The sequence below is a fragment of the Stenotrophomonas sp. GW821-FHT01H02A genome (genome assembly GCF_059422145.1).
This window is the reverse complement of sequence record NZ_JBWKWI010000002.1, coordinates 340,510-455,852: the sequence shown is the minus strand read 5'-3', so window position 1 is coordinate 455,852 and position 115,343 is coordinate 340,510. Positions and strand designations below refer to the sequence as shown.

The 115,343-nt window shown below is 67.8% G+C and carries 93 protein-coding genes, 1 tRNA gene and 1 riboswitch (2 of these 95 only partly in view); of the genes, 60 read left to right on the top strand and 34 right to left on the bottom strand.

The window, feature by feature from the left end; translation table 11 throughout:
• Positions 1-466 carry the 3' portion of a hypothetical protein gene (locus AC07WC_RS05375; protein WP_495209074.1) on the top strand. 170 nt of this gene lie to the left of the window's left edge, so 466 of the gene's 636 nt are visible here — the last part of the coding sequence; its start codon lies off the left edge, out of view; the stop codon is at positions 464-466.
• 84 nt (positions 467-550) lie between these two features.
• Here the strand turns inward: AC07WC_RS05375 and AC07WC_RS05370 are convergent, their stop codons facing one another.
• Entirely contained in the window at positions 551-1,234 is a 684-nt protein-coding gene (locus AC07WC_RS05370; protein WP_495209120.1) for a DUF3011 domain-containing protein, read from the bottom strand.
• 435 nt (positions 1,235-1,669) lie between these two features.
• On the opposite strand from AC07WC_RS05370, the gene aspS reads away from it, so the two are divergent.
• The 19 genes from aspS to AC07WC_RS05275 all read left to right on the top strand — a co-directional run bounded on the left by aspS (position 1,670) and on the right by AC07WC_RS05275 (position 18,128).
• Positions 1,670-3,427: an aspartate--tRNA ligase gene (aspS, locus tag AC07WC_RS05365; protein ID WP_495209073.1), complete on the top strand. Its 1,758-nt coding sequence runs from the start codon at positions 1,670-1,672 to the stop codon at positions 3,425-3,427.
• A gap of 110 nt (positions 3,428-3,537) precedes the next feature.
• Positions 3,538-4,071 (top strand): GNAT family N-acetyltransferase, encoded by a 534-nt coding sequence (locus AC07WC_RS05360; RefSeq protein ID WP_495209072.1) that lies wholly within the window; start codon positions 3,538-3,540, stop codon positions 4,069-4,071.
• A 118-nt stretch (positions 4,072-4,189) separates the two neighbouring features.
• Entirely contained in the window at positions 4,190-4,822 is a 633-nt protein-coding gene (locus AC07WC_RS05355) for an esterase/lipase family protein (RefSeq protein WP_259259404.1), read from the top strand.
• A gap of 83 nt (positions 4,823-4,905) precedes the next feature.
• Positions 4,906-5,637, top strand: coding sequence for a YebC/PmpR family DNA-binding transcriptional regulator (locus AC07WC_RS05350; protein ID WP_495209071.1), 732 nt, complete (start codon positions 4,906-4,908; stop codon positions 5,635-5,637).
• 129 nt (positions 5,638-5,766) lie between these two features.
• Positions 5,767-6,288, top strand: a complete 522-nt coding sequence (gene ruvC / locus AC07WC_RS05345) for a crossover junction endodeoxyribonuclease RuvC (RefSeq protein WP_121039160.1) — start codon at positions 5,767-5,769, stop codon at positions 6,286-6,288.
• A 10-nt stretch (positions 6,289-6,298) separates the two neighbouring features.
• Positions 6,299-6,889, top strand: a complete 591-nt coding sequence (ruvA, locus tag AC07WC_RS05340) for a Holliday junction branch migration protein RuvA (RefSeq protein WP_088433901.1) — start codon at positions 6,299-6,301, stop codon at positions 6,887-6,889.
• 51 nt (positions 6,890-6,940) lie between these two features.
• Positions 6,941-8,860 carry a potassium transporter Kup gene (locus tag AC07WC_RS05335; protein WP_495209070.1) on the top strand — a complete coding sequence of 640 codons (1,920 nt, stop codon included), beginning with the start codon at positions 6,941-6,943 and terminating at the stop codon, positions 8,858-8,860.
• Positions 8,861-9,080: 220 nt separating this feature from the next.
• Positions 9,081-10,121, top strand: a complete 1,041-nt coding sequence (ruvB, locus tag AC07WC_RS05330; RefSeq protein ID WP_495209069.1) for a Holliday junction branch migration DNA helicase RuvB — start codon at positions 9,081-9,083, stop codon at positions 10,119-10,121.
• A complete protein-coding gene (gene ybgC / locus AC07WC_RS05325; protein WP_495209068.1) occupies positions 10,111-10,554 on the top strand; it encodes a tol-pal system-associated acyl-CoA thioesterase in 444 nt (147 codons plus the stop codon). The genes ruvB and ybgC overlap by 11 nt, the downstream gene beginning before the upstream one ends.
• A 10-nt stretch (positions 10,555-10,564) precedes the next feature.
• Positions 10,565-11,344, top strand: a complete 780-nt coding sequence (gene tolQ, locus AC07WC_RS05320; RefSeq protein WP_019185221.1) for a protein TolQ — start codon at positions 10,565-10,567, stop codon at positions 11,342-11,344.
• A gap of 23 nt (positions 11,345-11,367) precedes the next feature.
• Positions 11,368-11,796, top strand: a complete 429-nt coding sequence (gene tolR / locus AC07WC_RS05315; RefSeq protein ID WP_495209067.1) for a protein TolR — start codon at positions 11,368-11,370, stop codon at positions 11,794-11,796.
• Positions 11,786-12,847, top strand: a complete 1,062-nt coding sequence (gene tolA / locus AC07WC_RS05310; protein ID WP_495209066.1) for a cell envelope integrity protein TolA — start codon at positions 11,786-11,788, stop codon at positions 12,845-12,847. The genes tolR and tolA overlap by 11 nt, the downstream gene beginning before the upstream one ends.
• 153 nt (positions 12,848-13,000) lie before the next feature.
• Positions 13,001-14,320, top strand: coding sequence for a Tol-Pal system beta propeller repeat protein TolB (tolB, locus tag AC07WC_RS05305; protein ID WP_176988420.1), 1,320 nt, complete (start codon positions 13,001-13,003; stop codon positions 14,318-14,320).
• Between the two features lie 64 nt (positions 14,321-14,384).
• Positions 14,385-14,900, top strand: a complete 516-nt coding sequence (gene pal, locus AC07WC_RS05300) for a peptidoglycan-associated lipoprotein Pal (RefSeq protein WP_088433905.1) — start codon at positions 14,385-14,387, stop codon at positions 14,898-14,900.
• 3 nt (positions 14,901-14,903) lie between these two features.
• Positions 14,904-15,710 carry a tol-pal system protein YbgF gene (ybgF, locus tag AC07WC_RS05295; protein ID WP_495209065.1) on the top strand — a complete coding sequence of 269 codons (807 nt, stop codon included), beginning with the start codon at positions 14,904-14,906 and terminating at the stop codon, positions 15,708-15,710.
• Positions 15,711-15,842: 132 nt separating this feature from the next.
• Positions 15,843-16,541: a 7-carboxy-7-deazaguanine synthase QueE gene (queE, locus tag AC07WC_RS05290; RefSeq protein ID WP_495209064.1), complete on the top strand. Its 699-nt coding sequence runs from the start codon at positions 15,843-15,845 to the stop codon at positions 16,539-16,541.
• A 75-nt stretch (positions 16,542-16,616) separates the two neighbouring features.
• Entirely contained in the window at positions 16,617-17,282 is a 666-nt protein-coding gene (queC, locus tag AC07WC_RS05285) for a 7-cyano-7-deazaguanine synthase QueC (protein ID WP_495209063.1), read from the top strand.
• Positions 17,283-17,354: 72 nt separating this feature from the next.
• A tRNA-Lys gene (locus AC07WC_RS05280) sits at positions 17,355-17,430 on the top strand.
• Positions 17,431-17,525: 95 nt separating this feature from the next.
• Positions 17,526-18,128, top strand: coding sequence for a DUF922 domain-containing Zn-dependent protease (locus AC07WC_RS05275; protein ID WP_495209062.1), 603 nt, complete (start codon positions 17,526-17,528; stop codon positions 18,126-18,128).
• A 20-nt stretch (positions 18,129-18,148) separates the two neighbouring features.
• Here AC07WC_RS05275 and AC07WC_RS05270 read toward each other — a convergent pair whose 3' ends face one another.
• Entirely contained in the window at positions 18,149-19,615 is a 1,467-nt protein-coding gene (locus AC07WC_RS05270; protein ID WP_495209061.1) for a S41 family peptidase, read from the bottom strand.
• Between the two features lie 310 nt (positions 19,616-19,925).
• Between AC07WC_RS05270 and AC07WC_RS05265 the strand changes: the two genes are divergently transcribed.
• Both AC07WC_RS05265 and AC07WC_RS05260 read left to right on the top strand, forming a co-directional pair.
• Positions 19,926-20,897, top strand: a complete 972-nt coding sequence (locus AC07WC_RS05265) for a M43 family zinc metalloprotease (protein ID WP_495209060.1) — start codon at positions 19,926-19,928, stop codon at positions 20,895-20,897.
• A 177-nt stretch (positions 20,898-21,074) separates the two neighbouring features.
• The gene (locus AC07WC_RS05260) at positions 21,075-21,737 is read left to right on the top strand and encodes a lysozyme inhibitor LprI family protein (protein ID WP_495209059.1); all 663 of its coding nucleotides are present in this window, start codon (positions 21,075-21,077) and stop codon (positions 21,735-21,737) included.
• A 119-nt stretch (positions 21,738-21,856) separates the two neighbouring features.
• Here AC07WC_RS05260 and AC07WC_RS05255 read toward each other — a convergent pair whose 3' ends face one another.
• Both AC07WC_RS05255 and AC07WC_RS05250 read right to left on the bottom strand, forming a co-directional pair.
• Positions 21,857-22,255 (bottom strand): response regulator, encoded by a 399-nt coding sequence (locus tag AC07WC_RS05255; protein WP_019185159.1) that lies wholly within the window; start codon positions 22,253-22,255, stop codon positions 21,857-21,859.
• A 122-nt stretch (positions 22,256-22,377) separates the two neighbouring features.
• On the bottom strand, positions 22,378-23,142 hold the full coding sequence (locus tag AC07WC_RS05250) for a CPBP family intramembrane glutamic endopeptidase (RefSeq protein ID WP_495209058.1): 765 nt from the start codon (positions 23,140-23,142) through the stop codon (positions 22,378-22,380).
• 152 nt (positions 23,143-23,294) lie between these two features.
• Here AC07WC_RS05250 and AC07WC_RS05245 point away from each other — a divergent pair, with 152 nt between their 5' ends.
• Complete coding sequence (locus AC07WC_RS05245; RefSeq protein WP_088432901.1) at positions 23,295-23,591, top strand: TFIIB-type zinc ribbon-containing protein; 297 nt, start codon at positions 23,295-23,297, stop codon at positions 23,589-23,591.
• Between the two features lie 18 nt (positions 23,592-23,609).
• Here AC07WC_RS05245 and AC07WC_RS05240 read toward each other — a convergent pair whose 3' ends face one another.
• The 6 genes from AC07WC_RS05240 to AC07WC_RS05215 form a co-directional block, all read right to left on the bottom strand.
• Positions 23,610-24,122: a GNAT family N-acetyltransferase gene (locus tag AC07WC_RS05240; protein WP_495209057.1), complete on the bottom strand. Its 513-nt coding sequence runs from the start codon at positions 24,120-24,122 to the stop codon at positions 23,610-23,612.
• Positions 24,123-24,221: 99 nt separating this feature from the next.
• Positions 24,222-25,256, bottom strand: a complete 1,035-nt coding sequence (locus AC07WC_RS05235) for a copper resistance protein B (protein WP_495209119.1) — start codon at positions 25,254-25,256, stop codon at positions 24,222-24,224.
• A gap of 14 nt (positions 25,257-25,270) precedes the next feature.
• Complete coding sequence (locus tag AC07WC_RS05230) at positions 25,271-27,064, bottom strand: copper resistance system multicopper oxidase (RefSeq protein ID WP_495209056.1); 1,794 nt, start codon at positions 27,062-27,064, stop codon at positions 25,271-25,273.
• Positions 27,065-27,169: 105 nt separating this feature from the next.
• On the bottom strand, positions 27,170-27,565 hold the full coding sequence (locus AC07WC_RS05225; protein ID WP_495209055.1) for a CopL family metal-binding regulatory protein: 396 nt from the start codon (positions 27,563-27,565) through the stop codon (positions 27,170-27,172).
• A gap of 94 nt (positions 27,566-27,659) precedes the next feature.
• Positions 27,660-29,465: a DNA helicase RecQ gene (gene recQ, locus AC07WC_RS05220; protein ID WP_495209054.1), complete on the bottom strand. Its 1,806-nt coding sequence runs from the start codon at positions 29,463-29,465 to the stop codon at positions 27,660-27,662.
• Positions 29,466-30,173: 708 nt separating this feature from the next.
• A complete protein-coding gene (locus AC07WC_RS05215; RefSeq protein WP_019185151.1) occupies positions 30,174-30,725 on the bottom strand; it encodes a Dps family protein in 552 nt (183 codons plus the stop codon).
• 96 nt (positions 30,726-30,821) lie between these two features.
• On the opposite strand from AC07WC_RS05215, the gene hrpA reads away from it, so the two are divergent.
• Entirely contained in the window at positions 30,822-34,925 is a 4,104-nt protein-coding gene (gene hrpA / locus AC07WC_RS05210; RefSeq protein ID WP_495209053.1) for an ATP-dependent RNA helicase HrpA, read from the top strand.
• Positions 34,926-34,966: 41 nt separating this feature from the next.
• Here hrpA and AC07WC_RS05205 read toward each other — a convergent pair whose 3' ends face one another.
• Positions 34,967-35,491, bottom strand: a complete 525-nt coding sequence (locus tag AC07WC_RS05205; RefSeq protein WP_495209052.1) for a hypothetical protein — start codon at positions 35,489-35,491, stop codon at positions 34,967-34,969.
• Positions 35,492-35,623: 132 nt separating this feature from the next.
• On the opposite strand from AC07WC_RS05205, the gene AC07WC_RS05200 reads away from it, so the two are divergent.
• The gene (locus tag AC07WC_RS05200) at positions 35,624-37,777 is read left to right on the top strand and encodes a RelA/SpoT family protein (protein WP_495209051.1); all 2,154 of its coding nucleotides are present in this window, start codon (positions 35,624-35,626) and stop codon (positions 37,775-37,777) included.
• A 29-nt stretch (positions 37,778-37,806) separates the two neighbouring features.
• Positions 37,807-39,369 carry a hypothetical protein gene (locus AC07WC_RS05195; RefSeq protein WP_495209050.1) on the top strand — a complete coding sequence of 521 codons (1,563 nt, stop codon included), beginning with the start codon at positions 37,807-37,809 and terminating at the stop codon, positions 39,367-39,369.
• Here the strand turns inward: AC07WC_RS05195 and AC07WC_RS05190 are convergent.
• Positions 39,366-41,465: a glycosyltransferase gene (locus AC07WC_RS05190; protein ID WP_495209049.1), complete on the bottom strand. Its 2,100-nt coding sequence runs from the start codon at positions 41,463-41,465 to the stop codon at positions 39,366-39,368. The two genes, AC07WC_RS05195 and AC07WC_RS05190, sit on opposite strands and share 4 nt — an antisense overlap.
• Before the next feature lie 96 nt (positions 41,466-41,561).
• Here AC07WC_RS05190 and mrcB point away from each other — a divergent pair, with 96 nt between their 5' ends.
• The 4 genes from mrcB (at position 41,562) to tsaB (ending at position 47,360) form a co-directional block, all read left to right on the top strand.
• Positions 41,562-44,003, top strand: a complete 2,442-nt coding sequence (mrcB, locus tag AC07WC_RS05185) for a penicillin-binding protein 1B (RefSeq protein WP_495209048.1) — start codon at positions 41,562-41,564, stop codon at positions 44,001-44,003.
• 15 nt (positions 44,004-44,018) lie between these two features.
• Complete coding sequence (locus AC07WC_RS05180; RefSeq protein WP_495209047.1) at positions 44,019-44,546, top strand: hypothetical protein; 528 nt, start codon at positions 44,019-44,021, stop codon at positions 44,544-44,546.
• Between the two features lie 70 nt (positions 44,547-44,616).
• Complete coding sequence (gene yoaA / locus AC07WC_RS05175) at positions 44,617-46,665, top strand: DNA repair helicase YoaA (RefSeq protein WP_495209046.1); 2,049 nt, start codon at positions 44,617-44,619, stop codon at positions 46,663-46,665.
• Positions 46,666-46,670: 5 nt separating this feature from the next.
• Complete coding sequence (gene tsaB, locus AC07WC_RS05170) at positions 46,671-47,360, top strand: tRNA (adenosine(37)-N6)-threonylcarbamoyltransferase complex dimerization subunit type 1 TsaB (protein WP_495209045.1); 690 nt, start codon at positions 46,671-46,673, stop codon at positions 47,358-47,360.
• Between the two features lie 29 nt (positions 47,361-47,389).
• On the opposite strand, the gene AC07WC_RS05165 is transcribed toward tsaB, so the two are convergent.
• The gene (locus tag AC07WC_RS05165) at positions 47,390-48,277 is read right to left on the bottom strand and encodes an energy transducer TonB family protein (protein ID WP_495209044.1); all 888 of its coding nucleotides are present in this window, start codon (positions 48,275-48,277) and stop codon (positions 47,390-47,392) included.
• Positions 48,274-49,224: a glutathione synthase gene (gene gshB / locus AC07WC_RS05160; protein ID WP_123730425.1), complete on the bottom strand. Its 951-nt coding sequence runs from the start codon at positions 49,222-49,224 to the stop codon at positions 48,274-48,276. The genes AC07WC_RS05165 and gshB overlap by 4 nt, the downstream gene beginning before the upstream one ends.
• Positions 49,225-49,483: 259 nt before the next feature.
• On the opposite strand from gshB, the gene pilG reads away from it, so the two are divergent.
• From pilG to AC07WC_RS05125, 7 genes are all read left to right on the top strand, one after another.
• Positions 49,484-49,885 carry a twitching motility response regulator PilG gene (gene pilG / locus AC07WC_RS05155; protein WP_019185139.1) on the top strand — a complete coding sequence of 134 codons (402 nt, stop codon included), beginning with the start codon at positions 49,484-49,486 and terminating at the stop codon, positions 49,883-49,885.
• 18 nt (positions 49,886-49,903) lie between these two features.
• Positions 49,904-50,266 carry a response regulator gene (locus AC07WC_RS05150; RefSeq protein WP_123730426.1) on the top strand — a complete coding sequence of 121 codons (363 nt, stop codon included), beginning with the start codon at positions 49,904-49,906 and terminating at the stop codon, positions 50,264-50,266.
• Positions 50,266-50,796 (top strand): chemotaxis protein CheW, encoded by a 531-nt coding sequence (locus AC07WC_RS05145; protein ID WP_495209043.1) that lies wholly within the window; start codon positions 50,266-50,268, stop codon positions 50,794-50,796. The genes AC07WC_RS05150 and AC07WC_RS05145 overlap by 1 nt, the downstream gene beginning before the upstream one ends.
• Before the next feature lie 43 nt (positions 50,797-50,839).
• A complete protein-coding gene (locus AC07WC_RS05140; protein WP_495209042.1) occupies positions 50,840-52,876 on the top strand; it encodes a methyl-accepting chemotaxis protein in 2,037 nt (678 codons plus the stop codon).
• A gap of 94 nt (positions 52,877-52,970) precedes the next feature.
• Positions 52,971-59,687, top strand: coding sequence for an Hpt domain-containing protein (locus AC07WC_RS05135; RefSeq protein ID WP_495209041.1), 6,717 nt, complete (start codon positions 52,971-52,973; stop codon positions 59,685-59,687).
• A complete protein-coding gene (locus tag AC07WC_RS05130; protein WP_495209040.1) occupies positions 59,674-61,002 on the top strand; it encodes a chemotaxis protein CheB in 1,329 nt (442 codons plus the stop codon). Before AC07WC_RS05135 ends, AC07WC_RS05130 begins: the two co-directional genes overlap by 14 nt.
• A 30-nt stretch (positions 61,003-61,032) precedes the next feature.
• Positions 61,033-61,506 carry a chemotaxis protein CheW gene (locus AC07WC_RS05125; RefSeq protein ID WP_495209039.1) on the top strand — a complete coding sequence of 158 codons (474 nt, stop codon included), beginning with the start codon at positions 61,033-61,035 and terminating at the stop codon, positions 61,504-61,506.
• Positions 61,507-61,572: 66 nt separating this feature from the next.
• On the opposite strand, the gene AC07WC_RS05120 is transcribed toward AC07WC_RS05125, so the two are convergent.
• Both AC07WC_RS05120 and bioA read right to left on the bottom strand, forming a co-directional pair.
• Positions 61,573-62,307: a 16S rRNA (uracil(1498)-N(3))-methyltransferase gene (locus AC07WC_RS05120; RefSeq protein ID WP_495209038.1), complete on the bottom strand. Its 735-nt coding sequence runs from the start codon at positions 62,305-62,307 to the stop codon at positions 61,573-61,575.
• Positions 62,298-63,689: an adenosylmethionine--8-amino-7-oxononanoate transaminase gene (gene bioA / locus AC07WC_RS05115; RefSeq protein ID WP_495209037.1), complete on the bottom strand. Its 1,392-nt coding sequence runs from the start codon at positions 63,687-63,689 to the stop codon at positions 62,298-62,300. Before bioA ends, AC07WC_RS05120 begins: the two co-directional genes overlap by 10 nt.
• Before the next feature lie 50 nt (positions 63,690-63,739).
• Between bioA and nudE the strand changes: the two genes are divergently transcribed.
• The 8 genes from nudE (at position 63,740) to gcvH (ending at position 69,421) form a co-directional block, all read left to right on the top strand.
• Positions 63,740-64,288, top strand: coding sequence for an ADP compounds hydrolase NudE (gene nudE, locus AC07WC_RS05110; protein WP_495209036.1), 549 nt, complete (start codon positions 63,740-63,742; stop codon positions 64,286-64,288).
• On the top strand, positions 64,285-65,088 hold the full coding sequence (gene cysQ / locus AC07WC_RS05105) for a 3'(2'),5'-bisphosphate nucleotidase CysQ (RefSeq protein ID WP_495209035.1): 804 nt from the start codon (positions 64,285-64,287) through the stop codon (positions 65,086-65,088). Before nudE ends, cysQ begins: the two co-directional genes overlap by 4 nt.
• Positions 65,089-65,104: 16 nt before the next feature.
• Positions 65,105-65,917, top strand: coding sequence for a nucleoside triphosphate pyrophosphohydrolase (gene mazG, locus AC07WC_RS05100; protein ID WP_495209034.1), 813 nt, complete (start codon positions 65,105-65,107; stop codon positions 65,915-65,917).
• On the top strand, positions 65,914-66,237 hold the full coding sequence (locus AC07WC_RS05095; protein WP_495209033.1) for a YnfA family protein: 324 nt from the start codon (positions 65,914-65,916) through the stop codon (positions 66,235-66,237). Before mazG ends, AC07WC_RS05095 begins: the two co-directional genes overlap by 4 nt.
• A 96-nt stretch (positions 66,238-66,333) precedes the next feature.
• Positions 66,334-67,296, top strand: a complete 963-nt coding sequence (locus AC07WC_RS05090) for an SPFH domain-containing protein (protein ID WP_046272684.1) — start codon at positions 66,334-66,336, stop codon at positions 67,294-67,296.
• Between the two features lies 1 nt (position 67,297).
• Entirely contained in the window at positions 67,298-67,729 is a 432-nt protein-coding gene (locus AC07WC_RS05085) for an NfeD family protein (protein ID WP_495209032.1), read from the top strand.
• 86 nt (positions 67,730-67,815) lie between these two features.
• Positions 67,816-68,928, top strand: coding sequence for a glycine cleavage system aminomethyltransferase GcvT (gcvT, locus tag AC07WC_RS05080; RefSeq protein WP_495209031.1), 1,113 nt, complete (start codon positions 67,816-67,818; stop codon positions 68,926-68,928).
• Positions 68,929-69,025: 97 nt separating this feature from the next.
• Complete coding sequence (gcvH, locus tag AC07WC_RS05075) at positions 69,026-69,421, top strand: glycine cleavage system protein GcvH (protein ID WP_495209030.1); 396 nt, start codon at positions 69,026-69,028, stop codon at positions 69,419-69,421.
• A 645-nt stretch (positions 69,422-70,066) separates the two neighbouring features.
• Here gcvH and AC07WC_RS05070 read toward each other — a convergent pair.
• On the bottom strand, positions 70,067-70,258 hold the full coding sequence (locus AC07WC_RS05070) for a hypothetical protein (protein ID WP_495209029.1): 192 nt from the start codon (positions 70,256-70,258) through the stop codon (positions 70,067-70,069).
• A 90-nt stretch (positions 70,259-70,348) separates the two neighbouring features.
• Between AC07WC_RS05070 and AC07WC_RS05065 the strand changes: the two genes are divergently transcribed.
• Complete coding sequence (locus AC07WC_RS05065; RefSeq protein ID WP_495209028.1) at positions 70,349-70,927, top strand: hypothetical protein; 579 nt, start codon at positions 70,349-70,351, stop codon at positions 70,925-70,927.
• Between the two features lie 138 nt (positions 70,928-71,065).
• Here AC07WC_RS05065 and AC07WC_RS05060 read toward each other — a convergent pair whose 3' ends face one another.
• Together AC07WC_RS05060 and AC07WC_RS05055 are read right to left on the bottom strand one after the other, a co-directional pair.
• Positions 71,066-72,460: a serine hydrolase domain-containing protein gene (locus tag AC07WC_RS05060; RefSeq protein WP_495209027.1), complete on the bottom strand. Its 1,395-nt coding sequence runs from the start codon at positions 72,458-72,460 to the stop codon at positions 71,066-71,068.
• A gap of 165 nt (positions 72,461-72,625) precedes the next feature.
• Complete coding sequence (locus AC07WC_RS05055; protein ID WP_495209026.1) at positions 72,626-74,215, bottom strand: GMC family oxidoreductase; 1,590 nt, start codon at positions 74,213-74,215, stop codon at positions 72,626-72,628.
• Positions 74,216-74,415: 200 nt separating this feature from the next.
• On the opposite strand from AC07WC_RS05055, the gene AC07WC_RS05050 reads away from it, so the two are divergent.
• Both AC07WC_RS05050 and AC07WC_RS05045 read left to right on the top strand, forming a co-directional pair.
• On the top strand, positions 74,416-75,753 hold the full coding sequence (locus AC07WC_RS05050; protein WP_495209025.1) for an NTP/NDP exchange transporter: 1,338 nt from the start codon (positions 74,416-74,418) through the stop codon (positions 75,751-75,753).
• A gap of 31 nt (positions 75,754-75,784) precedes the next feature.
• On the top strand, positions 75,785-76,141 hold the full coding sequence (locus tag AC07WC_RS05045) for a DUF1304 domain-containing protein (protein ID WP_495209024.1): 357 nt from the start codon (positions 75,785-75,787) through the stop codon (positions 76,139-76,141).
• Between the two features lie 50 nt (positions 76,142-76,191).
• On the opposite strand, the gene AC07WC_RS05040 is transcribed toward AC07WC_RS05045, so the two are convergent.
• The 3 genes from AC07WC_RS05040 to AC07WC_RS05030 form a co-directional block, all read right to left on the bottom strand.
• Positions 76,192-76,662, bottom strand: a complete 471-nt coding sequence (locus tag AC07WC_RS05040) for a hotdog fold domain-containing protein (protein WP_495209023.1) — start codon at positions 76,660-76,662, stop codon at positions 76,192-76,194.
• A gap of 64 nt (positions 76,663-76,726) precedes the next feature.
• The gene (locus tag AC07WC_RS05035; RefSeq protein WP_495209022.1) at positions 76,727-79,204 is read right to left on the bottom strand and encodes an acyl-CoA dehydrogenase; all 2,478 of its coding nucleotides are present in this window, start codon (positions 79,202-79,204) and stop codon (positions 76,727-76,729) included.
• Positions 79,201-80,121, bottom strand: a complete 921-nt coding sequence (locus AC07WC_RS05030; protein ID WP_495209021.1) for an alpha/beta fold hydrolase — start codon at positions 80,119-80,121, stop codon at positions 79,201-79,203. The genes AC07WC_RS05035 and AC07WC_RS05030 overlap by 4 nt, the downstream gene beginning before the upstream one ends.
• 139 nt (positions 80,122-80,260) lie before the next feature.
• On the opposite strand from AC07WC_RS05030, the gene AC07WC_RS05025 reads away from it, so the two are divergent.
• The gene (locus AC07WC_RS05025; RefSeq protein ID WP_495209020.1) at positions 80,261-80,863 is read left to right on the top strand and encodes a TetR/AcrR family transcriptional regulator; all 603 of its coding nucleotides are present in this window, start codon (positions 80,261-80,263) and stop codon (positions 80,861-80,863) included.
• A 130-nt stretch (positions 80,864-80,993) separates the two neighbouring features.
• Here the strand turns inward: AC07WC_RS05025 and AC07WC_RS05020 are convergent, their stop codons facing one another.
• The 3 genes from AC07WC_RS05020 to hslO all read right to left on the bottom strand — a co-directional run bounded on the left by AC07WC_RS05020 (position 80,994) and on the right by hslO (position 86,141).
• Positions 80,994-83,879 carry a TonB-dependent receptor domain-containing protein gene (locus tag AC07WC_RS05020; RefSeq protein ID WP_495209019.1) on the bottom strand — a complete coding sequence of 962 codons (2,886 nt, stop codon included), beginning with the start codon at positions 83,877-83,879 and terminating at the stop codon, positions 80,994-80,996.
• A 388-nt stretch (positions 83,880-84,267) separates the two neighbouring features.
• The gene (locus AC07WC_RS05015) at positions 84,268-85,092 is read right to left on the bottom strand and encodes an XOO1806 family protein (protein ID WP_495209118.1); all 825 of its coding nucleotides are present in this window, start codon (positions 85,090-85,092) and stop codon (positions 84,268-84,270) included.
• Between the two features lie 152 nt (positions 85,093-85,244).
• Complete coding sequence (gene hslO, locus AC07WC_RS05010) at positions 85,245-86,141, bottom strand: Hsp33 family molecular chaperone HslO (protein ID WP_495209018.1); 897 nt, start codon at positions 86,139-86,141, stop codon at positions 85,245-85,247.
• A 79-nt stretch (positions 86,142-86,220) separates the two neighbouring features.
• On the opposite strand from hslO, the gene mtgA reads away from it, so the two are divergent.
• The 3 genes from mtgA to AC07WC_RS04995 are packed head-to-tail and all read left to right on the top strand — an operon-like array spanning position 86,221 to position 88,420.
• Complete coding sequence (gene mtgA / locus AC07WC_RS05005) at positions 86,221-86,970, top strand: monofunctional biosynthetic peptidoglycan transglycosylase (RefSeq protein WP_495209017.1); 750 nt, start codon at positions 86,221-86,223, stop codon at positions 86,968-86,970.
• Positions 86,971-87,009: 39 nt separating this feature from the next.
• Complete coding sequence (locus AC07WC_RS05000; protein ID WP_495209016.1) at positions 87,010-88,029, top strand: glycosyltransferase family 2 protein; 1,020 nt, start codon at positions 87,010-87,012, stop codon at positions 88,027-88,029.
• A complete protein-coding gene (locus AC07WC_RS04995; RefSeq protein WP_495209015.1) occupies positions 87,989-88,420 on the top strand; it encodes a CBS domain-containing protein in 432 nt (143 codons plus the stop codon). Before AC07WC_RS05000 ends, AC07WC_RS04995 begins: the two co-directional genes overlap by 41 nt.
• Before the next feature lie 77 nt (positions 88,421-88,497).
• On the opposite strand, the gene AC07WC_RS04990 is transcribed toward AC07WC_RS04995, so the two are convergent.
• The 4 genes from AC07WC_RS04990 to AC07WC_RS04975 all read right to left on the bottom strand — a co-directional run bounded on the left by AC07WC_RS04990 (position 88,498) and on the right by AC07WC_RS04975 (position 94,161).
• Positions 88,498-90,480, bottom strand: a complete 1,983-nt coding sequence (locus AC07WC_RS04990) for an AsmA family protein (RefSeq protein ID WP_495209014.1) — start codon at positions 90,478-90,480, stop codon at positions 88,498-88,500.
• A 380-nt stretch (positions 90,481-90,860) separates the two neighbouring features.
• A complete protein-coding gene (trhA, locus tag AC07WC_RS04985) occupies positions 90,861-91,493 on the bottom strand; it encodes a PAQR family membrane homeostasis protein TrhA (protein ID WP_495209013.1) in 633 nt (210 codons plus the stop codon).
• A 106-nt stretch (positions 91,494-91,599) separates the two neighbouring features.
• Positions 91,600-93,204 (bottom strand): peptide chain release factor 3, encoded by a 1,605-nt coding sequence (locus tag AC07WC_RS04980; RefSeq protein ID WP_495209012.1) that lies wholly within the window; start codon positions 93,202-93,204, stop codon positions 91,600-91,602.
• 75 nt (positions 93,205-93,279) lie between these two features.
• Positions 93,280-94,161 carry a M23 family metallopeptidase gene (locus AC07WC_RS04975; RefSeq protein ID WP_495209011.1) on the bottom strand — a complete coding sequence of 294 codons (882 nt, stop codon included), beginning with the start codon at positions 94,159-94,161 and terminating at the stop codon, positions 93,280-93,282.
• Positions 94,162-94,299: 138 nt separating this feature from the next.
• Positions 94,300-94,420: riboswitch (SAM riboswitch) on the top strand.
• Between the two features lie 78 nt (positions 94,421-94,498).
• On the opposite strand from AC07WC_RS04975, the gene metX reads away from it, so the two are divergent.
• The 3 genes from metX to AC07WC_RS04960 are packed head-to-tail and all read left to right on the top strand — an operon-like array spanning position 94,499 to position 97,835.
• Positions 94,499-95,530, top strand: a complete 1,032-nt coding sequence (gene metX, locus AC07WC_RS04970; RefSeq protein WP_495209010.1) for a homoserine O-succinyltransferase MetX — start codon at positions 94,499-94,501, stop codon at positions 95,528-95,530.
• Positions 95,527-96,771, top strand: a complete 1,245-nt coding sequence (locus tag AC07WC_RS04965) for an O-succinylhomoserine (thiol)-lyase (protein WP_495209009.1) — start codon at positions 95,527-95,529, stop codon at positions 96,769-96,771. The genes metX and AC07WC_RS04965 overlap by 4 nt, the downstream gene beginning before the upstream one ends.
• Positions 96,768-97,835 (top strand): homoserine dehydrogenase family protein, encoded by a 1,068-nt coding sequence (locus tag AC07WC_RS04960; protein WP_495209008.1) that lies wholly within the window; start codon positions 96,768-96,770, stop codon positions 97,833-97,835. The genes AC07WC_RS04965 and AC07WC_RS04960 overlap by 4 nt, the downstream gene beginning before the upstream one ends.
• Positions 97,836-97,946: 111 nt before the next feature.
• Here the strand turns inward: AC07WC_RS04960 and AC07WC_RS04955 are convergent, their stop codons facing one another.
• A complete protein-coding gene (locus AC07WC_RS04955; RefSeq protein WP_495209007.1) occupies positions 97,947-98,948 on the bottom strand; it encodes an alpha/beta fold hydrolase in 1,002 nt (333 codons plus the stop codon).
• 114 nt (positions 98,949-99,062) lie between these two features.
• On the bottom strand, positions 99,063-100,445 hold the full coding sequence (locus tag AC07WC_RS04950) for an L-serine ammonia-lyase (protein WP_495209006.1): 1,383 nt from the start codon (positions 100,443-100,445) through the stop codon (positions 99,063-99,065).
• Between the two features lie 97 nt (positions 100,446-100,542).
• Between AC07WC_RS04950 and AC07WC_RS04945 the strand changes: the two genes are divergently transcribed.
• Positions 100,543-100,761 (top strand): glutaredoxin family protein, encoded by a 219-nt coding sequence (locus AC07WC_RS04945; protein WP_495209117.1) that lies wholly within the window; start codon positions 100,543-100,545, stop codon positions 100,759-100,761.
• A 206-nt stretch (positions 100,762-100,967) separates the two neighbouring features.
• Here the strand turns inward: AC07WC_RS04945 and AC07WC_RS04940 are convergent, their stop codons facing one another.
• Genes AC07WC_RS04940 through AC07WC_RS04930 form a run of 3 tightly spaced genes read right to left on the bottom strand, consistent with a single transcriptional unit; the run spans position 100,968 to position 102,804 of the window.
• The gene (locus AC07WC_RS04940) at positions 100,968-101,534 is read right to left on the bottom strand and encodes a YceI family protein (protein WP_019186059.1); all 567 of its coding nucleotides are present in this window, start codon (positions 101,532-101,534) and stop codon (positions 100,968-100,970) included.
• A 2-nt stretch (positions 101,535-101,536) separates the two neighbouring features.
• The gene (locus AC07WC_RS04935; RefSeq protein ID WP_495209005.1) at positions 101,537-102,109 is read right to left on the bottom strand and encodes a cytochrome b; all 573 of its coding nucleotides are present in this window, start codon (positions 102,107-102,109) and stop codon (positions 101,537-101,539) included.
• Entirely contained in the window at positions 102,106-102,804 is a 699-nt protein-coding gene (locus tag AC07WC_RS04930; RefSeq protein ID WP_495209004.1) for a YceI family protein, read from the bottom strand. Before AC07WC_RS04930 ends, AC07WC_RS04935 begins: the two co-directional genes overlap by 4 nt.
• Before the next feature lie 195 nt (positions 102,805-102,999).
• On the opposite strand from AC07WC_RS04930, the gene AC07WC_RS04925 reads away from it, so the two are divergent.
• The 4 genes from AC07WC_RS04925 to AC07WC_RS04910 all read left to right on the top strand — a co-directional run.
• Complete coding sequence (locus AC07WC_RS04925) at positions 103,000-106,548, top strand: sensor histidine kinase (protein WP_495209003.1); 3,549 nt, start codon at positions 103,000-103,002, stop codon at positions 106,546-106,548.
• A 210-nt stretch (positions 106,549-106,758) separates the two neighbouring features.
• On the top strand, positions 106,759-110,238 hold the full coding sequence (locus AC07WC_RS04920) for a hybrid sensor histidine kinase/response regulator (protein ID WP_495209002.1): 3,480 nt from the start codon (positions 106,759-106,761) through the stop codon (positions 110,236-110,238).
• On the top strand, positions 110,235-113,735 hold the full coding sequence (locus AC07WC_RS04915) for a two-component regulator propeller domain-containing protein (RefSeq protein WP_495209001.1): 3,501 nt from the start codon (positions 110,235-110,237) through the stop codon (positions 113,733-113,735). Before AC07WC_RS04920 ends, AC07WC_RS04915 begins: the two co-directional genes overlap by 4 nt.
• A 53-nt stretch (positions 113,736-113,788) precedes the next feature.
• Positions 113,789-115,343, top strand: partial view of a hybrid sensor histidine kinase/response regulator gene (locus tag AC07WC_RS04910; RefSeq protein WP_495209000.1) — the beginning only. 1,976 nt of this gene lie beyond the right edge of the window; the window shows 1,555 of its 3,531 coding nt (coding positions 1-1,555); the start codon lies at positions 113,789-113,791; its stop codon lies beyond the right edge, outside the window.

Genomic DNA, 115,343 nt, shown 5'->3' with positions numbered 1-115,343 from the left:
ACCACGCACCGATGCGCCCGATCCTTTCGAGGGCAAGCGCCTGGTGATGCATGTACGTGGCTGCGAGGATCCGGCACACGAGCTGCGGATCCCGTTCCATGTCGGCGACGACCACTCGCGCACCTGGGTGCTGAGCCGTACCGAGAACGGCCTGCGCCTGAAGCATGATCACCGCCACGAGGATGGCAGCCCGGATGCGGTCACGATGTACGGTGGCGACAGCAAGCCGCCGGGGACCGCGCAGCGTCAGTCGTTCCCGGTGGATTCGGATTCGGTGGCGATGTTCCGCAAGGCCGACATGCTGGCCTCGGTGCAGAACACCTGGGCGATGGAAGTGGACCCCGACCAGCGCTTCGTCTACGAGTTGACCCGGCCGGGCGGCCGCCATTTCCAGGTGGTGTTCGATCTGACCAAGCCGGTGGCGTTGCCGCCGGCGCCCTGGGGCAGTGACACGCCGGCGCCGTGACGCAGTCTGCCAGGGCCGACCGCTGGTCGGTCGGTCCCTGACAGTGCCGACCCATGGTCGGCACCTGCCGCAAGGGGGGAGCGCTCAGCGCGCCCCGAACCGGGCGCGGCAGCCGCCGCTGACCCACAGGCTGCCATTGCTGTAGCCCCAGCTGCGACCTTCCACGCACGCCGTGCCGGACAGCTGCTGGACCAGCGCCGGACGACCCTGGCGGGCATCCCAGGCACAGGTCTGTTGGCGTTTGTCGTTGCTGCTGCAGGTCACGCTGTAGTTGCTGTTGCCACCGCCCCAGTTGCCGCCGCTGTTGCCGCGCGCCTCGGCGAACTCGCCACGGCAGCCACGATTCACCCATACCGCGCCGTTGCGCACGCCCCAGGTCTGGCCCTCGACGCAGGCCGAGCCGGAGATCTGGCGGACCAGGGTCGCGTTGCGCCAGCCGGTGTTGCAGGTGCGCTCCCGGTTGTCCTGGCTCTCGCAGCGGATGGTGGCGCCGGTGCCGCCACCGCCACCCCAGTTGCCGCCATTGCCGCGGCCCTCGACGAATTCGGCCCGGCAGCCGCCGCTGACCCAGACCGTGCCGTTGCGCGAGCCCCAGTTGCGGCCCTCGGTACAGGGGGTGCCGGAGATCTGGCGGGACAGCCGGGCACTGCGCCAGCCCGTATTGCAGACCCGCTCCCGGTTGTCCTGGCTTTCGCAGCGGACCGTGCCGCTGTTGCCGGGGCCGCTGCCGCCGCCATTCCAGCCGCCGCCGTTGCCGTTGCCGCGCAGGGAGGTGGCGATGTCCTGCTTGATCCGCGAGAAGCCCCAGCCCGAGTTGACCTGGGCCAGGTAGAAGCGCAGCTGGTCATCCGGGATCCGGCGGCCGTTGGACTGGTCGGCATATTCCTGGGTGATGACCCGGCTGCGGTCGGAGGAGGACAACTGCGACAGATTCTCCGGGGCATAGGCCCGGGTGCTGATCTGGGCGTGCAGGGCCGGGGCCATACAGGCCAGGGCAAGGGTGAGGCAGGCGGTGCTCAGACGGCGTTGCATGGCGACATCCCCGTGCGGTCGTTGGTGCGCGGACTATAGGAATGCCCCCGGTTCAGAGCGTGTGATGCCGGGCGGCGGCGCCCGGATTTGCCCCGCCGGGCTGGCGGCCGCAGAATAACGGGCTTTCCGGCGCAGCTTGGCGCCGGCACTCTCCTGCGGAGCTTTACCCCCATGCGTACCCACTTCTGTGGCCTGGTCGACGAGACCCTGATTGGCCAAACCGTTACCCTCGCCGGCTGGACCGACGTTGCCCGCAACCAGGGCGGCGTGTGCTTCATCGATCTGCGCGATCATGAAGGCATCGTGCAGGTGACGGTGGAAGTCGACAACGCGGCCGTGTTCGCCGTGGCCGCCAGCCTGGGCTACGAGGACGTGCTGCAGGTCGAAGGCGTGGTGCGCGCGCGGCATGCGGCCAATGACAAGCTCCGCACCGGCAGCGTGGAAGTGATCGCCACCGCCATCACCATCCTCAACAAGGCCGAGCCGCTGCCGTTCCACGCGCACGAGAACCCGGGCGAAGAAACCCGCCTGAAGTACCGTTACCTGGATCTGCGCCGCCCGGAAATGCAGCGCATGCAGCGCACCCGCATCAAGCTGGTGCAGGCGCTGCGCCGCCACCTGGACGCCACCGGTTTCCAGGACATCGAAACCCCGATCCTGACCAAGGCCACCCCGGAGGGCGCCCGCGACTTCCTGGTGCCGGCGCGCATGCATCCGGGCGAGTTCTACGCCCTGCCGCAGAGCCCGCAGCTGTTCAAGCAGATCCTGATGGTGGCCGGCTTCGACCGCTACTACCAGATCGCGCGCTGCTTCCGCGATGAAGCCCTGCGTGCCGACCGCCAGCTGGAATTCACCCAGCTGGACATGGAGTTCGCCTTCGTGCGCGAGCGCGACGTGCAGGACTTCGTGGAGACCATGATCCGCGCCATCTTCAAGGAAGTGGTGGACGTGGAGCTGGTCGCCAGCTTCCCGCGCATGACCTGGGCCGAGGCGATGCGTCGCTATGGTTCGGACAAGCCGGACCTGCGCATCGCGCTGGAGCTGGTGGACGTGGCCGACCTGGTCAAGACCAGTGAATTCCCGGTGTTCACCGCGGCCGCCAACGATGCCGACGGCCGCGTGGCCGCGCTGCGCATCCCGGGCGGTGCCAGCCTGTCGCGCAAGCAGATCGACGAATACGCCGCGCATGCCGCCAAGTACGGCGCCAAGGGCCTGGCCTACATCAAGATCAGCGAGAGCGGTGAAGTCAGCTCGCCGATCGCCAAGTTCTTCAGCGAAGAGGCCTTCGCCGCCCTGGTCGCGCACGTGGGTGCCGGCAACGGCGACATCGTGTTCTTCGGCGCCGGTGGCTACAACAAGGTCTCCGATTTCATGGGTGCCCTGCGCCTGAAGGCCGGCAAGGACTTCAACCTGGTCGCCGCCGGCTGGGCGCCGCTGTGGGTCACCGATTTCCCGATGTTCGAGTACGACGAGGAAGCCCAGCGCTACGTCGCCCTGCATCACCCCTTCACCGCCCCGGCGGTGGACGACATCGCCGACCTGCGCGCGAATGCGAAGACCGCCGTGTCGCGCGGCTACGACATGGTGCTCAACGGCAACGAGATCGGCGGTGGTTCGATCCGTATCCACCGCTCGGACATGCAGAGCGCGGTGTTCGAACTGCTGGGCATCGGTGCCGAAGAGGCCGAGGGCAAGTTCGGCTTCCTGCTCGATGCGCTGCGATTCGGCGCGCCGCCGCACGGTGGCATCGCCTTCGGCATCGACCGTATCGCGGCGCTGATGGCCGGCACCGAGTCGATCCGCGACGTCATTCCGTTCCCGAAGACCACCGGCGCGCAGTGCCTGATGACCGGCGCCCCGTCGCCGATCCCGGACGAGCAGCTGGCCGAAGTGCATGTCCAGGTCCGTCCGCGCGCGGTCAAGGAATAAGGTTTGGCCGGTACCGGCCGACCAACGGTCGGTACCGCCGCACCGGCCGTGATCAACGGCGGGCCGGCTTCAGGTAAATTGGCGACCACCCCGTCGCCAATGCCCTCGCCGTGACCCCAGGCCGCTACACCATCCGCCGCGCTACCCCGGACGACGCCCAGACCCTGTCGGTGCTGGCCACGCGCACGTTCGTGGAAACCTTCGGCCACCTGTATCCGCCGGAAGATCTGCAGGCCTTCCTCGACGAGGCGTACCCGGCGGAGCGCCAGCGCATCATTCTTGAACACCCCGATTACGCGGTCTGGCTGCTGGAGCTGGATGGCGTCGCCGTGGGCCACGCCGCCGCCGGTCCCTGTGGGTTGCCGCATGCCGAGGTGCAGCCCGGCGATGGCGAACTCAAGCGCCTGTACCTGATCAAGGCGCAGCAGAGCTGTGGCTGGGGCAGCCGCCTGTTCGAAACCGCGCTGGCCTGGCTGGAGCGCGAAGGCCCACGCACGCTGTGGCTGGGCGTGTGGTCGGAGAACTTCGGCGCCCAGCGCTTCTATGCCCGCTACGGCTTCAGCAAGGTCGGCACCTACGAGTTCCCGGTCGGCAGCGTGCGCGACCTCGAGTTCATCCTGCGCCGACCGCCCACGGCCGCCTGAGCACCGCATCTTCGCGGCCCACGGCCCACGACGGCTTCACCTGCCGTTGGCTGGTCCATTCGTCTAATGACGCTGTTTCCTTCTGCAGGCGCCCAGCCCAACGGGCTAGGCTGACATCATGAATCCCCCCGTTTTACTGCTGCATGGCATCTGGAATGCGCGCGCCTGGGTCGGCCCCCTGGCCTGGCGCCTGCGCGCGCGCGGCTTCGCCGTGGATACCTTCGGGTACTCCAGTGTGTTCGGTGGCCCGGAGGTTGCGGTGCCGCAGCTGCTGGAGCGGCTCAAGGACAGCGGCCCGGTCTCCCTGGTCGGGCACAGCCTGGGCGGACTGGTCGCGCTGGAGGCCCTGCGGCGCGCGCCGGAGCTGCCGGTGTCGCGGGTGGTCTGCCTGGGCTCGCCGCTGCGCGGCAGCGTGACCGCCCGTTCCCTGAGCGATCACGGCTGGTCGCTGGCGCTCGGGCGCAGCTCGGAACTGCTGCTTGATGGCCTGCCGGCCTGGGAGGGCAGGGCGCAGGTCGGCCTGATCGCCGGGTCGGTCCCGCATGGGTTGGGCAGCCTGCTGGGTGCCTGTGGCGATGCCTCCGATGGCACCGTGGCGCTGGATGAGACGCAGCTGCCGGGCCTGGCCGACCACTGCGTGATCCCGGCCAGCCACAGCGGGCTGGTGTTTTCGCCCGATGCCGCGCGGCAGACCGCCGCCTTCCTGCGCGACGGCCGGTTCCGGCGCGATGATGCGGCCCACGCCGCCTGAGCGGGCCCGGCACTGACACGGGCCGGCCGGCGGATCAGGTAGAATTCGCGCCCTGTTCCTGACAGAAGCACGAGAGTCACCCCATGGGTAGAGGCCCCTCCATCGAGAACCGCAAAAACGCGTCTGACGCGAAGCGCGGCAAGATTTTCACCAAGATCATCCGCGAGATCGGCGTTGCCACGCGCGGCGGTGGAGGCGACCCCAACAACAACCCGCGCCTGCGGGTGGCCATGGACAAGGGCCTGTCCTCGAACATGTCCAAGGACGTGATCGAGCGCGCCATCAAGAAGGCGACCGGTGAGCTGGAAGGCGTCGAGTACGAGGAGATCCGCTACGAGGGCTATGCGCCCGGTGGCGTGGCCGTGATCGTGGACTGCCTGACCGACAACCGCGTGCGCACCGTGGCCGATGTCCGCCATGCGTTCAGCAAGTGCGGCGGCAACATGGGCACCGAAGGCTCGGTGGCCTTCATGTTCAAGCGCCTGGGGGTGCTGCACTTCGCCGCCGGTGCGGACGAAGAGGCCGTCACCGAGGCGGCGATCGAGGCCGGCGCGGACGACATCGTGGTCTACCCGGAAGACGGCGCGATCGATGTGCTCACCGCCGCCGACGGCTACCACGCGGTCAAGGATGCGATGGAAGCGGCCGGTTTCAAGCCGGACCACGCTGAAATCACTTTCCGCGCCGACAACGACATCAAGGTCGAGGGCGATACCGCCCTGCAGGTCAAGAAGCTGCTGGACATGCTCGAAGACCTGGACGATGTACAGGACGTGTTCTCCAACGCCGATCTCGGCGCGGACGCCTACGCCTGAGCGGGCCTTTCACCGGTCGCTTTGCGCGACCGGTGAGCGGACAATGCGGACCATGATGACTCCAGCCGTTCCCTGTTATCCCCGCCGCATGTGTCCTTTCCGGGCCGCGGGCGGCCGTGTGCGTGCCGCATGACGCGCATCCTCGGCATCGACCCCGGTTCGCAGCGCACCGGGGTGGGCATCATTGATGTGGACGCCGCCGGCAAGGTGGTCCATGTCCACCACCTGCCGCTGGTGCTGCTGGGCGCGGATGACTTCCCGCAGCGCATGAAGCTGCTGGTCGTGGGCCTGACCGCCTTGGTCGAGGAATACCGCCCGGACGAAGTGGCCATCGAAAAAGTGTTCATGGCGCGCAACCCGGATTCGGCCCTGAAGCTGGGCCAGGCGCGCGGCGCGGCGATCTCGGCCGTGGTGATGCGCGACCTGCCGGTCAGCGAATACGCCGCCACCGAGATCAAGCTGGCCGTGGTCGGCCGCGGTGGCGCGGAAAAACAACAGGTCCAACACATGGTCGGGCTCATGCTCAACCTGAAAACCAAGCTGCAGGCCGACGCTGCCGATGCGTTGGCCGTGGCGATCACCCACGCCCATGTCCGGGCCACGGCGCTGCGCCTGGGCGTCAATGCACGCCAGGCCTGGAGCCGGAAATGAGGAAAACTGCATGATTGGTCGTCTGCGCGGGATCGTGGCCTACAAGGCGCCGCCGTGGCTCATGGTCGACGTCAATGGCGTCGGTTACGAACTGGAGGCGCCGATGAGCACCTTCTACGACCTGCCCGAGCTGGGCCGCGAGGTCACCCTGTTCACCCATTACGCGCAGAAGGAAGACAGCGTCTCGCTGTACGGTTTCCTGCGCGAGGGTGAGCGCCGCCTGTTCCGCGACGTGCAGAAGGTCAGCGGGATCGGCGCCAAGATCGCGCTGGCGGTGCTCTCCGGGGTCAGCGTGGACGAGTTCGCGCGGATGCTGCAGGCCGGTGACATCACCGCGCTGACCCGCATCCCGGGCATCGGCAAGAAGACCGCCGAGCGCATGGTGCTGGAGCTGCGCGACCGCGCGGCCAATTTCGGCGGCGGCGGGGCACCGATCGCCGGTGCGGCGCCGGCCACCGATCCGGTCTCCGAGGCGACCGTGGCCCTGCAGCAGCTGGGTTACAAGCCGACCGAGGCCGCGCGCATGGCGCGCGACGCCAACGCCGAGGGCGACGATGTCGCCACGGTCATCCGCAAAGCCCTGCAGGCTGCGCTGCGCTGATCGCGCGCGCCTGTTCCTGATCCGATACCGACCGCGTCCGCCCGGAGCCCCATGTCCACCACTTCCCCCCAGCACAGCGACGGCCAGGCCCCGCACGGCCACGCGCCGGCGGCCGGCGGCATGGCGCTGATGATCGGCGCCATCGGCGTGGTGTTCGGCGACATCGGCACCAGCCCGCTGTATACGCTGAAAGAAGCGTTCTCCCCGCACTACGGTCTCAACAGCGACCACGACACCGTGCTGGGCGTGCTCTCGCTGGCGTTCTGGGCACTGAACATCGTGGTGACGCTCAAGTACGTCACCATCATCATGCGTGCCGACAATGACGGCGAGGGCGGCATCATGGCGTTGATGGCGCTGACCCAGCGCACCCTGCGCAACGGATCGCGCTCGGCCTACGTGGTGGGCATCCTGGGCATCTTCGGCGCTTCGCTGTTTTTCGGCGACGGCGTGATCACCCCGGCCATTTCCGTGCTTGGTGCGGTCGAAGGCCTGGAGGTCGCCGCCCCGGGCCTGCACAACTTCATCGTGCCGATCACCGTGGTGGTGCTGCTGGCGGTATTCGCCGTGCAGCGCTTCGGCACGGCCAAGATCGGCAAGCTGTTCGGCCCGATCACCTCGATCTGGTTCCTGTCGCTGGCCGCGATCGGCATCTGGAACATCGTCGATGCGCCGGAAGTGCTCAAAGCTTTCAATCCAATGTGGGCGCTGCGCTTCTTCATGGAACATGGCTGGCACGGCATCTTCATCCTCGGCGCGGTGGTGCTGGCGGTGACCGGCGGCGAAGCGCTGTACGCGGACATGGGCCATTTCGGCGCCAAGCCGATCCGCCATGCCTGGTACTACTTCGTGCTGCCGTGCCTGGTGCTGAATTACCTCGGGCAGGGTGCCTTGGTGCTGAAGCACCCGGAAGCGGTCAAGAACCCGTTTTTCGAGGCGGTGCCGGAGTGGGGCCTGTATCCGATGATCGTGCTGGCCACGATGGCGGCGGTGATCGCCTCGCAGTCGGTGATCACCGGTGCGTTCTCGGTTTCGCGCCAGGCCATGCAGCTGGGCTACATCCCGCGCATGCGCATCACCCATACCTCGCACGACACCATCGGCCAGATCTACATCCCGGGCATCAACTGGGGCATCGCGGTGATGGTGATCGGCCTGGTGCTGGCCTTCCGCAGTTCGTCCAACCTGGCGGTGGCCTACGGCATCTCGGTGTCGGCCACCATGCTGATCGATACCCTGCTGCTGGCGCTGGTCGCCCGCGCGCTGTGGCCGAAGGCGCGCAACTGGATCATCCCGCTGTGCGTGGTGTTCTTCGTCATCGACCTGGGCTTCGTGATCGCCAATGGCGCCAAGCTGCTGCAGGGCGCGTGGTTCCCGGTGGTGCTGGGCATCGTGCTGTTCACCATGATGCGTACCTGGCGCCGTGGCCGCGAGCTGCTGCGCGATGAGATCCGCAAGGACGGCATCCGGATCGACACCTTCCTGCCGGGCCTGATGCTGGCCCCGCCGGTGCGGGTGCCGGGCACCGCGGTGTTCCTGACCGCCGACCCCTCGGTGGCCCCGCATGCGCTGATGCACAACCTCAAGCACAACAAGGTGCTGCACGAGCGCAACGTGTTCCTGCACGTGGTGACCCTGCCGGTGCCGTATGCGCCTTCGGGCCAGCGCCTGAAGATCGAGTCGGTGGGCGATGAGTTCTACCGGATCTACGTGCGCTTCGGCTTCATGGAGACCCCGGACGTGCCGCTGGCGCTGATGCGCTCGTGCGACCACGGCGGGATCTATTTCGACCCGATGGACACCACCTTCTTCGCCAGCCGCGAGACCATCGTGGCCACCGCCAACCGCGGCATGCCGATCTGGCGCGACAAGCTGTTCGCGCTGATGCACCGCAACGCGGCCCCGGCGACCGGGTTCTTCCGGATTCCGGGGAATCGGCTGGTGGAACTGGGCGCGCAGGTGGAGATCTGACGAAGTCAGATCTCCACCTGCGGCCCAAGGTTTGCTGCGCAAACCTTGGGTCCCGGGCGCATTCCACCTGATCCCCGCGCCTTCGGCGCGCCCCTCCGATGCGTTCCCGGTAGTGCCGGCCGCTGGCCGGCTCCCCATGACGCCTGCATCGTGCGGAGCCGGTCAGCGGCCGGCACTCCCCGGAGCGCGGATCGCGTTCCTTTTGCCGCATAATCCACACATGACTGACGACCGCATCATCGGTGCCGTGGCGACCCGCGAGGACGACAGCACCGACGCCAGCATCCGCCCCAAGCGCATGGCCGATTACCTCGGCCAGGCCCCGGTGCGCGAACAGCTGTCGATCTACATCGAAGCGGCCAAGACCCGCGGCGATGCGCTGGACCACGTGCTGATCTTCGGCCCGCCTGGCCTGGGCAAGACCACCTTGAGCCACGTGATCGCCAACGAGCTGGGGGTCGCGCTGCGCGTCACCTCCGGGCCGGTGATCGAGAAGGCCGGTGACCTGGCCGCCCTGCTGACCAACCTGCAGCCGCACGACGTGCTGTTCATCGATGAAATCCACCGCCTGTCGCCGGTCGTGGAAGAAGTGCTGTACCCGGCGATGGAAGATTTCCAGATCGACATCATGATCGGCGAGGGCCCTGCGGCCCGCTCGATCAAGATCGACCTGCCGCCGTTCACGCTGATCGGCGCGACCACCCGTGCGGGCCTGCTGACCGCGCCGCTGCGCGACCGCTTCGGGATTGTGCACCGGCTGGAGTTCTATACGCCGGAAGAGCTGACCAGGATCGTCCGGCGCTCGGCCAGCATCCTCAACATCGACTGCACCGCCGAAGGCGCGGCCGAGATCGCCCGGCGCTCGCGTGGCACCCCGCGTATCGCCAACCGGCTGCTGCGCCGTGTGCGCGACTTCGCCCAGGTGAAAGCGGCCGGCCACATCGACCAGGACGTCGCCCAGGCCGCGATGCAGATGCTCAAGGTCGACCCGGAGGGCTTCGACGAGCTCGATCGGCGCCTGCTGCGGACCATGGTCGATTACTTCGATGGTGGTCCGGTCGGCATCGAGTCGCTGGCCGCCGCCCTGTCCGAAGAGCGCGGCACGCTGGAAGACGTGGTCGAGCCGTACCTGATCCAGCAGGGCTTCCTGATCCGGACCGCGCGCGGCCGCATGTGCACGCACAAGGCCTACCGGCACATGGGCCTGAAGCCGAAGAATCCGCCGGCCGACCTGTTCGCGGAGGTCCCGGATGTCGGTTGATCCCCGGGTTGAGCCCCGATTCAGTTGGCCGACACGCATTTACTGGGAAGATACCGACGCTGGCGGGGTGGTGTACCACGCCCGCTACGTGGCCTTCATGGAACGGGCGCGGACTGAATGGATGCGCGCGCTGGGGTATGGTCAGGAGCGCATGCGCTGCGACCATGGCCTGGTGTTCGCAGTGCGCAGCATGACCATGGATTTCCTCAAGCCGGCGCGGCTGGACGATGCGCTGGCGGTCACCGCCACGCTGGTGCAGTGCAAGCGCGCCAGCATGGTGTTCGCCCAGGCCGTGTGCCGGGGCGAGGAAACACTGCTGACCGCGCAGGTGAAGATCGCCGCGCTCGATGCAGCCACCTTCAAACCGCGTGGCATGGACGATGCACTGCATGCCGCGCTGAAACACCTCGAATTTCCAGAATCCGCACACTGAGGAACAACGGATGATCGCAATGCTCCTGGCCCTGCAGGCCACGGTGACCGAAGCGCTGCCGCAGGAAGTCACCAGCGCCGCGGCGCAGACTGTCGCCCAAGCCGCGCACGGCGGTGGCATCAATTACCTGGACCTGATGGTCAAGGCCAGCATTCCGGTGAAGATCATCGTGCTGCTGCTGCTGGCCGGCTCGTTCATCAGCTGGGTGATCATCTTCCGCAAGGCGCGTGTGTTCAATGCCGCCAACCGCGCCGCCGATGAGTTCGAGAGCCGCTTCTGGTCCGGTGCGGACCTGGGCAAGCTGTACAGCTCGGCGACCGACCGCAACCGCCAGGTGGGCGGCCTTGAAGCGATCTTCGAATCGGGTTTCCGCGAGTTCACCCGCCTGCGCGACAAGCGCCGCCTGGATGGCCGTGCGCAGCTGGAAGGCGCCCAGCGCGCCATGCGCACCACCTACACCCGTGAAGTGGACCAGATGGAGCGCAGCCTGGAGCTGCTGGCCAACATCGGTTCGACCGCGCCGTACGTGGGCCTGGTCGGCACCGTGTTCGGCATCATGGTGACCATGCACGACATGATCAACAGCGGCGAGCAGGCCGGTATCGCCTCGGTCGCCCCGGGCATCTCCGAAGCCCTGTTCGCCACCGCCATCGGCCTGTTCGTGGCGATTCCGGCGGTGTGGGCCTACAACCGCTTCACCACCCGCGTGGAGCGCATGTCGGTGCGCTTTGAAACCTTCGCAGAAGAGTTCAGCTCGATCCTGCAGCGCCAGACCGCGGGCGACGAGTAAGCGCCCAGCACAGGAGTCCTGCCATGACCGCAGCCATTGGCCGCCGCAAGCGCCGAAAGCTCAAATCCGAAATCAACGTCGTGCCGTACATCGACGTCATGCTGGTGCTGCTCATCATCTTCATGGTGACCGCGCCGCTGCTCACGCTGAGCTTTGAAGTGGATCTGCCGACCTCCCAGGCCAAGGCGCTGGAGAGCAAGCAGGATCCGGTGATCGTGTCCGTCCGCCTGGATGGCCAGTTGAGCCTGAAGCTGCCCGAGGCCAAGGACCCCGAACCGATGGATGCGACCCGCCTGCAGGCCCAGCTGTCCGCGCTTTCCTCGCAGGACAAGAACCTGCGCGTGATCGTCGCTGCCGACAAGGCCGTGGCCTATGAAAAGGTGGTCGCGGCCATGGACGTGATCAAGCGCGCCAACGTGGAAAAGGTGGGCCTGGCGACCGATGCACGCTGAAGCCCTGCCACCGCAGCGTCAGCCTGAAGAGAAGTGGGGTCTGCCGATCGCGCTGGCGCTCGGCGTGCACCTGCTGTTGGCGCTGATCTTCATCGCCGCCTGGTTGTGGTCGCCGCAGCGCACCACCGAAGCGGCCGCCGGCGATCCGGCGATCGAGGCCAGCCTGCAGCTGTCCGCGTCCGAAGCCTCGGCCGCGCGGCAGGCCTTGCGGGCCTCCGAATCGCTGCCGGACCTGCCCGAACCGGTGGCCGAGCCCGAACCGATTCCGGAAGACACGGTACCGCCGCCGCAGCCCTTGCCCGAGCCGCGCCCGCAGGATGCGCCCACGCCGCAGCAGTCGCAGGCGCAGGAACGCATCGCCCAGCCCGACACGGTCGACCAGGAAGCGGTCAACGCGCTGGCGATCTCGGCTGAAAAGGCCAAGCAGGAGCAGGAAGCCAAGCGCCGCCAGGAACAGATCGATCTGACCGAGCGCAAGCGCCAGGAACAGGCCGAGCAGAAGCTGCGCCTGGCCAAGCAGCAGGAAGAAGCCGAGCTGAAGAAGAAGCTCGCCGAGCAGGAGCAGAAGGCCAACGACGCCAAGGCCGAGGCCGAGCGTGACAAGAAGCTGGCCGAGATCCGCCGCAAGCGCGCCCAGGCCGAGAACGAAGCCAAGCTGGCCGAGCAGAAGCTGCGCCAGGTCACGGCCGCGCGTGCGGCCAGTGCCTCGGCCTCCACCGCCGGTGCGACCGGTGCCGCCAAGCCGGCGGCCGGGGCAGGGGGGACCAGCGACGATCTCAGCGCCAAGTACGCCGCGGCGATCCAGCAGAAGGTCTCCGCGCAGTGGACCCGCCCCGATTCGGTACCGCTGGGCCAGCGCTGCCAGGTCTCGATCACCCAGATTCCGGGTGGCCAGGTCATCCAGGCCAAGGTCAGCGGCAGCTGCCCGTTCGACGAGGCCGGCCGCCGCTCGATCGAGGCCGCGGTGCTCAATGCCCAGCCGCTGCCGTACCGCGGCTTCGAATCGGTGTTCGCGCGCACGATCAACTTCACCTTCACCGCCCAGGATTGATCCCGGGCGGCCCGAAGCCGGCCGCCGCGTTAACGACGTGTGAGATTTGCGCCAGGGGTGACTCGGAATTCACACTGCCTTGGTTCATGATTGCGAAACTGTTCACCGCCGTCCTGTTATCCCTCGTTCTGGTTTCCCCCTATTGAGCGCTCCATGAAGAAGATGCCTCGCTGGTTTGCCGTTGTAGCGGCCCTGTTGTTGCCCTTTGCTGCCATGGCGCAGCAGAAGGGGCTGGATATCGACATCATCGGCGGCAACGCCTCCGCCACGCCGATCACGGTCGTGCCGATGCCGTATCAAGGCTCGGCAGGTGCCCCGCAGACCGACGTGGCCGCCGTGGTACGCGCCGACCTGGACCGTTCCGGCCAGTTCCGCAACCTGCCCGAGGCGCAGATCGTCGAAAAGCCGACCCGTGGCAGCGAGATCCAGTTCGCCACCTGGCGCGCGCTGAAGCAGAACTACATCGTGGTCGGCCGGGTCATGGACGCCGGTGCCGGTGCCTACCGCGTGGAGTACGAGCTGTACGACGTGCCCAAGGGCGAGCGCCTGCTCGGCCTGGCGATGACCGCCCGTGGCAACGCCATGCGTGACGTCGCCCACCAGATGGCCGACGCCATCTATGAAAAGATCACCGGGGTCCGCGGCGCCTTCTGGACCCGCATCGCCTATGTCACCGCCAGCGGCAAGGGCGATGCCATGCGCTATGCGCTGATGGTGGCCGATTCGGATGGCTTCAATCCGCAGACCATCGTGCGTTCGGCCGAGCCGCTGCTCTCGCCCAGCTGGAGCCCGGACGGCAACAAGCTGGCCTACGTGAGCTTCGAGCGCGGCAACTCGGCGATCTACATCCAGAACATCTCCAGTGGCGCGCGCGAGCTGGTCACCAGCTTCCGTGGCATCAACAGCGCCCCGTCGTTCTCGCCGGACGGCCGTCGCCTGGCGCTGTCGCTGTCGCGCAGCGGCAACCCGGAGATCTACGTGATGGACCTGGGCAGCAAGCAGCTGACCCAGCTGACCAACCACTTCGCCATCGATACCGAGCCGACCTGGAGCCCGGACGGCAGCAGCGTCTACTTCACCTCCGACCGTGGCGGCCGCCCGCAGATCTACCAGGTCGCCTCCAGCGGTGGCAGCGCCTCGCGCGTGACCTTCCAGGGCAACTACAACGCCACTCCGAGCCTGTCCTACGACGGCAAGAAGCTGGTGGTCGCCCAGGGCAGCGGCAACACCTACAAGATCGCGATGATGGACAGCAGCACGGGCTCGGCCCGCTGGAACACGCTGTCGCCAGGATCGCTGGATGAATCGCCGAGCTTTGCGCCCAACGCGAGCATGGTGTTGTACGCCGCCCGCGAGGGTGGTCGTGGAGTGTTGTACGCCGTTTCGGCCGATGCGCGCGTGCGCCAGCGGCTGGTTTTGGCGGACGGTGATGTTCGCGAGCCTTCTTGGTCGCCATACCGTACAAAGCGCTAACAGAGTGTTAAGATTTCGCCGTATTCATCCCTCATCCGGCTTTAGGAGCCTCAAAGGTATCGCCATGAACAAGACCACCCGCGTTCTGCTTGTCTCCCTGTTGTCCGTGGCCGCCCTGGCCGGTTGTTCCAAGAAGGTCAAGGAAACGCCTGTTGCCCCGGTGGATACCGGCAGCACCACCGCTCCGACCGGCCCGTCCACCTCCGGCCTGTACGGCCCGGGCGATCTGGATACCGACTCCTGCCTGCGCCAGCGCGTGGTGTACTTCGACCTGGACAAGGAAGACGTGAAGCCGGAATTCCAGGCCATCATGGCTTGCCACGCCAAGTACCTGCGTGACCGTCCGTCCTCGCGCATGACCCTGCAGGGCCACACCGACGAGCGCGGTTCGCGCGCGTACAACCAGGCCCTGGGCGAGCGTCGTGGCAACGGCGTGTCCTCGGCACTGCAGGCCAACGGTGGTTCGGCTTCGCAGCTGACCGTCGTGTCCTACGGTGAAGAGCGTCCGGTCTGCACCGAGTCGGGCGAGTCCTGCTGGTCGCAGAACCGTCGCGTCGAGATCGTCTACACGGCTCAGTAATAGATGCGCTTTCGATTTCTATCGATGATCGTTGCGGCAGCCCTCGTGGCTGCCGCACCGGCCAATGCGCAGCGCCAGAGCCTGGCCGACCGCGTCAGCGCGCTTGAGCAGCAGGCGAACAACAACCAGTCCAACATGGACATGCTCAATCAGCTCAACCAGCTGCGTACCCAGTTGCAGGCCCTGCAGTCGCAGGTCGAGCAGCTGCAGCACGACAACGAGCAGCTCAAGCAGACCGGCAAGGACCAGTATCTGGACCTGGACAGCCGCCTGAACCGCCTGGAAGGTGGAGCCCCCGTGCTTCCCGCCGCCCCGGCTGCAACCGCGCCTGCGCCAAACGCCTCCCCGAAACCGGCAACGGCCGCTTCCGAGCGGCCGCCTTCCGTGCACGGCGATGCCGGCAGCCTGGCTGCCAGTGGCGATGAGCGCACGGCCTACAATGTCGCCTTCGATTCGCTCAAGGCCGGCAAATACGAGGACTCGGCGCAGCTGTTCATGAGCTTCCTCGAGCTGTACCCCAACGGTGTCTATACCCCCAACGCGCTGTACTGGTTGGGTGAAAGCTATTACGCCACCCGCAATTTTCCGCTGGCTGAGGCGCAGTTCCGCGACCTCATCTCGCGCTACCCGACCCATGACAAGGCGTCCGGTGGCCTGCTCAAGATCGGCCTGTCGCAGTATGGCGAAGGCAAGGTCGACCAGGCCCAGGCGACCCTGGAACAGGTCGTGTCCACGTACCCCGGCTCCGACGCCGCGCGCACCGCGCAGGACCGTCTGCAGTCGATCCGGCTGGGTCAGCAGATCCGCTGAACCCGCCCCGGGCCGCTGAGGCGGCCGGGCCCGGTATAATGATTGATCGCCAACCGGGCGTTGCCCGGTCTTCCGTGCCGGGCCATGCCCGGCTGTTGTCGTTTCCGAAGCCGTCCGTCAAGAATCACCGCCATGACCACGACCCTGTCCGCTGCTGCCGCACTCCCCAGTGAGATCGTGCAGTCCCCGCTGCCGCGACTGAAGATCACCGAGATCTTCCTGTCCCTGCAGGGCGAAGCCGATACCGCCGGCTGGCCGACCGTGTTCGTGCGCCTGACCGGCTGCCCGCTGCGCTGCACGTACTGCGATACCGCCTACGCCTTCCATGGCGGCACCTGGTGGGACATCGATGCGATCGTGGAAGAGGTGCTGGCCCAGGGCGTGCACCACGTCTGCGTGACCGGTGGCGAGCCGCTGGCGCAGAAGCGCTGCCTGGTGCTGCTGGAGAAGCTCTGCGATGCCGGCCTGGACGTCTCGCTGGAAACCTCCGGTGCGCTGGATGTCAGCGCCGTCGATCCGCGCGTATCGCGGGTGGTCGATCTGAAAACCCCCGGCTCCGGCGAAATGGCCCGCAACCGCCTGGAGAACCTGCCGCTGCTGACCAGGCGCGACCAGATCAAGTTCGTCCTGTGCAGCCGCGAAGATTACGAATGGGCCCGCGGCATGGTCCGCGAGCATCGCCTCAACGAGCGCAGCATGGTGTTGTTCTCGCCGAGCAAGAGCGAGGTCAGCCCGCGCGAGCTGGCCGACTGGATCGTCGCCGACCGCCTGCCGGTGCGCTTCCAGATGCAGCTGCACAAGCTTCTGTGGAATGACGAGCCGGGCCGGTAAGCCGCCTCGGCATTCCCTGATGTACCCGGCGCGGGACAGCGTGCTGGTTCCCTGCAAACCACCGGAAACACCCCCATGAAGAAAGCAGTCGTCCTCCTGTCCGGCGGCATGGACTCCGCCGCCGTCGTCGCCATCGCCCGCGAGCAGGGTTTCGCCGTCCACGCCCTGAGCGTGCGCTACGGCCAGCGCCACACGTCCGAACTCGATGCCGCCGCGACGGTCGCCAGCGCGCTGGGCGCGGTCGCCCACAAAACCGTCAACGTCGACCTGCGCAGCATCGGTGGCTCGGCCCTGACCGACGACATCGACGTGCCCGAAGCGGGCGGCGAGGGCATCCCGGTCACTTACGTGCCGGCCCGCAACACCATCATGCTGTCCGTCGCGCTGGGCTGGGCCGAAGTGCTCGGCGCCAACGACATCTTCTGCGGCGTCAACGCCGTGGACTATTCCGGTTATCCGGATTGCCGCCCCGAATTCATCCAGGCCTTCCAGGCACTGGCCAACCTGGCCACCAAGGCGGGTGTGGAAGGGGCGGGCATCCAGGTCCACGCGCCGCTGCAGTTCCTGAGCAAGGCCGACATCGTGCGTGAAGGCGTCCGCCTCGGCGTGGACTTCGGCCTGACCGTGTCCTGCTACAACGCCGACGACGAGGGCCGCGCCTGCGGCCACTGCGACGCCTGCCGCCTGCGCGCGCAGGGCTTCACGGATGCCGGCGTACCGGATCCCACCCACTACGTGTGATGCCGGACGGGTACGCATGAGCGCCAAGATGCGTTAGAATGCGCACCCCCGGCGTCATGTCGGGGATGCAATGGGCCGTTAGCTCAGTTGGTAGAGCAGAAGACTTTTAATCTTTTGGTCGATGGTTCGAATCCATCACGGCCCACCATTGCATCCATGATCCAGGCGACCGCGAGGTCGCCTTTTTCATGGACGTGGCCCCGTCCACGCTGCATCTCTTTCATCTGCCGCATGGAGCGCGTCGTGATCGAATACGTTTTCTTTTCCCGGACCGCACTCGGCCGCCGCCTCATCGGCCGTGGCACTGCCCTGGCCATTGCGCTGCTCGCCCTGGATGCGAGTGCTGCGCCGGACCTGGCCGTCACCTACTACGATGTTCCGGGCAATAGCCTCCAGGAACTGCGCCAGTCATTGAATACGCTGGGCCCGGTCGGCAAGGACGGCAAACGTCATCACGGCCAGGTGGACTGGCGCGTGGGCTGGCGATTCAACTACCTGCCCCGGGGCACCGGCTGCAGGATCGACGCGCTGCGCATGGAGGTGAAGGCCACCATGCTGCTGCCGCGCTGGACCGGCGTGGATACGGCGCCAGCGGCGCTTCAGCAGGAATGGACGCGCTACAGCCAGGCGCTCCGCGTGCACGAGGATGGCCACGCCGCTCGTGCCACACAGGCATCGGAGGAGATCCAGCGGCGCTTCGCTGCGGTGGGTGGCGCGATGAACTGTACGCGGCTGAACGAGGAGCTCAACCGCATCGGCCAGGCGGTCATCGACGAGTATGCCGCCCGCGACAGGCAATACGACGAGGACACCGACCACGGTGCTACGCAGGGCGCGCGCCTCTAGGCTGCGCGCGCTGCACGGGTTCAGTGCCGTGCGATGTCGCCGATGAGCGTATCGATCAGCCGCTGCGCGCGCATCCGCGCGCTTTCGCCACTGCGTGGATTGACCGGCAGATCAGGCGTGATGCCGGCCACTTCATCGCTGCCGTCGGCACGCAGGCGCACACAGTTCGGCACCCGCACGCGCAGGTGGGAATGGGGCAGGACCGGCGGGGTTTCCGCACTCATGAAGCCACAGCCATAGCCTCCACTGTGCGTACCGACGATGCGGGCGATGTGGTTGTCCTGCATGCGCGCCGCAAACATCTCGGCTGACGACGCGGTCTTGCCGTTGGTCAGCACATAGACCCGGCCAGTCCACGCCGCCCAGTGTTCGCGCAGGTCCTGTGCCCAGTCCAGCCGATGGGCGATCAGGATGTCATCGAGGCTGTCCACCACCGGGCTTGGCAACGGTCCGCCGGACGTACCCGCTGCAACCAGACGCCGACATGATGCGGCGTTCCAGTCCTGATGTGCCCGCCAGACCCGGGACAGGTCGCAGGCCGGCACCGCCACCGCCTGCCGCGATGCCTGGAAGGCGGCACGCTCCGTGGCCAACAATGCATGTGCCGTGGCATTGGGATGGTGATTGCGGAGTGCGTCGTCGAGCCGTTCGTACTGTTCATCCAGGTACGGCTTGCCGGCGGCTGACTGGCTGACCTGCAGCACCGCCGACGCCACCGGCTGGCCGGTGAACAGCCGTGTCAGCAAGTCGCCGCTGTCGTCCCCGCCCGGGTTGTCGCCCACATCCACCAGCACGGCATCGACGCCATCCTGTTGGAAGCGCCGCAGGCTGGCGGCGATCGCCGCGACCCATGCGTCAGCCAGGGTGCCACGCATGTCGCCGGTGGAGTCGGCATGCCGAAGCTGTGGCCACAACGCGTGGCAGAGGCCGGGATAACGCAGCGCATCGAACTCGTGCAGGCGCAGCACCCCGATCGAGTGTCCATCCGGCAGGGACAGTACGCCGGCGCGCAGCGCCGGATCCGCGCCATCGTCCAACGGGCGATAGTCCGACAGCGTCTCCAGCGGGAGACTGAAATCGTGCCGGCCCTCGTCGGCCACGCCCAGCACCGCGCAACCCGCGTTTGCACCGAGCGTGCGCGGATCGACCGGCGCCGGCGCGCTGGATGGGGCTGCAGGCTCAAGCGGGTCGAGCAGACCGAGATGACCGTCGCGGAAGCCGGCGACGAAGGTGCGCAAGGCCTGGAGTGCCTGTGCATCGCTGCGCGCGTCGGCCAATGCGCGTTGTGCCGTGGCATCCAACGCGGGCAGGTCTACACCGCTTTGAGGCGAAGCGACCCACGCCAGGTGCGCGTAGTCCTGTTCCAGCGCCTGCTTGAGCGCGGCATGGTCGGCCTGCCAGGCGCCGCGATCGAATGCAGGTGCGGCACGGGCGGCCCCCGGCAAGGCAACGGCCGCCATCGCCAGCATGATTGCGAATCCTCTCATCCCTGCCATACAGCCTCCTTGGAACCGTCATCGCCGCCATCGGCGGGCCAATGCGATCGGGTCGTGTGCGATGTGACTCGCGTCGATCCTAGCCAACGCGCCACGCCGGCGGAAGTGCGAAGAGGGCACAGCGTACTCCCGCCTGCGCATGCCGGTGGCCGTCGGTGATGCACCTGCCGTTGTTACGCGCCGGTCGCACCGGCATGACGGTGGAGTCAGTGCCATTTAGAACTTTCTCCATTCAGAACGGCGCGTCATCCGCCGATGCTGCGAATGCCGGGACTGCCGGCGTCCGCATCGGTCCATTTCCATGCTCATCAACCGTCCCAGTGTGGCTGCCCTGTGTGTTGCTGTCTTGATGGGGAGCGCTGCTTCGACAGCGCATTCCGCCCAATCCGCCAGCACCGCCGAGCGCGCCGCCCTGCATGCCACGCCGCCGCCGGATATGGCCGAGGTGATGACACTCCTGGAGCAGATTCCGCCCGGGCTGCGTCGTACGCCGCACTCGGCAACGGAGATGCCGATCTTCGTGCATCAGATCCTGTCGTCGGATCAGCAGCGCGGTCATTTCACCGCCGCCCAGCTGCAGGCGCAGATGGACCGGATGAACGCGGCCTTTGCGCCGATGGATCTTCAGTTCCGCGTGGCCGGATGGGACGCCGTGGCATACGATCCCTGGTTCCTGGCATGCACCTCCAGCGACAGCGCTCATCCGGATGTGCTCGCCATGACGGACTTTTTCGTCGGTCACCCCGACGGGGCCAATGGCAACGCCGCGGGTTTCGTGCACCTCTATACCTGCGGCAATGACGCGACGCTGGGCTTTTCCAGCTACCCGTGGGATTTCCACCCCAGCTTCGGGGGATTGGGCGAGCAGGACCGTCGGCACCGCCTCACAGTGCATTACGCCACCTTGCCTGGTGGCAGTTACCCGCCGTACAACGAGGGCGGAACGTTGGTGCATGAAATGGGCCATTTCGTTGGTCTGATACACACGTTCGAGGGTGATGACTGCCAGAACGGCGATTATCCGATCGGCGACTGGAGTATCGACACGCCGGCCATGACCAGTGCGCCCTACAGCGGCTGCCCCATCACGCGCGATACCTGTCCGGCCGATCCGGGCGCCGATCCGGTCCGCAACTACATGTCGTATTCGCAGGACAGTTGCCTGAGCGAGCTCACGCCTGGCCAGCACGCGGTGATCAGGCGGTGGACCGCGTTCCGTCCCACGTTGTGGTTCTCGTCGGGACGGTCGGCGGATAGCCTGCCAGTGCCTTGATGCGTGACCGGCACGGGCCCGCTCATGGTGCGGTGGCGAAGGGGATGGATACGCCGTGTTCGGGGACATAGCCGTTACGGAGATGGAGGGGCCAGCCAAGGCAGGTACAGTGACGGATGGCCAGGTCAGCGCCGTATAAGATGGTGACTGTCTATCGATCGAAATTCTGGAGGTGCCATGAACCGTTTCGTCCTGCTGAGCATGGGGGCGCTCGCGCTCGCGGCGTGTTCCAGATCTGAACCGACCGCCCCGGTAGCCGACGCTCCGCATCCGGTGGAGCATCCGACGCCGGAAGCGGTCCCGCAGACCGCCACCCAGTCGCCGTCGTTCGATTGCACGAAGGCGACGTCCGAGGCCGAGAAGCTGGTGTGCGTCGACGCACGCTTGGCCGCGCTGGACCGTCAGCTGGCTGCGCTCTACAAGCGTGTGCAGACCAGCCCCGACGAGCTGGACATCGCGGCCGAACAGCGCGGCTGGATCAAAGGGCGCGACGCCTGTTCGCGCGCGGTGGACCCCAAGCGATGCCTGGAGGAGTCCTATCAGACCCGTCTGGTCGAGCTGACCATCAATGGCGGTGGCATCCAGATACCGGCCAAGGTCGAGTACCGCTGCGACGACAACAGCAAGCCGGTGACGGCCGTGTTCTACAACGACATCGACCCGACCGCGGCCGTGGTCAGCTGGGGCAACGACCAGGCGATCGTTTTCCCGGTGCCGGTCACCCAGGACGAGAGCAATGGCGGCCGCTGGGGGCGTGAAGGCGTCGATCTGCGCACGCACGATGACCAGACCACGCTCGACTTCTATGGCACCACGCTGCACTGCCAGATCGCCAGGTGATGGCGCCCGCCGCGGCGCCGCTCAGCGCCCGCGGCGAGCGAGCTCCTCGTGCTGCCGAGCGCCTCGGCGGCCACCAACGCCTGACTGTCGGGCGTTGGCTGGCACTCCGGTGGCTCCCCTCAGGCGCAGGCGGCCAGCGGCTGCTGGAAGCAGGCGCGGATTGCGTCAAGCAGTTCGCTCATGCTGTAAGGCTTGGGCAGGAAATGCATGCCCGGGCCGAGCTGCGGTACCACGACGGAAGGCTCCAGGCCCGAGGTCACCAGCACCGGCAGCCCAGGCCGTTCCTGCTTGACCCGATGCGCCGCTTCGATACCACTGACCGCGCCCAGGCAGACATCGGTGAACACCAGATCGAAGCGCTCGCCGGCCTGCAGCAGGCCCAGTGCGGCTTCGGCGGAACTCACGGCGACGACTTCGCAGGCCTGGCTTTCCAGCGCCATGCGGCTCAGCTCGCGGGTGTCTTCGGTATCTTCGATCAACAGCACGCGCGGTTCGGGATGGTGCTTGGACAACAACATGGAGCGTGGTTCCTGCTTACCCCCGGACAGGGGCGCGCAAGTATCGCGGGCTGCCGGTGAGGAGACCGTGGACGGCGCCGAAATGCCGGGTGAAGCGGCCGCACCGCCTGCGTTTGCGCGGGTTAGGCCAGGGTGAGTGAGCGCGTTCGACGGCGGTGCCAGGCCCAGACCAGCGCGACCGCCAGTCCTGCCGCCGATAGGCGCAGCACCGTCGCCGGCCAACCGACGGCCGTGGCTTCGGTGATCACGAACACGTTCCAGGCCAGGTTGAGCGAGACGTGAAGGGCCAGCCCGCTCCACAGAGTGTAATCGTCCAGGGTATTGAGCCAGGCGAACACCAGCCCACCGATGCCGGTGATGGCGAACACCTGCAGGGCCATGCCGCCGCCGCCGCCGAACGACCACCAGTGGATCGCACCGAAGATCACTGCCTGGACCAGCGCGGCGGCCAGCCACGGCCAACGCTGCTGGCGGTGCGCGAAGATGAATCCGAAACCGCGGAAGATGATCTCTTCGGCAAGCGGAAACAGCACGCCGAGCATCAGCAGGGCGAGCCCATTTTGGGTCGGATTGAAACCCCCCAGCCACCACAGACCCAGCCAGCACGGCAGCGTCGCCAGCAGCGCCAGTGCCGGACCCTGCCAGCCATTCCAGCGCAACCCGAGCAGCGCATGCAGGCGTTGCCCCGGGCGTACCAGCAGCGCGGCCACGAGCAGCACCAGCAGCACGCCCAGGCCGTTGTCGAGGAGGGCGCCGCCATAGGGAATCGGCAGTTTCGGGATCGGGGCGCCCAGCCACGCGGCAAGGTCGCGCAGGTTGATCGATACGGCCAGGGTCAGCACGACCACGCAGGCGGCCAGCCAGGTGGGCAGGCGGAGGGGTGGCATGGGACGCTCCATATCCAGAGATGCGGGGAGTGTCGGCGAGGACAGGCGCGACAGCATGGGGCATTGGTCGGGGGGCCATCGGTCATGGCCGCGTTGCAGCACGGTCAGGTGCGACCGGCTAGAGTGCGGCTTTACCCCTTGGACGACCGCCCATGCAATGCCCCGTATGCAAGACCCAAGCGCTGCAGATGTCCGAGCGCCAGGGCATCGAAATCGATTACTGCCCGCAGTGCCGTGGCGTGTGGCTGGACCGTGGTGAGCTGGACAAGATCATCGAGCGCTCGGCCGGGGCCGCCGCGCCCGCGCCGGTGCGCGCGGCTGCACCGCCGCCGCCGGCTGCCGTGCAGCACCGTGATACCCGCCACCTGGGCCAGCAGCAGTACGGCGACCAGCAGGGCTACCGCAAGAAGAAGAAAGAGAGCTTCCTGTCGGACCTGTTCGACTTCTGATGCGTGCCTGCGCCGCGCTCAGGCGCGGCGCAGAATGAATTCCCGGTCGACGCTGTCGCCGACCGGGAAATCGTATTCGCCCACCTTGCGGCAGCCATAGCGCGCATAGAAGCGCTGCGCACCAAGATTCTCCGACCATACGCCGACCCACAGCGTGCGCCGCTGCGGTTGATCGAGCCACGCCAGGAAGGCATCCATCAGCCGCGCGCCGTGACCGCCGCTCTGGTGGCTGGCGAGAAGGTAAAGACGTTTGAGTTCGATATCGCCCTCGACCGCGTCGACATGCGGCAGGCTGTTGGGGCCCGCCGCGAGATAGCCCACCACGTCGTCACCGTCCTGCAGCAGCCACGCCGCATTGCGCGGATCGGCGAGTTCGCGACGTTGCGGCTCGACCGAATAGTGGCCGTGCAGGAACTCGCGAAGATCCTGCGGCGGGTAGGAGTCGCCGAAGGTTTCGGTGTAGGTGGCGATGGCGATCGCCGACAGCGCGTCGGCATCGGCAACGGTGGCACGGCGGAGGGTCAACGTCATGGCGCAAGGCTGGCAGCTGGGGCCGGCAGCTTACGCCATCACCGGGGCCGACCGTGGTTCCGGGTACGTCCGTACCCGGAACCTGTCACGGCGGCGGGATCAGAACCAGACCCGCACGCCCGCCACCCAGCGGGTATCGCGGGAACGCTCGCCTGCGGCCTCGTGGTAGTCGGCGGTATCACCGAACATCCGCTCGTGGCTGATGCCGATGTAGGGCGCGAAGCGGCGGCTGAACTCGTAGCGCAGACGCAGCCCGGCCTCGACCTTGTTGAGACCGGCGCCATTGCCATACGCCGGCTCGTCCTTGGCCGAGAAACCGGCTTCCACCAGCGGCTGCAGGATCAAGCGGTTGGTCAGCAGCAGTTCGTACTCCACTTCCACCGTGGCAGCGAACTGGCCACCTTCGCCGACATAGGCCGTGGCCGATGTCTCGAATTTGTACGGCGCCAATCCCTGGATGCCGAACGCCGCCCAGGTGCGCGAATCGGCCGGACGGAAATCCTGCTTCACACCGACCAGCACATCCCACCACGGCGACACGCTGCGGCCGTACATCACCTCCAGATTGGCCGACTCGGTGCGGCCGTCACCACGCTCGCCTTCGCTGCGCAGCCACAACCGGTTGATGTTGCCACCGACCCAGCCGCTGGCTTCCCACGCCTGGCCGGTACCGTGCTGGCCGTCCCAGTGTTCGAGGCGGTTGACCAGCAGCATGCTGTGGATCTCCGGCGCATGCTCCATGGCGCCATGGTCGATCGGTGGAAACGCGGCGAGGCGATCAGCGGCCGTCACCACCGGAATCGGTTCGCGCGGTTCGGTGGGTGCGGGCGGTTTCGGCACGTCATGACCCATCGCGGCATGGTCCATCTTCGAATGGTCCATCTGGCCGTGATCGGTCTTGCCGTGGTCCATCGTCGAGTGGTCCATCGTCGAATGATCCATCTGGCTGTGATCAGTGCTGCCATGGTCCATCTTCGAATGATCCATCTGGCTGTGATCGACGTTGCCGCCATCTGCCGGTGGTGTGTCGGCCGTGGTTGCGGTCGGCGTCGTGGCATGGCCGGCATGCGATTGCGCCCAGGCCGGTGCCGACAATGCCAGCAGCAGGGCGGTGCTCAAGGCCGATGTGGCGATGAAAGGAGAGCGGCTCATTCTTCGATCCTCACTTCGCGCATCATGCCCGCTTCCATGTGGTACAGCAGGTGGCAGTGGTAGGCCCAGCGGCCGAGCGCATCGGCACGCACGCGATACGTGCGGCGGGTGCCCGGTGGCATGTCGATGGTGTGCTTGCGCAGGTGGAATTCGCCGTCCGCATTTTCCAGATCGCTCCACACGCCGTGCAGATGGATCGGGTGCTGCATCATGGTGTCGTTGACCAGTACGATGCGCATGCGCTCACCGTAGTTCAGGCGTAGCGGTTCGGCGCTGGCAAAGGGAATGCCATCGAAGGACCAGCTGAATTTCTCCATGTGGCCGGTCAGGTGCAGCTCGACCTCGCGGCCGGGATCGCGTCCATCCGGATCGTCGAACAGGCTGCGCATCGCGCCGTAGGTGAGCACGTCGCGGCCGTTGTCGCGCAGACCGATGCCGGGATCATCCAGCTTGGGGTCGGTGGCCATGCTCTGCATGTCCACCAGCGGGTTGCCCTTTTCGCTCGCCGGATGGCGCGGGGCCTTCGGATCAGTGCCGTGTGCGCCGTGGTCCATGCTGGCACCGCAGCCACCTTCCATGCCCTTCATGTCGTGGCCCGCCATGCCGTCTGCGGCATGGCCCATGTCGTGGCCCATGTCGCTCATGGTCAACAGCGGGCGTGGGTCGCGGTCGGGAATCGGTGCCTGCAGCCCATGGCGGACCGCCAGCGTGCCGGCGGCGTAACCGGTGCGGCCCATGTCCTGGCAGAAGATCGTGTAGGCGTCCTGTCCACTGGGTTCGACGATCACATCGAAGGTCTCGGCCGGCGCGATGCGGAATTCGTCGATGCTGACCGGATGGATGTACTGGCCATCGGCGGCGACCACGGTCATTTTCAGGCCGGGGATGCGCACGTCGAAATAGGTCATCGAGCCACCGTTGATGAAGCGCAGCAGCACCTTCTCGCCGCTGCGGAACAGCCCGGTCCAGTTGCCGGCCGGGGCGGTGCCGTTGAGCAGATAGGTGTAGGTGTGGGCGTTGATGTCGGAGATGTCGGTCGGCGTCATCCGCATCCGGCCCCACATGCCGCGGTCGGCGGTGGCCGCGGCCCAGCCGTCCTTGCGCACATCGCGCAGGAAGTCGGGCAGGGTGCGCTTGTAGTAGTTGTCGTACTCGGCGAGCTTTTTCATGCGGCGGAACAACGCGCCGGGGTCCAGGTCGGTCCAGTCCGAGAGCAGGATCACGTGCTCGCGGTCGAAGTGGTACGGCGCCGGCTCGAGCGGATCGATGATCAGCGCGCCGTACAGGCCGGCCTGCTCCTGGAACATGGAATGGCTGTGGTACCAGTACGTACCCGACTGCTTGAGGGTGAAGCGGTACTGATAGGCCTCGCCGGGGGCGATGCCGTTGAAACTCAGGCCCGGCACGCCGTCCATGTTGGACGGCAGCAGCAGACCGTGCCAGTGGATGGAGGTGGGGTGTCCCTGCAGCGTGTTGGCCACCCGGATGTTGACCGTCTGGCCTTCGCGCCAGCGCAGGATCGGGGCCGGCAGGCTGCCATTGACGGTGATCGCAGGGCGGGTGCGGCCGGTGAAGTTGGCCAGCGATTCGCCGATGCTCAGCTGCACGTCATGGCTGCTGAGCACCTGCGGGGCACCGGCCAGGCCGGGACCGGCGGCCGCGAAGGCCCGCGGGCTCAGGCCGGTGGCGGCCAGGCCGGCCACCACGCCGCCGGCAGCCACGCCCTGGACGAACAGGCGGCGTGACGGCATGGGCGGGGCGCCCGTGCCGGGTAGTTTGGGGAAAGACATTGCAACTCCGGATCCGATTCGAATGGCACACGCAGTGCCGGCAACGCACGCAGGCCGGGGCCATGCGGGCAGGGCATCAGGCTGGCGCTCGCAGAGCGCCGCGGATCAGGCGATCGGAGGGCGGGTGATGCGGTCCAGTGGCGGCGTGGGTTGCGACGGATGCGCGGCCAACAGCGGTGCCAGCGACAGCGGCGGAGGCGTGGCCAGCCAGGCGACCTGGGCGGTCAGGCTGGGTTGCTGGGCACAACTGCGCAGGCAGTCCTTGATCTTGCAGTGGTCGCCATCATGCGGCGCCTGGACGCCGGCGCCGGTGCCGGCCATCGCGTGGTGATCGTGCGCGGCGGCGGCCGCCGCATCGCCATGGCAGGGCGGTGCAGCACTGCTGGCAGTGGCCGGCCCGGCCAGGGCCAGCGCCATGGGGCCAGCCATGGCCACGTTCAGCCCGTTCAACAACAGGCTGAGCATCAGGACGACTCGCAGGAGCAGGCCACTGGCGGACATGGGGCTCACCTTACTGCCAAATCCGGGCCACCGCACCTGCGGCTGAACGCGTGGTTCAACTCTGGAGCCCGGTCTGCCTGAACACGGCGGCGCATCAGCCTTCCTCGCGCACGATCTCGACCAGGCGGTCGCCGTAGCGGGCCAGCTTGGTGCCACCGATGCCCCCGACCCGGCCCAGCGCATCGACGCTGGTGGGGCGCTGTTCGGCGATGTTGCGCAGGGTGCTGTCGTGGAAGATCACGAAGGCCGGCACGTTCTGCTCGCGCGCGAGTTCGGCACGCAGGCCGCGCAGCGCGTTGAACAACGCCAGGTCCTGCGGCAGCACCGACAGGCCGGTGCGCTGGCCGCTGCGGTCGCGTTCGCGGGCTGTCTTGGGGGTCTCGCGGCGCATCATGACCTTGCGCTGGCCCTTGAGCACCTCGCGGCTGCCATCGGTCAGGCGCAGCCCGCCGTAGGCGCTGCTGTCCACTTCGAGCAGACCGGAGGCGACCAGCTGACGGAACACGCTGCGCCATGCGCGCGCGTCCAGATCCTTGCCGATGCCGTAGGTGCTCAGTTCGGTGTGCCCGAACTGGCGGACCTTCTCGTTGTCACCACCGCGCAGGATGTCGATCAGATGACCGACGCCGAAGCGCTGCCCACTGCGATAGACGCAGCTCAGTGCCTTCTGCGCGGCGACGCTGGCATCCCAGGCATCGGGCGGCAGCAGGCAGTTGTCGCAGTTGCCGCAGGGCTGCGGGTAGGTCTCACCGAAGCCGGCCAGCAGGACCTGGCGGCGGCACTGCATGGATTCGCAGTAGCCGAGCAGGTGGTCGAGCTTGGCGCGCTCCAGGCTTTTGCGTTCTTCGCCGGCTTCAGACTGCTCGATCATCTGCTTGAGCAGCACGACGTCGCCCAGCCCGTAGCAGAGCCAGGCTTCGGCGGGCTCGCCATCGCGGCCGGCACGGCCGGTCTCCTGGTAATAGCCTTCCATCGATTTGGGCAGGTCGGTATGCGCGACGAAGCGCACGTCCGGCTTGTCGATGCCCATGCCGAAGGCGATGGTGGCGCACATCACGATGCCATCCTCGCGCAGGAAGCGGCGCTGGTTGGCGGCGCGGACCTCGGCGGGCAGGCCAGCGTGGTACGGCAGGGCGTTCATGCCCTCCTTGCACAGGAACTCGGCGGTTTCCTCGACCTTGCGCCGCGACATGCAGTAGACGATGCCGGCGGCCCCGCGGTGGACCTTGAGGAAGTCCAGCAGCTGGCGCTTGGCGTTGTCTTTCTGGACGACGGTATAGCGGATGTTGGGCCGGTCGAAGGAGCTGACGAAATGCTGGGCATTGGTCAGGTCCAGGCGTTCGGCGATTTCGCGCTGGGTGGGCGGATCGGCGGTGGCGGTCAGCGCGAGCCGCGGGACGTCGGGCCAGCGCTCGTGCAGGACGGTGAGCTGGCGGTATTCGGGGCGGAAGTCGTGGCCCCACTGCGAGACGCAGTGGGCTTCGTCGATGGCGAACAGGGCGATCCGGCTGCGCGAGAGCAGCGACAGGAAGCGGCCGGTGAGCAGGCGCTCGGGCGCGACGTAGAGCATGTCCAGTTCGCCGGCCAGCAGTTCGCGTTCGACGCGGGCGCTGGTTTCGCCGTCGAGGGTGGAGTTGAGGTATTCGGCGCGGACGCCGAGCTGGCGCAGGGCTTCGACCTGGTCCTGCATGAGGGCGATCAGCGGCGAGATGACGATGCCGGTGCCGTCGCGGAGCAGGGAGGGGACCTGGTAGCAGAGCGATTTGCCACCGCCGGTGGGCATGAGGACGAGCGCGTCATTGCCGGCGGCGACATGTTCGACGATCGCCTGCTGCGGACCGCGGAAGTCGTCGTAACCAAAGATGCGGCTGAGCAGGTCGTGCGCGGGGCGGGAAGGCATCGCGCTAGTTTACCTTGCCCGGGCCAGCGGCCGTGTCCTCTGATGCCGGATCGGGGTGTAGGGATGCCAAGAGCCGAGGCCTCAAAGCCTCAAAAGCAGAGGCTCAAAGCGCCGGGCGTTCCGTCTTACGGGTTTGGCGCGGTGTGGGTGGGCCTGCAGGACCCGCCGTGAACCCGTCCATGGGGGCTCGTAGTGCGCCATCCATGGCGCCCAACGGTCCTGCAAACCCACCCACACCGCGCCTCCGACACTTTGCTGGTGCTCAAAGGCGAGCCAGTCAAGTGCCAGTCAAGAACCGCTCAAGCGCCGGGCACGAACCACTCAAACGCAGACAGGCGCCCATCGGCGCCTGTGGTGGTGCGTATTTGTCGCAGTTGTCCCACGGCCTGCGGCAGTCGCTCTGGCTTGCCCAACCGTTCATCCACACCTTTCTGGCGAGTGGGGGCCAGGCCCTGACGGGACCGTCAGGGCGGCATGGGTTCGGCGCATGCGCCGGACGGGTTGGGCAGGACGCCCAACCCCGGTCTTGCCGTTTGTGCAGGATTGCACAAACGAGCAAGCCGCCCACGAGCCCCCAGGGATGGGTTTACGGCGCGTCCCGGCAGGGCCTGGCCCCCGCTCGCCAACACGGAGACCCCGTCAGCCAATGCCGTTGCCTTTGCCTTCGCTTTCGCCTTCAGTCAGCCAAGCCTGCCGCAACGCAAACCATCACTGCAGCAGCGAACGCAGCATCCAGGCGTACTTTTCGTGGGTCTGCAGGCGCTGGGTCATCAGATCCTCGGTCGGTGCGTCGTCTGCATCGTCGGCCACATCCAGCACTTTCCGGGCGGTGCGGCACACGGCCTCGTTGGCGGTGACCAACTGGCGTACCATTTCACGCCAGTCCGCGCTGTCGGTCAGGCCCGGCTCCTCGGCGATCGAGGTCAGGGCCGCGAACTCGCGGTAGGAGCCCGGAGCGTTGAAGCCCAGTGCACGGATGCGTTCAGCCACGTCGTCCAGGGCCGCCCACTGTTCGGTGTACTGGGTCTCGAACATGGTGTGCAGCGAGTTGAACATCGACCCGGTCACGTTCCAGTGGAAATTGTGGGTCTTCAGGTAGAGCGTGAACGCATCTGCCTGGAAGGCCGACAGTCCATCGGCGATCTTCTTGCGATCGCCCTCTTTGATCCCGATATCTATGTTCGGGGCCGACGGGGCCGCCGCGCCGAGTTTCTGCTTCGCCGTCTTGGGCTTTGCCGGGGTCTTGGTCGTCTTCGCCATGGGAGAACTCCTTATGGATGGGATGAATCGGATGGCCTTCACAATAGATCAGACTACCCTTTCAGTAGTAAACAAAAGTTCTAAACGAATCGATTGATGAACGCTATCGAAAAACCACATGCAGCACGTCTGGCCCAGCAGCAGGCCGCGATCAACGGGGCCATGAGCCGCGACCGCGGTCGTTTGCTGGGGATGCTCTCGCGTTGGCGAGCCAAACCGGCGGATGCGGGATTGGCGGCGGCGTTCGAGCAGGCCTTGCAGGCGTCCGTGCGGCGCCGGGAAACGCGCGCGCTGAATCAGCCGGCCATCACTCTGGACGAGCAGCTGCCGATTGCGCGTGAAGCCGAGGCGATCACCGCGCTGATCCGCGACCATCAGGTCGTGGTGATCGCCGGTGAAACCGGCTCGGGCAAGACCACCCAATTGCCCAAGCTGTGCCTGGCTGCCGGTCGTGGCACCGCCGGCATGATCGGCTGCACCCAGCCGCGACGGATTGCCGCACGCGCGGTGGCCACGCGTGTCGCGCAGGAGCTGCAGTCCGAACTGGGTACCACCGTGGGCTACCAGGTGCGCTTCACCGACCGCGTCGGTGACGATACCCGCATCAAGTTCATGACCGACGGCATCCTGCTGGCCGAGATCAGCAGTGACCGCTGGCTGTCCAACTACGACACGATCATCGTCGACGAGGCGCACGAACGCAGCCTCAACATCGATTTCCTGCTGGGCTATCTGAAGCAGCTGCTGAAGAAACGCCCGGACCTCAAGTTGATCGTCACTTCGGCCACCATCGATACCTCGCGCTTCGCCCAGCATTTCGATGATGCGCCGGTGATCAGCGTGGAAGGACGCACCTTCCCGGTGGAGGTGCGCTACCGCCCGCTGGAGGGCGAGGGCGGCGGCGACGCTGACGGCGGTCGCGATGGCGAGCGCACCGTGAACGATGCGGTGGTCGCGGCGGTGGATGAAATCACCCGGATCGATCCGCGCGGCGACATCCTGCTGTTCTTCCCGGGCGAGCGCGAGATCCGCGATGCGCACCAGGCACTGGAGCGGCGCAAGTACCGCGGCACCGACGTGCTGCCGTTGTATGCGCGGCTGTCGGTGAAGGACCAGGACCTGGTGTTCAACCCGGGCGCCAATCGGCGCATCGTGCTGGCCACCAACGTCGCGGAAACCTCGCTGACGGTGCCGCGCATCCGCTATGTGATCGATCCCGGTTTCGCCCGCGTCAAGCGTTACAGCCCGCGCCAGAAACTGGATCGGCTGCATATCGAGGCGGTGTCGCAGGCCAGCGCCAACCAGCGCAAGGGCCGCTGCGGCCGTGTCTCCGAAGGCATCTGTTACCGGTTGTATTCCGAAGCGGATTTCCAGTCGCGCCCGGCGTTCACCGACCCGGAAATCCGCCGCTCCAGCTTGTCCGGGGTGATCCTGCGGATGTTGCAGCTGGGCCTGGGCAAGATCGAGGATTTCCCGTTCCTGGAAGCGCCCGACGAACGTGCCATCGCCGATGGCTGGCAGCAGCTGGGTGAACTGGGTGCGGTCGATGCCGAGCGTCGGCTGACCCCGATCGGGCGCCAGATGGCCCGCCTGCCGGTGGACGTCAAGCTGGCGCGCATGCTGGTCGCCGCACAGGCACAGGGCTGCCTGCGGCCGATGCTGGTGATCGCCTCGTTCCTGGGCATCCAGGACCCGCGTGAGCGCCCGCCGGAAGCACGCGCGGCGGCGGACAACGCGCACGCGCTGTTTGCCGATGGCCGCTCCGAATTCGTCGGCGTGCTGCGCTTGTGGGACGGCTACCGCCAGGCCCACGAAGACCTCACCCAGTCCAAGCTGCGCGACTGGTGCGGGCGGCACTTCCTCGGTTTCCTGCGCATGCGCGAGTGGCGTGAGCTGCATCGTCAGCTGCGGGTGCTGTGCGAAGAACTGGGCTGGAGTGAAGAGCCGGCCGAGACCTCGTTGGCGCCACTGCTGGCCGGCTCCTCTGCACCGGCGCCGGCGCGCGATGACGAGGCCAGGATCAAGGCGACGCGTGGCCAGCAGCACCGTGCCGCGCGCCTGGCCCGCGAAGGGAAATCCGAGCCGGCGCCTGCCGAGAACAAGGCCGCGCCCGGCAACGGTGCCGATCCAGAGGCACGCAGCGCGTTCAGCGACAAGGTGCGCGCCGCGGCGTACCAGACCCTGCACCGCGCGCTGATCGCCGGCCTGCCCACGCAGATCGGCCATCGCAGCGACAAGGGCGATTTCCTGGCACCGCGCCAGCGCCGCTTCCTGCCGTTCCCGGGCTCGGCCCTGGCCAAGCGACCGCCGCCGTGGCTGCTCACGGCCACGCTGCTGGACACGCAGAAGATCTGGGGCCTGACCAACGCGGCGATCGAGCCGGACTGGGTCATCAACGAGCTGCCGCACCTGCTGCTGCGCAAGCACTTCGACCCGCACTGGTCGCGCGCGCAGGGCCAGGTGCTGGCCTCGGAGCAGATCAGCCTGTTCGGGCTGGTGCTGGCACCGAAGAAGCCGGTGCACTATGGCCGCATCGCGCCGGGCGAGGCACACGACATCTTCGTGCGCCAAGGCCTGGTGACCGGCGAGATCAACACCCGGGCCGGCTTCGTCGCCGACAATCTCAAGGTGCTGGAACAGGCGCGCGAAGAAGAAGCCAAGCTGCGCCGCGCCGGTATCGTCGCCGATGAGGGCTGGCAGGCGCGCTGGTACCTGGACCGGATTCCGGCCGAGATCCATTCGGCGATGGGCCTGGATACCTGGTGGAAGGCACTGGCGCCGGAGAAGCGCCGCGCACTGTCGTGGACGCTGGCCGATCTGCTGCCGGGCGAAGGCAGCGATGCCGAGCGCTATCCCAAGTACCTGCCGCTGGGTGATGCGCGGCTGGCGCTGCACTACACCTTCGAACCCGGCGCCGACGAAGACGGCGTGACGCTGGAGGTGCCGCTGCACCTGCTCAACGCGCTGGATCCGGCGCTGCTGTCGTGGCTGGCGCCGGGCTTCGTCGCCGACAAGGCCGCCGCATTGATCCGCAGCCTGCCCAAGGCGATGCGCCGCAACTATGTGCCGGCACCGGACTTTGGCCGCGCGTTTGCCGAGGCCTTCGCCGAGCCGACCGCGGACGATATCCGTGGTGAACTGGCGCGCTTCCTGTCGCGTGCGACCGGCGCCAAGCTGGCCGCGACCGACTTCGACGACGCATCGCTGGACGCGCACCTGCGCATGAACCTGCGCCTGCGCGATGCCGACGGCAAGGTGCTGGCCACCTCGCGCGATCTGGATGCGCTGCGCGCCCGCTTCGGCGACAAAGCCGGTGACGCCTTCGCTGCGCGTGCCGGGCGCGCGCTGGCGGCGAAAGGCCTGCGCGATTTCCCGAGCAGTCCGATCCCGTTGCAGGTGCCTGGCGAAGCCGGCGTGCCGGCGTACCCGGCGCTGGTCGAGCAGGGCGAGACCGCGGCGCTGAAAATATTCGCAGACCGCAACGAAGCACTGGAACAGCATCCGCTCGGCGTGCGTCGACTGCTGGAGATCGCGCTGGCCGACAAGGCCAAACAGGCGCGCAAGCAGTTGCCCGTGCCGCCCAAGACCGGTCTGCTGTATGCCGCGATCGAATCGCAGGAGCGCCTGCGTGGCGACCTGGTCGATGCGGCGATGAATGCCGTGCTGGCCGATGGGCTGGGCGATATCCGCGATCCGGCCACGTTCGCCAAGCGCAGTGCCGAGGCGGGCAAGGCCTTGTTCGGTGAGGCGATGGCCCGGCTGAAACTGGCCGAGAACATCCTCGCGCACGTGGCCGAGCTCAAGCCGCAGCTGGAGGCGCCCCTGATGGGCTGGGCGCGTGGCAACCTGGACGACATGGAGGAGCAGCTGGCGGCCCTGATCCATCCTGGTTTCCTGCGCGATACGCCGGCGGATGCGCTGGCGCAGTACCCGCGCTACCTGCGCGCGATGATCCTGCGCAGCGAACGTGCCAAGCGTGATCCGCCCCGCGACCAGGCCCGCATGCTGGAACTGCGTCCGTTCCTGGATGCGCTGGCAGAAGCCGACGCTCGAGGCCAGCGCAAGCGGCCACAGTGGCAGGACCTGCGCTGGGATCTGGAAGAACTGCGGGTGTCGCTGTTCGCCCAGGAGCTGGGGGCCAAGACCGGCATCTCGGCCAAGAAGCTGGCCCAGCGCGTGGCGGCACTGCAGCACCCCTGATCCGGCTGCACCCCGTGCCGTTGCGGCACGGGGTGCACGGTTTACTTGATGCGGCGGACCTTGGCGCGGGTGTTGACGCCTTCCACGCGCAGGTACCAGACGCCGGCGATGCCGGGGGTGATGGAGACCGCCGGGTCGCTCTTGCGCACCCCGGCCAGGGACACGTCGTCGGTCTGCTCCCATTCCTGCGCGTTGGCGAGCACGTACTTGCGGTTCTTGCCGAAACCGCGGAACTCGCCGACCAGCGTGCTGGAGATCGGCTCGTTGCTGCCGAAATCGAAGAAGCCGCGGTTCTTGACGATGACTTCCTGACGGCCCTCTTCGCGCGCCTGCTCACGGACCTGTTCGCGTGCATCGGCGGCCACGGCAGCGACCTTGCCCTGCAGCCAGTTGTTGAGCTGGGAGAGTTCCTGCGCGCTCAGTTTGTCCAGGCCGGCCGCCTTGAACTCGGCCGGTGACATCTGCTGCTGCAGATCGCCCTCGACCACGCGCTGGGCCAATGCCGGCAGCGACAGACTCATCAGGATGGCCGCACAGGACAACAACCGCAGACGGGAAAAGCGCATGGCAGGGTCTCTCCTAGGGATGGCCGCAGTGTAGTGCCAGCACCCGGGCATGTGCACATGCAGGCGACGGCGATTGTCGGGGGCGCGCGGCGGCGCTAGTGTAGGTGGCCTCTGTCTTGTCTGTACGATGCTGTGAACCGCGCTTCTGCCCCCGGCCTGGATGCCTTGTTGAACCGACCCTCGGTGGCTTCGCTGCCGGCTGAACTGCGCGAGGCGCTGACCCAGCGTTGGCAGCAGCCCGAGGCCGATCACACGATGCGCGCGGGCTGGCCGGTACTGGCCGACACGCTGGATGCGCTGTCGCTGCTGTCGGCCGACGAATCGGCCCTGCTGGCCGCCCTGCTGTTCGACCTGCCGTGGTTGCGGGCCGGGCTGGATGCCTTGCCGGTCGGCACCCACAAGCCGGTGATCGTTGGCCTGCTCGACGGCCTGGACGCGGCCGACCAGGTCTGGGCGCTGCATGCCGGGCGTGAGGCCGGGCGCAACAGCGAAGGCCTGCGCCGCCTGCTGCTGTCGATCATCCGCGATCTGCGCGTGGTACCGATCCTGCTGGCCCGCCAGCTGGCCCGCATGCGTGGTGCCGACCGCCTGCCCGAGGAAGAACGCCGCGCGCTGGCCCAGCTCACCCGCGACATCCACGCGCCGTTGGCCAACCGGCTCGGTATCTGGCAGTTGAAGTGGGAGCTGGAGGATCTGGCGTTCCGCCATCTCGAACCGGAAACCTATCGCCGCATCGCCCGCGAGGTCGACGAAACCCGGCTGGCGCGCGAACGCTATGTCGAGGCCGTCAAGAAGGCACTGTCGCGCGAGTTGTCGGCGCAGGGCATCCGTGCCGAGGTCAGCGGTCGCCCGAAGCACATCTACAGCATCTGGCGGAAGATGCAGAAAAAGCGGCTGGCGTTCGAGCAGCTCTACGACATCCGTGCGGTGCGCGTGATGGTCGACGACGTGGCTGCCTGCTACGCGGTGCTGGGCGTGGTGCATGCGCTGTGGGCACCGGTGCCGAGCGAGTTCGATGATTACATCGCGCGCCCGAAGGCCAACGATTACCGCTCGCTGCACACTGCCGTGGTCGGCCCGGAAGGGCGCACCATCGAAGTACAGATCCGGACCCACGACATGCACGCCCAGGCCGAGCTCGGGGTGGCCGCGCATTGGCGCTACAAGGAAGGCAGCAAGGGCGCGGAGAAGGCCTTCGACCGCAAGATCACCTGGATGCGCCAGCTGCTGGAGCAATCCCAGGAAGGGCATGGCGGCGAACTGGCCGGCGCGCTGGATGCCGAGCTGACCGAGGACCGGGTTTACGCGCTCAGTCCCAAGGACGAGGTGATGGACCTGCCGCAGGGTGCCACGCCGCTGGATTTCGCGTACCACGTGCACACCATGGTCGGCCACCGTTGCCGTGGCGCGAAGGTCAATGGCCGCATCGTGCCGCTGACCTATCGGCTGCGCAGTGGCGACCGGGTCGAGATCCTGACCGGCAAGGAGGCCGATCCCCGGCGTGACTGGCTGCTGGCCTCCAGCGGGTTCCTGGCCAGCAACCGATCGCGTGAAAAGGTGCGCGGCTGGTTCCACAAGCTGGACCGCGCGCGCAATGTGCAGGCCGGCCGCGAGCTGCTCGAGCGCGAACTCAAGCGCCTTGGCCTGCAGCACGCCGACCTGGGCATCGCGGCGAAGAAATTCCACGCCGACGGCGTGGACGATCTCTACATCCAGGTGGCGCTTGGCGACACCGGGCCGAACCAGATCAGCCGCGCGTTGCTGGAAGCCGAACGAGCGGCCAGCCAGCCGGCGGTACCGGCACTGCCGCGCCCGACCGCGCGGCGCGACAGCGTGCGCAGTGCCGACTTCACCGTGCAGGGCGTGGGCAATCTGCTGGTGCAGCTGGCCCGCTGCTGCCAGCCGGTGGCCGGTGAGCCGATCGTCGGGTACCTCACGCGTGCCCGTGGCGTGACCGTGCACCGCACCGACTGCGCCGCGCTGGCGCGACTGGCGGCGACCAGCCCGCAGCGCATCCTGCCGGTGGAGTGGGGACAGGCCGGCGGTGGCTATGAGGTGGACGTGGTGGTCGACGCGGTCGATCGACGCTGGCTGCTCAAGGACATCACCAACCTGATCGCGCAGGAGGATGCCTATGTGCTGGACATCCACAGCGACAATGTCCGCAACAGCGGCCGCGCGCATCTGCGGCTGCGCCTGAAGGTCAGTGACTATGGCCAACTCTCGACCCTGCTGGGCAAGCTGGACGCGCTGCCCGGCGTCAGCGAAGCCCGGCGTCTAGGCTGAGCTCACGTGCCCCACGCTAGGCTCGCGGCATGAGCCGGGACGATGACAGGCACGAGGCCGCGCATGAGGCGCTGCGGCGGGTGCGCCGCGAGGGCCGCTGGTGGTGGCTGCAGGCACGGCACGCCCGGCGCATCTGGCGCTGGGCGTTGCTGGTGGCGGTGCTGCTGTTCGTGGGCCTGGCACTGTTCCGCCGGCCGCTGGCGAACTGGTTCTGGAACGAGCCGCAGATCGAACAGTTGCTCGATCAGGGCGATCGCGCGCTGGCGGCAGGCCGCTTGAGCCTGCCCGATGGCAGTGGCGCACGCGAGTCCTATCAGGCTGCCCTGGCGCTGGACAATGACCGGCTGCAGGCACGCACCGGGCTGGCCCGCACCGGCCAGGCGGCCCTGCAGCAGGCACGCGATGCACTGGACCGCGGCGACCCCGCTGCGGCGACGGCTGCCCTTGCCCTGGCGCGCGAGCTGCAGGTGCCGCAGCGCGATGCCGACGCGGTGTCACAGCAACTGCACGCACACGACCAGGCACGCGCGGGGATCGGTGCCTTGCTGGGCCGCGCCGAAGCCGCCCTGCAGGCACAACGGCTGGATGGCAGCCCGGACAGTGCGCTGCCGCTGTTCCAGCAGGTGCTCGCGCTGTCGCCCAACCAGGTGCGTGCGCTGGAAGGACGCGAGGACGCGCTGTCCGATCTTCTCCAGCAGGCGCGCGTGGCGGCAGAACACGGCGATGTCGCGCGCGCGGCCGAACGCGTGCGCAGTGCCCGCGGGTTCGACGCCGGGCATGTCGACCTGCCGGCGACCCAGGAAGCACTGAACAATGCACTGGAGCGACGCCAGCGCGAAGGGGACACCGCGCTGCGCCGGCAGAAACTGGACGCCGCGGCAGAGGCCTTCGCTGCGGTGCTTGCTGCGCTGCCCGATGACCCTGCCGCGCGCCGTGGGCAGCTGCAGGTGGCCGATGCCCAGCTCACGCGTGCGACACGGCTGGCGGGCAATTTCCGTTTCGATGAAGCGGCCCAGGCGGTGCAGCAGGCCGAAAGGCTGGGCGCCTCCACGCGTTCGCTGGAGGCGGCTCGACATGGCATCGAGCAGGCCCGCCGTTCGCAGGCGGCGCTGAAGACGCCCGCGGTGCCGCGCGCGCAGCGCGAACGCACGCTGCGGCGCCTGCTCACGCGCCTGGAGGAAGCCGAGGGCCGCGGCAACTTCCTGGATCCGCCCGGGCGCAGTGCCTACGACGCGTTGCGTGAAGCCCAGGGCGTGGCGCCGCAGGACCCACGTGTGCGGGCCGCTGCGCAGCGTCTGTTGCCGGCAAGCCGGCAGTGCTTCGAGGATCGTCTGCGCGAAAACCGCGTGCTGGCGGCCGGGGCCTGCCTGGAAGCCTGGCAGGCGCTGTCGACCAGTGAGGCCGGCCAGGCAGCCGCACGGCGGCGGCTGGCACAGCGCTGGTTGGCGATCGGCAGCGAGCGCCTGGGCTCGGGCGATATCGCCTTCGCGCAGCAGGCGCTGGTGCAGGCGCGCCGCTGGCAGCCGGACCTGCCCGAGCTGCCGGCATTCGCCGAGCGCCTGCGCAGCGCGGGCGGTGGGGCAGGGGCCTAGGCCAGGAACACCCGCTGCACGGTGGCGCGGGCGGCATCCAGCGAAAAGTGGTCCACGATGTTCTGCAGGCCGGCGGTGGAGAGGCGACGCCACAGGGCCTGGTCCTGGTACAGCCGGACCACGGCCTGCGCGAACGCCTCGGCATCATCGGCCACCAGTACATCCTCACCATCGCGCAGGTGCATGCCTTCCACGCCGCAGGTGGTGGCGACCACCGGCTGGCCATGCGCCATGCTGAGATTCACCTTGCCCTTGACCCCTGCGCCGAAGCGCAGCGGCGCGACCGCGATGCGCACGCCGTCCATGTACGGCACCACGTCCGGCACGAAGCCGTGGATCTCCACCCCCGGCTGGGTGGCGGCCAGCTCGCGCAGGGTGTCGGGCACCGCGGCGCCGATGCAGTGGAAGCGGATGTCGGGCAGCTGCGCGCGGATGCGCGCGAAGACGTCGCCGATGAACCATTGCATGGCATCCAGGTTCGGCGGATGGCGGAAGCCGCCGACGAACACCAGGTCGCGGCGCTCGGCCCAGTCCGGCCCGGCACCGGCCACTTCATGCAGGTTGGAGATCAGTTCCACCGTCGCGCCCGGTGCATCGATGCGCAGCTGCTCGCGCTCGGCCGCGCTGACCAGCACGGTCACGTCGACCTGTTCCATCACCGCCAGTTCGCGCGCACGGGTGCGCTCGGCATTGCGCAGCAGGCCGGCATCGCCGGCGATCTCCGCCCCTCGGCGCTCGCGCAGGTAATGCAGGTCGACGGTGTCGAACACGGTGCGGGCCTGCGGCGCGAAGCTGCGCAGCAGCGGCAGGCATTCGTGGGCGACGTGATAGCGGACCATCATCACCACCTCGAAACGGGCGCCGTTGGTGCGCAGCCATGCAGCCACGCCATCCAGGTAAGGCGCGTACCAGACCTCCACGCCGAGCGCCTGCAGCGCTTCGGTGGCGGCGCCGGCATGCTCGCGCCGGGTCGGCACGAAGACCACGTGGACGCCTTCCTCGAGCAGCATCCGGATCAGGTTGTACTGGCGCAGCGACGCCGAGTCGCGGTCCGGCTGCGGCACTTCTTCATCGAGGATCAGGACCTGGCGCTGCCCGCGGTGCAGCAGGGTCGGCGAGGGTACGCTGCCCACGCTGGGCTGGGCCCGCAGGGCATCGGCCCATTTCGCCGCGAACACCCCGCGGTTGCGGACCTGGTAGGCCTTGATCCCGCTGCCGGTATCGGTGCCGTTGCTGGTGCCCTCGTCATGCACCACGCGGCTGGCGGGCTGCACCAGCACGCGGTGGCCACTGGCGCGCACTGCGAAGGCCAGGTCGGTATCTTCGTAGTAGGCAGGCTTGTAGCGTAGATCGAAACCGCCCAGCTGGTCCCACAAGGCGCGGGGGATCATCAACGCCGCGCCGGAGCAGTAGTCGGCATCGCGCAGCGCGCTGTAGCGGGGATCCTCGGGCGACTCGAAGCGGCCATAACTCCAGCCGCTGCCGTCCTGGAAGATCACTCCGCCCGATTCCTGCAGGCGGCCGTCCGGGTAGAGCAACTGCGCGCCGACCAGGCCGGCGCGCGGCACCCGCGCGAAGGTGGCGAGCAGGGCGTCCAGCCAGCCCGGCTGCGGCACGGTGTCGTTGTTGAGCAGCACCACGTACTGGCCACGCGAACGGGCCACGCCGTCGTTGCAGGCCTCGATGAAGCCACCGTTGCGGGCCCGCACTTCGTAGCGCAGACCGTCCACCTGCGGCATCCAGGTGGTGGTTTCGTCGCTGCTGCCGTCGTCCACCACCAGGATCTCGCAGTCGACCCGTGGCGGATGGGCGGCCAGTGCCCTCAGGCAGGCCAGCGTATGGCCGACATGGTTGTAGACCGGAATGACGATGCTGACCACCGGATGGTCGCTGGCCGGGACCGTGAACGGCGCGAACGGTGCGGCGCCGGGCAGGTACAGCGGGGCCCCGCGCGGGGCCGGCACGGCCTGGGTATGGACCCGGATGCGCTGCCAGGTGGCGCGCCAGCCCCGGGTGCGCAGACTGGCCAGGCTGCGACGGAACAGGCCGAGCATGCGGTTCAGGAAATAACGGGCATCGGCCAAGGACATCGACATGCCGTTGCAACTCCAGCTTAAGCGGGGGAACCCGGGAGAACGCGCCGCTCGCGGTGGCTGCGTTAGACTCGCCGGACTTCATATTCTCGCATCCCCGTGCCCCGACGCTACGATTCCGACGACATCGACGAGTTCGACGACGACACCGAAAGCCGCGGCCCGCTGTGGCGGCGCCGGCTGATCACCTGGGGCATGGCGGCTGTCGCGCTGGGACTGGGTTTCCTGATCCCCTATACGGTGTACCTGAACCAACAGGTCACCCAACGCTTCGGCGAGCTGCGCTGGCAGATTCCCACCCGTGTCTATGCGCGTCCGTTGGCCCTGGCGCCCGGCGTGGCGATGGACGCGGCCACGCTCAAGACCGAACTGGCGGCCTCGGCCTACCGCGATGACGGGATCGGCAAATCGCCGGCCACGTACGCGCAGGAGGGTGGGCGCTTCGTCATTTCCAGCCGCGGCTACAACGATGTGGATGGCCGGGTCGCGCCGCGCCGCGTCGAGCTGAGCCTGTCCGGCGGGTCGGTCGCTTCGCTGCGCGACCCCGACAGCCGCAAGGCCCTCAAAGCCGCGCGCCTGGATCCGGCCCGTATCGCTACGCTGTACGGCCAGAAGCAGGAAGAGCGCCGGCTGGTCCGGATCGAAGAAACTCCGGAACTGCTGGTCACCGGCCTGCAGGCGGTGGAGGACAAGGATTTCAGCCGCCACCACGGGATCGATCTGAGCGGCATCGCCCGCGCGGTCTGGGTGACCGTGCGGTCCGGCGGCCAGAGCCGCCAGGGTGCCTCGACCCTGACCCAGCAGCTGGCCCGCAGCGGCCTGCTCGGGATCGGCAAAGAGCAGACCGTCACCCGCAAGTTCAACGAGGTGCTGTACGCGCTGATCATGGAGGCGCGCTACGACAAGCGCACCATCCTGGAGGCCTACCTCAACCAGGTGTACCTGGGCCAGCGCGGCAGCCAGGCCATCCACGGCATGTCTTCCGGCGCGGAGTTCTGGTTCGGCCGCGACCTTGCCTCGCTCAACACCGAGCATGTCGCGCTGCTGATCGGCCTGGTCAAGGGCCCGTCCTACTACGATCCGCGCCGCAATCCCGAACGCGCGCTGGACCGTCGCAACTTCGTGCTGGGCAAGCTGCGCGAAGCCAATCTGATCGACGATGCCGAGTACAAGCGCGCCGTCGAGGCGCCGCTGGGCGTGCCCAAGACCCCGGGCCTGATCGCCGCCAACCGCTTCCCGGCGTACGTGGATCTGGTCCGCCGCCAGCTGGGCCACGACTATCCCGAGTCGGTGCTGCAGGGCGCCGGGCTGAGCGTGATGACCGGCATGGCACCGTCGGCGCAGGCGTATGCCGAAGGTGCGGTCACCAAGACGATCAAATCGCTGGAGAGCAAGCGTCGCCCCGAGCTGCAGGCCGGTCTGGTCCTGACCGACGTGCACAACGGCGATGTGCTGGCCGTGGTCGGCAGCCGGGAAGTGTCCGAGCCGGGCTTCAACCGCGCCATCGAGGCGCAGCGTCCGGTGGGTTCGCTGCTCAAGCCGTTCGTGTACCTGCTGGCGTTGGCGCAGCCGGACCGCTACTCGCTGTCCAGCTGGGTCGACGATTCCCCGGTGACGGTGCAGCTCAGCCGCGGCAAGCAATGGACGCCCGGCAATGCGGACAACCGCAGCCACGGTACGGTCCGCCTGATCGACGCGCTCGCCAGTTCCTACAACCAGGCCACGGTGCGGGTGGGCATGCAGGTCGGCCCGGAACGCGTGACCCAGTTGATCCACGTCCTGGCCGGGCTCAAGGCCGATCCGAATCCGGCGGTCATCCTGGGTTCCACGGATCAGAGTCCGTATGCGATGGCCCAGCTGTACCAGTTCCTGGCCTCCGGTGGCGAAATCCAGCCGCTGCATGCGGTGCGTGGCGTGCTCGATCCGCAGGGCAAGCTGATGAAGCGCTACGACAAGACACCGGCGCCGGCGCAGGAGGGCGATTCCATCGCGGCCAACCTGATCAGCATCGGTCTGCAGCAGGTCGTGGCCAGTGGTACCGCGCAGCGCCTCAATGCCGATGGGCTGGGCCGCCTGCAGCCGGCGGGCAAGACCGGCACCACCAATGATGGTCGCGACAGCTGGTACGCCGGCTATACCGGTGACCATCTGGCGGTGATCTGGATGGGCAACGACCAGAACCAGCAGGCCGGACTGTACGGCGCGACCGGTTCCATGCGGGTCTGGTCGGGCATATTCCAGCGCCTGCCAAGCGCGCCGCTCAAGGTGAGCAACAAGGGCCTGGACTGGCAGTACGTGGAGGCCAGCGGTACCGCCACCACCGATGAAGGCTGCCCGGGCGCGCGTCGTTTCCCGTTCGTGGTGGGGTATACCCCGGCCTACGTCCCGTGCACCGCGCCGAGCGCGTTGCCCGAAGGCGAGGGCGGCGAGCAGAGCGAAGGCGGTGGCTGGCGCAGCTGGTTCGGCCTGGAGAAAAAGCCCGAGCCCGCCCCCGAACCGGCGCCGAATGCACCGGCCGCCACCCCCGCGCGTCAACCCTGATCGAGGCCTGCCTGCATGACCACCCGACTCCTGATCCGTTCTGCATCGCTGGCCACGCTGTGCCTTGCGCTGGCCGCCTGCGTCACCCCGCCGCCAGCGGCGAAGGCGCCCGTGGACACCACGACTCCGGCCCAGCGCCTGGCTGCCGTGGATGCCGCGGCCGGCAACGACGACAAGGAACTGGCCGTGCAGCCACTGCGCGACAGTGAAGTGGAAGACCTGCGCCAGGCCGCGCAGGCGCGCCGCCAGGCCAATGATCTGGCCGGTGCTGCGGCTGCGCTCGATCAGGCGCTGGCGATCATGGCCACGGATCCCTCGGTGCTGCAGGACCGTGCCGAGATCGCGCTGCTGCAGGGCGACTGGGCGGCTGCCGAGACCTTCGCGCGCAAGTCGGTTGAACTGGGCTCAAAGACCGGCCCGCTGTGCCGTCGGCATTGGGCGACGATCGAGCAGTCGCGCCTGGCTCGCGGTGAAAAGGACAACGCGGCCTCGGCGCATGCCCAGCTGGAAAGCTGCACGGTACCGGGCATCATGCGCTACTGACAGGCGCGCGCCGTCGGATGCGTGACGGCGTAGCGCCGGGCGCGGCCCGGCAGCCTCTATCATTGTCGCCATGTCCCAACTCGCACATGCCAGCCGCGATGCCCTCAGTGAGGGCGGGGCGCTTGCCAGCCAGCTCGATGCCTTCGTACCACGCCCGGCCCAGCTGCGCCTGACCGCGGCGATCGCCGAAGCGTTCGACCAGCGCGACGTGCTGCTGGCCGAAGCGGGCACCGGCACCGGCAAGACCTACGCCTACCTGGTGCCCGCGTTGCTGTCCGGGCTGAAGACCATCATCTCCACCGGGACGCGCGCGCTGCAGGACCAGCTGTATCACCGCGATCTGCCGCGCGTGCGCGCCGCACTCGGGGTCGGCCACAGCAGCGCGCTGCTGAAAGGGCGCGCCAATTATCTGTGCCGCTATCGGCTGCAGCAGGCCCGCGGCGAACCGCGCTTCAGCTCGCCGGAGCAGGTCGCGCAGTTCCAGCGCATCCTGGCCTGGTCCGGACGCACGACGTTCGGCGACATGGCCGAGTTGGACGCGCTGCCGGAAGACTCGCCGCTGTATCCGATGGTGACCTCCACCGTCGATAACTGCCTGGGCACCGAGTGCCCGTTCTGGGATGACTGCTTCGTCGTACAGGCACGGCAGCGGGCGCAGGCCGCCGATGTGGTGGTGGTCAACCACCACCTGCTGTTGGCCGATCTGGCGCTCAAGCAGGAAGGCTTCGGCGAAATCCTGCCCGGCGCCCAGGCGTTCGTGATCGACGAGGCGCACCAGCTGCCGGAGCTGGCCGCCAACTTCTTCGGCGAAGGCTTCGGCATGCGCCCGTGGCAGGAACTGGCCCGCGACTGCCTGGCCGAGAGCCGCAGCGTGGCCGGCGCCCAGGCCGCCCTGCAGGTGCCGGCGGCCGCACTCGAGCAGACCCTGCGCGATCTGCGCGTGGCGATGGAGGGCCTGCCGCCGCGCGGCACCCAGTGGCGTGCGCTGACCGTGCCGCAGGTGCGCGATGGCTTCGACACGGCGATGAGCACGCTGGTGCAACTGCGCGATGCGCTGGCCGGGGTGCGTGACGCATCGCCCGGCCTGGACGCCTGCCATGCGCGCACGATGGACGCGGTGTCGCGCCTGTCACGCTGGCTCGGTGAGGACGCGCCGCTGCTGGATTTCGATACCGACCCTGAGCAGGCGCCGCCGCCGGCCGATGTGCTCTGGTACGAGCTGACCCCGCGCGGCTTCCGTTGCCAGCGCACGCCGATGGATGTGTCCGGCCCGCTGCGCGAGCATCGCCAGCGCTCGATGGCGGCCTGGGTGTTCACCTCGGCGACGCTGACCGTGGACGGTGGTTTCGAGCATATATCCCAGCGGCTGGGCCTGGATGACCCGGTCAGCCTGCTGCAGCCCAGCCCATTCGATTGGGCCCACCAGGCCCTGTGCTATCTGCCGACCGATCTTCCCGACCCGGCCGCACGCGGCTTCGGTACCGCGTTGATCCGTGCGTTGACGCCAGTGCTGGAGGCGTCGCACGGACGTGCGTTCCTGCTGTTCGCCTCGCACCGTGCGCTGCGCGAAGCCGCCGAGGCGCTGCGCGATGCACCCTGGCCGCTGTTCGTGCAGGGCGAGGCGCCTCGCGCCACGCTGCTGCAGCGGTTCCGCGAATCGGGCAACGGCGTGCTGCTGGGCTCGGCCAGCTTCCGCGAAGGCGTGGACGTGGTCGGGGATGCGCTGAGCGTGGTGGTGATCGACAAGCTGCCCTTCGCCGCGCCGGATGACCCGGTGTTCGAGGCGCGTCTGGACGCGATCCGCCGTGACGGAGGCAATCCCTTCCGCGACGAGCAGCTGCCGCAGGCGGTGATCGCGCTCAAGCAGGGGGTGGGCCGCCTGATCCGCAGCGAGACCGACCGTGGGGTGCTGGTGCTGTGCGACCCGCGCCTGCTCAGCCGCGGCTATGGCCGGGTCTTCCTGGATTCGCTGCCGCCGTTCCGCCGCACCCGCGCGCTGACCGATGTGCAGGCCTTCTTTGCGCCACAATGGCCGGTCGCCGATCCCGCACCCGTCCGCGCCGTCTCCGCCCCGGCGAGCGTGCCGGCCGCCGATGACTTTCCTACTTCCCTGTTCTGACCGCCATGAAACTGCTCGCCTTTGAAACCGCCACCGAAGCCTGCTCCGTTGCCCTGTACGTGGATGGGCAGGTGAGCGAGCGCTTCGAGATCGCGCCGCGTCGCCACGCCGAACTGAGCCTGCCCTGGGCCGAAGCGCTGCTGGCCGAGGCCGGTGTCGCCCGTTCGCAGCTGGATGCGATCGCACTGGGCCGTGGCCCGGGCGCCTTCACCGGAGTGCGGCTGGCCATCGCCATCGCCCAAGGCATCGCCTTGGCGCTGGACCGCCCGCTGATCGCGGTCTCCACCCTGCAGGCGCTGGCACTGCGCGCACCGGACCAGGCCGATCACGTGCTGGCCAGCATCGACGCCCGGATGGGCGAGGTGTATGCCGCCCGCCACGTCCGGGTGGACGGGCAATGGCAGCGGCAGGGCGAGGAAATCGTCTGCGCGCCCGAGCAGGTCGTACTGCCTGGCGGCTCGCACTGGTTCGGTGTCGGGACCGGGTTCGGTGCAGCCGAGGGTGTGCTGGCCACGCGATTGGCCGAGCAGCTGACGGGCGTGGATGCGCAGGCGCTGCCGCGTGCGTCCGACGTGCTGGCACTGGCGGTGCCGGCGTTCCAGCGCGGTGAGGGCGTGGCACCGGAGCTGGTGGAGCCGGCCTACCTGCGCAACAACGTCGCGCTGACCCTGGTGGAACAGCAGGCCGCCCGGTAGAGCCGACCGTTGGTCGGCTGCCCCCCCCCTCAGCGGTCGTCGCGCAGCTCACCACCGGGCAGGAACACCCAGGTGCGGGTCACCTGCAGGATGTCGATCGCATCCTCGGTCTTGGGCAGGGGCGGGAACGGCTGGGCGAGCGTGATCACGCGCAGCGCGGTTTCATCCAGCAGCGGGGTACCGCTGGACTGCAGGATGCGGGCACTTTCGACCGTGCCATCGCGGCGCACGCCCACGGTGATCACCACCTGGCCGCCGAGCCGGCGGGCGCGGGCCTCGTCCGGGTAGTTGAGATTGCCGACGCGCTCGGCGCGGTCGACCCAGGCGCGCAGGTAGTTGGCGTAGGCGTACTCGCGGGTACTGGCCGAGACGAACTTGCGGTTCGGACGCTTGGCGTACTGCGCCGAGCGCAGGTGAACTTCCGCGGCCAACCGCGCCATCTCCACATCGCGCTGTTCGCGCGCGGTCATCGGTGCATCCGGGCGGGGCTGCTCGGGCAGAGGCTGTGGCTGGGCCTCGGCGATCCTGTCGGTGCCGTTGCGGCTGTTGACCACGCGGGTCTGTGGCGGCGGCACGCTGGCCGCGTCCTGGCGTTGCTGCGGCACCGGTGACAGCCCGGCCTGTGCCTGCGGCACGATCCCGGCCTGGTTGTCGCGCGGGCGCTGCGCCTTGTCGTGGTCGCCACCGCCCTGCTGGTTGGCCTGGGCCAGGAAGTCGGCCTGCTTGGGCGTCAGCGGGGTCTGGGTCTGGCTGAAGATCACATCCAGGGTCGGCACCAGCGGCGCGCTGTCGCTGACCGCGAAGCCGACCCCGAGGATCAGCAGCGCATGCACGAGCACGGACAGGGTCAGGGTCGCGCCCAGCCGCTGGGATTCGCGCGCCTGCCACGTCGGCACCGGGACGACGCTGGCGCTCATCGCGGCAGGCCGGCCTCGATCGCGTCGAACAGGGTGCCGGCGATGTTCAGCCCGAACTGGGCGTCGAGCTCGCGCACGCAGGTCGGACTGGTGACGTTGACTTCGGTCAGATAGTCGCCGATCACGTCCAGCCCGACGAAGCGCATGCCGCGGCGTTTCATTTCCGGGCCGACCTGGGCGGCGATCCAGCGGTCGCGTTCGCTCAGCGGGCGGCCTTCGCCGCGCCCACCGGCCGCCAGGTTGCCGCGGAACTCATCGCCCTGCGGAATCCGTGCCAGGCAGTAGTCGACCGGCTCGCCATCGACCAGCAGGATGCGCTTGTCGCCGGCGGTGATGTCCGGGATGAACTTCTGCGCCAGGGCCAGTGTGCGCTCGCCGTCGGTCAGGGTCTCCAGGATCACGTTGAGGTTGGGGTCGCCGGTGCCGCTGCGGAAGATCGAGCGCCCACCCATGCCATCCAGCGGCTTCAGCACGGCCTGGCCATGCTCGAGCACGAAGGCCTTCAGGTCGGCGTTGCGGCGGCTGACCAGGGTCGGCGGGCAGCACTGCGGGAACAGCAGGGCGGCCAGCTTCTCGTTGTAGTCGCGCAGTCCCTGCGGGTCGTTGACCACCATCGCACCGGCCTGCTGGGCGACGCTGAGCACGTGGGTGTCATAGATGAATTCGGCGTCGACCGGCGGATCCTTGCGCATCAGCACGACCTGGCCGGGGCCGAACACCGTCTGGCTGAATTCGCCCAGGGTGAACCAGTCGTTCTTGTCCTCGCGCACCTGCAGCGGTGCGGTGCGGGCGATGGCCTGGCCGTCGCGCAGGGCCAGCCCACCGGGGCTGACGTAATGCAGGGCATGGCCGCGGCGCTGGGCTTCCAGCAGCATCGCGAAGGTGGTGTCCTTGGCAATCTTGATATGGGCGATGGGGTCCATCACCACGATGACATTCAACGGCATGGTCGCAACCTGGCGGGCAGGCCGATGATGGTAGCGACAATGGCCCGGCAATGCCTGTCCCGGGGGCCGGAACGCAGTGTCCGGCCCGGCCTGGCCGTGGGTCGGGTTTGCGCAAAAGGCGCGCGCCGCGCACCCGGTGAGCCGCTCGCGGCGGGGCCGCGGTGGGCGTGCTTGAAGCGCGCGCCGGTATTGGGATATAGATACGCTTTCGCAGCGGCGCCGGGGATCAGCGCAAGCGTCGCGCGCTTGGGGAAAGGTAATGACTGAATACATGGCTGCGGGTGGGGAACTCGCAGGGCTGCGCGTGATGGTCATCGATGACTCGAAGACCATCCGCAGGACCGCGGAAACCCTGTTGAAGCGGGAAGGCTGCGAGGTGGTGACCGCGACCGATGGTTTCGAGGCGTTGGCGAAGATCGCCGACCAACAGCCGCAGATCATCTTCGTGGACATCATGATGCCGCGGCTGGACGGGTATCAGACCTGTGCGCTGATCAAGGGCAACCAGCTGTTCAAGGCGACGCCGGTGATCATGCTGTCCTCCAAGGACGGCCTGTTCGACAAGGCGCGCGGCCGCATCGTCGGCTCGGAGCAGTACCTGACCAAGCCATTCACGCGTGAAGAACTGCTGGGTGCCATCCGCACATACGTCAACGCCTGACCAGGGGGGAAAGGCACAATGGCTCGAATCGTACTGATCGAGGATTCACCGACCGACCGTGCGGTGTTCACGCAGTGGTTGACCAAGGCCGGTCATGAAGTCCTGGAAGCGGACAACGCCGAGGACGGGCTCAAGCTCGTGCGCGAGCAGTCGCCGCAGCTGGTGCTGATGGACGTGGTCCTGCCGGGCATGAGTGGCTTCCAGGCCACCCGTGCGATGGCGCGCGACGCGGCCATCAAGCACATCCCGGTGGTCATCGTCAGCACCAAGGCGATGGAAACCGACAAGGCGTGGGGGCTGCGCCAGGGGGCGGCCGACTACATCGTCAAGCCGCCGCGCGAGGAGGAACTGATCGCGCGGATCAACCAGTTGGTGGTCTGATGCGCTCTCCTTTCGACATTCTCCAGGCCTATGAACGGCGCAGCCTGGCCCATGCGGTGCAGCTGCCCGAACGGCAGTTCTCGCAGGACCTGTGGCGTGGCGTCGGGTACCGGGTCGGCAAGCGCCGGCTGGTCTCGGACTTCCGCGAAGTGGTGGAAATCGTGCCGATGCCGCCGGTCACGCCGGTGCCCGGCGCGCAGCCGTGGCTGCTGGGCGTGGGCAACCTGCGTGGCAACCTGTTCCCGGTGGTGGACCTGAAGTTCTTCCTGGAAGGCGAGCGCACCGTGCAGCAGGAAGGCCAGCGCGTGCTGATCATGCGCCAGGCCGGTGGTGACGTGGCGCTGACCATCGATGAACTGTTCGGCCAGCGCAGTTTCGAGCTGGACCAGGACATCGTCGCCGGCGATCTGGCCACTGGCCGCTATGCGCATTTCATCGACCGCGCCTTCCACGGCGATGGCCATGACTGGGGCGTGTTCTCGCTGTCGTTGCTGTCGCGTACCCCCGAATTCAGGCAGGCCGCGGCCTGACCGCAGGCGCCTGTCTCTCCGCATTGAAGATCGAGGTTGAACGATGAGTACTGCTTCGGAATCCGCCAAGGCCGGCAAGGTCGGTTCGGTGGGCACCAATTTCTGGCTCGGCCTGCTGGCCGTGTCGATGATCGTGTTCGGCGTCAATACCGGCGTGGCGACCTGGCAGGGCAGCCGCCTGGCCAGTGCCAGCACCGATGCCGCGAACCTGCAGGTGCTCTCGCAGCAGCTGGCCAACCAGGGCCGTGAAGCGGTCTCCGGCAACGCCCAGGCGTTCACCGCGTTCAAACTGACCAAGAGCGACATCGAAAGCACCGTCAGTGGCCTGCAGGGTCGCTACGGGACCGAGACGAACGTGGCCGGACCGCTGAACGCGCTGATCCAGACCTGGGAGCCGCTGGGCAAGAGCGCCGGCCAGCTGGTCGCCAGCGAGCCGGCGGTGCTGGCGCTGGCCGGCAACGCCAACAACTTCGTCAACGGCGTGCCCGCCCTGCAGGCACAGCTAAATGAAGTGGTCCGCGCGATGTCGGCCAGTGGCGCGCCGTCCTCGCAGGTCTACAACGCCCTGCAGCAGGTCGTGGTGGTCGGCTCGATGGCCCGCCGCGTGACCGAAATGCGCGCTGGCGGCGCCAGTGCCGCGGCCGCCGGCGACGCGCTGGCCCGCGATTCGGTGGTGTTCACCCAGGTGCTCGATGCGCTGCGCAACGGCAATGAAGAACTGGGCATCGCCGCGGTCCGCAACGGTCCGGCGCTGGCCGCGCTGGAGCAGTCGCAGAAGCAGTGGGACACCATGAAGCAGGACGCCGACGCGATCCTCGCCAGCTCACGCCAGCTGTTCGCTGCACAGTCTTCGGCCGCGGCGCTGACCGGCGGGTCGGCGGACATGCTGCGTGACAGCAAGAAGCTGTTCGAAGCGTTCTCCTCGTTCGGCTCGCTGCGCGATACGCGCCTGTTCCCCAACTTCTGGCTGGGCGTGGCCTCCGGTGCGTTCTCGCTGATCGCCATCGTCGGCTTCGTCGGCAGCACCGTTCGCAGCCGCTCGCGCGAACAGGAACTGCGTTACCAGACCCAGGTCGAATTCAACAGCCGCAACCAGCAGGCCATCATGCGGCTGCTGGATGAAATCAGCTCGCTGGGCGAAGGCGACCTGACGGTGAAGGCCTCGGTGACCGAGGACATGACCGGCGCCATCGCGGACGCGATCAACTACGCCGTGGATGAGCTGCGCCACCTGGTGACCACCATCAACGACACTTCGGCCAAGGTCGCCGTGTCGACCCAGGAGACCCAGGCCACCGCGATGCAGCTGGCCGAAGCCGCCGGCCACCAGGCCAACCAGATCACCTCGGCCTCGGACCGCATCGGCGAAATCGCCTCGAGCATCGAACAGGTGTCGCGCAACTCGGCCGAGTCGGCCGACGTGGCGCAGCGCTCGGTGATCATCGCCGCCGAAGGTGCCGGCGTGGTCCGCGAGACCATCCAGGGCATGGACCAGATCCGTGACCAGATCCAGGAGACCTCCAAGCGCATCAAGCGGCTGGGCGAGTCCTCGCAGGAAATCGGCTCGATCGTGGAACTGATCAACGACATTTCCGAGCAGACCAACATCCTGGCGTTGAATGCCGCGGTGCAGGCGGCCTCGGCCGGTGAGGCCGGTCGCGGTTTCGCCGTGGTGGCCGACGAAGTGCAGCGCCTGGCAGAACGCACTTCCGGTGCGACCCGACGGATCGAAAACCTGGTCCAGGCCATCCAGGCCGATACCAACGAAGCGGTCAGTTCGATGGAGCAGACCACCGCCGAAGTGGTTTCCGGTGCGCGCCTGGCCGAAGACGCCGGCACTGCCCTGACCGAAATCGAGCGCGTCTCCAACGCACTGAACAACCTGATCAAGAACATCTCGATCGCTGCCCAGCAGCAGTCGGCCGCGGCATCGGACATCACCCGCACCATGGGCGTGATCCGTCAGATTACCGGCCAGACGTCGCAGGGCGCGGGACAGACCGCCGAGTCGATCGGCCACCTGGCACAGCTGGCGGCCGACCTGCGCCGCTCGGTCGCCGACTTCAAGCTGCCGGCGTGAGCCACGGGCAGGGCGGAGAGGGAAGGAACAAGCAGATGATGCATCGCGAGAAATCACCGCACGCCATGTGCGCCGAGCTGCCGGGAGACCTGGCATGAGCACGCTGCGCGATGCCATGAGCCACGCTGCGCTGGGCTGGGTCAAGCCGGAGCTGGACGAGACCCTGCGTCAGGTGCGCAACGAGGTCGAGTATTACGTGGAAGACCCCGCCGACGGCAGCCGGATGCGCTTCTGCGCCGGCTACCTGCACCAGGTGCAGGGCACCCTGCGCATGGTCGAGCTGTACGCCCCGGCGATGGTGGCCGAGGAGCTGGAACAGCTGGCCAACGCGATCGGCGCCGGCGACGTACCGGACCGCGATGAAGCCTGCGCCACGCTGATGCGTGGCAGCGTGCTGTTGCCCGACTACCTGGAGCGCCTGCAGAACGGTCACCGCGACATCCCGATCGTGCTGCTGCCGCTGCTCAACGACATCCGCTCCGCCCGCGCGGCGCCGGGCATCAATGAAAGCGTGCTGTTCGCCTTCGCGCCGGACAGCGCGAGCGCTACCGAGGCCGAACTGGATCACGCCCGCGGCAGCCTGAGCGGGCGCAACCGCGAGCTGCTGGACACGGTCGGCAATGCGGTCAAGGAAGAACTGCTGCGCATCAAGGATGCGCTGGACCTGCACCTGCGTACCGGCGGCGAGCCGGTGCAGCTGCAGACCCAGGTCAACGAGCTGGGCGCGGTCGCTGACACGCTGGGCATGATGGGCCTGGGCGTCGCCCGTGGCGTGGTCGTGCAGCAGCGCGATGCGCTGCGCGAGGTGGTGGACGGCCAGCAGCAGATCGATGAAAGCCTGTTGCTGGATATCGCCGGCGCCCTGCTGTACGTGGACGCCTCGCTGGACGACCAGGTCGCCCATCTGGGTGCCGGCGGCAGTGGCGAAGACGACCCGAGCGCGGTGGAGAACCGCCGTACGGTGGAGGTGCTGGCGCATGAAGCCATCGCCAACTTCGCCGCCGCGCGCGAGCATTTCGTGGCCTTCATCGAAACCAACTGGAATCACCAGCAGCTGGAGCAAGTGCCGCGCCTGCTCGGCGAAGTGGCCGGCGCGCTGCGCATGCTCGATCTGTCCGTCCCGGCCGATTACCTGCAGGGCGTGCGCCAGTACATCGCAGTGGAGCTGCTGGGCAAGCAGCGGGTTCCCAGCGGTCGCCAGCTGGACACCCTGGCCGACGCCATGGCCAGCCTGGAGTACTACCTCGAAGCCCTGCGCGAACGCCGTCCGGGCCGCGACGAGATTCTCGACATCACCCGCAGCAGCCTGGAAACGCTGCGTTACTGGCCGCTGCCGGATGCGAACCAGCCGGCCGCCGATACCGGCCCGGAATCGCTGCCGGTCGCGCCGGAACCGATCGAACTGACGCCGTGGGACGCGCCTGCGCCCGCGCCGATCGAACATGGCGTGACCGCCGGGGTCCCGCGCCCGGCCAACCTGCCGCCGCCACTGCCGGACTTCACCTTCGATCCGCCGCCGGCGGTCGCCGCGCCGGTGACCCCGCCGCCGGTGGCGCTGGTGTTCGATGCTTCCACCGCGCCCGTCGATGGCGATGCGCCGCAGTGGACGTTGGCCACGCACGACGAGGCGGAAGCCCTGCCCACGTTCGCCCATTTCGATCCGGTCATTGCCGAGGCACCGGCCGATGCCGCCTGGGAGGTGGCCCCGCTGCCGCCGGCCCTGCAGGGCGAGCATGGGGTGGAGGACGCCGGGGTCGCGATCCCGGATCCTGCACCGGAGCATGCAGACACGTCACCGGAGATGCCGGCCTTCGTGGCGACCGGCGACGGATTCGACCCGGTGGCCGCCGAGCACGAGACGCTGGAGCTGAGCGACGAGCCGATCGAGTTCACCTTCGATGACGACCTGCGCAACGCCGATGACGTGCTGTCGCTGCAGATCGATGACGCCGACACCGACAGCGCCGCCGAGGAACCGGGCGCGTCGGCACCGTTCGCGCCGAGCGAGGTGGATGTCGAGGCGCTGCCGACGTTCCTGCAGGAGATTCCGGTCGCCACGCTGGACGACCGTGCCGCGGCACCGGTCGACGCATGCGTGGACGGCGTCGAGAGCGAGCCGGAGGCTGCAGCAGAGGCGCCGCCGCCGTCCCCCGCGGTGCAGGATGCCGTCATCCGCCGTATCGAGCTGGACGAGGAATCGACCCGCTTCCTGGCCGAGCTGGATGCTGCCGCCGCGCAGTTCCGACCGGAAGATGCCGGCGTCGATGCCGCGCCTTACGCCGCCATGCCTGTGGGCCCGGCGGTCGCAGTGGCTGCCGAGGACACCAGCATCGAGGCGGGCTTCGAGGACGATGGCGAGAACATCGACCAGGATATCCGCGAGGTCTTCATCGAAGAATTCGACGAAGAACTGGTGAACCTGGGCAACCTGCTCCCGGCCTGGCGCGTCGCGCCGGACAACCTGGACCGCCTGCGTCCCATCCGCCGCGTGTTCCATACCCTCAAGGGCAGCGGCCGGCTGGTCGGTGCGCGGACCCTGGGCGAGTTCAGCTGGAAGATCGAGGGCATGCTCAACCGCGTGCTCGACGGCAGCCGCCCGGCCTCGCCGGCCGTGGTCGCGCTGGTCGGCCAGGCTTACGACGTGCTGCCGCAGCTCAACGCCGCACTGCGCGATGGCAGCCGCGTCACCGCCGATCTGCAGGCCATGCAGGCGATCGCTGATCGCGTGGCCGCGGGCGAAGAAACCTTCCATGTGCCGCTGCAGCGTGCGGCCGCCGCGGCCGTGCCGACCGCCGGGGACGATGTTGCCACCGGGGTTGTGCCGGTGATCGAGAGCACGCCGGCCAACATCGACAGCGTGCTGCGCGAGATCCTGGAAGCCGAGGTCGAGGTGCATCAGGCGACGCTGCAGGCGTGGCTGGATGCTGCCGCCGATGCCCCGCAGCCGGTGACCGACGGGCTGCTGCGCGCGGTGCACACCATGAACGGCGCCTTCGCCATGACCGATGTGCCGGAGATTACCGCCGTCACCGGTGCCGCGGAAAGCTACATCAAGCGCTCACTGGCGGCCGATGCGCTGCCGAGTGCGGCGGGCATGGACGCGCTTGCCGAGACCTGCGCCGCCATCACCACCACCATGGCCGCGTTGCAGGACGAAGCACCGCGGGTGCCCGTGCAGGACGCCTTGGCGGCCCGCCTGGTCGCGCTGGCCGATACCCTGCCCGAAGCACGCTGGCCGGCGCTGGTCGACGACGATCTGGACGCGGCGGACCACGAACTGCCGCTTGAGTCGACAGAGACCGTAAACGCGGACGCGTTCGACGAAGCGCCCGTCGCGGTTGCCGCGGCAGCGGATGCCGTCGACGTGGACACGATCGAAGTGGACACGGTCGAGAGCGCAGCAGCAGACGCTGATGGTGCCGAAGCTGTTGAAGCCGTCGAAGCCGTCGAAACCGTCGAAACCGTCGAAACCGTCGAAACCGCCGAAACCGCCGAAACCGCCGAAACCGCCGAAACCGCCGAAACCGCCGAAGCGGACGCTGTGTACGCTGGGGCAGGGCAGGTCGCCCCGTCCGCCGAAGCGCAGGCGACTGCCTTCACGGTCACCGGCGACGAGGCGCAGGACGATGCCGCGCCGGCCCTGGCGGTGTTCGATGACGCCACTGGAAACGACGCACAGCAGGCTGAGATCGATGCCGACGGTCTGCGCGTGGTCGAGTCCGATCACGCGGTCGGGCCGGCCAATGACGATGATGCCCTCATCGCCGTGGAACTGACCGGCACGGACGATCTGTCCGCCTACTTCGACGCAGAACTGCCCGATACCGTGCGCGCGGACGATGCGCCGCAGGGGCAGGATGCCGGGGCCGCCGATCTGGCCACCGGGCATGCGGGCCTGGAGGCGGTCGAATTGACCTCGGCCGAAGACCTCTCGCGCTACTTCGATCATCTCGCCGAGCCGGCCGAGCCGGCCGCGCCGGAGATGCCGCTGGTCGTGGAAGACCCGGCGGCGGCTGGCGATGCAGACACAGATGCCGTCCATGAGCCAGGCAGCGCCTACGCGGTGTCCGTGGATGACGCGGCCAACGACAGCTGGAGCGACAGCGAGCAGGACAACGACGCGGACGCCCAGGCACTGGGCGAGGTGCTGCCGCCCCCGCCGGCCTTCGGCGAGCTGGTCGACGCGCAGCAGGCAGTGGACGAGGGCCTGACCGTGGTCGATGCGCCGGACGCATCGGATACCCGTGTGCTGGGGCTGGACGCCACCGATGAGAACACCGGCGAAGCCGATGCGTTCGCTGAGGCAATCGAGGCCACGGCGCCCGATGCCTCGGCCGACGCTGCCACCCCGGTCCGCTTCTTCGAACTGGAAGACGCACCGGCGGCAACCCTCACGGATGCCTCCGCACCGGAGGACACCGTCGCTGCCGACGCTGATGACCTCGCGCCGGGCGATGCGCTCGATTTCACCCAGCTCGACCAGGAGCTGGTCGACATCTTCGTGGAGGAGGGCAAGGACCTGCTCGACCACTGCGATGGTCTGATCAGCGAGCTGCGTGCCGCGCCGCAGGACCGCGACGTGATCGCCGGCCTGCAGCGTGATCTGCACACCTTGAAGGGTGGCGCGCGCATGGCCGGGATCAACCCGATCGGCGACCTCGGCCACGGCATCGAGTCGCTGCTGGAAGCGGTGGCGGCCAACCGTACCGATATCGATCGCAGCGACGTGCACCTGCTGGAACGCGGGTTCGATCGCCTGCACCAGCTGCTGACCCGGACCGGGCAGCACCGCACCGTGGCGATGCCGGACGACCTGATCGCCGCCTTCGAGCAGCGCACCCAGGGCCGCGTCGAACCGGCGCCGCTCGAAACCATCAGCGAAACACTGCCCTCCGGCGATGCCAAGGTCGACGCGGCGATTGCCGCACTGGTCGCGACGCCGCTGTCGGCACCGGTTCCGCTGGAAACCGTCAGCGAGGAGGATGGTCTGCCACGACCGCAGCAGGAGCAGGTGCGCGTGCGCGCCGATCTGCTGGACCGCCTGGTCAACCACGCCGGCGAAGTGGCCATCTACCGGTCACGTCTGGAACAGCAGCTCGGTGCCTTCCGCGGTGCCATGGGCGAACTGGACCGCACCAATGCCCGTCTACGCGATCAGCTGCGCCGACTTGACCTGGAAACCGAAGCGCAGATCGTGGCCCGTTACCAGCGCGAGCAGGACCAGGCGGATCACAAGTTCGATCCGCTGGAACTGGACCGTTTCTCGACGCTGCAGCAGCTCAGCCGCGCGCTGAATGAATCGGCAGCCGACCTGGGCGGTCTGCAGGGCGTGCTGGATGATCTGTCGCGCCAGTACGACGTGCTGCTGCAACAGCAGTCGCGGGTGAGTTCGGAACTGCAGGACGGCCTGATGCGTGCGCGCATGGTGCCGTTCGATGGGCTGGTGCCGCGTCTGCGCCGGGTCGTGCGCCAGGCCGGCCAGGACACCGGCAAGCTCGTCCACGTCACCCTGGAAGGGACCCACGGCGAACTGGATCGCAATGTGCTCGACCGCATGGTCGCGCCGCTGGAACACATGCTGCGCAACTCGGTGGCGCACGGTCTGGAAAGCCCGGAGCAGCGTCGTGCCGCCGGCAAGCCGGAAGAGGGCGAAATCGCCATCCGGCTGCGCCGCGAAGGCTCGGAAATCGTGCTGGAAGTGGCCGATGACGGCGCCGGGCTGGACCGCGGGGCGATCCGCCGCCGCGCCGAGCAGCGTGGCCTGGTCGGCGCCGATGCGGTGCTGGGCGATGCCGAACTGGATGCGATGATCTTCTCGCCCGGCTTCAGCACCGCCGACCAGGTCAGCCAGCTGGCCGGCCGTGGCGTCGGCATGGACGTGGTCCACAACGAAGTGCGCCAGCTCGGCGGCTCGGTGGACATCCACTCCGTCACCGGCCAGGGCGTGACCTTCACCCTGCGCCTGCCGCAGACGCTGGCGGTCACCCAGGCGGTGTTCGTCCAGATCGGCGAGACCACCTTCGCGGTCCCGGTCGCCTCGGTCAGCGGTATCGGCCGGATTTCGCGCGAGCGCTTCGAAACCGCCAACGGCGGCTACCACTACGGTGGCGAAGAATTCGCGCTGCACGATCTCGGTACGCTGATCGGCCAGGCCCAGGCCCGCGCCGAAGGCCAGGCCCAGGTGCCGCTGCTGCTGGTCCGCGCCGGTGACCTGCGCGTGGCCGTGGCGATCGACCAGGTGCTGGGCAACCGCGAAATCGTGGTCAAGCCGGTCGGCCTGCAGATCGCCTCGGTACCGGGCATCTACGGTGCGACGATCACCGGCGATGGCCGCGTGGTCGTCATCCTGGACGTCGCGCCGCTGGTGCGCCGCTACCTGGCCAACCCGCACAAGCCGATCACCGCCACGGCCAAGGTCAGCGACCGCGACGTGCCGCTGGTGATGGTGGTCGACGATTCGTTGACCATGCGCAAGGTCACCGGCCGCATCCTGGAGCGCCACAACTTCGAGGTCACGGTCGCCCGTGACGGTATCGAAGCGCTGGAGCGGCTGGAAGAGCGCGTGCCCGACCTGATGCTGCTGGATATCGAGATGCCGCGCATGGACGGCTACGAGCTGGCCAGCGTCATGCGCGCCGACCCGCGCTACCAGGGCGTGCCGATCGTGATGATCACCTCGCGCAGCGGCGACAAGCACCGTCAGCGCGCCTTCGAACTCGGTGTCCAGCGCTACCTGGGCAAGCCGTACCAGGAACTGGATCTGATGCGCAACGTGTATGACCTGCTGGGGATCGCCCGTGCACGCGAGTGATGCCCAACCCCTGTTGTCGGTGGCCCTGCTGGCCCGTCCCGGGCCGGCACGCGAGCGCCTGCGCGAGGCGCTCGACCATGCCGGCGCCCGCGTGGTGCTGGAGGACGACCCCAACACGCTCGAGCTGCAGGCCCTGCGCGATGCCGATCCCGGCGCGGTGCTGATCGCGCTGGAGCCGGCGATCGAAGACGCGCTGGAACGGCTGGATCCGGTGCTGGGCTCACCCTCGCTGACCCTGATCTTCGACGAGGCCGAGCTGGCCGCGCGCCGCGATGGCTGGGAAGCGCAGCGCTGGGCCCGCCACCTGGTGGCCAAGCTGCACGGCCATCAGGACGTGCTGCCGCCGGGTTCGGAGCAGGACCAGCAGCTGCAGCCCGAACCGGGCCTGCCGGTAACCCCGGCGCAGCTGCACGCCGACGCACCGCTGGAGTTCCACCTGCGCGAAGCTGCCGATGCGGCCTCCGATGTGCCCGCCGATGGCCTGTACCAGGCGCCGGCGGAGCTGCACGAGCCGGTGTCGTTGGAAGACGCGCTGGCCGCGCTGCAGCCGGTGGACGATGCGGCGCGCATTCCGCCGATTCCCGCGTCCGCACCGTTGGCCATGAGCGACGCGGCGGCAGCACCGATCACCGCGATCGGGGACCACAGTCGCTGGTCGCTGGTCGAGGATGACGCGGTGGTCACCGCCTCATCGTCCAGCATCGACACGGGCCCGGCGCCGGAGCGCTTCGACATCGAGCGTCTGTCGCTGGTCGAGCTCGAGCCCGAGGGCGTTGCCACCGATGGCTGCGCTGGCGCGGTGCTGGTCCTGGCCGGCATCGGCGGGCCGGATGCGCTGCGTCGGCTGCTGGCCGCGCTGCCCGAATCGCTGAGCACTGCGGTCCTCGTGCACATGCGCCTGGACGGTGGCCGCTACGGCAACCTGGTCAAGCAGATGGCACGCGTTTCCGCACTGCCGGTGCTGCTCGCCGAAGACGCCCAGGCGGTCCAGGCCGGGCAGGCCTACATCCTGCCGGACGACATCGGCATCGCCGTGCGCCAGGGCCGTCTGCAGTTCACCGCCGATACGCGCGGCATCCAGATCGACGCGCTGCCGGCGGCACACAGCGGCGTGGTCCTGCTCAGCGGCGCGGATGCCACCGAGGTGGACGCCGTGCTCGCTCTTGCCGCTGCCGGTGCCTGGGTGGCCGGACAGGTCGGCGAAGGCTGCTATGACCCGACTGCGGCCAGTGCCGTGGTCGCGGCCGGGCAGGATGCCGGTGAACCGCCGCAGCTGGCCGCCACCATTGCCGAACGCTGGGGCGTGGACGCGTAAGCGTGCCGACGCACCCTTGAAGGAATCTCCATGAGCTACGCCAGCAACGACGAAATCCGCGGTGTCCTGATCCAGGCCGGGCACGAACGCGTACTGCTGCCCAATGCCACCGTGGCTGAAATGATGTCCAAGGTGCCGGTCGAAACCGTGCCCGACGCACCCGCCTGGCTGGTCGGGCAGATCGCCTGGCACGGCTGGGACGTACCGTTGCTGTCCTTCGCCCGGTTGTCCGGGCAGGGCGACGAGCCGGTGCTGACCAACAACAAGGTGGTCGTGCTCAAGGCGCTGGGCGGCAATCCGCGCCGGCCGTACTTCGCGCTGCTGACCCAGACCTTCCCGCAGCTGATCGCGGTGCCGCGTGACGGCCTGCTGGCCGACGCCTCCGAGGAAACCCTGCCGCAGGGCGTACACATGCGCGTGCTGCTGGGCGAGCAAAGCGCATTGCTGCCGGACTTGGACGCGCTGGAAGCGGCGCTGGACGAATCCTTTCCCGTAGCGGGGTAAAAACGTAATAACGGGGACGGGGGTAGTTAATCGGCGTGATTAACTACCCCCGTCCCCGTTATTTTTTCAGCCCAGATCACCCAGGCGCGCCTGCACGGCCGCGATCGCTGCCAGGCCTGCGGTCTCGGTGCGCAGCACTCTCGGGCCCAGCTGCAGGCCCTGGAAGCCCGCTGCGGCCAGGGCCTGGCGGTCGCGTGGCGACCAGCCGCCTTCCGGGCCGATCGCGATCACCACGCCGTCCGGGGCGGCCGATAGCGTCGAAAGCCGGTGCTCGCCCTGCGGATCCAGGGTCAGCTTCAATGCCGCGGCGGGCATCGCATTGGCGGCCTCCTGTAGCGATCGCGGCGCGACCACGCTCGGCACCCGCGCCCGGCCGGATTGGCCACAGGCCGAGACCACCACGCTGTGCCAGTGCGCCAGGCGCTTCTCGGCGCGGGCGGCGTCCAGCTTCACTTCGGTCCGCTCCGCGTTCACCGGCACGAAGGCCTGCACGCCCAGCTCGGTGGCCTTCTGCAGGATCAGGTCCATCTTCTCGCCGCGGGCGATGCCCTGCAGCAGGGTGATGTGCAACGGCGATTCGTTGTCCAGCACGCTGGCGGCCTCGATACGCACCTGCGCATCGCGCTTGCCCACCGCCACCAGGGTGGCGCTGTAGTCCTGGCCATCGCCGTTGAACAGCACGCAGCCATCGCCTTCGCGCAGGCGCATCACGCGGACCAGGTGGTTGGCCGCATCCTCGGGCAGCGACAGGGTCTGGCCGACCGCCAGTGGATGGTCGACATGGCTGCGGGTCACGCGCATGCGACGGCCTCGTCGATGGCGGCCAGGGTGGTCAATGCAAGCAGGTCCAGATGTTCGTCCTCGACGCAGTACGGGGGCATCCAGTACAGCACGTTGCCCAGTGGGCGCAGCACCACGCCACGCTTGAGCGCGGCCTTGTAGGCGTGCAGCCCGACCTTGGCCGCGGCCGGGAACGGCGTGCGCTTGTCGCCGTTGCGGGTCAGTTCGAACGCCACCACCATCCCGGCCTGGCGCACATCGGCGACATGCGCATGGTCGGCGAACGGCGCGGCCAGGGTACGCATGACCTCAGCCGTACTGCGGTTGCGGGCGATCACGTCCTCGCCGGCGAAGATGTCCAGGGTCGCCAGCGCGGCGGCACAGGCCAGCGGATTGCCGGTGTAGCTGTGCGAATGCAGGAACGCGCGCTCGCGCGAATCGTCGAGGAAGGCGTCGTACAGCGCCTGCGTGGCCAGTACCGCCGAGAGCGGCAGGAAGCCGCCGGTCAGGCCCTTGGACAGGCACAGCAGATCGGGCATCACCCCGGCCTGCTCGCAGGCGAACATCGTCCCGGTGCGGCCGAAACCGGTGGCGATCTCATCGGCGATCAGGAACGCACCGTTGGCATCGCACAGCTCACGTGCGCGCTGCAGATAGACCGGGTCATACATCCGCATGCCACCGGCACACTGCAGGCGCGGCTCCAGGATCACCGCGCAGATCTCGCCCGGGTGCTGGTCGAACAGCGTAGCCAGTGCATCGGCGGCCTGGTGCGCGCGCTGCGCGGCACTCTGGCCAGGTTCGGCCAGGTAGGCGTCGGGCGAGGGCGCGAACAGGGCCTCGGTCAGCAGCGGCGCGTACACCCGCCGGTACAGCGGGATGTCGCCGACGGACAGCGCGCCCAGGGTTTCACCGTGGTAGCCGTTCTCCAGCGCGACGAAGCGGGTGCGGTGGTTCTCGCCGCGGTTGCGGAAATAGTGGAACGCCATCTTCAGCGCCACTTCGACCCCGGCCGAGCCGTTGTCGGCATAGAACACCTTGGCCAGCGGATCCCGCCCGGCCTGGCGTGGCGCGATCGCCAGCAGGCGCTCGGCCAGCCGCACCGCCGGCTCGTGGCTGAAGCCGGCCAGCATCACCTGTTCCAGTTGGGTCGCCTGCTGGGCGATGGCCGCTCCGATGCGCGGCTGCGCATGGCCGAACAGATTGGTCCACCAGCTGCTGACCGCATCCAGATAGCGGTGGCCGTCGTGGTCGATCAACCACGGGCCTTCGCCACGGGCGATCGGCAGCAGGGGCAGGGTGTCGGGATGCTCGCGCATCTGCGTGCACGGGTGCCACAGCACGGCCAGATCGCGTTGCCGCCACTGATCGGCCAGCGTGAGGGGGGCTGGGTCTGCTAGCATTTCGGGCTCATGAACACGTTTTCACCAGTACCCATTCTAGAGATGCTCGCATGAGCCGTCGCCTGCCCATCATCCACCAGATTACGGACGAGGAAAGCGGGCCGTTCCAGCGCCAGCATCTGGATCTGGAATTCTCCAATGGCGAACGCCGCCGCTTTGAACGGCTGGTGGCCCGCGGCCATGGTGCCGTGGTGGTGGTGCCGATGCTCGATGACGAGACCGTGCTGCTGGTGCGTGAATACGCCGCCGGGATGCATCGCTACGAGCTGGGGCTGGTCAAGGGGCGCATCGATGCCGGCGAAACGGCCGAACAGGCGGCCGACCGCGAGCTGAAGGAAGAGGCCGGTTACGGTGCCCGCCGGGTCGACGTGCTGCGTGCGATGACCCTGGCCCCCACCTACATGAGCCATCAGTCCTGGCTGGTGGTGGCGCGCGATCTGTACCCCGAGCGCCTGGCCGGCGACGAGCCGGAGGAGCTGGAGGTCGTGCCGTGGAAGCTGGCCGACCTGGATCAGCTGATGCTGCGCGAGGATTTCTCCGAAGGCCGATCACTGGCGGCGCTGTTCATCGCCCGCGAGTGGCTGGGACGGAAGGAATGATCAAACTCACGACGGATCTGCGCGAAACCGTCATCGCCATCGCCCAGGACGCGGCGGCCGCCATCATGGCGGTATACGCCACGCCGTTCGATGTGGAGATCAAATCCGATCACAGTCCGGTCACCGCGGCCGATCTCGGCGCCAACCAGGTGATCGAGCGTGGGCTGGCACAGCTGACCCCGGATCTGCCGATCCTTTCCGAAGAATCGGCGCAGGTGCCGTGGGAAGTCCGCCAGCACTGGGGAGCGTACTGGCTGGTCGATCCGCTCGATGGCACCCGCGAGTTCGTCAAACGCAACGACGAATTCAGCGTCAACATCGCGCTGATCTACCAGGGCGCACCCGCATTCGGCGTGGTGCTCGCCCCGGCCACCGGCCAGGTCTGGCACGCGATGCGCGGCGAGCTGGCCTACCGTCGCGACGGCATGCGCGATTCGGTGCTGCGCACCCGCACGCCGGCCTCGGCACCGCTGCGGGTGGCGGCCAGCCGCTCGCATCGCAGCGAGCAGACCCAGGCCCTGCTGGATCGCATGGGCGATATCGAGGTGCTCGCACAGGGCTCCTCGCTCAAATTCTGCCGGTTGGCCGAAGGCACGCTGGATGTCTACCCGCGCCTGGGCCCGACCGCCGAATGGGATACCGCGGCCGGGCAGTGCGTGCTGCACGCCGCCGGTGGCGCGGTGCTCTCGGCCGAGACCGGCAAACCGTTCCGCTACAACCGCCGCGACACCCTGTTGAACGGCGACTTCATCGCGCTGGGCGATACCCGCCTGCCGTGGCGCGAGTGGCTGCCCGCCTGACCTGACTGGAGCAACGATGCCTGCCACCCCCGAACTGGACCGCCTGCTGGGCATCATGGCGCGCCTGCGCGACCCGCAGCAGGGCTGTCCGTGGGACCTGCAGCAGGATTTCGCCAGCATCGCCCCGTACACCATCGAGGAAGCCTACGAGGTCGCCGATGCGATCGATCGCGGCGACCTCGACGATCTGAAGGATGAACTCGGCGACCTGCTGCTGCAGGTGGTCTTCCATGCGCAGATGGCGCAGGAGCAGGGCGCGTTCGCGTTCGCCGATGTCGCCCGTACGATCAGCGACAAGATGGAACGCCGGCACCCGCACGTGTTCGCCGAGGTCCAGGTGGACGGTGCCGAGGACGTCAACAGCAACTGGGAGGCGATCAAGCGCGCCGAACGCGCCGCCAAGGGCCACACCGATACCTCGGCGCTGGCCGGCATCTCGCGCGGGCTGCCGGAATGGCAGCGGGCGGTGAAACTGCAGGCCCGTGCGGCACGGGTCGGATTCGACTGGCCGGGGCCGGCGCCGGTGATGGACAAAGTGCGCGAGGAACTGGACGAGGTCGCCGCCGAATTCGCGCGCGGCCCGGTCGAGGAAAACCACGCACGCCTGCAGGAAGAACTCGGCGACCTGCTGTTCGTCTGCGCCAACCTGGCCCGTCACGCCAAGGTCGACGTCGGCGCCGCACTGCGGCAGGCCAACCAGAAATTCGAACGGCGCTTCCGCGCGATGGAAGCCCAGGCCGACGCGGCCGGGCAAGCCATGGCCGCGCTCGATCTGGACGCGCAGGAAGCGCTCTGGCAGCAGGCCAAGGCGGACGAGCACCCGCCGTGAAAACGCTGCTGCTGTTCGTGCTGACCGCCGTGGCCGAGATCGTCGGCTGTTACCTGCCGTGGCTGTGGCTGCGCAAGGACGGCAGCGCGTGGCTGCTGCTGCCGGCCGCTGCCAGCCTGGCAGTGTTCGCCTGGCTGCTGACCCTGCATCCGGCCGCCAGCGGCCGTGTCTATGCCGCCTATGGCGGGGTCTATATCGGCACCGCGCTGATGTGGCTGTGGCTGGTGGATGGCATCCGCCCCAGCCGCTGGGACCTGCTGGGCGTCGGCCTGTGCCTGGCCGGGATGATGGTGATCATGTTCGCCCCGCGCAGCGCCTGATCCTGCCTGACCGCGATCCAGGCCACTTCCCGACGCCGGCGTGAAGATGGCGTGGCTATACTCGGACCTACGAATCCGGGGAAAGGGAGTGACCTGATGTTTCCGACCATGCTGTTCTCGCTGGTGCTGGCCTTCGTGGCCGTCGTCATCCTGTTCAAGGCCGTGCGGATGGTGCCGCAGGGTTACGAATGGACGGTGGAGCGCTTCGGCCGCTACACCCACACCATGTCGCCCGGCCTGCACTTCCTGATCCCGATCGTCTATGGGGTCGGCCGCAAGGTGAACATGATGGAGCAGGTGCTGGATGTGCCCAGCCAGGAAGTGATCACCAAGGACAACGCCGCCGTGCGCGTGGACGGGGTGGTGTTCTTCCAGGTGCTCGATGCCGCCAAGGCGGCCTACGAGGTCGCCAACCTGGAGGTGGCGATGATCGCGCTGGTGCAGACCAACATCCGTACCGTGATCGGCTCGATGGACCTGGATGAATCGCTGAGCCAGCGCGAAGTGATCAATGCCCAGCTGCTGAGCGTGGTCGACCATGCCACCAATCCGTGGGGCGTGAAGGTCAACCGCATCGAGATCCGCGACATCCAGCCGCCGCGCGACCTGCTCGATGCGATGGCCAGGCAGATGAAGGCCGAGCGCGAGAAGCGTGCGCAGATCCTGGAAGCGGAGGGCTCGCGCCAGTCCGAAATCCTGCGCGCCGAAGGCGAAAAGCAGGCCACGGTGCTGGAGGCCGAGGGCCGCAAGGAGGCCGCCTTCCGCGATGCCGAGGCACGCGAGCGCCTGGCCGAGGCCGAGGCCAAGGCGACCACGATGGTGTCCGAGGCGATTGCCCAGGGCGACGTGCAGGCGATCAACTACTTCATCGCACAGAAGTATGTGGAGGCATTCAAGGAACTGGCGACCTCGCCGAACCAGAAGCTGGTGCTGATGCCGATGGAGGCCAGCGGGGTGATCGGCTCGATCGCCGGCGTCGCCGAACTGGCCCGCGAAGCGTTCGCCAAGCAGGAAGAGAAGAAAGCCACGCGCGGCGTGCCGCCGCGGATCGGAGGCTGACATGCGCTGGGAAGTGGTGGCCTGGGGCGCGCTGGCACTGGTGCTGTTCGCCGCGGAGGCGCTCGCGCCCGGTGCCTTCATGTTGTGGATCGGGATCGGTGCGGCCGCGGTGTTCGTGCTGGTCGCGGTGTTCGCCGACATCCCGCTGCTGTGGCAGGTGGTCGCGTTCGTGGTGCTCAGCGTGGTCTCGATCCAGTGCTACCGGCGCTGGGGCCGGTCGCACGATCGCCAGAGCGACCAGCCGCTGTTGAACCGCCGCGCCGAGCAGCTGGTCGGACGGGTGGTCGTGCTCGACCAGGCCATCGTCGCCGGGAAGGGCCGGGCCAAGGTCGACGACGCCTTCTGGGTCGTCGCCGGTCCCGATCTGCCGGCCGGCAGTCCGGTGCGGGTGGTGGCGGTGGAGGGCATGACGCTGAAGGTGCAGCAGGCCTGATCCGCGCTTTTTCCCGCACCGCCGCAGGCGTTGTGAAGACGGTTCTGGGATAATGACGGCTTGCCTTCATTCCCCCGGAACCGGTCATGACCCAGAAGACGCTTCTCAACGATACCCACCGCGCACTCGGCGCCAAGATGGTCGATTTCGGTGGCTGGGACATGCCCATTCATTACGGTTCGCAGTTGGACGAGCACCATCTGGTGCGCAGCGATGCCGGCATGTTCGACGTCAGCCACATGACCGTGGTCGACCTGCGCGGTGAGCAGGTCAAGCCGTTCCTGCGCACGCTGCTGGCCAACTCGGTGGACAAGCTCAAGGCCACGGGCAAGGCGCTGTACTCGTGCATGCTCAATGCCCGCGGCGGCGTGATCGACGACCTGATCGTCTATTACATGGCCGACGACTTCTTCCGCATGGTGGTCAACGCGTCCACCCGCGAAAAGGACCTGGCCTGGATCCGCGAGCAGGCAGCGTCCTTCAACGTGGAGGTGATCGAGCGCGAAGACCTGGCCATCATCGCGGTGCAGGGGCCGACCGCGCGCGAGCGGGTGATCAGCCTGCTCGGCGAGGGCGACCGCGCCGCGCTGGAAAAGCTGGGCCGTTTCGCCGCGCTGGAAACCACCACCGCCGACGGCACCGCGCTGTTCGTGGCCCGCACCGGCTACACCGGTGAGGACGGTTTCGAGATCCTGCTGCCGCAGACCGCCGTGGTCGCTTTCTGGAACGCGCTGGGCAATGCCGGCGTTCGTCCGGCCGGCCTGGGCGCACGCGACACGCTGCGCCTGGAAGCGGGCATGAATCTGTACGGCCAGGACATGGACGAAGAGATCACCCCGTATGAAGCCGGCCTGGCCTGGACCGTGGCACTCGACGAAGGGCGGCAGTTCATCGGGCGCGACGTGCTCGAAGCCCAGAAGGCGGCCGGCAACGCCCGCCAGCTGATCGGCCTGGTGATGGACGAGAAGGGCGTGCTGCGCCACGGCCAGGTGGTGCTTACCGCCGGCGGCGAAGGCGAGATCCTGTCCGGCACTTTCTCGCCGACCCTGGGCAAGGGCATCGCATTCGCCCGCGTGCCGGGCGGCGAACTGGGCGACGTCCGCGTGGACATCCGCGGCAAGCAGGTTCCGGTGCGCGTGGTGAAGTTCCCGTTCGTGCGCGAAGGCCAGGCCCAGCCCGGTGTGCTGATCGACGGCTGATGCCGTGCTTTACCCGGTGCGGATGCGTCCGCGTCCGCGCCGGTTGGTTACACTACCCCCGTTTCTTGACCCCCCTGATATTCCTCGGAGCAGTCCCATGAGCGAGATCCCCGGCGACCTCAAATTCCTCAAGTCCCACGAGTGGGCGCGCGTTGAAGGCAATGGCCGCGTCACCGTCGGTATTTCCGACCATGCCCAGGGCCTGCTCGGCGACCTGGTCTATGTTGAACTGCCGGAGGTTGGCCAGGAGGTCAAGGCCGGCGAACAGGCTGCGGTGGTCGAGTCGGTCAAGGCTGCCTCGGACGTGTACAGCCCGATCACCGGCACGGTGGTCGAGGTCAATTCGGCCCTGAGCGACAAGCCGGAAACCATCAATGAAGACGCCTACGGCGACGGCTGGATCTATGTCGTCGAAGTGGCCGGCCTGGACGAAGTCAACGACCTGCTGGGTCCGGACGACTACGCCGAGCTGCTGGAAAACGACGATCACTGATCGCCGCGCCTGCAGAAGAACGGCCGCCGGGTGCGGCCGTTTTTTTTTGCCCGTTCGCCGGGGGTGCGGCGACAGCGTTAGCAGTGCGTGAGGATTGTAGTGCGCGCGCGTGCTCGGTAATGGTGGCGACGAGCGGCTCATGACGATCGGTTCGGTGTCGATGCGCACGGGTGATCTGGTCCGCGAGGACGACCCGATGGCGCACCGATGAGGCATGGATGTCGGCGCGCGACGACGTTCGAGAGCGAACGTCGGGGACGAACGCGTCGGTGCCGGGCGGTCAAAAGTTTGCGCAGTTGCGCGAATCAGGTCGAAAAAAGCGTGGGCGGATGTGAAAAGTTTTGCGGTCCGTTTAAGGGGCGCACGGGGAGTCCGGCGAGCGGTGTCGTCGCGCATTGCGTATGCACGGGCATGCCGCCACACGCACCGCGATGTTGCGATGTCGCGACACGAAAGTGCTTCTTTTAAGTGTTTTTCTTTTCAGCGTTGGCGACGCCCGCGTGCGCAGAGCGTACGCGGCGGCGGTGGCGTGGTGCGTTTGCCGGGTCGAGGGCGGGCGTGCCGAGGGGGGCGTGGCAAGGCGCTGGCGTGAAAATTTTTCGCCGGGGTTGTTGACAGTCAAAAAAAGCGTGATTAGGTTTCGCCTCAGCAGACCTTGCCTGCGAACAGAGTGAGCAGAATCGACATCAAGTCGCGAAGCACAACCTGGACATCCACCTCGCGTCCGATGACGGTGGAGATGGCTTCGCTTCCTCCGGCGAACCGCAAGTTCCTTTCCTCTTCGATACCTGCCTGGCCACATGCGGCGGGTATCACCGTATCCGTCACGACGCGCATGACGCGACGGCGGTCCCCGCGACGCAGCAACGGCGGGTTTGCTTTACCTGGGCGTTTCCACTCCATAGATCACTGACGAGGAGCCATCCCATGGCAACCAAGAAAGCTGCGAAGAAAAAGCCGGCCGCCAAAAAGGCAGCCAAGAAGGTCGCTAAGAAGGCGACTGCCAAGAAGGCCGTGAAGAAGGTAGCGAAGAAAGCCGCTGCCAAGAAGACGGTGAAGAAGGCGGCCAAGAAGGCGACCGCCCGCAAGGCAGCCGTAAAGAAGACGGCGAAAAAGGCCGTGAAGAAGACGGCAAAGAAGGCCGCGACCAAGAAGACCGCGAAGAAGGCAGTGAAGAAGACGGCGAAGAAGGCCGTCAAGAAGACTGCAAAAAAGGCAGCCAGCAAGAAGACCGCGAAAAAGGCGGTAAAGAAGACGGCCAAGAAGGCGACCCGCAAGGTAGCCAAGAAAGCCGCTCCGAAGAAGGCTGCCAAGAAGACCGCCAAGAAGGCCACCCGCAAGGTAGCCAAGAAGGCCACCGCCAAGAAGGCGACTGCCCGCAAGGCTCCGGCCAGGAAGGCATCCGCGAAGAAGGCAGTGAAGAAGGTTGCAAAGCGCAAGCCGGCCGTTCGCAAGAAGAAGGCCGCGCCGGTCGCGCTGCCGGCAACCCCGGCACCGCTGATCTGAGTTTTTCCCGATAGCCGTACCTGAGACTCCTTCCCTGGCAGCCCAGCGGGGAAGGAGTTTTTTTATGGGCAATGCCCAAAAAACCACAAAAAAAGGCGGCCATCCGGCCGCCTTTTTCGATGCCACGCTCTGCGCGGATCAGCGTGGGGAGGCGACGGCGCGGTTCGACGAGACACCCTTGCGCTTGCCCTGCGGGGCGGCGTCTTCGGCCATGAGGTTGTCGCTGCCGAAGTCGGTGTCCACGTCCAGCCAGCGCTGGGTCGGCAGGCCCATCGCCTGGTCGAGGACGGTCGGCAGCAGCCCACTGGGCAGGGTGCTTTCGCCGTTCCACATGATGGCGATGCCGAGATCGCGCTCGGGTACCAGCGCGACCAGGCCGCGATAGCCTTGGACGGCACCGGCGTGGAAGACCACTTCATGCCCGGCGTAATCGAAGGTGCGCCAACCAAGGGCGTAGCCGGCCGAGTTGAGGCGCTCGCGACGCCAGCCCGAGCGCATTTCACCGGGGGTGCTGATCAGGCTGGCGTGCAGCGTGGCCAGCAGCGGCGCAGGCAGCACGTCGGGGCGATGGCCGGTGTGGGCCAGCAGCCACTGCGCCATGTCGCTGGCACTGGCGTTGACGCCGGCGGCCGGGGCGAGGCGGTAGTAGGTCGGCTTGGGGGTCAGGGCGACCCAGCCGTTGCGGCTGCGCACGTGCGGTCGCGCCCAGCGCGAGCTGGCTTGGATGCCCGCCAGGCCGAGACTGGCGTCGTCCATGCCGAGCGGCTTGAACAGGCGGCGCTCGACGGATTGTTCGTAGAAGCTGCCGGAGGCGGCGTACACGACGTCGCCGATCAGGCTGAAGGCCACGTTCTGGTACGCATAGCAGTCGCCGGGCAGGCACTTGAGCGACGTCGCGGCGAGCTTGTGGGTGAGCGTGTAGTACTCGGCGTTGGCTTCGACGTCGCGGTCGTAGGCGTTGTAGGGCAGGCCGACGCGGTGGCTGAGCAGATCGGCCACGGTCAGGCGCTCGGTCGCTTCGGGCGTGCTGAGCTGGAAGCCGGGGACGTAGTCGGTGACCTTGCTGTCCCAGCGCAGCGTACCGTCGTTGACCAGCAGGCCGGCCATGGTGCCGGCGAAGGCCTTGGACAACGAGGCCAGGCGGAACACGGTGTGGGCATCCACCTGCTGCGGGTTGTTGACGTCGGTGACGCCGTAGCCACGCGCGCTGAGCACCCGGCCACCCTGGACGATGGCCACGGCCATGCCCGGTACGCGCTCGCCGTAGGTGAGCTGCTGCGCCATCGATTCGATCGCGGCGACATTGAAGCCCTGTGCGGGCGGCTGCACTTTCAGGCCGGCCGGCGTGGTGCGATACGCGGCAGGCTGGGTGTGCGGTGCCGCCACCGGCGCCGATTCCTCGATGTTGACCGGGAACGCGGCCGGCGTGACCGCAGGGGTCTGCGCGGTGGAAGACATGGCGATGGGCATCAACATGCCCAACAACCCGGTGGCCGCCGAACGGATCGGTCGGCGCCTGTTGTTCTGGTTCATCGTATGGGTGCCCGTGCGCGACTGCTGTGGCCGATTCTAGCGCCGCTTTTCGCGATTGCACAAACGAATCGAAGATGAATGCGTATCGCATTGAAAACGTGTGGATTTTGCCGATCGCGGCCTGCGCCGGGCGGCGGTGCCCGGCGGGCGTCGGCGCACGCCTGTTCAGCCAGCTGCCGGGGCCCGGATCCAGTGCGCGGCGCGCTCGGCGATCATCATTGTCGGGGCATTGGTGTTGCCGCTGATCAGAGTGGGCATCACCGAAGCGTCCACCACCCGCAGCCGCTCGGTGCCATGCACGTGCAGGGTCGGATCGACCACGGCCTCGTGATGCTGCCCCATCGCGCAGGTGCCGACCGGGTGGTAGATGGTCTCGGCCTTGGCCCGGATGAAGGCTTCAAGGGCGGTGTCATCCAGATCGTCGCGCGGGGGAAACACCGGCGCACCACGCCAACGGTCGAACGCGGGCTGGGCCAGGATCGTGCGCGCCAGGCGCGCGCATTCGAGCATCAGCTTCAGGTCATGGCCGTCCGCATCGCCCAGGTAGTTGGGGTGGATGCGCGGCGCCGAGCGCGCGTCGGCGTCGCGCAGGCGCAGCTGGCCGCGGCTGCGGGGGTGCAGCGGGCAGGCATGCAGGGTGTAGCCATCGCCGGGAAGGCGATGGCGGCCGTGGTTGTCGAGCATCGCCGGAACGAAATGGAACTGCACGTCGGCGCGGGCATCGGCGGCCAGCGACGAGCGCGCGAACCCCCCGGCCTCGGCCAGGTTGCTGGTGCCGGCACCGCGATGGCCACGCAGGAAGTAGTCGATGGCGATGCGCAGTTCGCTGCTGCGGTCGTAGCTGACGCCAGGGCCGGTGTGCACGACGGTACAGATGTCCAGGTGGTCCTGCAGGTTGCGGCCGACCCCGGGCAGATCCACGCGTGGCGTGATGCCGTGGCAGCGCAGCGTGTCCGCCTCGCCGATGCCGGACAGCATCAGCAGGTGCGGGGAGTGGATGGCACCGGCGCTGAGGATCACCTCCGCGTCCGCGCGTGCGTGCAGGTGGTGGCCGCCGCGCCGATAGTGCACGCCGGTGGCGGTGGTGCCATCGAAGCTCAGCGCAACGGCCCGTGCGCCGGTCAGCACCGTCAGGTTGCGACGGCCGCGCGCAGGCCGCAGGTAGGCGTCCGCGCTTGAGCAGCGGGCGCCCTCGCGCTGGGTGACCTGGTACAGGCCCACACCGAGCTGCTGGTCGCCATTGAAGTCAGGGTTATGGGCGTGGCCGGCCTGCTGCGCGGCCGCGATGAAAGCGGCCGAGAGCGGGTTGTGGTGGCGCAGGTCGGACACCCACAGCGGGCCGGCATCGCCATGCAGCGCGCTGGCACCGCGGCTGTTGCGCTCGCCGTGCAGGAACCAGGGCAGCACCTGCTCCCAGCCCCAGCCGGTGGCCCCGGCCGCTGCCCAGCCGTCGTAGTCGGCGGGCACGCCGCGCACGTAGCACATCGCATTGATCGAGCTTGATCCGCCCAACACCTTGCCGCGTGACCACCACAGCCGACGGCCGTCCAGCCCGGCGTCCGGTTCGGTCTCCAGGTTCCAGTTGATGCGGCGGTTGTTGACCAGCCGCGCCAGTCCGGCCGGCATGTGGATCAACGGATTGGTGTCGGCCGGACCCGCTTCCAGCAGCAGTACCCGGCAGGCCGGGTCTTCGCTGAGCCGGTTGGCCAGCACACAGCCGGCCGAGCCGGCCCCAATGACGATGTAGTCGTACATGCCGCTCCTGGACGGGGTGCCCGCCGAGCATAAGGCAGGTTGCGCCGGGCAGGGGCCGCGCCGTCGGCCACGCAGCGTTGCGCCGGTGGCCGCGTCCAACGCTGGCGATGTTGCGGTGCATCGTTTACCTTGCGCGCTTCGACGCCCGGAGTTTTCCCCATGCTGCCGTTGCAACGCCCCTTGTCCGCGGAGAGCGGGCAATGACCGCGGCGGCCGGAACCGGCACGGCGGCCAGCGGCATGCTCAGCGCCTGGCGGCGTTCGCCGCCGCTGATCTGGGCCTCGATCTACTTCTTCTGCCTGCTCAGCGGCTACTACGTGCTGCGCCCGGTGCGCGAGGCGATGGCGGCCTCTTCCGACCTGCAGACGGTGTTCCCGCTGCCGCTGATCCAGTGGTTCGCCGGACATGGGATCGCCCTGCAGGACTTCGTGCTGCAGTTTCTGTTCACCTGCGTGTTCTTCATCATGCTGGTGCTGCAGCCGCTGTACGGCCTGCTGGTGAGCCGCTTCCCGCGCCGGGTGTTCCTCCCGGCCGTGTATGGCTTCTTCATCGTCACGCTGCTCGGCTTCTACGTGATGTTCGAGACCGGCGTGCCGGGGCGGGGCATGGCATTTTTCTTCTGGATCACCGTCTATAACCTGTTCGCGGTGGCGGTGTTCTGGAGCTTCATGGCCGACGTGTTCTCCAACGTGGAGGCGCGCGCGTACTACGGCTACCTCGGCGCGGCTGGCACCATCGGCGCCTTCCTGGGGCCGATCATCACCTCGACGCTGGTACAGCGGGTCGGCATCGCCAACCTGATGCTGGTCTCGGCCGGGTTCCTGCTGGTCTGCCTGGGCTGCGTCTGGCGGCTGCGGCTGTGGGCGGTGGCTCGCGAACAGGAGCGGCAGCTGGTCTCCGGCGAAACGCCGATGGGCGGCAGCGTGTTCGATGGCCTGAAGCTGATCGTGCGTGAGCCGATGCTGCGCTGGCTGGCGCTGATGGTGCTGTTCGGCGTGGGCGTGGGCACGATGCTCTACAACGAGCAGGCCTCGATCGTGCGCCGCCTGTACCCCGACGCAGCCGCCAGCACGGCGTTCTTCTCGCGCGTGGACCTGGCGGTGAACACCCTGACCCTGATCGTGCAGCTGGGCTTCACGCGCTGGTTGCTGTCGCGGTATGGCATCGCCCCGGCGCTGCTGATTCCGGGTGTCGCCATCATCATCGGGTTCTCGATCCTGGCCGCCTCGCCGCTGCCGCTGATGGTGGCGATGGTCCAGGTGATGACCCGCGCCAGCGAATTCTCACTGGCCAAGCCGGCGCGCGAGACCATCTACACCCGTGTGGACCGCCAGTGGCGCTACAAGGCCGGCGCGGCGATCGACACCGTGGTCTACCGTGGTGCGGACCTGACCTTCGCCTGGGTACACAAGGGGCTGTCCCTGTTCGGTTCGCACATTGTGTTCGTCGGTGGGCTGGTCGTGGCCGGGGCGATGACCATCGCAGCCCTCGGCCTGCTGCAGGAAGAAAAGAAGCTGCCGGGCGAGCGCCCGGAGTAAGCTGCCCGCATTACGTTCTGGAAGCCTGCCCATGTATTGGATCGCGCTGTCGTTGACCCTGCTGGTCGCCCTGCTGCACGTGTACTTCCTGGTCCTGGAGATGTTCCTGTGGACCCGGCCGCTGGGCCTGAAGACGTTCCGCAATACGCCGGAAAAGGCGGAGACCACGCGGGTGCTGGCGGCCAACCAGGGGCTGTACAACGGCTTCCTCGCCGCCGGCCTGTTCTGGGGCCTGTTCGATCACCTGCCGATGCTGGTGAACTTCATGCTGGGCTGCGTGATCGTGGCCGGCTGCTACGGCGCGTACAGCGTCAACAAGCGGATCTTCTTCATCCAGGCCGTGCCGGCGATCCTGGCCGTGGCCGCGTGGTGGATGGTCCCCGCCTGACCCCGGCGCTGGAGCCCCCCATGGGGGGCTGCCTGCGTGCGCGCCAATGATCAACGTTTGAGCGGCGACACCCACATCGCGATCCGGGCCTCGAACACCGCCGTGCCGGCGTCATCGCGCACCTGCACCCTGACCGGCAGCGCGTAGCCGATCCCGGCCGCCACGATCGGCTGCTCCGGCGTGGCCACGGCATGCTGCGTGCCGGTCGCCTTGGCCAGGTACTGCACCTCCATGCCCTTCGGGATCCAGCGCATGCCCTTGGGCAACGATGCGTCCACCATCAGCCCGGCAGTGAGTTCGGCCAGGTTGCACAGCGCGATCGCATGCACGGTGCCGATGTGGTTGGTGACCTTGCGCCGGTGCGCGATGCGCCCTTCGCAGCGGCCTGGCTCGAGCAGGGTGATGCGCGGGGCGATGCTGGCGAAATAGGGCGCCTTGAAGCACACCGCGCGCGAGAACAGCCAGTTGCCGGCGGGCCAGCGCTGCATGCGGCGATACAGGGTGAGCAGTGGAGCGGACATCGGGGGTCTCCCTAAGAAAACGGCGGACCGAAGTCCGCCGTTGTCGTCTACATGGTGGCCGGGATCACGCGGCCTGCGACTGCGCGTCTTTCTGCTGGCGCTTGTAGTAGCCCGCCGAGCGCAGCTCTTCCGGATCGAAATCGTCCACGGTGATCGTTTCCAGGGTGAGCGTGCGCAGCTCTTCGAGCAGGGTGCGCTCGTCCTGGGTGATCACGCCTTCGGCCACGGCTTCGTCCAGCTGGGTGACGAAGTCCAGCGCCTCGATGCCCTTGGTCTTGAGCGCCTTGATGAACTTGCGCTCGACCGGCTCGGCCATGATCGCCTTGGACAGGTAGCTGTTGATGCGGCCGCCCGGGTTGTTCTCGCACGGGGTCAGGAAGACGCCGCTGGCCAGACGGTCACGGGCTTCGTTGGGTGCCATCAGCAGCGCGGCCACGCGGTGGCCCAGGCGGTCGCCCGGGGCCTCGGCACGACGGCCGAACGGGAAGATCAGCGCCCACATCAGCCAGCCGATCGGACGGATCGGGAAGTTGCGCAGCGCCGCCGACAGCGACTCTTCGATCTTGTGCACGCTGTCATGGAAAGCCCAGGCCAGCAGCGGCTGGTCGGCCGCCGGTGCGCCTTCGTCGTGGTAACGCTTGAGCATGGCACTGGTCATGTAGATGTGGCTCAGCACATCGCCCAGGCGGCCGGACAGCGATTCCTTGAACTTCAGCTTGCCGCCCAGCGTCATCATCGAGATGTCGGCCATCAGCGCCAGGTTGGCCGAGTAGCGGTCCAGCTTGCGGAAGTAACGGCGGGTATAGGCATCACCCGGGGCGGCGCCGAAGCGGGCACCGGTCAGGCCGAACCAGAACGAACGCACGGCGTTGGAGATGCCGAAGCGGATGTGGCCGAACAGGCTGCAGTCGAACTCCTGCAGGCCGGCACGGGTGTCCGGATCCTGCGCGGCTTTCATTTCCTTCAGCACCCACGGGTGGCACAGGATCGCACCCTGGCCGAAGATCAGCAGGCTGCGGGTCATGATGTTGGCGCCTTCGACGGTGATCGCGATCGGCGCCGCCTGCCAGCTGCGGCCGGCGAAGTTGCGCGGCCCCAGGATGATGCCCTTGCCGCCGATCACATCCATCACGTCCGAGATCACTTCACGGCTCATGGTGGTGCAGTGGTACTTGGCGATGGCCGAGGGCACCGACGGCACGTCGCCGCGGTCCACCGCAGCCGCCGTGGCCTGGCACAGCGCGCTGATCGCGTACGCCTTGCCACCGATGCGGGCCAGTGCTTCTTCGACACCCTCGAAGCGGCCGACCGACAGGCCGAACTGCTTGCGGATGCGTGCATAGGCACCGGTCACCACGGCACCGGCCTTGGCACCGCCACTGGCGGTGGAGGGCAGGGTGATCGAGCGGCCCACGGCCAGGCACTCGTTGAGCATGTTCCAGCCCTTGCCGGCCTTCTCGGCGCCACCGATCAGCTGGGTCAGCGGGATGAAGACATCCTTGCCGCGGATCGGGCCGTTCTGGAAGGTCGAGTTGAGCGGGAAGTGGCGACGGCCGATTTCCACGCCAGCGGTGTCGCGCGGCAGCAGGGCCAGGGTGATGCCGATGTCGCGGGTGCTGCCGATCAGGCCATCCGGGTCGTACATGCGGAAGGCCAGGCCGATCAGCGTGGCCACCGGGGCCAGGGTGATGTAGCGCTTGTCGAAGGTGAGCTTGACGCCCAGCACCTGCTCGCCGTTCCACTCGCCCTTGCAGACGATGCCGTAATCGGGGATCGAGGTGGCATCCGAACCGGCGAACGGGCCGGTCAGGCCGAAGCAGGGCACTTCGCGGCCATCGGCCAGGCGCGGCAGGTACTGGTCCTTCTGTTCCTGGGTGCCGTAATGATTGAGCAGTTCGCCCGGGCCCAGCGAGTTCGGCACGCCGACGGTGGAGCTGACCACGCTCGACACCGAGGCCAGCTTCTGGATCACCTTGTGGTGGGCCAGCGCGCTGAAGCCCAGGCCGCCGTATTCCTTCGGAATGATCATGCCGAAGAACTTGTTCTTCTTGATGAAGCTCCACAGCTCCGGTGGCAGATCGGCATGGACGTGGGTGATTTCCCAATCGTTGACCATCCTGCACAGCTCTTCGACCGGGCCATCCAGGAAGGCCTGTTCCTCGGCGGTGAGCTGCGGCTTGGGATAGTTGAGCAGGATGTTCCAGTCCGGATCACCGGTGAACAGCTGGCCTTCGAAACCAACCGAACCGGTTTCCAGCGCGATGCGCTCGGTCTGCGACAGCGGCGGCAGCACCTTGCGGAACACCTTCATCATCGGCGCGGTCAGCAGCGGCTTGCGGATGAAGGGCAGCAGCAGCGGCACCGCGATGACGGCGACGATGGCTGCGGCGACGATGGTGGCGGTCTGGTTGACGTACGGGATGAACCAGCAGGCGGCCAGCAGCACGACGCTGATGATCGTCCAGGTGATCAGGCGCATCCGGTGGTAGGCGACGAACGTGCCTGCCAGCAGGACGACGAGGAAGGGAACGACAATGCTCATGAGCGTGCTCCGGTGACGTGCTCGGTAATGGCGGACGATGCGACGGCGGAGGCCGAGGGCAACACGTCCAGATAGTCCAACACAGTAGCGGTAAAGGCGTTGTTGTCATCACCGGCGACCATGTGGGTGGCCTCCGGCAGCTGCACGTGGCGTGCATGTGGCACCAACGCCAGGAACTCGGCCACCGTCTGCGGGGTGACCAGGGTGCTGCGCCCACCGCTGACCAGCAGCAGGGGGCATTTCACCTGGCGCGCCGCATCGGCAAGTGCGCCCTGGTGTTGTTCGCTGTCACGCGCCAGTTCGGCGACCAGGCGCGGGTCCCAGTGCCAGCGCCAACGGCCGTGACCGTCCTCGCGCAGCAGCGCGCGCAAGGCATCTTCGGACTTGCGCGGGCGGTGCGGCAGGTAGGCGGAGATCACGTCGGCGGCCTGCGACAGGGATGCGAAGCCGTCCGGATGCGCGGTCATGAACATCAGGATTTTTTCGACCCCGGCGGTATCCCAGCGCGGCGTGATGTCGACCAGCACCATCGCCGAGAACAGGCCCGGCCAACGCGACTCGGCGAGCAGCCCGAACAGACCGCCCATCGAGGCGGCGATCAGGATCGGCGGCTGCGGTTGTTCGCCGGCCAGCACGATCAGATCATCGGCGAACTGCTCACCGTGGTAAGGGAATCCGGCCGCGTTCCAGTCCGAGTCGCCATGGCCGCGCGCGTCGTAGGCCAGGGTCTGGAAACCGGCCTCGACCAGCGCGCCCGCGGTGGCATTCCAGGCGTGCCGGGTCTGGCCGAAGCCGTGGGCGAACAGCACGGTGCCGCGGCGTCCCGGGCGTGAACGGGTCGCGGCGAGCACGGCGTCATGCGCGCCGGTCAGTCGCTCATCGTCAAAACGGGGCAGGGTAGAAGAAGGAGTGACCATACTCGCTAGTATGGACCTGCCCTGTGCGATGTCAATACTTCGGAGTATGGTGGGCGCATCCCTTGTGCCAGCAGGCGGGACGCGCGCTTCTGCTGATTCACATACTGCAACCAACCCCGGCGTATGGTTAAATCCACCTATGAATGAACCCGAAGCTTCCGCCGGCGAGCCACGTGCCGGCCGCAACAGCCGCCTCAGTGCCGAAGACTGGGCCCAGGCCGCACTGGATCTGATTGCCGAACAAGGCGTGGGCGCGGTCGCGGTGGAACCGTTGGCGCGTCGTCTCGGTGTCACCAAGGGCAGCTTCTACTGGCACTTCCCCTCGCGCGACGCATTGCTGCAGGCCGCGCTGGAGCGTTGGGAACTGTTCGAGCAGGAGCAGGTGTTCGGCAGCCTGGCCGACGTCACCGATCCGCGCGTGCGGCTTCGCCAGTTGTTCCAGGTGGTCGCGCACGAAGTGCAGCCGCACATCGTCTACAGCGAACTGCTCAAGGCGCTGGATCACCCGATGGTGCGCCCGGTCATCGACCGTGTGTCGCATCGTCGCCTGGAGTATCTGGTCGCCTCGTTCCGCCAGGCCGGCCTGAGCCGTACCGACGCGCAGCATCGTGCCCGGCTGGCCTACGCGGCCTACGTCGGCTTCCTGCAGTTGTCGCTGCAGCTGCGGCAGCCCAAGCAGGCCCGCGAGGATTTCGAGGCCTATGTCGAGCATGTGATCGAGACATTGATTCCGCTGGGTTGATCGGCGCCCGCCGATGCAGATCAAGAGGCCGCGGAAACGCGGCCTTTTCTGTTCTCGATGCCGTTGGCATACAAGACGACGGCCCCTTTCGGGGCCGTCGTTCAAACCATCCGATCGCGATCAGCTGCGATCAGAAGCGCTGACGGTACTCCATGTACATGTAGCGCCCGGGGGTGTCGTACTGGTAGTCGAAGGAGTTCGCGAAGGCCTGGGTGGCCACCGGCGGTTCCTTGGCGAATACATTGTTCAGACCCACCGACACCGTGCCATTCCACGGCACGTTGTAGCGCAGCTGCAGGTCGTGGTACGTGGTCGCCGCCAGGTGGTTCTGCGGATCGGCACGGCCACCCACGCCGATGTGGTCCGGATCGCTGCACAGCGACGCCGTGCCCGGGTACTTGCAGTTTTCGGTCAGGCCCGAGAAGTAGCGCACGGTCCAGCTCGCGCCGAAGTCACCGTACGACCAGTTCGCCGTCAGGTTGGAGCGGATGCGCCAGACCGGGGTGTCGCGGGTGTAGGTGCCCACTTCGGACGGATCCCAATCCGATTCGGGGGTGGCCTTCTGGCGATAGTTGGCCATGTAGACGCTGTCCCACACGAACGAGAACGAGCCGTAGGCGGTATCCGGCAGCGAGTAGCGCAGCGTCAGGTCGTAGCCTTCCACTTCCAGCTCGCCCAGGTTCTGCAGGTAGCGGGCCATGTAGGTGATCTGCCCCAGCGCATTGCGGGTCAGGCCCGAATCGGCGAGCACTTCACACCAGCCGGCGCTGCCTTCCACATAGCACTGGTCAAGCATGTAGTCGGCGGTCGGGCGGCTGATCACGTCCTTGATATTGATCTTCCACCAGTCCAGCGACACGTCGAAGCCACGCACGAAGCTCGGGCTGTACACGATGCCCAGGCTCTTGGAGGTCGAGGTTTCCGGGCTCAGCTCCGTGTTCGACTTCCAGTCGAACGGCCAGGAGGTCTGCGAACCGTAGCCTTCGCGCTGCTGGTAGTTGGGCGAAATGCCGGCGGCGGCGCAGCGTGCTGCCACGGACGCCGTGCCGATGTACGGGCTGTCGTTCGAGCAGGGATCGCCATAGGTGTCGTAGGACTGGCCCGAGCCACCGAACAGGTTGGAGATGGACGGAGCGCGGAAGCCCTCGGCCCAGTTACCACGGAACATCAGGTCTTCGATCGGCTTCCACTTGAAGCCGAACTTGCTGTTCAGCGTGTCACCGAAGTTGCTGTAGTCCGAGCGACGCGTGGCGGCGCTGATTTCCAGCAGCTTGGCACCCGGCAGATCCTTCAGCAGCGGCACGGCCAGTTCGAGGTAGACGTCGGTCAGGTCGTAGGCACCGGAGGTCGGCTGGCGGCCGTTGCCCGAGCTCAGGCCGGCCGAGACGAACGCGTCGGGCATGTCGTAGCCCGATTCCTTGCGCTTTTCCACGCCGGCCGCGAAGCCCATCATGCCGCCGGGCAGTTCGACGATATCGCCGGAGATGTTGGCGGTGAACGACTTGGACTTGTTCTGGTACTTGTCCTTGGCGTTGAACAGGATGTAGTCCAGCTGATCCTGCGGCATGTTGCCGGCGCTGCTGAGCGGGTTGAACGGCACGCAGCCGGCGATCACCGCGCCCGGGGTACCGCACTTGACCACGCCGTCGGTGTCCATGAAGGACGCGCCGGTGGCGGTGTACAGGTTGCCCATGTTGACGTCGCCGACCTGGGTGTCGATCTGGTCGGACACGTTGTAGCTCATGCCCGCATCCCAGTTGAAGAACCGGTCCGCGAACTGGAACGAGCCTTCCAGGCCGCCATACCAATGGAACGTCTTGACGTCCTGCTCGTAGTAGCGGTCCTGCTCGACCAGGCGACGGTTCCAGTTCAGCTCGTGCGGATTGTCGGTGCCCTTGGTCGGGTTGTAGTAGCTGTCCGCCGACAGGCCCTGGTCGCCGTTCATGTAGCTGCCGGCGCTCAGCGGGAAGCCGGCCAGCTGCTGTGCCGACAGACGCTGGTTGTACAGGGCGTCGGTGCGGATGGCGATCGAATCGGTCAGGTCGTAACGGCCCTGCAGGAAGATCGACTTGCGTTCCTGCGGGGTGCGCAGGTAGTTGTCCTTGGCGTAGTTGTACGCGTCGGCAGCGCTGAAGTCGTGGTAATTGGCCAGGTTGTTGCCGGCCGCCCCGTCATTGACGACGCGACGGACGAGGCCGATACGATCCGCGGTGGCATCATCGCCGGCCAGGTCGCTCCAACGGTCGTAGTCGTCGGTCGGCACATCATCGATGGTGAGATCCCAGTAACCGCCCGAAGCGGTCTGGCCGCTGTACTGCGAAGCACCCAGGCCGTACACGGGATCGCGCGAAATCTTGCGCGCGCCGGCCATCACCGGCTTTTCCTTCACGTAGCTGGCGCCGAACACCAGGCTGCTGCGGTCGTTGGAGGTGCCCAGGGTCAGGTCCATGGCCTGGCGCTCGCCATCGCCCTTGCTGAACTGGCCGTAGTACGCGTGGGCTTCACCGCCGTTGAAATTGTCGCGGGTGATGATGTTGACCACGCCGGCAATGGCGTCCGAACCGTAGATCGAGGAGGCGCCGTCCTTGAGGACTTCGATGCGCTCGACGATGGCGGTCGGGATCGTATTGAGGTCGACGGTACCGTCCAGGGCCTGCACCCAGCGGCGGCCGTTGACCAGCACCAGGGTGCGCGAGGAACCCAGGTTGCGCAGATCGACGCCGGCCGAGCCGTCACCACCGTTGTTGAACTGGGTGTTGATCGCCGCGCCGTTGGTGGCGATCTGCTGCAGCACTTCGGCGACGTTGGTACGGCCGGTCTGCTGGATGGCTTCGCGGGTCAGGGTCAGGACCGGCTGCTGGGTTTCCAGGTCGACCGAGCGGATGCGCGAACCGGTAACCTGGATGCGGTCAAGGTTGGTCGGGCTGGAATCCTGTGCCACGGCGGTGCCGCTGCCGGCACCGAACACAAGGGCAAGCACAACTGCGTCGCGCAGTTTGGTGGTCTTGCAGTTCATTGGCTCTCTCTCTCCAAGTGGGCTTGGTTACATCGCGTAGTTGGCTTCGGCGGGGGAGGGCGAAAGGCGTCCTCAAGTCGCGAAGCTGACTGGATAGTAACTTCCAATCACCAAGAATTAAAGCCTTGTTAATGAAGTATGTGAGTTATGTGAAATTCGGCAAAGTCCTTATGAGGCAAGCGTTTGCAGGTTTAGATTTGCTGCGCTGTCTCGCTTGTTAACGGAGTGTGTTGATTTCTTTTGCATCGAATTGTGACTATCTGTATCTGCACGCGTATTCATCCAACGAACCTGATGGTGTCGGGTCAGGCCAGTTGGCGTACATACAGAAAAGGCGCGCCGGTTGGCGCGCCTTTGGTCTACCGCGGGATATCCACGCTGGGAAGACTCAGAGATCCTGTTCGTAGCGGACGTAAGGCACGGTGCCTTCGTCAGTGCTCTCGTTGCGCGGGGCAAACGGGTTCTTGCCGCGGGTGACCACGTTCTCCGCGCCCACGGTGAGCTGGCCGCTCCAGGGCGTCCGCCAGGTCAGGCCGACGCCCAGGCCCTCCCACTTGCCGGGCTGGCCCGGCACATCGACCACGCGGCCGATGATGTTGCCGCTGAAGTTGCCGTAGCCGGCGCCGATGGTGAGGTTTTTGCTGTCCCAGCGGTCGACGATGGCCGGCGAGGCGTCCGCGATCGGCACCAGGCGGGCCTTGGCGTAGGTACCGCCGATCGACACGAAGCCCTCGCGGCCGATGTTCTTCTGCCCGAAGACGGTCAGATCGTTCTGTTCGGCACGCAGCGACGGCGATTTGTTCGGGCCGGCCAGCCAGGCGGGCAGGGTATCCCGGCCACTGCCGGCGGTGATGCCGACGCGGCCGCCGGGGCGGTTGAAGGCGGCGGTACCGCTGACGCGGCGGCTGAGCGTGTTGTCTTCGTCGTCGCCCAGGGTGGCCAGCATGCAATGGCTGGCCAACCCGCTGATGCTGGTGCCGCGGCTGCTGTTGCACAGTAGGCCGAGCGAATCACCCGAAGACAGGCCGAAGGCCGCGTCCAGCGAGCTGCGCCCGAAATGCCAGCGGGCGCCCACGGCCTGTTCGCCGGTGGGTTCCAGGTACAACAGCGCTTCGACCTTGCCGCTGCCCTTGTTCCAGACCGGCAACACGGTCCCGTCCTGCTTGCCCTTGGCCTGCGCATGCGCGCCCGAGATCGCGCCAAGGGCGATCATCAGGGCCAGCGGTAGACGCAGAAGGGAATGCATGGGAACTCTCAGACAAGCGCAGTGAACACAAGTTCCCGCCGAAGCGGGACATTGATCCTAGGGCGTTTATGATTTCTTAACAAGTCTTGGTTCTCCCCAGAACAAAACGCTTGCCAAGATTACTGAAGTCGTTCAGGTGCCGGTGAGGAAACATCCAGCTCGCGGAACAGTATGTCGAATTCCGTCAACGGAAAGTGATACTCCTGTCCGCAGAATTCGCAATGCACTTCCACCGCACCGGTCGGTTCGGCCGCAGCGCGCGCTTCCTCTTCGCCGATGGACTGCAGCATCCCTGCCACCCGCTCGCGCGAGCACGAGCAGGCAAAGCGCAGGGCCTTGTCGCCCAACAGTTCCGGGCTCTCCTCATGGAAGAGGCGGTGCAGCAGATCGTGGCCGGGCACCTCGAGCAGCTCCTGCTTGCCGAGGGTCTCGAACAGCGCGCTGGCCCGCGACCAGCCGTCCTGATCGCCTTCATCGCCGGGTAGTTTCTGCAGCAGCAGGCCCGCCGCGCGGGTGCCGTCGGCGGCCAGCAGCAGTCGGGTCGGCAGCTGCTCGGACTGGCGGAAATAGTCTTCGAACGCCTCATCCAGGCCGGCGGCGGTCAAGCCGACCAGACTCTGGTAGCGCTGCGGTTCGCGCGGGTCCAGGCCGGGGTTCTCGATGGTGATCGCCAGCAGCGCATCCTCGCCCAGCGCGGTCAGGTCGCGGGGAGCATCGCCACCGCCCTCGGCCAGCTGGACGATGCCGCGCAGGGTACCGGCCGCGGTACATTCGGCGAACAGGGTGCGCATCGCGGTGTTGCTGCGCAACTGGATCGACAGGCGACCATCGACCTTGGTGTGGCCGGTGAACAGTGCCGAGGCCACGCTGGCCTCGCCGAGCAGCTCGGCGGCACCGGGCGGATAGACCGCATGCGACAGGATCTCGCGCCAGGTGTCATCGAGGTGCACGTGCACGCCGCGGACGCCGGCATCGGGGAGCAGGAAGCGGACAAGGGAGTCGGATTGGGCGGTCATCGGTTCGGTGGCTGCGCGAAAGGAGTGCCGGTTGCCGGATAATGCGCCGACAACAGTGCAAGTAAAGGATGCACCAGTAATGGGGGCAGAGCGCAGCAACCTCAAGGTCGAACCGGATCTGGAACCGTCCCCGCGGCGCCGCGGGCGCTGGAAGCGCCTGCTGTGGCTGCCGGTCCTCTTCGTCGGGTTCAGCGTGCTGCAGGTGCTGGTCCTGCGTTTCATCGACCCGCCGGTCTCCAGTGTGATGTTGTGGCGCTATGGCGAAGCCCTGGGGCAGGGCGACTGGGGCTACCGGCTGCACTATCAATGGCGCGACCTGGACCAGATGGCGGCGAGCCTGCCCATCTCGCTGGTGGCTGCCGAGGACCAGCGTTTCCCGGAGCACAACGGTTTCGATCTGCAGGCGATCGAAAAGGCGCGTGACCACAACGCGCGTGGCGGGCGCCTGCGCGGCGCCAGCACGATCAGCCAGCAGGTCGCCAAGAACCTGTTCCTGTGGCAGGGCCGCAGCTGGATCCGCAAGGGGCTGGAGGTCTGGTACACGGTCCTGATCGAGGCACTGTGGCCAAAGTCGCGGATCCTGGAGATGTACGCCAACATCGCGGAGTTCGGCGACGGCATCTATGGCGCGCAGGCGGCGTCCCGGCAGTACTGGAACAAGGATGCCGCGCGGCTGAGCCCCGCCGAAAGTGCGCGGCTGGCGGCAGTGCTGCCGTCGCCGCGCCGTTACAGCGCGGCCAAGCCCGGCCCGTACGTGCAGCGCCGTGCGGCATGGATCCAGCGGCAGGCGCGGCAGCTCGGCGGCGGGGCATACCTCGGCGAAGAGTGAGCATTCATGTACGTGATTGGCTGACGCTACAATCGCCGCATGAACAGTCCACGCCTCACGGTCGTCGTCGCCGCGCACAACGAAGCGCTCGCACTCCCGATGCTGCATCCGCGCCTGCGCGCGGTGCTGGAGGGACTGGAAGGCATCGACGGCCGCGTGCTGTACGTGGACGACGGCAGTACCGACACCACCTGGGCGGTCATGCAGGCGTTGGCCACGGCCGATCCCCGCGTCGGCGTGCTGCGCCTGTCGCGTAATTTCGGCAAAGAGGCCGCGCTCACCGCGGGCCTGGATTTCGTTGACGACGGCGCGGTGATGATCCTTGATGCCGATGGCCAGGATCCGCCGGAGTTGATCCCCGAGTTCGTCGCGTTCTGGCAGCAGGGGTATGACAACGTCTATGGCACCCGCTTGGTGCGCGACGGCGAAAGCTGGCTCAAGCGCTCGACCGCCAAGGCGTTCTATCGGGTGATCGGACGGCTGTCCAAGACGCCGATCCCGGCGGACACCGGCGATTTCCGCCTGCTCTCGCCACGCGCGCTGCGGGCCCTGGGTCAGCTGCGCGAGCGTCACCGGTTCATGAAAGGGTTGTTCGGCTGGGTGGGCTTCCGCCGCAAGGCCCTGCCTTACCACCGCCATGCGCGGCTGGTCGGTGAGAGCAAGTTCGGCTTCTGGCGGTTGTGGAACTTCGCGCTGGAAGGGATCACCGGATTCTCGACCGCGCCGCTGCGGGTGACGACCTATCTGGGCCTGGCGGCCGCGACGTTCGCGTTCGTCTTCGCGCTGCTGGTGGTGCTCAAGGCGGCGCTGTACGGCGATCGCGTCGCGGGCTGGCCGACCATGATGGCGGTGATCCTGTTCCTGGGGGGCATCCAGCTGATTGCGCTGGGCCTGATCGGTGAATACCTGGGCCGCCTGTACGAGGAATCCAAACAGCGCCCGCTGTACCTGATTGACACCTGGCGGCCCCCGTTCGTGGCAGACTCGGCCGTACATCCCATCGGTGGAGAGCAGCGAGATGACCACGGTACGACAGCTGTTGGAAGGCAAGTCCCCTGAGGTATTCGCCGTCACCCCGACCTCGGCGGTGATCGACGCGATCCGGCTGATGGCCGAAAAGGGCATCGGCGCGGTGTTGGTGATGGAGGGCCGGCACCTGGTCGGCATCCTTTCCGAGCGCGATTACGCACGCAAGATCGTGCTGCACGAGCGCTCGTCGCGCACCACCGAAGTCCGCGAGATCATGACCCCCAAGGTCGTCACCGTCGCACCGGGCGAGCAGGTCGAGCATTGCCTGCAGCTGGTGAGCGACTACCGCATCCGCCACCTGCCGGTGGTCGATGGCACGGGCGTGCTGGGCGTGATCTCGATCGGCGATCTGGTCAAGGCAGTGATCGACGAACAAGCGCAGAAACTCGATCAACTGCAGCAGTACATCGTCGCCGGCTGAGCGGGGCTGCCGGCGGCGGGCGATCCGCCGCGCCGTCGGCACTGGCCGCGCAGCGTCGCGCTGACGAGGCCTTGTGCCTACTTGGCGTAGCGACCACCGCAGTTGCTGTCCTCGCCCGGGCCGGTTTCGATCGTCGCCAGCAGCGCCGCAGGCGGGGCGATGCTGCCCAGCGCCAACGCGATCGCGCCGCGGATGCCCAGCGCCTTGAAGTCCGGGCGGAACGACGGATCCTTGAAGGTGCCGCCGATGCGCAGCGGCGAGCGCAGCGCCAGGATGCTCATGTCCTTCGGGCGCGGACGCAGCAGCAGGTCCAGCTGCTCCTGTTTCAGATCGACCTTGCCTTCGCCGAGGATCAACGTATCGGTGGTGTCGAAGGCCAGCGAGCGCGACTGCATCACGCCATTGTCGACCCCGAAGTCGCCCCACGCGCAGCGCAACGGAATCTGCTTGTCGCCGGTGAACAGGAACTTCAGCGATTCGGCCACATCCAGCCCGGCCAGTTCCATGATCAGGTTGCCGACATGGCCGCGGCCGACGCCGACCGCCACGGTGCCATCTGAACTGCCGAGCATCGCCGCGATGGAGTTGCCCTGGCCGGTCAGTTTGACGTCGCCACTGATGCCGCCGGAGGCCTGCTCGGCCAGCTTGGCATCAGGGAACAGCTTGCCCAGCTGCACCTTGCGGATGGTGGCCTGCAACTGCGTGGAGATCGCCTGCTTGCGCGCATCCATGCGGATCGTGCTGCGGATGTCGCCGCCGGCCACGCCGAAGTTCAATGGCTCCAGGCGCAGCAAGCCGTCATTGAGCTTGAGGTGGGCATCCATGTCATCCAGTGGCAGCGTCGGCGAATTGATCCGCTGCGCCTTCCAGCGCACGTCGGCATCCATCGCGCGCAGCTTGGACAGATTGTAGGGGGTGTCCGGCAGCACCTTGGCACTGGCGGCCAGCGCGGCCGCCTTCGCCTTCTGCTCGGCGTTGGCCGATTCGCCGGCACCGGTCTTCGGCGGTGCGCCGATGAAGCCGGCCAGATCATCGAAGTCCAGGCGCTTGGACACCAGGTCCGCGGTCAGGAACGGCCGCTCACCACTGACATCGATCTGCGCGGTACCGCCCAGGTCGCTGTCACCCGCGGTACCGGTGAAATGCTCATAGCGCCACACCGCATTGTTGCGCTTCAGCCGGCCATTGAGCTTGTACGGTGGCGTGGACGGAATTGCCACGCCGATCAGCGGGAACAGATCCTGCATGTCCTGCCCGCTCAGCATCAGCTCCAGATCGAACACCCGCAGCTGGAAGGGATTGGTCAGCGTCCCGCTGGCGATCGCATGGGTACTCCCCGCGCGCCCGTCCAGATGGATGCGGAACGGATGCCCGGTGTTGGTCAGTTCCAGCGGCGACTCGGTATTGCCATCGAGCGAGAACGGATTGCCCTGCCAGTGCCCTTTGCCCTTGACCAGCAGCGGCGGACCACTGTCCCGATCGCGCGGCTTGCCGCTGTTGAGCGATACCAGCACATCCGTCCGACCTGCGGCATCCTGGAACTGCAGGCGCCCATCCTCGATCAGCAACCGCTGCAGCACCGGCGGGTCACCCTCACTGGGCCCGAGGAAATCCCAATTGCCCGGCTGATTCTTCCCCGGCGCCGTCTCCAGCAGCAGATCCGGGCGCGTCAGCCGGATCTCCGGAATCCGCACCTGCCCGCGCAGCAGCGGCCACACCCGCAGATCGATCTCCACCCGGTCCGCCGTCGCCATCTGCGGCTGCTTGGCCCACGTCGCATTCGCGAACGTCAGCCCATCGCCCCGCACCGTCGTCACCCGGCCCAGATCGACATCCAGATCCCCATTGATATGGAACTCCCGCCCGGTCTTGGCCTGCACCGCCCGTTCCACCGGCCCCTTGAACCAGTTCCAATCCCACAACGCGATCAGGATCAACAGTGCCGCAAACAGAAACACCAGGATCGCCAACCACCGCTGCCCCCGCTTGCCGGGACGACGCCAGCGCCAGCGGGAACGGGAAGATGCATCGGACGGAGCAGGGGAGGGGACAGTATTCACATCCCCATGGTTGCCCTTGCATCGTGCAGGCAACGCGAAGCATTGGTAAGCGTAGTGTCAGGGTGGCTGGAGGATTGCCTGCAACCACCCGGCGCATGGCTCGGACACTGCTGGATCAGACAGCCAATGCCGTTGACCTTTCCGTGCGCGCCAGCCAACCGTGAGCGGGGCGGTGCGGGTGGGTTGGCGGGACCATGAGCGCCATGGATGGCGCGACATGAGCCTCCATGGACGGATTCACGGCGTGTCCCGCCAACCCACCCGTGCCGACCCAGCCTGCCGCATGCCTGAAGTCCGAGCCGCCTTCGCTGTTGCTGTCGCTGTTGCTCTTGCTCTTGCCGCCGTCGTCGCCAATCCCCTTACCGGCAAGCAAACAACACTCAAAGAATCTGCGCCGTCACCGCAACGAAGTGACACACACTCCCGCCGATCACGAACAAATGCCAGATCGCATGCGAATACGGCACCGACTCCCGGTGATAGAACACCGTCCCCAACGTATAGAACACCCCGCCGGCCAACAGCCACCCCAGCGTCCACGCATCCAGCGAATTCCACATCGGCTTGATCGCCACCATCACCATCCAGCCCATCGCGATATAGATGATCGTCGACAACAGCTTGAAACGGCCGGTATAGAACAACTTGAACACCACCCCGAACAGCGCCAGCGCCCAGATCGCGGTGAACATTCCCCAGCCCCACGGCCCACGCAGACCGATCAGCGTGAACGGCGTATACGTCCCGGCGATCAACAGATAGATCGCACAGTGATCGAACACCTTCAGCCGGCCCTTCGCGACCGGATGCTGGATCGCGTGATACAGCGTCGAGGCCGTATACAACAGCAGCAGCGCCACCCCGAACACGATCGCACTGGCCAACTGCCAGCCGTCACCATAGATGGCAGCCAGGGTAATCAAGACCGCACTGGCGGCCAATGCAGCAACGGCGCCAAGCCCGTGGGTCAAGGCGCTGGCGATTTCTTCTCGAACGGAAACGACAGAGGTCATGGCGATGATGGGAGGTGCGGGGAGGGGGAGCCCGCTCCCCCCTATCATCGCCGCGATGGCGCGCGCGTGCACGCGCGGCCGTTCAGCCGACAGAGCAGCCGAGCGGTCAGCCGACCGACACGCTGTGCGCCGCTTCGCGCGTCGCTGCGAAGCGTACGTCGGGCGCACGTTCCTGCGCCAACTGCAGATTGACCCGGGTCGGTGCCAGATACACCAGCTGGCCGGCGGCATCGATGCTCAGGTTGCCCGCGTTCTTCTCGCGGAACTCTTCCAGCTTCTTCTCGTTGCTGCAGGTGACCCAACGCGCCGTGGTCACGCTGACCGGCTCGAAGGTGGCTTCCACACCGTACTCATCCTTCAGGCGGTAGGCGGCCACGTCGAACTGCAGTACACCCACCGCGCCCAGGATCAGGTCGTTGCTCATCAGCGGGCGGAAGAACTGCGTCGCGCCTTCTTCGGACAACTGCGCCAGGCCTTTCTGCAGCTGCTTGAGCTTGAGCGGATCGCGCAGGCGCGCGCGGCGGAACAGTTCCGGCGCGAAGTTCGGGATGCCGGTGAAGCTGACCGCTTCGCCCTCGGTGAAGGTGTCGCCGATGGAAATCGTGCCGTGGTTGTGGATGCCGATCACATCGCCCGGCCAAGCCTCGGCGGCGATTTCGCGGTCGCTGGCCATGAAGGTCAGCGCATTGGCCAGCTTCATTTCCTTCCCGGTACGTACATGGAAGGTCTTCATGCCGGCCATGAAACGGCCCGAGCAGACCCGCATGAACGCCACGCGGTCACGGTGCTGCGGGTCCATGTTGGCCTGGATCTTGAACACGAAGCCGGTCAGCTTGTTTTCCTGCGGTGCGATCTCGCGGCCGGTGGTCGCGCGCGGCTGCGGCGACGGTGCGTGCTCGACGAAGAAGTCCAGCAGCGGCTGCACGCCGAAGTTGTTCACGCCCGAGCCGAAGAACACCGGGGTCTGCTTGCCGGCCAGGTAGGCTTCCACGTCGAACGGATGGCTGGCGCCCTGCACCAGCTCCAGCTCGTCGCGCAGGTCGGCCAGCATGCGCTCGCCGATTTTCTCGGCCAGGCCCGGCGAATCGATCGACGGGAAGATGGTCGAATCCTGCCGGGTGAAGTTGCGGCCCTGCTCGTACAGGTGGACCTCACCGCTGATCAGATGGACCACGCCCTTCAGGCGCTGGCCCATGCCGATCGGCCAGGTGACCGGAGCGCACTGGATGCCGAGCACGCTTTCCACTTCATCCAGCAGATCGATGGGCTCCTTGCCCTCGCGATCGAGCTTGTTGATGAAGGTCATGATCGGCGTGTCGCGCAGCCGGCAGACTTCCATCAGCTTGATGGTGCGCTCTTCCACGCCCTTGGCCACGTCGATCACCATCAGCGCCGAGTCCACCGCGGTAAGCACGCGGTAGGTGTCCTCGCCGAAGTCGGCATGGCCGGGGGTGTCGAGCAGGTTGACGATCTTGCCCTCGTACGGGAACTGCATCACCGAGGAGGTGACCGAGATTCCGCGCTCCTTTTCCAGCGCCATCCAGTCGGAGGTCGCGTGGCGCGCGGCCTTGCGGCCCTTGACCGAGCCGGCCATCTGGATCGCACCGCCGAACAGCAGCAGCTTTTCGGTCAGCGTGGTCTTGCCGGCGTCAGGATGGGAAATGATGGCGAAGGTGCGGCGGCGCGCGGCTTCGGTAGCGACTTCGGACATGGCGTGACGCGCCCGCCCGGGGCGCTTTTCATAAGAGATAAGCCGCCCATTATAGCGGCCACTGGCAGCGGCGGGTCAGGGCAGGGCGGAAGCCCCTGCCTCCTCGGTCGTGCGGGCGAAGCGCAGCTCGCCCTGTGGGCTGACGATCCGCGCCGGGATCGAACGCAGCCGCATCCCGGCATTGACCTGGACCGCGAAGTGCAGATGCGGCGCCGCACTGTAGCCGGTGTTGCCCGACAGCCCGATGCGCTGCCCGGCGTGGACCTGCTCGCCCTCGCGGACCAGCGCGCCGTTGTACTGCAGATGCGCGTACACCGCCATGCTGCCGTCCTCGTGCAGCACCCGCACCAGATTGGCCCGGCCCAGATCGTGCTCACGATCCAGCCCATTGCCCTGGTACCCGGCCTGGACCTGCATGACGGTGCCTGCCCGCGCCGCCAGCACGGGCGTGCCCTCGGGCAGCGCGAAGTCGATGGCGTCGCGGTTTTCCGGATCGCGGTGACTGAAACGGCCCTGCGGTGCCTGACTGACCTGGATGCGGGCCCCATCGAACGGCAGTTGGTAGGCGACATCCCGTGCGCGTGCGGCGGGATCGCCGGGGACCGCCATGAGATCGAGCTGGATCGCCGTCATGCCGGGCGGCGGCTGCAGGCGGGTCACCACGATGCTGGCCGAACCGGCGATCACGGTCTGCAGCGGCAGTCCGGGCAGGACCGCCGCCCCCGCGGCCGGCCCCAGCGCGACCTGGACCGGCCCGGCCAGGCGGTTGTCGACGCGCGCCTGCCAATGGTCGCCAATCCCCTCCAGGCTCAGTACCGCCAGCGGCGGCGCGGCCGCGTCGACTGCCCGCTGGACGGCCGTGGCGGCCGTCGGTCGCTCGACCCGCCAGCCCTCGCGCCAGTTCGCACCCGGGGCGGCGGAGGCGTCCAGTACCGGGATCAACAACAGGGAAAGCACGGAAAGACGTAGGCAGCGCAAGGCATTGGCCGGCGGGGCAGGAGCCCGGAGTATGCGCGACGGAGGATCATCCGGAGTATATATCGCTTCATGCCGATGAAGGGATTGACATGGGCCGAAAGCGCTGGCATCGTGGCTCCACCATCGAGACCGGCAGAGGGACAGGCCCTTTGAAGCCGGGGCAGCCCGCAGACGCGAAAGCGACCTGCGTAGGTGCCAAATCCTGCGGAGACCGTTGGTGTCTTCCGAAAGATGGTTCGAACCGTGCACCGTGCGTGCGCTTCGAACGCGAGCTCCGCGAAAGCTCGATGGCCGTTTTCCTACTTTGGATGCCGCCATGAGTTTCGCCACCGCTGCCGCTGTCGCCACCGACTCTTTCGCCCCGCTCAGCGTCCCCGTCGACGCCGGGCTGAACGCCGTGCGCGGCGATATCGCGGCGGTGCTGTCGATGCGTCACGGTGGACCGCGGCCGGTGCGGCTGCGCTACGAAATCGTCGGCCGCGCCGATGCGCCGGTGGTGGTGCTGGCCGGTGGCATCTCCGCGCACCGCCACGTGGCCGCCAATGCCGAGTTTCCGGAAAAGGGCTGGGCTGAAGGCCTGGTGGCCGCGGGCCGCGCGCTGGATCCGGCATCGCTGCGCATCCTGGCGTTCGATTTCATGGGGGCCGATGGGGCGCTCGACCTGCCGATCGACACCGCCGACCAGGCCGACGCGCTGGCCCTGCTGCTGGACCATCTCGGCATCACCCGCCTGCAGTGCTTCGTCGGCTACTCCTACGGTGCACTGGTCGGCCAGCAGTTCGCGATCCGCCACCGCCAGCGCGTGCAGAAGCTGATCGCGGTGAGTGGCGCGCACCGGCCGCATCCGTATGCCGCGGCCTGGCGCGCGCTGCAGCGTCGCGCGGTCGCGCTCGGCCAGCTGCAATGCGCCGAAAGCCACGGGCTGTCACTGGCGCGCCAGTTCGCCATGCTCAGCTACCGCACGCCGGAAGAGTTCGGCGAGCGCTTCGATGCCGCGCCGGAAGTGGTCAATGGCCGCGTGCGCGTTGCCGCCGAAGATTATCTGGATGCCGCCGGTGCGCAGTACGTTGCCCGGACCCCGGTCGATGCCTACCTGCGCTTGTCCGAATCGATCGACCTGCACCGGGTCGACCCGGCGGCCATCCAGGTGCCGACCGTCGTGGTCGCCGTGGAAGGTGATCGCCTGGTACCGCTGGCCGACTGTGTCGGTCTGGTGGAAGGGCTGGGCCCGCGCGGCAGCCTGCGCGTGCTGCGCTCCCCGTATGGCCACGACGCCTTCCTGAAAGAAACCGATCGCATCGATGCGATCCTCGCCACCGCTTTTCGATCCCCCGGAGAAACCGCATGAGCCGTTCCGCTGGTACCGAGCCGTCCTGTAGCCGTGTCACCGCCGCCGTGCGTGCCGGCATCGACCGTGACACCGCCCACGGCGCGGTGACCCCGCCGATCGTGCTGTCCTCCAACTTCAGCTTCGATGGCTTCGGCAACAAGCGCCAGTACGACTACACGCGCAGCGGCAACCCGACCCGCGACCTGCTCGGTGAAGCGCTGGCAGAACTGGAAGGCGGCGCGGGTGGGGTGATCACCTCCACCGGCATGGGGGCGATCAACCTGGTGCTCAATGCGCTGCTGCAATCCGGCGATACCCTGGTGGTACCGCACGATGCCTACGGCGGCAGCTGGCGCCTGTTCAACGCACTGGCCAGGAAGGGTCACTTCGGCCTGATCACCGCCGACCTCACCGATCCGCGCTCGCTCGCCGACGCGCTGGCGCAGTCGCCGACCCTGGTGCTGATCGAAACCCCGTCCAACCCGTTGCTGCGCATCACCGACCTGCGCTTCGTCATCGACGCCGCGCACAAGGCCGGGGCCAAGGTGGTCGTCGACAACACCTTCCTGTCGCCGGCGCTGCAGCAGCCGATCAGCTTCGGTGCCGACGTGGTGCTGCACTCGACCACCAAGTACATCAACGGCCACAGCGATGTGGTCGGCGGGGCGGTGATCGCACGCGACCCTGCGCTGCACGAGCAGCTGGTGTGGTGGGCCAACGCACTGGGCTTGACCGGCTCGCCGTTCGACGCCTTCCTGACCCTGCGCGGGCTGCGCACGCTCGGTGCACGCCTGCGCGCGCACCAGGAGAACACGGCGGCGGTGGTCGAGCTGCTCGCCGCCAGTGATGCGGTGGCCAGTGTGTACTACCCCGGCCTGGCCGATCATCCTGGCCATGCCATTGCCGCGCGCCAGCAGAGTGGCTTCGGCGCGATGCTGTCCTTCGAGCTGGCCTCGTGCCCGGGCGATGATCCGCACGCGGCGGTGCGCGCCTTCGTCGATGGCCTGCGCTGTTTCACCCTGGCCGAATCGCTGGGCGGCGTGGAGAGCCTGGTCGCGCACCCGGCAACCATGACCCATGCGGCGATGACCCCGGAAGCGCGTGCGCATGCCGGCATCAGCGAAGGCCTGCTGCGTCTGTCGGTCGGCATCGAATCACCGGAAGATCTGGTGGCCGATCTGCAGGCCGGGCTGGAACGTGCCCAGGTGGTGATCGATCAGCACCATGACGTGCAGCGCCGTAAACAGGTGGATGCATGAGCGCGGTGCTGAACCTGCCGCTGGTTGCCAACCGAAAGCTCGCCCTGCTTGGCACCGGCACGGTCGGCACCGCCTTCGTGCAGCGGTATGCCTCGCTGCAGGATCGCGGCGTCACCCTGCCGTCGTTTTCCTGGCTGGCCAACTCGCGTACGGCGCGTGCCTGCGAACAGGCCCCCGCGCACGAACTTGCCCAGGCCAACCTGGCCGCGCGCGGTGCGGTGGCGCTGCAGCCCTGGGCGGAAGCCGAAGGCCTGCAGCGCGGGGATGTGGTGGTCGATGCGACCGCCAGCGACGAGGTCGCCAATTGGCACGAGCAGTGGCTGGCGCGTGGCGTGCACGTGGTGACCGCCAACAAGCTTGGCCAGGGGGCGCAGCTGGCCCGCGCACAGGCCATCGCCGACAGCGGCCAGCAGGGCGACGCCCGCTATGGTGACAGTGCGACGGTGGGCGCGGGCCTGCCGCTGCTGAGCAGCCTGCGCGCACTGGTCGCCGGTGGCGACCGCATCCATCGCGTGGAAGGCGTGCTGTCCGGGTCGCTGGCGTGGCTGTTCCATCACTACGATGGCCAGCGTCCGTTTTCCGCGTGGGTGCGTGAGGCGGCTGACGCCGGTTATACCGAGCCGGATCCGCGCGTGGATCTCTCCGGCGAAGATGTCCGTCGCAAGCTGCTGATCCTGGCGCGTGCCAGCGGCATCGCGTTGCGTGCCGAGCACGTGCAGGTGGACTCGCTGGTGCCGGATGCGCTCGCCGTGCTGTCGCCGGCGGATGCATTGGCCCGGTTGTTACTGCTGGATGCGCCACTGCAGCACTGCTGGCAGCAGGCCAACGAGCAGGGTGGGTGCCTGCGCTTCGTCGGTGGTTTCGATCACGAGGGGGCGTCGGTCGGGCTGCGCGTGCTGCCGCGCAACCATCCCCTGGCGGGCGGTGCACAGACCGACAACCGGGTGGCGATCCACAGCGATCGTTATCACGCGCAGCCGCTGTTGATCCAGGGGCCTGGCGCCGGGGCGGAAGTCACCGCCGCGGCATTGCTGGACGACGTGCTGGCGATCGTGCGGCGCTGATCGCGCCATCCCACCCAGGCGCACGGCAGCGCCGGTGTGGGCTGGCTGCCTCGGCGCCGATCGCCGAGGTCGCCGCTGCCGCGCATGGCGTGGCGCGACCGCGCGGTTGGCTCAGTCGTGTCGTGACAGAGCCTGCAACAAGGCCGCATTGAACCGGGCCGGGTCCTGCACCTGCGGCGAGTGGCCCAGATCCTCGAAGCTCACCAGCACGGCGCCGGGAATCGCGGCGGCCGCTGCTTTGCCCAGCGCGGGGTAGTTGCCCAGCGTCGCTTTCAGGGCCGGCGGTGCCAGGTCACGGCCGATCGCGGTGCGGTCGGTCTGGCCGATGAACAAGGTGGTCGGCACCGTCAGCTTGGGCAGCTCGTAGACCACCGGCTGGTTGAACACCATGTCCGAGGTCAGCGCCTGGCTCCACGCCACCGCCTGTTTGCCGGGACCGTCGTACATGCGCGACTGCATGCGCACCCACTGCTCGTACTCGGGCTTCCACTGGCCGTTGTAATAGACGTCGAGCTGGTACTTCCTGATGCTGTCGAAGCTGGTCTTCAGCTCGCCCGCATACCAGGCATCGATACTGCGCCAGGGCACGCCCTTGGCCTTCCAGTCTTCCAGTCCGATCGGATTGACCAGCGACAGGCTGAGCAAGCGCTGGGGATACATCAACGCGAAGCGTGCCGCCAACATGCCGCCCATCGAATGGCCGACGATGTGCAGCTTGCCCTCGCCGTAGCCCAGATGCTCCAGCAGCGCTTCGGTATTGGTGGCCAACTGGCCGAACGAGTACTGGTAGCGTTCGGGCTTGCTCGATTTGCAGAAGCCGATCTGGTCCGGCGCGATCACCCGGTAGCTGGCCGCGCTCAATGCCGCGATGGTGTCCTTCCAGGTAGCCGCGCAGAAGTTCTTGCCGTGCAGCAGCACGACGGTCCCGGCGAAGCCTTTGCCAGCGGCGGGCACGTCGATATAGGCCATTTCCAGCGGCTGGCGCTGGGACTCGAACCGGAAGGTCTTGACCGGATAGGGATAGTCGAAGCCTTCCAGCCGCGGGCCGTAGGTGTCGGCGGCGAGGCTGGTCAGTGGCAGGCAGGCCAGCAGGGCGGCGGCCAGGATGCGCATGGCGGTCTCCGGAACGGGGGAGCCCTGATTGTACCGGAGCGACCGTGCAGGCGTACCGGTGATGCGTCCGGGAGCAGCCGACCAACGGTCGGCTCTACCGCCGGGGGCGGTCGATCAGCACTCGATGACGTTGACCGCCAGCCCGCCGCGGCTGGTTTCCTTGTACTTGTCCTGCATGTCGCGGCCGGTGTCGCGCATGGTCTTGATGACCTTGTCCAGCGAAACCTTGTGCTTGCCATCGCCGCGCATGGCCATCCGCGAGGCGTTGATGGCCTTGACCGCGCCCATCGCATTGCGCTCGATGCACGGGATCTGGACCAGGCCACCGATCGGGTCGCAGGTCAGGCCGAGGTTGTGTTCCATGCCGATTTCCGCGGCGTTCTCGATCTGGCTCGGGTTGCCACCCAGCGCCGCGACCAGGCCGCCGGCGGCCATCGAGCAGGCCACGCCCACTTCACCCTGGCAGCCGACTTCGGCGCCGGAAATCGACGCGTTTTCCTTGTACAGGATGCCGATCGCGGCCGAGGTCAGCAGGAAATCGAACACGCGCTGTTCGTTGGCACCGGGGCAGAACCGATCGAAGTAATGCAGCACGGCCGGCAGCACACCGGCGGCGCCGTTGGTCGGGGCGGTGACCACGCGGCCACCGGCGGCATTTTCTTCGTTGACGGCCAGCGCGTACAGATTGACCCAGTCCAGCGTGGTCAGCGGGTCGCGCATCGCCGCTTCCGGCTTGGACGACAGCTCGCGGTACAGGGCCGGTGCACGGCGCGAGACATGCAGGCCGCCGGGCAGGGTGCCTTCCTGGCGGATGCCACGCTCCACGCAGGCCTGCATCGCGCTCCAGATCTCGCGCAGGTTGTCGCGGATCTCTTCTTCGGTACGCCAGCACTTCTCGTTCTCGAACATCAGCTGGGCGATGCTCAGCCCACTGCGCGCGGTCTGCGCGAGCAGCTCGTCGCCGCTCTTGAACGGGTAGGGCAGCGGGGTTTCATCGGGCACGATGCGGTCATCGGCCGCGTCATCCTGGTTGACCACGAAGCCACCGCCGACCGAGTAGTAATCGCGCGTGGCGATCACCTGCTCATCGGCGCCATACGCGGTGAAGCGCATGCCGTTGGTGTGGTACGGCAGTTTCTGGCGCTTGTTCAGGCCCAGGTCGCGCTTCTCGTCGAAGGCGATTTCGTGCTGGCCCATCAGGCGGATGCGCTTGCTGCTGCGGATGCGCTCGAGGGTCTCGGGGATGATGTCCGGATCGATCAGGTTCGGGCGCTGGCCCTCCAGCCCGAGCAGCACGGCCTTGTCGGTGCCATGGCCGCGGCCGGTCAGGGCCAGCGAACCGTAGACGTCGGCGCGGATGCGCACTACGTCCTGCAGGTGGCCCGGATCGAGCAGCCAGCGGTGCACGAAACGTTCGGCAGCCTTCATCGGTCCCACGGTGTGCGAAGAACTCGGGCCAATGCCGATCTTGAAAACGTCGAACGTGCTGACAGCCATGATTGCCAAACTGCGGGTATCGGATGGAGCGCTATTCTATGCGCTTCGTGCCGCCGGCTCTGGCTGCGGCGCAACATTTTCCAAGGCGGGTGGGCCGGTGTTTACCTTGTACCAGCGTGATGACTGCCATTTGTGTGACCAGGCCCTGGCGGTACTGGCCCAGGCCCGGGTGGCCGATCTGGACAGTGTGTTCATCGATGACGACGCCGCGCTGGAGGCCCGCTACGGGCTGCGGGTGCCGGTGCTGCGCGATGCGCAGGGCCGGGAACTGGACTGGCCGTTCGATGTGGCGGCGGTAGACGCCTGGCGCCGGTAGAGCCGGCCGTTGGTCGGCTGCCCGGACGTCTTCATCGCCAGGGCAGCCGCCCATATCGCCAGGGCAGCCGAGCAGATCGCCAGGGCAGCCGAGCAGATCGCTACGGCAGCCGACCAAGTTGCCAGGGCAGCCGACCAAGTTGCCAGGGCAGCCGACCAACGGTCGGCTCTACCGGGGCGAGTCGGCCGGCACCCGGCCAGGTCGGATTACTTCGCTTTCAGCACGACCTTCGTGCTGATCGCGGTCTCGTTCGGGATGGTCTTGGTGTCGGCCCAATCGCCGCCGCCCACGCCGAAGTCCAGACGCTTCACCGTCGCCTTGCCGGCCAGCACCGGCTGCGCGCCCGGCGTCCAGGTGAAGGTCAGGGTGACCGGCTTGCTCACGCCACGCAGCTCCAGGGTACCGTCGGCGGCGTACTGGTTGTTGCCGAGCGAGCGGAACTTGGTGGCGCTGTACTTGGCCTGGGCGAACTTGCCCACGTTGAAGAAGTCCGCGCCCTGCAGGGTCGAATCGCGGTCGCTGTTGCCGCTCTTGGCACTGGCCAGCGGAATGGTCACTTCCAGCTTGGCGTCGTCCAGCTTGGCCGGATCGAAGCTGATCCTGGTATCGAAACCCGGGAAGGTGCCGGTGAACACTTCACCGTCGTACTTGGTGGCAAAGGCCAGCACCGAGCCGGGGGCCTGCACGTAGTCGGCGGCCAGTACCGGGGCGGTGGCCAGCAGGCCGGCCAGGGCGGCGGCGACCGCCGCGGGTGAGGTGAGTTTGATGTTCATGGTCAATCCTTCTGGGGGGAGGCAAGCCAGCGCTGCGGGAGCATGCGCGCAAGCGTGGCATCGCGTTGGTAAAAATGGTGGTAAAGCGCCGCGCCGGCATGGGCCACGACCACGGCGATCAGCAGCCAGAAGCCCCACTCATGGATGGCGTGCGAGATCTGGGTGACACGCTCATCCGGCGCGCTCAGCTTGGGCACATCGACCAGGCCGAACCAGCGGAACGGGCGCAGGCCGCTGGCCGAGTCGTACAGCCAGCCGGACAGCGGAATGGCGAACATCAGCACGTACAGCAGCCAATGCGTGGCCGAGGCGATGCGTTCCTGCCAGGTGGGCGTCCCCGGTACCGGCTGCGGCGCGCCGGCGTACAGCCGCCACAGCAGCCGGGTCACCACCAGGGCGAGCACGGTGATGCCGATCGATTTGTGCATGGTGTAGACCCAGAAATACTTCGGGGTCTTGGGCAGTTCGCCCATGGTCAGCCCGACGATGCCCAGGGCGAGGATCAGCACGGCGATCAGCCAGTGCAGGGTCTGGCTGACACCGCCCCAGCGGGTCGGAGTGTTCTTGGCGGTCATGGCGTGGTCTCCTGGACCGGCTGTGGGGTATCTGAGTCGATCGGCATGGCCGGAGTTCCCGGCACATCGGCAGGTTCATCGGCGTTGCGATCGCGCACCGCCTCCGCTTCGATCCGCAACTGCACCTCATCGCCGATCATCGAGGCCCAGCCATACACGCCGAAGGCGCTGCGGCTGAGCGTGGCGGTGGCCGAGAAGCCGGCGGTGCGGCGGAACGGCGGCAGTGGATGGCGCTTGAGCGCGTTGAGGGTGACCGCCAGGGTGACCTCGCGGGTCACGCCGCGTACGGTGAGCTGACCGATGACATTGGCGTGGGTCGGATCGATCGGCTCGACCCGGGTCGAGACGAAGCGCGCCTCGGGGAAGCGCTCGCCGTCGAGCAGGTTGCGCGCCAGCGTGGCCTTGTTCCATTTGTCGTCGCCCAGGTCCAGGCGTTGGATCGGCACGCGTACCTCCAGCCGCGCGGAGCGCCAGTCGTCCGGGTCGAACACCAGCACGCCGTCGCTGCCGGACACGGTGCCCAGGGCATGCGAGAAGCCGGCATGCTGCACCGCGAACAGCACCCGGGTGTGCACCGGATCGAGCCGATAGCTGTCGGGAGCGGCGATGGCGAGCAGCGGGGTGGCCGCCAGCAGCAGGGAAAGGGTCAGGCGCTTGAGCAAGGCGCTGGCTCCATAAGGGTCTGGGGCGATCATACGCACAGCCGTGTCATGGGATGCAGCGTCATGGCTGCAACAGATCGTGGTGCCCCCGACAACAGCACCACGCGCCTGTGCCGTCTTCCGCGGACACGTCGGGAACAGCCCGTTCCATCCACGGCCGCCCGCCCAGAATGCGGACACCGTCCTGATCGCTGTGTGACAATCCGCACCAACAGGGAGACCGGATCGATGAGCACGCGCCGCTGGGGTGCAGGCATCGTGCTGTTGGGGCTGTGGTTGTGCGCAGTGCCGTCAGTGTTGGAAGCCGCAGGAACATCGGCGGAAACGCCACGCTTGCGCCGCCTGGGCGCGGCCGAGGGCATGCCTTCGCGCATGGTGCTGGCGCTGGCCCAGGATCGCCAGGGGTATATCTGGGCCGGTACCGATGATGGCCTGGCCCGCGTGGATGGTGTCGGCCTGCGGGTCTGGCGCAATGATCCGGCCGACCCCGGCTCGCTGCCCGGCAACGAGGTGGAAACGCTGTTGATCGATCCGCTGGACCGGGTCTGGGTCGGCAGCAATGGCGTTGGCCTGAGCATGCTCGGTCCGGACCGCACCGCGTTCACCCGTTTTCCCGCCTTGAGCGAGGCCTGCGAAGGCCAGTTCTGGTCGCTGGCCTATGCCTCGCAGTCGCTGTGGATCGGCACCAACCAGCATGGCGTATGCCGGCGCAGCGAGGACGGCACGCTGGTCAAATACCAGGCCGACCCGGACGATCCGCGCAGCCTGCCCGACAACACCATCTACAGCCTGTTGTCCGATCCGCAGGGACGGGTGTGGGTGGGCACCTCCAACGGCGTTGCCCGCTGGGACGGCGACGGCTTCACCCGTATCGCGCCGGCACTGCTCGGCGGCAAGAGCGTGTTCCGCTTGACCCGTGAGCCCGATGGCACGGTCTGGGCAGGCACCGAAGGCGGGCTGTTCCAGATCGGGGCCGACGATCAGGCCCGCCCGGCGCCGTGGACGCTCAGTGCCGACGTGCGCGCGGCCACGGTCATCCATGATCGCAATGGCGGCTACTGGCTGGGCACCGCCGATGGTCTGTATCGCGGCGATGCGGCCACCGCGCGGCTGCTTGCCGGCGACGCCGGCAGTGGGTTCCTGACCGCGCGCAGCGGCGTGCTGGACATGCTGCAGGACCATGAAGGTGGCCTGTGGGTGGCGATGCTGACCCAGGGTCTGGCCTATCTGCCACCGGACTGGAAGCGCTTCTCCAGCTGGTACCAGCTCGACGGTAAACCGCTGGACAGCGTCTATCTGCTGGGGGCTGCGGCCGCCGGCGATGCGTTCTACATCTCCGGCGCGCACGGGCTTTACCGTCTGGATGCGCACGGCCAACTGCGGCAGCTCGCCGATGACACGCAGATCGGTGTCGGTGCGGCCTGGTCGCTGCTACCGCGCGAGGATGGCGCGGTATGGATCGGCCGTGCCGGGCGATTGAGCCTGTACCAGCCTGCGACCGGCAAGCTGCGCGAATGGAAGATCGGCGGTGGCGCCGATGTGCGCCAGCGCATCGACCTGATCCGTCAGGCGCCCAATGGCGAGCTATGGCTGTCGATCATGAACTTCGGCATCCAGCGCCGCGATGCGCAGGGCAACGTGCTCGATACGATCCGCAACGATCAGCACCGTGGGCTGGCCGAGGACCCGGTCGAACAGATGGGGTTCGATCCGCGCGGGCAGCTGTGGGTGATGGGCGGCGCCATGGGCCTGCGGCGTTGGCGCAACGGACGCTTCGAACAGGTACCGGGAATCTCGCGTGGCAGCATCTACGATGCGGCATGGATTGGTCCGGACGAACTTTGGCTGGCTCGCCAGGGGGCGCTGGAACGGTATCGCTGGGACGGCCTGAGCATGAGCCTGCGCGAACGCGTCGGCGCCGCGCAGGGGCTGCCTGCAGTGTCGATGGGCGGGCTGGCGCTCGGCAAGCACGGGCAGGTGTGGGCCACTACGCCGCGTGGCCTGATCTGCTGGCACGCTACCGAGCGCCGCTTGCGCCTGTACGGCGAACGCGATGGCCTGCCGGACGTGGAGTTCAGCAACCGCCCACCGGTGCAGGCGCGCAACGGACGGGTCCTGGCAGTGACTGCGACCGGGCTGGTCGGCTTCGACCCGGATGCGGCGGACATGGTGCTGCCGCCGTCGCAACTGGTGATCGACAGCGTGCAGGTCCGCCGCGACGATGCCGAGGGCCAGCAGATGTTGCCGCCGCAGGCACCGATCGTGCTGGGGCCGCAGGACCGCGACCTGATCGTGTCCGCACGCCTGCTCTCGTTCGCCAATCCGCACGGCAACCGCTACCGCTACCGGGTCTCGGGCTATGACCAGAACTGGGTGATGCAGGCTGCCGATGGCGAGCGCCTGCTCTCGCGGCTGCCGTCCGGGAGTTACCGCATCGAAGTGCAGGCGGCGACCCCGCAGGGCGCGTGGACGCCGCCCAGCACCTTGGAGCTGGACGTGCGCCCGCCGTGGTGGCGCAGCGGCTGGGCGATCGTAGGCTACGTGCTGCTCGGCCTGATCGGCATCGCCGCGTTGGCCTACGTCGCGCGTGCGCGCCTGCGTCGTCGCCAACAGTGGCAGTTGACGGTGCACAAGCAGCAGCTGGCCGAGCAGGCCTCGCAGGCCAAGAGCCGGTTCCTGGCCACGCTGGGGCATGAAGTCCGCACCCCGATGACCGGCGTACTGGGCATGAGCGAACTGTTGCTCTCCACCGAGCTGGACGATGTGCAGCGCGGGTATGCCGGTTCGATCCAGCATGCGGGCAAGCACCTGCTGCGGCTGGTCAACGACGCGCTGGATCTGGCCCGGATCGAGGCGGGGCGGCTCGAACTGGATCTGCGGCCGTTCGATCTGATGTCGTTGCTGGACCAGGTCGAGGCGTTGATGGAGCCGATGGCCCATCACCGCGGCCTGGCGTTCGAGCGCAGCTTCAACCTGCCCGGGCCGGTACAGGTCAGTGGTGACGAAATGCGCGTACGCCAGATCCTGATGAACCTGCTCGGCAACGCGATCAAGTTCACCGAGCACGGGCACGTCGGTCTCGGTGTCGAGTTGGACAAGGACGGTCGCGCGATCGTTTTCGAGGTCTCCGATACGGGGCCCGGCATCAACCAGGACCAGCAGGAGCGCCTGTTCCATCGCTTCGAACAGGCTGATGGCCCGCGGACCGCGTCGCGCTATGGCGGCAGCGGCCTGGGCCTGGCGATCTGCCAGGAACTGGCCTTGGCGATGGGGGGGCGGATCCAGATCGACAGCCGATTGGGGGATGGCGCCCGCTTCACCGTATCGCTGCCGCTGCCGTGGACCGTGCAGCCGGTCGGCACGCTGCGCGATCCGGGTCAGGAACTGCGCACGCAGTTGCCACCGCTGCGCATCCTGCTGGTGGAAGACGACGCCACCGTCGCCGACGTCATCGTCGGCCTGCTGCGCTCGCGTGGGCACGAGGTAGTGCATGTGCTGCATGGATTGGCCGCGCTGTCCGAAGTGGCGGCGGGCCATTTCGATGTGGGCCTGCTGGACCTCGACCTGCCCGCGCTGGATGGCATCGCGATCGCGGGGCAGCTGCGCGCCATGGGTTATGAGTTGCCCTTGATCGCGGTGACCGCGCGCTCGGATGCCTACGCCGAGCAGCAGGTGCTGGCGGCCGGGTTCAACGGCTTCCTGCGCAAACCGGTGACCGGCGACATGCTGGTGGACGCCATCGTGCAGGCGCGCGCGGGCAAATCATCCCGCGCCTGAAACGACCCGCGTGCCGCTGCGATTGCCGCGGCGTCTCGTACGCTCTGACTTGATCTGAAATTTCATTGATCAGGGTGTGATGTCGTCCGGGCCTGATCGCCCCCGCGCGCGTGGCTTCGACCTACCGTGCAGTCCAGGCAGCGGAGGACGGTCGGGGTAGGCGTGGCTGGCAATCAATCCGCGGGAATGCGCAGGCGCCGGGCAGCGGTCATGCTGAGCATCGTGCTGTGGCTGCCGATGGCGGCCGCGGCGGGCCCCCTGGTCACCTTGCCGTGGCCGCGGCCACTGGGCCCCGCGGATGCGTTGACGACCGTGGCGTTCCGCGCGGTCGTCGAAGACCGCGGAGGCTGCCTGTGGTTCGCCAGCGACGATGGACTGTTTCGGTTCGATGGTCATCGCTTCCGTGCGTGGCAACGGGAAGAAGGGCTGCCGGAGATGGACCTGCGCGCCCTCCACGTCGATGCCCACGATCGGCTCTGGATCGCGACCGCCTCGCAGGGACTGGCGATGCTCCCTGCTGATCGCAGTGGGATCCACGAGGTGCCGGGCAGTGGGGCGGTGAGGCTGCCACGCAGCGGCATCGTGCAGATCACCAGCACGTCCGATGGCGTGGTGTGGGTGGGGACGCTCGAGGACGGTCTGTTCGCCCGGCGACCCGACGGCCGCTGGCAGGTCATCCGGCTGCAGCAGCGGGGCAGCGACGTGCGTCAGGTGAATGCCCTGGCCACCGACCACGGCGGTCGGCTCTGGGTCGGCACACCCGGGGGAGCACTGCGACGCGAGGGCGACCGCTTCATCGAGCTATCGCTGCCGTCCGATGAACGTGGCGGTGTTCATTCGCTCTGGCCCGATCCGGAGGGGGGTGTGTGGGCAAGGACACCGGGCGGCGTCCATCGCTGGAACAGTGAAGGCGTGCTGCTGCCGATGTCACCACGCCAGGACATGCCGGTGCTGCGCAGCACGCACGGCGAGATGTGGAGCGCCGGGCCCACCGGCCTGTTTCGGCATCGGGACGGGCAGGTTCCGCAGCCGGTGCCGTTGCGCGGCCACGACGGTGCGACGCTCACGTCCGCTGCGATCCGGCATGCTCTGGAAGACCGCAACGGTGGCATGTGGTGGATCGGCCAGCGCCAGGGCCTGTGGCACCTGCCGGCACGCTGGCGTCAGTTCACGCTGCTGCGCACCGCCCGCGATGGGGGGCCGGGACTGGCGGGCGACCATGTGCTGGCGCTGGCGCCCTCGCGGGACCAGCGGCTGTGGGTCGCCGATGACAGTGGGCGCGTGCAGCGCGTGGACCTGGGGACCGGGCGCAGCGATATCGGCTTCGATTACCGCCCCGAACACCTGCGCAGCGACGCAGTCGGCGTCGCCGAGGATCGCCGGGGGCAGCTGTGGGTGGCCCGCGGCAACACGTTGTCGCGTTACCTGCCCGGCACCGGCCGGCAGCGCCACTGGCTGCTGGGCGGGGACACCGGCACGGGGCCGATCGACCTGCAGGCCTGCCGCGATGGTTCGCTGTGGCTGGCACGTGCGGGCCGCATCCAACGACGCGATGCCGACGGTGTACTGCAGCTGTCGGCCACCCCGCACACGCTCGGCCTGGTGCCGCCGACACACGGTCCGCAGGTGCTGTGCACCGACGATGGCCTGGTGTGGGCAACGGACCGCGACGGCATCAAGCGCTGGTTGCCGGCACAGGAGCGCTTTGCGTCCGTCGACGGTGCGCCGCGCGGGGAAGTGGGTGCGATCGCGCGCGGCCAGGACGGCCATTACTGGATCAGCAGCGCGGGGATGCTCGGCCGCTATCGATGGGACGGGCAGCAGCTGCGCAGGACGCACGGTTTCGGCGCCGCGCAGGGCTATCCACAAGTACTTGCGCGTGCATTGCTGGTCGATGCGCACGGCATCGCCTGGGCAGGCGACCCGCGCGGCCTGATCCGTGTCAATCCGCACGGCGGCGGCGTCCACCGGTTTGCCGGTGACGATGGCCTGCCGGCACACGAGGTGTTGCCGCGCCTGCTGGTACGCACCGATGGAGACCATGCGGTCGCTGCGACGCGCGAGGGCGGCCTGTTGCTGTTCGATCCCGCGCAGGTACTGCCTGCCGCACCGGCCCAGGGTCTGGTGATCCATGCGATCACCGTGCGCCGCGGCGGCGCACGGATCAGCTTGCCGGTGAGTACTGGACCGGTGCTGCTTTCGCACGCTGACCGGCATATCCGCGTCGCTGCAGGACCGCCCGGTGGTGGACCTGCCTCCATGGCGTACCGTTTCCGGCTGCAGGGCCACGATGCGGAATGGCAGGACGGCGGCGCCGTTGGTCGGCACGTGCTCCAGCGTGTTCCAGCGGGGCTGCAGACGCTGGAGGTACAAGCCCGCCTGGAAGAGGGGGACTGGTCACCGAGCCACCGCGTGGCATTGCAGGTGGCGCCGGCCTGGTGGCAGACGCCGCCGGCACGATGGAGCGCTGTGGCGGCCGCGATCGGTGCGGTCTGGCTGGGCGGGGCCGGGTACCAGGCCTGGCGCGGGCGGCAGTGGCGCTGGCGCTGGTTGTGGGCGCGGTATCAGCACGCCGAACGCGCGTCCCTGCAGCGCACCCGCTTGCTTACCACGCTGGGCGCGCGCATCCGGGTGCCGATGACGGCGGTGCTGGGTTGGAGCGAACTGCTGCTGCGCATGCCGCTGGCACCCGAGCAGCGCGCCCGCGTCGACTGCCTGCACTACGCCGGGCAACACCTGTTGCGATTGGCCGATGACGCCCTGGACATGGCCTGCATCGAAGCGGGGCGATTGCAGCTGCAGCCGGCACCGTTCGCGCTGCAGCAGCTGGTCGACGACCTGCATGCGCTGCTGCTGCCGGTGGCGCAGGCCAGATCGCTGGTACTGGAGTGCCACAGCACCCTGCCGGCGTCGGCTGTTTTTCTCGGCGACGCACCACGCATGCGGCAGATCCTGCTCAATCTGTTGGGCAATGCATTGAAATTCACCGCATGCGGCAGTGTCCGGCTCGAGGCGCAGCCGGGAAACACCGGCGAGGGCTTGCTGCTGCGTGTGCGCGATACCGGGCCCGGCATGACTGCCGCGCAATGCGAGCGCCTGTTCCAGCGTTTCGAGCAGGCCGAGGGGATGCAGACCGCCGCACGTTACGGTGGCAGCGGCCTCGGGTTGTCCATCTCACGCGAGCTGGCCCTGGCCATGGGCGGGGACATCACGGTGACCAGCCGTCCCGGCGAGGGCGCCTGTTTCCAGGTACAGCTGCCGCTGCCACGCGTCCTGACGACGGGAACGGCGCCGCGGCGTGCGCGCGAGGAGCCCTGCGCAGGCGGATCGCTGCGCGTGCTGGTGGTGTGCCCGGTCGCAACCGTGGCACAGCTGGTGCAGGCCATGCTCGCCTCGCTGGGGCATCGGGCGCTGCTGGTGCCGGCGCTCGATGGCATGCCAGGGACCGCGGGCGATGGCGCGTGCTGGGATGTCATCGTGGTCGACCCGGCGTTGTGGATCGACGGCGAGCGGGCGGGTGCGCGCGTGGCGCGCTGTTGGCCGGGCATTCCGCGGGTGGCACTGAGTGCGTGTGCGGATGCCCGGGCCCAACGCGAGGCGACGGCCGCCGGCTTCAACGTCTTCCTGCGATTGCCGTTGAACCGGGCGGCGCTGGCCGACGGCCTGGACCGATGCCGGCGTCACGTGTGAGCGACACACTGGGCAGGCGCTGCCTGTGCGTGCTGTTGTACTGGCTGCTGCCGGTGTTTCCGGTCCTGGCCCTGTCGACGCCCGTGGTACGGCTGACCACCGCGGACGGACTGCCCTCCAACGTGGTCCATGCGATCGTGGAGGACCGGCAGGGCTATCTCTGGTTCGCCACCGGCGACGGCCTGGCGCGTTACGACGGCACTGGTTTCCGGCTGTGGCGGATGGAGCATGGTCTGGCCGACAACACGGTGCGCAGCTTGGCGCTGGATGCGCGCGACCAGCTCTGGATCGGTACCGGCAATGGCGTGCTGCAGCGTCTGTCGGCCGATCGCCAGCAATTCGCCCGGGGGTACCGGCCGCCCGCCACCACTGCGGGGGCCAGCCCGGTGCTCGCGATCCAGCCCATGGACGATGGCAGCGTCTGGTTCGGCACCCGCGACGCGGGACTGTTCCGGCTTGGACGTGATCGCCGCCTGCGCCAGTATCTGCCGTCCGCCGGGCGTGATGGGCTGCCGTCGGCGCAGGTGGAACAGCTTGCGGCCGATTCCCACGGCGGCGTGTGGATCGGCACTGCCGCGGGTCTGGCACGGTGGCATGACGATCGGTTCCAGAGCCCGGCGGTGCTGGGCGCCTCGGTGCTGCCCGTCGTTGCGCTCGGTCTGGATGCGCAGGGACGGTTGCGGTCGAGTACCGCCGAGCGTGCCGAGCTGCGGCGGTTGCCGACATGGCTGCCCGATCCCGGCCACCACAGGGCGGCACGCTGGCTCGGCCCCGGCCGCGCGGGTGGCAGCTGGTTCGCCGCAGGCGCGCAGCTTTGGTGGGAGGATCCGCACGGACACGAACGCTACGCGGTCATGTTGCCCCCGGTGCTTGGGCATGGTCCGCCACGCATCGAACGGGTGATCGAAGACCGGCAAGGGCGGGTCTGGCTGCTGGACAGCGATCAGGCGGTCTGGCGGTTGGGAGCCCACTGGCGGCACCTCACGCATTTCGCTGCGCCGGGCGTCGTCTCCGCTGCGCCGGGCGCGTTGGCCGCTGCGGCCGACGGGCAGGCGTGGTGGGCACGTGGCGGCACACTGAGCCGGGTCTCACCGCTGCACGGATTCCATGGACCGCGGTGGACCTATGCGCAGGACCCGACCCGCACCGACCGGCACGCGGTGGTTGAAGATCCCCAGGGTGTGGTGTGGGCCTTCGCAGCGCCCTGGTTGACCCGGATCGATCCGGCGCGGGAACGGCAGCAGCGCTGGCAGGTCGGGGAGGCCGGGGCCGGTCGGCAGGGAATGCCAGCGCCGGCCGCACTGCTGGCCTGCGATGAGCGGCTGTGGCTCGCAGGCAATGGCTGGGTGGAACAGCGCGCTGGCGACGGCAGTGTCCTGGGCAGGGGCACGTTTGACGCGGTCGGGCTGCGCCCCGGCGGCGCTGCGATCACCCTTCACTGCGACGCGGCCGGGCAGGTATGGCTGGGCGACCGCGACGGCCTCAAGCAGTGGCGCGCGGCGGCGGGGCGCTTTCTGTCCATTCCGGGCGGACCACGCCGCCAGCCAGGCGTATGGCATTTCGGCAATGACGGCCGGTTATGGCGGGGCGATACGGATGGCTGGAGCGCGTATTGGCGCGATGGAGCTCGCCTGCACCGGACCACCCACGTCGGTGCCGCGCCAGGCCTGCCGGCGCTGCAGCCACGCGCCGTGGCCGAAACCGGCGACGGCGCGATATGGGCAACCACGCCGCGCGGGCTCGTGCGGCTGGCGCCGGATCACCGCAGCGCCCGCCTGTACACGGTCGAGGATGGCCTGCCGATGATAGTGTTCGAGTCGGCTCTGGTCGCCGCAGGCGGGCACCTGCTGGCAACCGACGTGGACGGCGCCGTGCTCGCAGTGGATCCGGTCGGCATGGCCGCGGCCACGAGGCCTGCGTTGCTGGTGATCGATCCCGTGCAGGTGCGCCGGCAGGGGCGTCGGATCGAACTGCCGGCTTCGGACCCGCTGCGGTTCAACGCAGACGATCGCGATATCCAGCTGTCGGCGCGGCTGCTGGGCAGCGGTCAGGGCGGTGCGACCGAGTATCGCTTCCGGTTGCAGGGCGAAGACCCGGCGTGGATCCGGGCCGGGCGGCGCGGCACGCATGGCTTTGCCCGGCTGCCCGCGGGTGAGCATGTGCTGGAATACCAGGTGCGCGATGTGGATGGCCAGTGGACGCCGCTGCAGCAGCGGCAGGTGCTGGTGACCTACAGCGGGTGGGCGCACCCTGGTGCGTGGGCGCTGCTCGGCCTGGGCGCGGCCGGTGCCACGGCACTGCTGGTGTGGGGGCTGCGGCGCCGGCATCGCCGGACGGTGGCCTGGCGCGCCACGGCAGGTGGCCAGGCGCGTGCCGAGCAGGCCGCGCAGGCCAAGGCGCGCTATCTGGCCACGCTGGGCCATGAAGTAAGGACGCCGCTGACCGGCGTCCTCGGCATGAGCGAGCTGCTGCTGGCCGGGCCGCTGCCCACGGATGCGCGCGAGCAGGTGCTGCACATCCAGCAGGGCGGACGTGCGTTGCTGCAGGTGGTCGACGAGGCGCTGGAGATGGCCAGACTGCAGGCTGGCAAGGTCACACTGCAGCAGCGCTGTTTTGCCATCGGACCGTGGTGGCTGGAGCTGCGGGCTGCCGTGGCCGGTGCCCTGGCGCCCCCCTGCCGGGTGTCGATCGGCCCGTGCCTGCCGGCCAGCCCATGCGCGGTGGGTGATCCGGACCGGTTGCGGCAGGCGATGGCACTGTTGGCGCGTGGGCTCGCGACGGAGGTCGGGGCGACCCGACTGGTCCTGCGCATCGCCTGGCGGCCGGGTCGCAACGGCCTGCTGCTGGATGTGCTGGCCGAGCCCGGGAGCGGCCCCTCTTCCCGCTTGCCGCAGGTTCGCGAGGCGCTGGCCGACGCCGATGTGCTGGCCCGCGCGATGGAAGGGCAGTTGCACCTGCTGCGGCGGCCCGATCATCGCTGGCAGGCAACCCTGAGTGTCCCGATGCCCTGCCGTGGATCGATCCCGTGCCGGCCGGAAGCGACGCGAAGCGGCGGTCACGTCGACATGCTGCGGGTCCTGCTGGTGGAGGACGATCCGCTCAGTGCCGAGGCGATCGCCGGCGTGCTGCGCCGGCAGGGACATACCGTGGTGCATGCAGCGCACGCGCTGGCGGCACTGACTACGCTGGCCGGTGCGGGCACGCAGCTGGTGCTGTTGGCCCCGGACCTGCCGGGCATGGACGGTCTGTCATTGCTGCGGCTGCTGCGCCAGCAGGACAACTGCCTGCCGGTGCTGGTCCTCGCCGACAGCCGGGATCCGGATCTGGCGGCGCAGGCCCTCGTTGCGGGAGCCGACGGCGTGCTGCACATTCCGCTGCAGGCCGAGGACCTGCACGCTGCGATCCTGCAGGCACGGCGGCCGCGCATGGATCGTGCCGGTGCCGGGAACGGTTTACTATGCGGGGCGTTGCCCGACGACCGGGGTGGTCAGGTGTGACAGGCCCCTTGCCGGGCCGCGGCAATGAATCGACGGACAGACCGGGGGAGCCATTGGTGTTGCGTGTGCTGTGGCCGTTGCTGATCGGCCTGTGTGTGCTCTGGCCGGCATTTGCCTCGGCCCAGCCCGTACCGCCGACGCCGCGGCAGCTCACCGTGTTCGATGGCCTGCCGTCCAATACGGTCAACCGCATGGCCGAAGACCGCTACGGCTACCTGTGGATCGCCACCAACGATGGTCTGGCCCGCTACGACGGCCGCAATTACCGCGTCTGGCGCGCCGAGGATGGCCTGCGTGACAACCACGTCTGGAGCGTGCACGTGGATGCGCGCAACCAGCTGTGGATCGGTACGGAAAATGCCGGCCTGGCGATGATGTCGGCCGATCGTCGCGAAATCCGCTTCTACGACCGCGACAGCCACCCGGAGATCGGCAGCAACACCATCTGGAGCGTGGCCTCCACCCCGGATGGCGCGATCTGGTTCGGCACCTACCAGGGCGGCCTGCACCGGCTGGAGCGCGACGGCACGCTGACCCGTTTCATGCCCGAGCCCGGCAACCCGCGCAGCCTGCCCGCGACATCGGTCGGCTATCTGGCCACGACACTGGACGGCAGCTTGTGGATCGGCTCCAACGCGGGGCTGGCACGCTGGACCGGACATGATTTCGAACCCGTGCCGGGCAACCAGTTGTCGGCCCGTTTCATCAATGGGCTGACCGCCGAACCGGATGGCAGTCTGTGGATCAGCAGCAATGTCGGGGTTGCCGTGCGTCGGCCGGACGGCCGCTTCGAGCCCGCGCCGTGGACCGTCGCCAAAGGCGATCAGATCCTGGGCATGATGCTGCGTGACGAACAGGGCGGCTATTGGCTGGACACCCGTTCCGGACTGGGCCGCGCCATGGACGGTCATGTCCAGCAGGTGCCGCTGTACAGTGCGATCGCTCGCGGACAGGTGCGGCCGAACTGGACCGGTGCCTACGAAGATCGCGAGGGCGGCATCTGGCTGGCCAGCACCAACGGCGGCCTGTGGCACCTGCTGCCGCGCTGGTGGCAGTTTTCGGTGTTGTCGCGGCTGGAAGACGATCCGACGTCGCTGCGCAATTCGTATGTGCTGGGCATGGCCACGGCTGCCGATGGCGGCGTATGGACGGTCGGCACGCATGGCGCGCTGGACAAGTTCGATCCGGTCAGCGGGAAGATCGAACAGCACCGGACCTGGGTGGACGGCACGGAGTGGCTGCAGTCAGTGCTGGAGGATCCGCGCGGACAGGTCTGGATCGGTTCCTGGAACGCGCTGCTCCGCTACGACCCCCGCCAGAAGCGCATACGGCGCTGGGGACGTGACGCCGCGGTGGATGCCACGATGGATGGCGCGATCGACTCGCTGGCACTGTGCGATGGTCAGCGGCTGTGGACGGCGTCGGCCAACGGGCTGCAGCAGCGTGATCTCGACGGACGCGTCCTGCACCGGGTGGCACTCGGCCACGCCGGGCTGAGCGCTGGCCAGAGCGTGCTGGATATCCGCTGCGGTCCGCAGGACCGCCTGTGGGTGGCTACCGCGCAGGGGCTGCTGCAATGGGTCGCCGCGCGCTCGCGTTTCGAGCCGC

Excerpts from the sequence above, each read along its gene's own strand:
- aspS (WP_495209073.1), top strand. The coding sequence starts at position 1,670 with ATGCGTACCCACTTCTGTGGCCTGGTCGACGAGACCCTGATTGGCCAA.
- AC07WC_RS05355 (WP_259259404.1), top strand. The coding sequence starts at position 4,190 with ATGAATCCCCCCGTTTTACTGCTGCATGGCATCTGGAATGCGCGCGCC.
- AC07WC_RS05350 (WP_495209071.1), top strand. The coding sequence starts at position 4,906 with ATGGGTAGAGGCCCCTCCATCGAGAACCGCAAAAACGCGTCTGACGCG.
- ruvC (WP_121039160.1), top strand. The coding sequence starts at position 5,767 with ATGACGCGCATCCTCGGCATCGACCCCGGTTCGCAGCGCACCGGGGTG.
- ruvA (WP_088433901.1), top strand. The coding sequence starts at position 6,299 with ATGATTGGTCGTCTGCGCGGGATCGTGGCCTACAAGGCGCCGCCGTGG.
- AC07WC_RS05335 (WP_495209070.1), top strand. The coding sequence starts at position 6,941 with ATGTCCACCACTTCCCCCCAGCACAGCGACGGCCAGGCCCCGCACGGC.
- ruvB (WP_495209069.1), top strand. The coding sequence starts at position 9,081 with ATGACTGACGACCGCATCATCGGTGCCGTGGCGACCCGCGAGGACGAC.
- ybgC (WP_495209068.1), top strand. The coding sequence starts at position 10,111 with ATGTCGGTTGATCCCCGGGTTGAGCCCCGATTCAGTTGGCCGACACGC.
- tolQ (WP_019185221.1), top strand. The coding sequence starts at position 10,565 with ATGATCGCAATGCTCCTGGCCCTGCAGGCCACGGTGACCGAAGCGCTG.
- tolR (WP_495209067.1), top strand. The coding sequence starts at position 11,368 with ATGACCGCAGCCATTGGCCGCCGCAAGCGCCGAAAGCTCAAATCCGAA.
- tolA (WP_495209066.1), top strand. The coding sequence starts at position 11,786 with ATGCACGCTGAAGCCCTGCCACCGCAGCGTCAGCCTGAAGAGAAGTGG.
- tolB (WP_176988420.1), top strand. The coding sequence starts at position 13,001 with ATGAAGAAGATGCCTCGCTGGTTTGCCGTTGTAGCGGCCCTGTTGTTG.
- pal (WP_088433905.1), top strand. The coding sequence starts at position 14,385 with ATGAACAAGACCACCCGCGTTCTGCTTGTCTCCCTGTTGTCCGTGGCC.
- ybgF (WP_495209065.1), top strand. The coding sequence starts at position 14,904 with ATGCGCTTTCGATTTCTATCGATGATCGTTGCGGCAGCCCTCGTGGCT.
- queE (WP_495209064.1), top strand. The coding sequence starts at position 15,843 with ATGACCACGACCCTGTCCGCTGCTGCCGCACTCCCCAGTGAGATCGTG.
- queC (WP_495209063.1), top strand. The coding sequence starts at position 16,617 with ATGAAGAAAGCAGTCGTCCTCCTGTCCGGCGGCATGGACTCCGCCGCC.
- AC07WC_RS05270 (WP_495209061.1), bottom strand. The coding sequence starts at position 19,615 with ATGAGAGGATTCGCAATCATGCTGGCGATGGCGGCCGTTGCCTTGCCG.
- AC07WC_RS05265 (WP_495209060.1), top strand. The coding sequence starts at position 19,926 with ATGCTCATCAACCGTCCCAGTGTGGCTGCCCTGTGTGTTGCTGTCTTG.
- AC07WC_RS05260 (WP_495209059.1), top strand. The coding sequence starts at position 21,075 with ATGAACCGTTTCGTCCTGCTGAGCATGGGGGCGCTCGCGCTCGCGGCG.
- AC07WC_RS05255 (WP_019185159.1), bottom strand. The coding sequence starts at position 22,255 with ATGTTGTTGTCCAAGCACCATCCCGAACCGCGCGTGCTGTTGATCGAA.
- AC07WC_RS05250 (WP_495209058.1), bottom strand. The coding sequence starts at position 23,142 with ATGCCACCCCTCCGCCTGCCCACCTGGCTGGCCGCCTGCGTGGTCGTG.
- AC07WC_RS05245 (WP_088432901.1), top strand. The coding sequence starts at position 23,295 with ATGCAATGCCCCGTATGCAAGACCCAAGCGCTGCAGATGTCCGAGCGC.
- AC07WC_RS05240 (WP_495209057.1), bottom strand. The coding sequence starts at position 24,122 with ATGACGTTGACCCTCCGCCGTGCCACCGTTGCCGATGCCGACGCGCTG.
- AC07WC_RS05230 (WP_495209056.1), bottom strand. The coding sequence starts at position 27,064 with ATGTCTTTCCCCAAACTACCCGGCACGGGCGCCCCGCCCATGCCGTCA.
- AC07WC_RS05225 (WP_495209055.1), bottom strand. The coding sequence starts at position 27,565 with ATGTCCGCCAGTGGCCTGCTCCTGCGAGTCGTCCTGATGCTCAGCCTG.
- recQ (WP_495209054.1), bottom strand. The coding sequence starts at position 29,465 with ATGCCTTCCCGCCCCGCGCACGACCTGCTCAGCCGCATCTTTGGTTAC.
- AC07WC_RS05215 (WP_019185151.1), bottom strand. The coding sequence starts at position 30,725 with ATGGCGAAGACGACCAAGACCCCGGCAAAGCCCAAGACGGCGAAGCAG.
- hrpA (WP_495209053.1), top strand. The coding sequence starts at position 30,822 with ATGAACGCTATCGAAAAACCACATGCAGCACGTCTGGCCCAGCAGCAG.
- AC07WC_RS05205 (WP_495209052.1), bottom strand. The coding sequence starts at position 35,491 with ATGCGCTTTTCCCGTCTGCGGTTGTTGTCCTGTGCGGCCATCCTGATG.
- AC07WC_RS05195 (WP_495209050.1), top strand. The coding sequence starts at position 37,807 with ATGAGCCGGGACGATGACAGGCACGAGGCCGCGCATGAGGCGCTGCGG.
- AC07WC_RS05190 (WP_495209049.1), bottom strand. The coding sequence starts at position 41,465 with ATGTCGATGTCCTTGGCCGATGCCCGTTATTTCCTGAACCGCATGCTC.
- AC07WC_RS05180 (WP_495209047.1), top strand. The coding sequence starts at position 44,019 with ATGACCACCCGACTCCTGATCCGTTCTGCATCGCTGGCCACGCTGTGC.
- yoaA (WP_495209046.1), top strand. The coding sequence starts at position 44,617 with ATGTCCCAACTCGCACATGCCAGCCGCGATGCCCTCAGTGAGGGCGGG.
- tsaB (WP_495209045.1), top strand. The coding sequence starts at position 46,671 with ATGAAACTGCTCGCCTTTGAAACCGCCACCGAAGCCTGCTCCGTTGCC.
- AC07WC_RS05165 (WP_495209044.1), bottom strand. The coding sequence starts at position 48,277 with ATGAGCGCCAGCGTCGTCCCGGTGCCGACGTGGCAGGCGCGCGAATCC.
- gshB (WP_123730425.1), bottom strand. The coding sequence starts at position 49,224 with ATGCCGTTGAATGTCATCGTGGTGATGGACCCCATCGCCCATATCAAG.
- pilG (WP_019185139.1), top strand. The coding sequence starts at position 49,484 with ATGACTGAATACATGGCTGCGGGTGGGGAACTCGCAGGGCTGCGCGTG.
- AC07WC_RS05150 (WP_123730426.1), top strand. The coding sequence starts at position 49,904 with ATGGCTCGAATCGTACTGATCGAGGATTCACCGACCGACCGTGCGGTG.
- AC07WC_RS05145 (WP_495209043.1), top strand. The coding sequence starts at position 50,266 with ATGCGCTCTCCTTTCGACATTCTCCAGGCCTATGAACGGCGCAGCCTG.
- AC07WC_RS05140 (WP_495209042.1), top strand. The coding sequence starts at position 50,840 with ATGAGTACTGCTTCGGAATCCGCCAAGGCCGGCAAGGTCGGTTCGGTG.
- AC07WC_RS05135 (WP_495209041.1), top strand. The coding sequence starts at position 52,971 with ATGAGCACGCTGCGCGATGCCATGAGCCACGCTGCGCTGGGCTGGGTC.
- AC07WC_RS05125 (WP_495209039.1), top strand. The coding sequence starts at position 61,033 with ATGAGCTACGCCAGCAACGACGAAATCCGCGGTGTCCTGATCCAGGCC.
- AC07WC_RS05120 (WP_495209038.1), bottom strand. The coding sequence starts at position 62,307 with ATGCGCGTGACCCGCAGCCATGTCGACCATCCACTGGCGGTCGGCCAG.
- bioA (WP_495209037.1), bottom strand. The coding sequence starts at position 63,689 with ATGCTAGCAGACCCAGCCCCCCTCACGCTGGCCGATCAGTGGCGGCAA.
- nudE (WP_495209036.1), top strand. The coding sequence starts at position 63,740 with ATGAGCCGTCGCCTGCCCATCATCCACCAGATTACGGACGAGGAAAGC.
- cysQ (WP_495209035.1), top strand. The coding sequence starts at position 64,285 with ATGATCAAACTCACGACGGATCTGCGCGAAACCGTCATCGCCATCGCC.
- mazG (WP_495209034.1), top strand. The coding sequence starts at position 65,105 with ATGCCTGCCACCCCCGAACTGGACCGCCTGCTGGGCATCATGGCGCGC.
- AC07WC_RS05090 (WP_046272684.1), top strand. The coding sequence starts at position 66,334 with ATGTTTCCGACCATGCTGTTCTCGCTGGTGCTGGCCTTCGTGGCCGTC.
- AC07WC_RS05085 (WP_495209032.1), top strand. The coding sequence starts at position 67,298 with ATGCGCTGGGAAGTGGTGGCCTGGGGCGCGCTGGCACTGGTGCTGTTC.
- gcvT (WP_495209031.1), top strand. The coding sequence starts at position 67,816 with ATGACCCAGAAGACGCTTCTCAACGATACCCACCGCGCACTCGGCGCC.
- gcvH (WP_495209030.1), top strand. The coding sequence starts at position 69,026 with ATGAGCGAGATCCCCGGCGACCTCAAATTCCTCAAGTCCCACGAGTGG.
- AC07WC_RS05070 (WP_495209029.1), bottom strand. The coding sequence starts at position 70,258 with ATGCGCGTCGTGACGGATACGGTGATACCCGCCGCATGTGGCCAGGCA.
- AC07WC_RS05065 (WP_495209028.1), top strand. The coding sequence starts at position 70,349 with ATGGCAACCAAGAAAGCTGCGAAGAAAAAGCCGGCCGCCAAAAAGGCA.
- AC07WC_RS05060 (WP_495209027.1), bottom strand. The coding sequence starts at position 72,460 with ATGAACCAGAACAACAGGCGCCGACCGATCCGTTCGGCGGCCACCGGG.
- AC07WC_RS05055 (WP_495209026.1), bottom strand. The coding sequence starts at position 74,215 with ATGTACGACTACATCGTCATTGGGGCCGGCTCGGCCGGCTGTGTGCTG.
- AC07WC_RS05050 (WP_495209025.1), top strand. The coding sequence starts at position 74,416 with ATGACCGCGGCGGCCGGAACCGGCACGGCGGCCAGCGGCATGCTCAGC.
- AC07WC_RS05045 (WP_495209024.1), top strand. The coding sequence starts at position 75,785 with ATGTATTGGATCGCGCTGTCGTTGACCCTGCTGGTCGCCCTGCTGCAC.
- AC07WC_RS05040 (WP_495209023.1), bottom strand. The coding sequence starts at position 76,662 with ATGTCCGCTCCACTGCTCACCCTGTATCGCCGCATGCAGCGCTGGCCC.
- AC07WC_RS05035 (WP_495209022.1), bottom strand. The coding sequence starts at position 79,204 with ATGAGCATTGTCGTTCCCTTCCTCGTCGTCCTGCTGGCAGGCACGTTC.
- AC07WC_RS05030 (WP_495209021.1), bottom strand. The coding sequence starts at position 80,121 with ATGGTCACTCCTTCTTCTACCCTGCCCCGTTTTGACGATGAGCGACTG.
- AC07WC_RS05025 (WP_495209020.1), top strand. The coding sequence starts at position 80,261 with ATGAATGAACCCGAAGCTTCCGCCGGCGAGCCACGTGCCGGCCGCAAC.
- AC07WC_RS05020 (WP_495209019.1), bottom strand. The coding sequence starts at position 83,879 with ATGAACTGCAAGACCACCAAACTGCGCGACGCAGTTGTGCTTGCCCTT.
- AC07WC_RS05015 (WP_495209118.1), bottom strand. The coding sequence starts at position 85,092 with ATGATCGCCCTTGGCGCGATCTCGGGCGCGCATGCGCAGGCCAAGGGC.
- hslO (WP_495209018.1), bottom strand. The coding sequence starts at position 86,141 with ATGACCGCCCAATCCGACTCCCTTGTCCGCTTCCTGCTCCCCGATGCC.
- mtgA (WP_495209017.1), top strand. The coding sequence starts at position 86,221 with ATGGGGGCAGAGCGCAGCAACCTCAAGGTCGAACCGGATCTGGAACCG.
- AC07WC_RS05000 (WP_495209016.1), top strand. The coding sequence starts at position 87,010 with ATGAACAGTCCACGCCTCACGGTCGTCGTCGCCGCGCACAACGAAGCG.
- AC07WC_RS04995 (WP_495209015.1), top strand. The coding sequence starts at position 87,989 with ATGACCACGGTACGACAGCTGTTGGAAGGCAAGTCCCCTGAGGTATTC.
- trhA (WP_495209013.1), bottom strand. The coding sequence starts at position 91,493 with ATGACCTCTGTCGTTTCCGTTCGAGAAGAAATCGCCAGCGCCTTGACC.
- AC07WC_RS04980 (WP_495209012.1), bottom strand. The coding sequence starts at position 93,204 with ATGTCCGAAGTCGCTACCGAAGCCGCGCGCCGCCGCACCTTCGCCATC.
- metX (WP_495209010.1), top strand. The coding sequence starts at position 94,499 with ATGAGTTTCGCCACCGCTGCCGCTGTCGCCACCGACTCTTTCGCCCCG.
- AC07WC_RS04965 (WP_495209009.1), top strand. The coding sequence starts at position 95,527 with ATGAGCCGTTCCGCTGGTACCGAGCCGTCCTGTAGCCGTGTCACCGCC.
- AC07WC_RS04960 (WP_495209008.1), top strand. The coding sequence starts at position 96,768 with ATGAGCGCGGTGCTGAACCTGCCGCTGGTTGCCAACCGAAAGCTCGCC.
- AC07WC_RS04955 (WP_495209007.1), bottom strand. The coding sequence starts at position 98,948 with ATGCGCATCCTGGCCGCCGCCCTGCTGGCCTGCCTGCCACTGACCAGC.
- AC07WC_RS04950 (WP_495209006.1), bottom strand. The coding sequence starts at position 100,445 with ATGGCTGTCAGCACGTTCGACGTTTTCAAGATCGGCATTGGCCCGAGT.
- AC07WC_RS04940 (WP_019186059.1), bottom strand. The coding sequence starts at position 101,534 with ATGAACATCAAACTCACCTCACCCGCGGCGGTCGCCGCCGCCCTGGCC.
- AC07WC_RS04935 (WP_495209005.1), bottom strand. The coding sequence starts at position 102,109 with ATGACCGCCAAGAACACTCCGACCCGCTGGGGCGGTGTCAGCCAGACC.
- AC07WC_RS04930 (WP_495209004.1), bottom strand. The coding sequence starts at position 102,804 with ATGATCGCCCCAGACCCTTATGGAGCCAGCGCCTTGCTCAAGCGCCTG.
- AC07WC_RS04925 (WP_495209003.1), top strand. The coding sequence starts at position 103,000 with ATGAGCACGCGCCGCTGGGGTGCAGGCATCGTGCTGTTGGGGCTGTGG.
- AC07WC_RS04920 (WP_495209002.1), top strand. The coding sequence starts at position 106,759 with ATGCTGAGCATCGTGCTGTGGCTGCCGATGGCGGCCGCGGCGGGCCCC.